Raw genomic sequence first — 115343 nt, 5'->3', positions numbered from 1 at the left:
ACCAGCGTCACCGTGGCCGCGGGACGCGGCGGCGTCAGCTCGTGCAGCAGCCCGGTGGGCTGGGCCGACCCGTCGAGCGTGGCGAACGCGCGGATCGTCGGGTTCTTGAACAGGTCCAGTACGGTCGCCGGGATGCCGGAGTCGCGTACGGCGCGCACGGCCTTGAAGGAGTCGCCGCCGAGCGCGAAGAAGTCGTCGTCGATGCCGACGCCGCTCACGCCCAGGATCGACGACCACAGCTCGGCCAGCCGGACCTCGGCCGGGGTGCGCGGCGCCGTCCCCTCGGACCGCGTCGGACCCACCGGCTCGGGCAGGGCCTTGCGGTCCACCTTGCCGTTGGGGGTCAGCGGCAGCGCGTCCAGCAGGGTGAACGACGACGGGATCATGTAGTCGGGCAGCTTGCGCCGCAGGTGCTCGCGCCAGTCGTGCTCGCCGTCGGCGACCAGGTAGGCGGCGATGCTCTTGTCCTCCTCCGCGCCGCGCACCACCACCGCCGCCGAGCCGACCGCCGGATGCGCCAGCAGGAGCGTCTCGATCTCGCCCAGCTCGATCCGGTAGCCGCGCACCTTCACCTGGCCGTCGGCCCGGCCGAGGAACTCGATCGTGCCGTCGCCGCGGCGGCGGGCCAGGTCGCCGGTCCGGTAGAGCCGGCTGCCGTCCTGCCAGGTGACGAACCGCTCGGCCGTCAGGTCCGGCCGGCCGAGGTAGTCGCGGGCCAGGCCCGCGCCGCCGATGTACAGCTCGCCGATCACGCCGGTCGGCACCAGCTCCAGCGCGGCGTCGAGCAGCAGGATCCGGGTGTTGGCGATCGGATGGCCGATCGTGATCGGCCCGTCGCCGACCCTGGTGATCGTGGACCAGATCGTGGTCTCGGTCGGCCCGTACATGTTCCACAGCTCGGCCACCCGGCCGCGCAGGTCGGCGGCCAGGTCGGCGGGAAGCGCCTCGCCGCCGCACAGCGCCTTCAGACCTGCCCTGCCGGCCCAGCCCGCCGACAGCAGCAGCCGCCAGGTCGCCGGGGTGGCCTGCATGACGGTGGCCTCCTCCAGCAGGGCGGCCAGCCGCAGCGGGTCGTAGGCGGCCTCGCGGCTCGCGATCACCACCCTGGCCCCGACGGTGAGCGGCAGGAACAGCTCCAGCACGGAGATGTCGAAGGCGAACGTCGTGACGGCCACCAGCGTGTCCCGCCCGGTCAGGCCGGGCTCGCGGCTCATCGAGTCGAGGAAGTTGACCACCGAGGAGTGCTGGACGCGCACGCCCTTCGGCTGCCCGGTCGAGCCGGAGGTGTACAGGACGTAGCAGGGGTTCCCGGCCGTGGCCAGGGCGGGCGGCCGGGCCGCGCTCTCGCCGGGGAAGCCGTCGTCGGCCAGGAGCAGCTGCCCCTGGAAGGCGGTGTAGCGCCCGGCCAGCTCGCGCTCGGTGACCAGCACGCCGATGCCGGAGTGGCCGAGGATGTAGTCCTGGCGGTCCTGGGGGTACATCGGGTCGAGCGGCACGTAAGCGCCGTGCGCCTTGAGCACGCCGAGCAGCGTGACCAGCATCGTGGCCGACCGTTCCATGGCCACGCCGACCAGCGTCTCGGGGCCGACGCCGGCCGACCGCAGCCGGTGGGCGGTCCGGTTGGCCAGCTCGTCCAGCTCCCGGTACGTCAGCGACTCGCCCTCGAAGGCGACGGCCACCGCGTCGGGCGTCCGGTCGGCCTGGGCCTCGACCAGCTCGTGCACGCAGCCGCCGGGCGCCTGGCCGTCCTGGCCGCCGAGCTGTTCGGCCAGCTCCTCGCCGGTGAGGAAGCTCAGAGCGGACAGGCGGGTCGCGGGCGCCTCGACGATCGCGCCGAGCAGCAGCTCGTAGTGGCGCAGCAGCCGCCGGGCGGTGCCCTCGTCGTACAGCGCGGTGTTGTACTCCAGCCGGCACAGCAGCTCGTCGTCCTGCTCGTAGACCTGGAGAGCCAGGTCCACCTGGGCGGTGCGGGTCTCCACGGGCCGGTCGGTCACGGTCAGCCCGGTCATGCCCAGGTCGCTCTGGGGCAGGTTGAGCAGGTTGAACAGCACCTGGAAGAGCGGGTTGCGGGACAGGTCCCTGGGCGGGTTCAGCTCCTCCACCAGCCGCTCGAACGGCACGCCCTGGTGGGCGTAGGCGCCGAGCGCGTACTCGCGCACCTGCGCCAGCAGCTCGGTGTACGGCAGGTCGCCGTCGAGCCGGGCGCGCATGACCAGCGTGTTGATGAAGCAGCCGGCCACACTCTCGAACTCCGGACGGGTGCGCCCCGCCACCGGCGAGCCGACGCAGACGTCCTCCTGGCCGCTGTAGCGGTACAGCAGCGTGTGCAGCGCGGCCAGCAGCGTCATGTAGAGCGTCGCGCCGCGTTCCTGGCTCAGCCCGCGCAGCCTCTTGGCCAGCTCCGCGGGCAGCGTGTGCGTGGCGACCGCGCCCTCGAACGTCTGCATCGGCGGGCGCGGCCGGTCGGTGGGCAGGTCCAGGCTGTGCGGGGCGCCGCGCAGCCGTTCGGTCCAGAAGCCCAGGTCGGTGGCCTGCTCCTGCTGCCAGCGGGCGTAGTCGCGGTAGCCGTACCCGGGCTCGGGCAGCTTGTCGCCGTTGTAGAGCGCGGCCAGCTCGCCCTCCAGCATCGTGATCGTCCAGCCGTCCACGATGATGTGGTGGAAGGCCAGCGACAGCACGTGGTGGTCGGCGGCCGTGCGCAGCAGCCGGGCCCGGAACAGCGGGCCGTGCTCCAGGTCGAAGGGCTCGGCCGCGTCCCTGCTCAGGGCGCCTTCGACGTCGTCGCAGTCCTCGACCGGCAGCGGCGTCTCCCCGGGAGGCAGCACGACCTGCACCGGCTCGCCGTCCGGGGCGTGGAAGACGGTCCGCAGGGCCTCGTGCCGCCGGACCAGCTCGCGCAGCGCGTCGTGCAGGTGCCGCACGTCCAGGTCGCCGCGCAGGTCGAGCGCGGTGGCCACGGCGTAGGCGGCCGAGCCGTGCACCTGGTCGATGAACCACATGCGCCGCTGGATGAACGAGACCGGCGCCGGCCCCGGCTCCGCGACGGCCCGGATCACCTCGGGCTCGGCCGCGGAGGCGACCAGCGCCCGCTGCCCGCCCAGCGTCGGGTGCTCGAAGACCGCCTCGATGGGCAGGCCCAGCCGGGAGGCGAGCTGGGTGGCCACCAGCGAGTCGCCGCCCAGCTCGAAGAAGTCGTCCGAGGGGCCGGCGGGCGTGATGCCGAGCACGTCGCGCCAGGCGGCGGCCACCGGGTCGAGCTCCTCGGCCGCCACCGCCGGGACGGCGACGAGCTCGTGGCGGCGGGCCCGCGGCCCGATCCAGTAGCTGCGCCGCTCGAACGGGTACGTCGGCAGCGACGCCCGCCGCCCGGGAGGCGCGAACGCCGCCCAGTCGACGTCCGCGCCGGCCACCCAGAGCCGTCCGACGCCTTCGAGCAGGGCGGCCGGGCCGCCCTCGGGCTCGGTGAGCAGGGCGACCGACCGGCCGCCCTGCCGGCGCACCAGCGTGCTCAGCGTGCGGCCGGGGCCGACCTCCGCCACCGTCGCCCCGGCCGTCACCAGAGCCTGCGCGCAGTCGGCGAAGCGCACCGCCTCGCGCAGGTGGCGCACCCAGTAGCCGGGGTCGGCGGCCTCGGCGTCGCTCACCCAGCCGCCGGTGACGTTCGACAGGTACGGCACCTCGGGCGCGCGCAGCCGTACCGAGGCGACTTCGGCGGCGAACGCGTCGAGCACCGGGTCGAGCATCGAGGAGTGGAAGGCGTGCGAGGTGCGCAGCGCCCGGCAGGTGACGCCCCGCCCGGCCAGCCGCTGTTCCAGTGCGGCGACGGCGTCCCCCGGACCGGCCACGACGCACGACCCGGGGGCGTTGACCGCGGCCAGCGACAGCTCCTCGCCGAGCAGGCCGCGCACCTCGTCCTCGGGCAGCGGCACGGCCAGCATCGAGCCGGGCGGCAGGCCCTGGACCAGGCGGCCGCGGGCGGCGACCAGGCGCAGGGCGTCCTCCAGGGTGAGGACCCCGGACAGGCAGGCGGCCACGTATTCGCCGATGCTGTGCCCGGCCATCATCGACGGGCGCACGCCGCGTTCGATGAGGGTGCGGGCGAGCGCGTACTCGGTGACGAACAGCGCGGGCTGGGTGAGCCAGGTCTGGTCGAGGTCGCCGGCCTCGCCGTACAGGGCCTCGCGCAGGTCGAGGCCGAGAAACGGCTCCAGGATCGCGGCGGCGGAGTCCACGACGGCGCGGAAGACACCGCCGGACCGGTACAGGCCCGCGCCCATGCCACGGCGCTGCGCGCCCTGGCCGGGGAAGACGAACGCCAGCTCACCCGGACGCGCCTCGCCGGTGACCAGCTCGGCCGTGAGCGCCGCCGGGGTGTCCTCGGCGACCAGCGCGCCGCGATGCCGCAGCGCCCGTCGGCCGTGCCGCAGCGTGCGGGCGACGTCGCCCAGGTCCAGCTCGGGACGGGTGCGCAGGTGGTCACGGAGCCGTTCGGCCGACTCGGCCAGCGCCGGTTCTGTGGCGGCGGACAGGACGAGCAGGTGCGGTCCTGGCGTCGCCGCCTGCCCGGCGGCCGGTTCGGGCGCCTCCTCCAGCACGACGTGGGCGTTCGTGCCGCCCATGCCGAACGCGCTGACGCCCGCCCGCCGCGGCCCCTCGCCCTGTGGCCACTCGGCGCTGGCGGTCGGCACGTAGAACGGGCTGAAGTCGATGCGCGGGTTGGGCGTGCCGAAGTTGACCGTGGGCGGCAGCGTGCGGTGCTTGAGCGCCATCACGGTCTTGATCAGCCCGGCCATGCCGGCGGCCGCGTCGGCGTGCCCGATGTTGGACTTGACCGACCCCAGCGCGATCGGCCGGTCGCCGGTGAAGACCTGCGACAGCGCCGCGACCTCGATCGGGTCGCCGAGCGCGGTGCCCGTGCCGTGCGCCTCGACGTAGCCGATCGTGTCCGGCTCGACGCCGGCCGCCGCGAGGGCCGCCGTGACGACCTCGGCCTGCCCGTCCACGGCGGGGGCGGTGTAGCCGACCTTCCTGGTGCCGTCGTTGTTGACCGCCGAGCCGCGGACGACGGCGTGGATCGTGTCGCCCGCCGCGATCGCGTCCTCCAGCCGCTTGAGCACGACGACGCCCACGCCGCTGGCCCCGATCGTGCCCTGGGCGCCGGCGTCGAAGGGGCGGCAGTGGCCGTCCGGCGAGCCGATGCCGCCGCTCTGGAACACGTAGCCGCGCCGGGTCCAGGCGTTGACCCGGACGCCGCCGGCCAGCGCCATGTCGCAGTCGCCCGCCAGCAGGCTCTGCCGGGCCAGGTGCAGCGCGACCAGCGAGGTGGAGCAGGCGCTGTTGACGCTGACGCTCGGCCCGCGCAGGTCCAGCTTGTACGACGTCCGCGTGGGCAGCGAGTCCTTGTCGTTGGCCAGCATGACCTGGTACTCGCCCACCGCCTTGAGCACGTCGGGCGCGGCGAGCAGGTTCTCGATGAAGTAGCTGCTCATCGCCGAGCCGGCGAAGACGCCGATGTGGCCCGGGTGGCGGGCCGGGTCGCAGCCCGCGTCCTCCAGCGCCTCCCAGGCGGTCTCCAGGAACAGGCGTTGCTGCGGGTCGAGGATCTCGGCCTCGCGCGGGGTGAACTCGAACAGCGTGGCGTCGAACAGGTCGATGCCGTCCAGCACCGTGCCCGACCTGACGTAGGCCGGGTCGGCCAGGCGCTCGGGGTCCTCGCCGTCGGCGAGCAGCTCCTCGTCGGTGAAGTCCTGGACGGCCTCGACGCCGTCGCGGATCGCCGTCCAGAACTCGCCGGGGCCGTTCGCGCCGGGGAAGCGGCAGGCCATGCCGACGATGGCCAGGGCGCCGCCCGCGGTCGCCGTGGCGGTGGGGGCCGTCTCCGGCGTGGTGGGGGCGCCGGGGCTCAGGTAGGCCGCCAGCGTGGAGATCGTCGGATACCTGAACAGGTCGGTGACCGTCAGGGCGAAGCGTTTGCGCAGCCGCTCGTGCACCTGGAGGGCCAGCATCGAGTGGCCGCCGACCTCGAAGAAGTTGTCGTCGAGCCCGAAGTCGCCGGTGCCCAGCGTCTCCCGCCAGGCCCGGGTGACGAGCTGGACGACCTGGTGGCGCGGCATGTGCCCGGCCGCCTCGTCGCCGCGCATCGCCGTGGCCAGCACCTGCCGCAGGTCGGCCACGAGGGCGCGGACCGTTCCCGGCCGGTACAGGTCGGTGTTGTACTCGACGAGCCCGTCCAGGGTCTCGCGGACGCCCACGGTGAGGTCGAACTTGGCGGTGCGCTCGGGGATCTCCACCGGCGTGACCGTCAGCCCGGCCAGCTCCAGCTCCGAGGCGGCCTCGGGCAGCATGTTGAACATCGTCTGGAACACCGGGCTGCGGTCCAGGCGGCGTTCGGGGTTGAGCTCCTCCACCAGCCGCTCGAACGGCATCGCCTGGTGGTCGTGGGCGTCGAGCACCGCCTCCTTGACCCGCTCGACGACCTCGGCGAACGACGGCCCGCCCGACAGGTCGGCGCGGACGGCCAGGGTGTTGGTGAAGAACCCGATCAGGCCCTCGTACTCGACCTGGTCGCGGTTGGCGATGGGCGTGCCCACGACCAGGTCGTCCTGGCCGGAACGGCGGGCCAGCACCACCAGGTAGGCCGCGAACAGCACCATGTACGGCGTGGCCCCGAGGCCGCGGCAGTAGGCCGCGAACTCCTCGCGCGGCAGGTCCAGCGAGAACGGCAGCTCGGCCCCCGCGTACGTCTGGACCTCCGGACGCGGCAGGTCCGGGGGCAGCTCGGTGACCGCCGGCGCGCCCGTCAGCGCGCCGAGCCAGTGGGCCAGGTCCTCGCTGTGATCGCGGTCGCGCTGCTCGATCGCGTAGTCCGGGTACTGCCGGGGGAGCGGGGGCAGCTCGCGGCCCTCGTACAGGGCGCTCAGCTCGCGGCGCAGCACGTCGAGGGACCAGGCGTCGGCCACGATGTGGTGCAGGGTCAGGCGCAGCACGTGCCGCTCGTCGTCCTCGCGCTCCAGGCAGGCGCGGACGAGCGGGCCGGCGGTCAGGTCCATCGGCGCGTCGTCGGGCGCGTCGGCCAGGGGGATCGTCAGCGTGTCCGCCACGACCTGGTACGGCCCGTCCTCGTCCATGGCGAACGTGGTGCGCAGGCTCTCGTGCCGGGCCACCAGGACGTTCAGAGCCCGGTGCAGCGCCTCGCGGTCGAGCGGGCCCTCGATGCGGAAGGCCAGCGGGATCAGGTAGTGGGCGGCCCCGGGCGCGGTCCGGTCGAGGTACCAGGCGCGGAGCTGGGTGAAGGACATCGGCAGCCGCTCGGGCCTGGGCCGCCCGGCCGCCTGCTGCTGCTTCTTCTTGCGTAACGCGTCGAGGAGCTGCCGCTGCTGTGCTGACAGGCTCATTGGTCACCTTCCATGGAACGCAGCAGGGCCTCGGCCTCTTCGTCGGAGTACGCGGCCACCATCAGATAGAGCTCGGCGGCCGTCTCCACCTCGGGGGAGGCCAGCTCGGCGGCCAGCTCGGCGACGGTCGGGCGGGCGAAGAGCGTGCGCAGCGGCACCCGGACGTCCAGCGCGTCGCGCAGCCGGGAGGCGATCCGGGTGGCGTTGAGCGAGTTGCCGCCCAGCTCGAACAGGTTGTCCTCCCGTCCGACCTGCCCGCCCAGCACCTCCTGCCAGACGGCGGCGACGGCCTGCTCCAGCGGCGTGGCCGGGGCCGCCGTGACGGCCCGCGCGGCCGGGCCGGGCTCGGGCAGGGCCTGCCGGTCCACCTTGCCCGACGGGTTCACCGGCAGCGCCGCCAGCGGCACGTACGTGCTCGGCACCATGTACTCCGGCAGCCGCTCGGCCAGGTACGGCCGCAGCTCGGGCGTGCCGTCGGCGACCACGTACGCCACCAGGGCGCCGTCCCTGACCATGACGAACGCCTCGCGCACGGCCGGGTGCCCGGCGAGCACGGCGGCGATCTCGCCCGGCTCGACCCGGTAGCCGCGGATCTTGACCTGGTCGTCGGCGCGGCCCAGGAACTCGATGTCCCCGGCGGCGTCGCGGCGGGCCAGGTCGCCGGTCCGGTAGAGCCGGCGGCCGTCCCGCCAGGTGATGAACCGTTCCCGCGTCAGGTCGGGCCGGCCGTGGTAGCCCCTGGCCAGGCAGGCGCCGCCGAGGTGCAGCTCGCCCGGCACGCCGTCGGGCACCTCGTGGCCCAGCCGGTTCAGGATCGGGGTCTGGACGCCCGGGACGGGCCGGCCGATCGGCGGCAGCCGGGGCCAGTCCTGCGGCGGGCCGGTGAGCGTGTGGGCGATGTCGATGATCGCGCCCTCGGTCGGACCGTACTGGTTGTGCAGCCGCATCCACGGCTTGACGAACCGTTCGAGCTGCGGGGTGACCTGGAGCTGCTCGCCCGCGGTGATCACTTCGCGCAGCGTCTCGGGCGGCTCGATCCCGGCCCCGGCCAGCGACTGCAACGCCACGAACGGGAGGAAGATGCGTTCCACCCGGTTCGTGGCGATGTGGTCGAGCAGGGCGGCCGGGTCGCGTCGCAGCTCGTCGCTGACCATGACCAGCGTCCCGCCGTACGCCCAGGTGCTGAAGATCTCCTGCACCGAGACGTCGAAGCCGAGCGCGGTGAACTGCAGGCTCCGGTACGCGCCGCCGTGCCAGGCCATCAGGTTGGCGACCGGGCGGTGGGTCATCTCCACGCCCTTGGGCTGTCCGGTCGAGCCCGAGGTGAACAGGATGTAGGCCAGGTCGTCCGGGGTGACGCCGCTGTCCGGGCGGTGGCCGGGGCGGCCGTCGAGCTCGGTGTCGACGTACACCGGACGCTCGTGCGGCAGGCTGCCGGCCAGCGCCCGGTGGGTCACCAGGACCGGCGTCTCGACCCGCTCCAGCACCTGGGTGAGCCGGCCCTCGGGGTAGGACGGGTCGAGCGGCACGTACGCGCCGCCCGACTTCAGGATGCCGAGCAGGGCCACGGGCAGGTCGAGCGAGCGACGTACGTGCAGGGCGACCGGCACCTCCGGGCCCACGCCCAGCTCGCGCAGCAGGTGGGCGAGCTGGTTGGCCCGGCGGTCGAGCTCGGCGTAGGTGAGCCGGTCGCCCTCGAACTCGACGGCGACCGCGTCGGGCGTGCGGTCCGCCTGCTGCTCGAACAGCCCGTGCAGGCACTGGTCGGGGCCGCGGCCCGGCGGCTCGTGCCCGCGGGCGAGCAGCGCGGAGACCGGCGCGGCCGGGTCGGCCGCCACCTGTTCGAGCACGCGCACGTAGTGGCCCAGCAGCCGCTCGGCGCTCGCGCGCTGGAACAGGTCGGTGGCGAACTCCAGGCTCATCTCCCGGCCCTCGGCGTAGAGCACCAGGTCGGCCTTGGCGCCGCCGTTCTCCACCTCCTCCAGCACGCGGAAGGTGACCCCGCCGCCGCGCCGGGCGCCCGGCGGGTCCTGCATCGCGAACATCACGTCGAACGGCGGCCGGCCGCCGGGGCACAGCTCCCTGACGATCTCCTCCAGCGGCACGTCCACGGGGGTGGCCAGGACCGTCGCCCGCACCTGCGCCAGCAGGCCCTCGAACGTCGGATCGCCCGCCAGCCCGGTCCTGATCGGCAGCGTCTCGACGAAGAAGCCGATCAGGGCGTCGGCGCCGGGCGCCTCCCGGCCGGCGAACGGCACGCCGGTCACCAGGTCGTCCTGGCCGGTGTAGCGGTGCAGCAGCGCCTGGAAGGCCGCGAACAGCACCATGAACGGGCTCGCCTGGGAGCGTCTGGCCAGCGACTCCAGCTCGGCGAGCAGCCCGTCCGGCAGCGTCGCCCGCACCCGGGCGCCGCGCCGCAGCGGCTCGGCCGATCCCGGGCCGTCGCCGGGCAGCGCCAGCCGCTCCGGCGGCGACTCCAGGACCTTCCGCCAGTACGGCAGCCCGTCGCCCCCCGCTCCGCGCCGGTACGGCCGGGCCGGCTCGGGCAGGCTCTCGCCCGCGTAGAGCCGCGCCAGCTCGTCCAGGAGGACGCCCGCCGACCAGCCGTCGAAGGCGATGTGGTGCACGGTCACCAGCAGCCGGTGCCGGTCGTCGGCCAGCCGCAGCAGCAGCGCCCGCAGCATGGGACCGTTCCGGAGGTCGAACGGGTCGCGGGCGGCGTGCTTGGCCAGCGCGTCCGCGCCGCGCGGGGTGGCGTCCACGACCTTGAGGGGGATCGTCGCGGCCGGCTCGACCACGGCGACGGGCTCGCCGTCGTGCTCCTCGTAGCGGGTGCGCAGCGGCGGGTGGCGGCGCACGATCTCGTTGATCGCCCGTTCCAGCCGTGCGGCGTCGAGGGGGCCGTCCAGGGCGATCAGGATCGGCACGTTGTACTGCGAGCCGCCGGGCGCGACCTGGTCGATGAACCACAGGCGGCGCTGCGCCGGGGTGACGCCCTCGGCGGGGGCGAGGGCGGCGGACGCGGGCGGCAGGTCGTCGATCGCGCGGGCGAGGGCGGCGACCGTGGGGTGCTCGAAGAGCATCCGGGGCTCGACCGGCCTGCCGAACAGCTCGCAGGCGCGGGCGGCGATGCGCATGGCCAGCAGCGACTGGCCGCCGAGGGCCAGGAAGTCGTCGTCGGCGCCGATCGGCCCGGCGTCGAGGAGGTCCTGCCAGATCCCGGCGAGCGCGGCCTCGGTGGGCGTGCCGGGCGGCGTGACCGCGCGGGCGCTCCGGACCGGGTCGGGCAGGGCGGCACGGTCCACCTTGCCGTTGACGGTCAGCGGCAGCTCGTCCAGGAAGACCCAGGCGGTGGGGATCATGTAGTCCGGCAGGAACCTGCGCAGGTGGGCGCGGGCCTCCTGCTCGCCGGCCGGGCCCACGACGTAGGCGACCAGGTCGCCGCCGCGCACGGCCGTGGTCGCCGCCCGCACCCGTGGGTGGCGGCCGAGCACGGTCTCGATCTCGCCCAGCTCCACGCGGTTGCCGCGGATCTTGACCTGGTCGTCCAGCCGTCCCAGGAACTCGTACTCGCCCGAGGCGTCGCGGCGGGCCAGGTCGCCGGTCCGGTAGAGCAGGCGCCCCTCCCCGTCGCGGACGAAGCGTTCGGCCGTCAGCTCCGGCAGGTCGAGGTAGCCCAGGCCGACGCACACGCCGCCGAGGTGGATCTCGCCCTCCTCGACCGGCCGCAGCTCCTCGTCCAGCAGGTGGACGGTGACGCCGGGCAGCGGCCTGCCGAGCGCGGGCGGGCGGGTGCGGCCGTCGTGCGGGGGCACCTCGCCGGCGATGGCGTTGACCGCGCATTCGGCCGGGCCGTACAGGTTGACCAGCCGGAACGGCAGGTCGGGGCGCGGGTGGACGGTCAGCCGGTCGCCGCCGGTGCTCAGCGTGGCGAGGCTGGTCCCGTCCGGCCAGGACAGGCCGAGCAGGCCCTCGGCGATGGGGGTGGGCGCGTAGCAGGTGGTCAGCTCCTGCTCCACGATCCAGTCGCGCAGCGCGGGCAGCGAGAGCCTGGTGTGCTCGTCGGGGATGACCATCGTGGTCCCCCCGGTCAGGTACATCCAGATCTCCCAGACCGACGGGTCGAAGTTCGGGCTGGTGAGCAGCGGGGCCCGGCCGTCCAACCCGAAGGTCTCGTGCGACCAGGCGATCAGGTTGGACAGCGCGCGGTGGGGGACCAGCACGCCCTTGGGGGTGCCGGTCGAGCCGGACGTGTGGATGACGTACGCCAGGTCGTCCGGGCCGGGCACGGGCACCGGCTCGGACGGCTCGTCGGCGGGGACGAGCGTGTCGATCACGGGGACGCCGTCGGGCGCCAGCGAGGCCCATTCCGGCTCGGTCACCACGGCGGCGGCTCCCGCCAGCATGGCGCGGATCCGTTCGGCAGGCGTGGCCGGGTCGATCGGGGCGAAGGCGAGCCCCGCCTTCATGACGCCGAGCTGGCCCGCGACCTGCCGGATCGACCGGCCCGCGAGCACGGCCACCCAGGGCCGTCCGCCGGGCCGTCCGTTCAGGGCGGACTCGCGCAGCCGAGCGGCCACGCCGTTCGCCAGGCGGTCCAGCTCGCCGTACGTGAGGTGTTCTCGACCGGCCGAAACGGCGACCCTGTCCGGGGTCGCGCGCAGCCGGTCCTGGTAACGGTGCAGAACAGATGCTGAGGGTGCTGCATCTGACGTCATTGTCACGCCTGCCGATTGTTGAGTTTTTGGGACTTTTTGGGCACGCCGCGGAACAGAATGACCCTCTTGCCGGAGGGGTGTCAACCCTGGAGTGAATCGCTTGACAGCGCCGCGTCCTGGGCGCTTGTCCTCTGCCGGCAGGGCATCCCCCGGGCCCCGCGATCGCCTGTGCCGCCGGACGACCGGATCTGCCGGACGTCCGGCCGTCGCGCCCCTTCCCCCGTCCGGCGTCCCCCCGCGAGGAGACCGTTCCGGCGAGTCGGCCGCCATTCTTCGAGCCCCCGCATTACCGGCGCTGACAGCCGGACTATCTACAGGTCAGCGACGTTCTGACCAGAAAGGCGAAGTGCACGGGCGGCCCATTCTCAGGCGCTTCCCGTGCACGTGCTCGCGTTCTTTGAGCGCGGTTCACCACCCGCCGCCACGAAGAGCGGACGCCTCAGGAACGCTCCGGCTCGTAGTGCAGGCCCACCACGCCGCAGTCGAACGGGCGCGCGGCGACCAGGCGCAGCCTCTGGTAGCCCTCGCCCGCCGGGAACAACGGCAGCCCCGCCCCGATCGCGACCGGGTTGACGAACAGGTGCAGCTCGTCGATCAGCCCCAGGGAGATCAGCTGCCGGCCGATCGAGGCGCCGCCGGCCACCATCACGTCGCCGCCGGGCTTCGCCTTCAGCTCGCCGACGGTCTCGGCCAGGTCGCCGCCCGCCACGACGGCGTTCCTCCAGGGCGACTCGGTGAGGCTGCGGGAGATGACGACCTTCGGAGTGTTGATCATCTTGTCGATGCCCTCCTCGGTCTCGCCCGCCGGCCGCGACTCCCAGGCCGGGATGAAGCCCTCGGCCAGCCTGCGGCCCAACACGATGGTGTCGACCGGCTCCCACACCGCCGCGACGTGGGCGTTGATGTCGTCGGTCCAGGGGAACTGGAGCCAGTCCATCTCGCCGCCGGGGCCGCCCACGAAGCCGTCCGTGGTGATCTGGAGCTGGAGCTTGACCTTGCGCATCGGTGTTTCCCTTCCGGTTCCGCTCTGTGTGGTCTCCACGATGCCGGAGCATACTTACGGTCTTCTTCCGCCGGGCTTAAGGCCGCCGGGGGCGGAATCGGAAGGGAAAAGGCCGGCGAATGGCGCGCGGATTCACCTCAGGCGCCGCCCGCCCGGAATGCCGGCGGAAATCCCGGCGAAAGCCGGTCAGGCCCGGCGCCGGCCCGACAACCAGGACGCCCCCCACAGGATCGCGCCGACCACCAGCAGGATGCCGGCGATCTCGTACTGGCCTGCCGGGCGCCCGGAGGACCACGGCAGCACCAGGTAGAGGCAGGTGATCGTGCCCACCACGGGGAGCACGCGGCCCGCGTTGAAGTGCTCGGTGCCGGTCACGTCCCGGCGCAGGACGAGCACGGCGACGTTGACCGCGGCGAAGACGGCGAGCAGCAGCAGCGAGGTCGTGCCGCCCAGCAGCGCCACGACCGGGCTGTCGGGGACCAGCGAGACGAACGTGATGAGACCGATCGCGATCACCGTGGTGAACAGGATCGCGGCGTGCGGCGTGCGCCGGGTGGCGTGGACCGCCGACAGGAACGGCGGCAGCACGCCCTGCTTGCTCATCCCGTACAGCAGCCGGCTGGCCATCAGCATGTTGATCAGCGCCGAGTTGGCGACCGCGAACATCGAGATGAACGGCAGCAGTGAGGCGATCGGCACGCCGGGAGCCGCCGTCTGCACCACCGTCACCAGCGGCGTCTCGCTGGCAGCGAGCTGCCCGACCGGCACGACGGCGACCGCGCAGACGGACACGAGCACGTAGATCACCCCGGTGATGCCGATGCCGGCGAACATCATGCGCGGGAAGATCCGGGTCGGGTCCTTGGTCTCCTCGGCCATGTTGACCGAGTCCTCGAAGCCGACCATGGCGAAGAAGGCCAGCGACGTCGCGGCGCTGACGGCCAGGAAGACGCCCTTGTCGGCGGGCGTCTCGAAGGCGACGACCCGGGAGAAGTCGGCGTGGCCGCCGGAGATGAAGTACAGGCTGAGCACGATGACCAGCAGCAGCCCCGACAGCTCGACCGCGGTGAGCACGACGTTGAGCTTGACGCTCTCGCCGACGCCGCGCAGGTTGACGGCCAGGATCAGCAGCATGAAACCCACGGCGATGAGCAGGATGACGCCGTTGCCCGCGTCGAGGCCGAACCCGGTGGACAGGTTGGCGGCGAAGGCCCGCGACGCCGCCGACGCCGACGTGATGCCCGAGCACATCACCGCGAAGCACACCAGGAACGTCAGCGCCTGCTTGCCGAACGCCTTGTGCACGTAGAGGGCGGCGCCCGCGGCCTCCGGGTACTTCGTGACCAGCTCCAGGTAGGAGCAGGCGGTGATCAGCGCGACGACGAAGGCGATCGTGAAGGGCAGCCAGGCCGCGCCGCCCACCTCGCCGGCGACCTGGCCGGTCAGGGCGTAGATGCCGGTGCCGAGGATGTCGCCGATGATGAACAGCAGCAACAGGCCGGGGCCCATCACCCGCTTGAGACTGGGCTGGCCGCTACCGGCCTCCGGCGGGCTGGGGGGACTGATCTGAGCCATGGGGGTGGTCCTTCTCGTCCGTGCGGATGGCGGGGCTACGTGCCTTGCGCGGGCGACGGCGAACCCCGGCCGGTCGGCGCGCGCCGCCGGGACCACGTGATCTCGACCGTCATCCTGACACTGTACGATCCCCGCTTGTCATCCGTGAACAGGTCGTCACGCTGAGCTTCCGTCCCGGCATGCGAAAGGCGCGGCGGCCGGACAGCCGCCGCGCCGCGAGGGGTGCGGGCCGGCCCGCGGCGCGGGAGCCGTCGCCGGGGGCCGGGGAGGTCAGTGGAGGCCGAGGAGGGGGAGGCGGGATCGGGCGGCCTGGGCCGAGGTGGCGTACCAGACGCCGATCAGGCCGACCAGGCTGGAGGGGTCGGCGACCTCGCAGGTCACGCTCGTCTCGTCCACCCGGTACGCCCCCGGCACGCCCGCCGCCAGCTCGGCCGCCGCCGCCGTCTGGAAGCCGCCGGTCAGCACCAGCCGCTCCGGGATCGGCACCGGACGCAGGGTGGAGGCGTTCCGCACGGCCTCGGCCGCGGCCGCGGCGACCAGTGCCCGGGCCCGCCGCGGATGCAGGCTGTCGGCCGCCGTCACGCCCTCGGCCCGCTTGACCGTCACCGTCAGCGCCCCGGGCAGCCGCCGTCCGGCCAGCTCGCAGATCTGGTCGTCGCCGGTCACCAGGCCCACGGGCACGCCGTGCTCGGCCGCGAGCAGCGCGTTGACCTCGGCCTCGGAGACGTACTCGCCGTTGAGCTTGAGCCAGGCGAACAGCGACGAGAAGCTGTGCGCGAGCACCCCCGGGCAGCCGCCGGGCGCGTGGTAGCCGACGAACAGCGCGACCCCGTGCCGCTCGCCGATCCCGTGCGCCATGCACTGCGCCTTCGGGCTGCCGGTGATCAGCCGGGCCCGCTCGTCGAGGGCGTCCTGAAGGAAGTTGTCCATCGTGCCGTGGCTGTCGTTGACCGTGACGCTGTCCGCGCCGGCCTCGAACGCCCCGGCGATCGCGGCGTTCGCCTCGGCGGTCATCAGCTCCTGGGCGCGCGGATATCCGTGTCCGCCACGCGAGACCTGGTCGATCGTCGCAATGCCGGAGATGCCTTCCATGTCCACGGATATATAGACGTCCATTGGATTCCTCTCACACGGGGGGTTGGCCAGCTTCCCCCAGAAGCGTCGCGGTGTCTTCGGACCACCGCACAACGCGGCGGCCCGCGTTTTCGTGTGCGCGCACGATGCTGCACCTGCGGCTGATCCCGCCCAGGGGCGTGCCGGAAAGGCTGCAAGCCGGGAGCAATCGCCGCGCAAGGGGCGGATCCTAGCGTCGGAGCGTGTCCAGACGACTGCTTCTCGGCGGCGCCGCCCTCGCGACGACCGCCACGCTGACGCTCGGCCTTCCCGCCGCCGCCCCGGCTCTCGCCGCCACCCCGGCCTCCTCCGCCGCCGCCCCCGCGCCCGGCAAGGTGGCGGGCAAGCTGTTCCGCGCCTGGCTGGCCCGCGACCGCGCCGCCGCGGCCGCGGTCGCCACCCCCGCCGCGGTGAGCACGATCTTCACCTACGCCTACCGCGCCCCCGACCGCTTCGACGGCTGCTCGAGCGGCGTGTGCCGGTACGTGCACACCAGCGTGCGCGTGCCCGGCGGCCTGAACGGCATCGCGATGGCCGTGACCGGCTCCAAGGTCACCAAGGTCTACCTGTCACGGCACGTCGAGCGGCCGTCCGCCGCGGCCGGGCACCTGTTCGCCGCCTGGAAGCGCGGCGACAGGTACGCGGCCCTGGAGGTCGGCGCCGAGGGCGCGGTGCGGACGCTGTTCCGGGTCAGGTACGACCCGCGCGGCGTCGTCCACCAGTTCCAGGGGTGCACCAAGGAGCCGAAGGGCTACGCGTGCGCCTGGTCCTACGAGGGCGGCGCGATGTTCATGCACGTGCGCGGTTCGAGGACGACCGGCTACGACGTGCGGTCGATCAGCTACACGGCCGACTGACGGTCAGCCGCCGGCCAGGTCGTTCGCGGCCACGTAGCCGAAGGTCATGGCCGGTCCGATGGTCGAGCCCGAGCCCGCGTAGCTGTGGCCCATGACGGCGCCGCTGGCGTTCCCGGCGGCGTACAGGCCGGGGACGACCGAGCCGTCGGCGCGCAGCACGCGGGCGCGGGCGTCGGTGCGCAGGCCGCCCTTCGTGCCCAGGTCACCGGGGACGATCTTGAAGGCGTAGAACGGCGGCAGCCAGAGCGGCGCCAGACACGGGTTGGGCCGGACGTACGGGTCGGCGTAGTAGTGGTCGTAGGCGCTGTCGCCGCGGTGGAAGTCGGCGTCCCGCCCGGCCAGGGCGAACCCGTTGAACCGGGTGACCGTGGCCCGCAGGGCGGCCTCCGGCACCCCGATCTTCCGGGCGAGTTGCTCGATCGTCGGGGCTCTGAACACGGCGCCGCTGTCGTACCAGGAGTCGGGGAAGGGCAGCAGCGGGGCGATGTCCTTGAACAGGTACTTGTCGCGGTACTGCTGGTCGATGATCAGCCAGGCGGGGATGTGCGGGTCGGACGGGGTGTTGCGGTAGTACATGACGTGCACGACGTCGCTGTAGGGCGCGGCCTCGTTGACGAAACGCCGGCCGGCGCCGTTGACGATGACGCAGCCCGGCAGGGTCCGCTCGGCCAGGCAGAAGTACGGCTCGCCGGGCAGCGGGATCACCGGCCCCCACCAGGCGTCGTCCATCAGGTCCAGCGCGGCGCCGGCCCGCTCGCCGGCCTCGATGCCGTCGCCGGTGTTCTCCTTGGCGCCGACGGTCCAGCTCGTCCCGATGGGCTGGCGCTGGAACTCGGCCCGCATCGCCGCGCTGTGCTCGAACCCGCCCGACCCGACGATCACCCCGCGCCTGGCCCTGACCACCCCGGCCGGGGTGACCACGCCCGCGACCCGGCCGTCCTCGACGTGCAGGCCGAGCAGCGGCGTGTTCAGCCACACCGGCACGCCGGCGGCCAGCAGCCCGGCGCGCAGCCCGGCGGCCAGCGCCTGCCCCATCGTCAGCGGCTTCTCGCCGCGCAGCGCGGCCTCGGTGCCCCGCAGCAGGCACGCCGCCGACACCGCCGCCCCCTTCGGGTTGACCAGGGCGAGCGTCAGCCACTTGTAGTCGGCGCTGAAGACCACCATGCCCGCCGGGGTCGCCATGTACGGCGGGTTCAGCCGGGCCAGCTCCGGGCCGAGGAGGTTGCCTTCGAACTGGTCCGGCTCGATGGAGCGCCCGCCCGGCATCCCGCCGGGGAACTCCGGGTAGTAGTCGGAGTACCCCTCCATGAACCGGAAGCGCAGCGGGCTGTTGCGCGTCACGAACGAGATCATCTGCGGCCCCGCGTTCAGGAACGCCTGCTGCCGCGCGGCCGGGACGGTGTCGCCCACCACGCGGGCCAGGTACGCGGCGGCCTTGGCGGGCGTGTCCGGCACCCCGGCGGCCAGGATCACCTCGTTGCACGGGATCCAGATGCCCGCCCCCGACCGCGCGGCGGACCCGCCGAACGTCGGCGCCTTCTCCAGCACGACGGTGCTCAGGCCGCGCTTGGCGGCGGTGAGGGCGGCGGTCATCCCGGCGGCCCCGGAGCCGACCACCACCACGTCGTAGTCGGCCTCGGCGTAGGCCGGGTCCTGGCCGAGCGCCGCGCCGGTGACCAGGATCCCGCCCGCGATGAGCAGGGAACGGCGGCTGCGCCCCCGGGGGGTGAGGTCGTCGGAGGCCGCTGAGGCAGGTCGCATCGGTGATCCCTTCGACAGGGGAGAGCCGGTCGGCCCCCTCGCCGAAACGAGCATGCGCTTGGTTGGTTACCCTGTCAACGGCCCCGCCGGACGCCCAGATCCTTGACGTGGCCCGCCGTGCCGGTCGCCGTCAGGGCGGTGGCGAACAGGATGAGCTGGTTGAGCACCTTCAGGAACAGCAGCATGCCCGCCGCGCCCGCGACGACCCGGTAGGCGGGGTTGGCCGCGGTGAGGTTGACGTAGACCTGGCCGATCGTCTTGAGGATCTCCAGCCCGGCGGTGATGACCAGCGCCGGGCCCATCACGCGGCGCAGCGGCACCCGCAACCGGGGCGGCGCGGTCAGCAGCGCCATGGCCAGCAGCGTGTTCACGCCGAGGCCGAGCACGATCCCGGCCGCGGTGAGCACCCACTGCGCCGGCAGGGCCTCCACGCCCACGGTGAGCACCGCCAGCCAGGTCAGCAGCCGCTCGGCGGCGAAGGCGACGGCGAGGCACAGGGCGAGCAGCAGCCCGAGCCCGGCCATCACGCCCAGGTCGATGAGCTGGCGCAGGAGGAAGCGCCCCGGGTACTCGTCGAGCTGCCAGATCGCCCGGGTGGCCGAGCGCAGGGTGTCCATCCAGAACAGCCCGGTCACGGGCAGCGCGACGAAGGCCACCGCGCCGGCCGTGCCCCCGGCCTCCCGGATCGCCTGGACGTCGAGGCGCGGGAAGTTCTCGCTCAGGTAGTGCTGGACCGTGGCGAGGACCGTCGGGTCGTCCATGACGTGGCCGAGGATGCCGAAGGCCAGCAGGGCCAGGGCGAAGGTGGCGAAGAAGGAGTAGTAGGTGAGGGCCGCCGACAGCCGGCCGGCGTCGGCCTTGTCGTAGCGCACCACGGCGCGGGACAGGTGGTCGAGCCAGCCGTGCCGGTCGCGGGCCCGCTGCCAGGCCGCCGCCAGGCGCTTGTGCGGTCCGGTGGCGTTCATGGCGCGGGGTCCCCTTCGCTCGCGTCCCGGTGGCCGTACGCCGCCGGGTGCTCACCGTACCGCCATGAGCCGATCAGCAGGGGAACGGGCGGGGTACCGTCGGGCCCGCCCGGCGGGGTGACCGCGGCCACCGGGCGTGCGGGCCGGCCCGGTGGGTGACCGCGGTCGCCGGGTGGGCGGCCGCGGTCGTCGCGGTCAGCGGAGGTCGAAGGCGCGGAGGGTGGTCTGCCTGACGCGGTTGCCCGCCGCGTCCCACGCCTCCACCTTCAGACTTACCGCGCCCTTGGTGGCGCGATGGGCCGGGTACTTCGCGCCGGCGGTGTAGACGCCGTCCCGGCCCTTCTTGAGGTCGGCGGGCTGCCAGGTGGCGCCGTCGTCGGTGCTGGTCCACAGCCGCACGCCGGTGATCGCCGGCATCTTCGCCGCCGACGGCCCGTGGTAGGCCTCCAGCTCGAACGTGTGCCTGCGCCCGGCCGCGACCGTGTTCCCGGCGGACAGGCTGTCACCGAGGTCGTAGCTGACGTAGACCGCCGGCGTGGTGCGGCACTGCTCGACCGGCCCGTCCAGGAACCAGGCGTAGCAGTTGACGCCCGGCCTGAGCTGCTCCTTGGCCGGCGGCGCGGTGAACGTCCACTCGATGTCCTGCTGGGCGTTCCTGGCCGTCAGCCGGTAGACGCCCGGCTCCTTGGGCAGCGGGTAGCGCGGCAGCGTGTCGAACCCCGGCACGGGGGCGTTCGGCAGCTCCTTGCCGTCGCGGTACAGGTGCAGCTCGTACCGCGGCGCGAGGTCGCCGAACGAGCTGCCGTCGTCGCGCCGTTCCCCGACCCCGTTGACCAGGGACGGCGTCACCCACAGGTTGCCGTCGTGCACGCAGATCGCGCACGGCACGCCGATGACGTTCTGCTTGAGCGGGGGCGCGTCCGGGTCGCCGCCGAGCGCGTACACCTTGTCGGAGGCCGTCGAGGCGCCCGGCGTGCTCGGGGTGGCGAACCACTTCTGGACGGTGGTGCCCGGCCGGTCGAACACCTCGTCCCGGTAGCGGGTCTCCTGGATCTCCGCACCCGGCTCGGACCCGACGAGCGCCGACAGGCCCGCCTCGCTCACGGTCCTGGCATCGAGCGGCCAGATGTACTGCGACCTGCGCTCGGGCATCGGCATCGACCAGTGCATGAGGTCGGTGTTGGTCGTCGTGTAGGAGATGTCGTCGGTCCGCCAGGACGCGCGCCAGCTCATGTACTTCGTGTACGGCGCTCCGTGCACGTCGAGGTCGACCTGGTGCAGCCGGCGCTCGCTCACCTCGTACCGCATCGAGTCCGGGACGCGCCCGTCGGCGGACGGCCTGAACACGTACGAGTACGGGGTGACCGGCGTGCCCTCGACCCGGACGGTCACCTTGCCCCGCCCGGCCTCCTCGCGGATCTTCACGCCCTCGGCGTTGGAGACGTAGGCGACGGGGATGTTGACCGGCTTGAACGGCCCGCTGAACGGCTTCTGCGAGATGGGCAGCGGGATCGGGCAGGAGGCGGCCTGCTCGTTGAAGGCCAGGACACCGGCGGCGCCCGCGTCCCTGATCGGCCCCACGCGCTCGATCTGCAGGCCGCACACCGGTCCGAGGACGCCCTCGGCGGGCTCGGCGTCGACCAGCACGAGCGCGCCGCGCAGGTCCTTGCCCGCCAGCTCCTCGGGTCGGCCCTTGCCCGCGTCGACCACCCGCAGGTCCTTGCTTCCCGCGAACGGGACGTACCCGGGATGGATCTCGCCCGAGTCGATCACGTGGACGCGGGTGACCGGGTGCAGGGTCGTGCGCTTGGAGGCGCGCATGGTCATGGTGACCTCGGGCACGCCCAGCTCCCACTGGCCGGTGAAGCGGAAGCCGCCCTTGGTGACCTTCCTGGTCGGCAGCGCCCACGTCTTCTCCCACGCGCCGACCGGACGGCTCGCCAGCAGCGTGCCGCCGTAGACCTTGCCGTTGGGCAGGGTGCGCTGGAAGAAGACGTCGTGGGCGTTGTTCAGCGGCTGCGCGGTCTTCGGGGCGCTGAAGCTGATCTCGGTGGCCTTGCGGGCGTCGAGGGTGACCTCGGTGTCGCCGGTGACGGTCAGCTCGGGCTCGAACAGCCAGGCCCGGTTGGCGCGGTCGTCGCCGTCCACCCAGTCGAGCACCTGGAGCAGGCTGACGGTGCCCGCCGGGACGCGGGTCACGACCAGGCCCGTGTCGTCGATGCGGTGAGGGCCGAGCACGCCCTTGTTGCCGTCGACGTCCAGGACGCTCATGGCCGACGGGGTGCGCGGCTTGCCGTCCCGGTCGAGGGTGCGGATGGTCAGGTCGTACTTGGGGACGTCGCGGACCGCGCCGAGCGGCGTGGTGAGCCGGACGCCGTCGGCCTCGGCCGTCACGGCCCCGCTGTAGGTGCCGACGGCCAGCTCGGCCGGGTCGAGGGTGACGGTGGTGGCGGCCGTGCCGCCGGCGGGGACGGTCAGCGTCGCGTCGGCGAGCACCGGCTTCGCGGCGCCCATCGCCGCCTTCAGCGTGAGCGTGACGGGCCGGTCGCCCAGGTTGCGGTAGGAGACCTCGCCGGTCTTCGCCGCGCTGCCGGCCTCCAGCAGGCCGAAGTCCACGCCGCCGCCGGCGAACACCTGCTGGCTGGTCGCGCGGTCCAGGTCCACCCGGCCGGCGCCCTGCTCGTAGACGGTGAAGCCGTCGTCCTTGGAGGTGGACATCAGGGCCGTCTTGAGCTGCTGGCCCGTCCAGTCGGGGTGCTGCTGCGCCAGGATCGCCACGGCGCCGGCCACGTGCGGCGTGGCCATGGAGGTGCCGGAGGCGCCGGTGTAGCTGGCGTCCACCGGGGAGCCCATGGCGGTGCCGGCCGCCCGCGCGGCCACGATGTCCACGCCGGGCGCGGCGATGTCGGGCTTGAGCCCGCCGCCGGGGCGCGGCCCGCGGCTGGAGAACGCGGCGAGCTGGTCCTTCTTGTCCACCGCGGCCACGGTCAGCGCGGCGTCGGCGGCGCCGGGCATGCTGATCGTCTCGGCCTCGTACAGGTTGCCCGCGGCGACCACGAACAGGGTGCCGGTCTCGGCGGTCAGGTCGTTCACGGCCTGGCTGAGCGGGTCGGTGCCGTCGCTGGGCGGGCCGCCGAGGCTCATGCTGACGGCCTTGGCGCCGCTGCGCGCGGCCCACTCCATGCCCTCGATGATCCACGACTCCTGGCCGGAGCCGGTGTTGTCGAGCACCTTGCCCACGACGAGCTGCGCGCCGGGGGCGACGCCCTTGTACTTGCCGCCCGAGGCCGCGCCGGTGCCGGCGATGGTGGAGGCGACGTGGGTGCCGTGCCCGTGCCCGTCCTTGACGGGCTCCTCCGGGACGAACGACTTGCTGTCGGCGATCTTCCCGGCCAGGTCGGGGTGGCCGGTGTCGGCGCCGGTGTCCAGGACGGCGATCTTCACGCCGGTCCCGTCCTGGCCGCGTTCCCATGCCTGGTGTGCGCCGATCATGGGGACGCTCACGTCCAGGTCGGCCTTGACCTTGGCGTCCAGCCACAGCTTGGCGATGCCGCCGTTCAGCTTGCCGGGCGCCTTGGCCAGGCCCTCCCCGGCGCTCTGCCCGCCGCGTACGGCCTGCCAGAACGCGCCCGCCTCGGCCTTGGTGACGTCGAGGGCGGAGGCGTGGATGCTCTCCAGCGTCCGGGTGGGGTCGCTGGCGGGGACGGCGGCGGCCGACCGCTTGACCGCGGCCTCGGGCTGGTCGCCCGGGTACTGCACGATGACCGGCAGCCGCTTGGCCACGTCGTCGGCGTAGCCGTTCTCGGCCAGGTACTTGACGTCGAACAGCCGCCGGTCCACCAGCCCCGCCTGGACGGCGGCGATCGCGTCGTCCGGCAGCACGAAGACGCCGTCCGGGGTGAACTGGGTGAACAGGTTGATCCGGCGGCCGTCCTGGCGGGTGCCGGGGGCCGGCTCGACGTGGTACCGGCCGGCGGCCGACCGGGTGAGCTGCACCTTGTCGCCCGTGATCAGCGTGACGGTGACCTTCTGGGCGCGCACCCCGGACAGGGCGACGTCCTTGGCGGCCTGCGCGGGGACGGCGGGGACAGCGGGGGAGGCGGGGGCGGGGGTGTCCGGCGTCGCGGCGGTCGCCGGTCCGGCGGTCAGCACGCCGGCGAGCGCGGTGACCGCGGTCAGCAGGACGCCTGTCCGGCGCGCCAGCGGGGGGCGGGGCAGTGCCATGGTGGCCTTTCTGGCGGGGGGGGAGGGGGTCAGACGGGCTCGAAGCCGTCCGGGGGGCGAGGAGGTTCCGGGGTCTCCTCGTGGAGGGAGGAGGTGTCGGGGACGGGGTCGTCCGGGTCCGGCCGGCCGGGGTCGTGGGTGCTTTCGGACATGCCGAAAGTGTCGCGGCAGCCGTATGGGGTGGGGTATGGGGTGCCCTATGGGGAAAAATCCCCAACTTGCCGATTCAGTCGCCGGGGAGGAGGTGGCGGGCCAGCTCCGTCCGCGACCGCGCCCCCACCTTCCGCATGGCCGCGCTCACGTGTTTGTCCACCGTCTTCGGCGACAGGAACAGCTCCCTGGCGATCTCCTGGTTGGTCAGCCCCTCGGCCGCCAACCGGGCCACCTGCTCCTGCCGGGCCGACAGCGCGTGGTCGTTCCCCGCCTGCGCGGGAGCGCTCTGCGCCGCCGGGCGCACGCCCCACCTGCGGCCCAGCCCGGTCGCGCGGTCGAGGTCCCAGCGTGCCCCGAGGTCGGCGTACACGGCGACGGCCCGGCCCAGCCGGACGGCGGCCTCGGGGTCGTCGAGGGCGAACAGGCACGCGGCGGCCTGCTCGCTCGCCTGCGCGGCCTCGTACCGGGCCGGGACCGTCTCGAAGGCGTCGGCGGCGGCGGCGAACTCGGCCGCGGCCCGCTCCCACCGCCCCTCGGCGGCGGCCAGCAGGCCACGGGACTGCGCGAGCGCGGGCGCGGCCAGCGGCGCGTCGAGCCCGTCCACCCGGACGGCGTGCCGCGCCACGACCTCGGCGGCCTCCTCCGGACGGCCCGCCGCCAGCAGCGCCTCGGTCAACCCCGGCAGCGCGCGGACCGCCACCGGCCACAGCTCGCTCGCCTCCCAGTGGCGGCCCGCCTCGACGGCCGCCTCGATCGCCGCCTCCGGCTCGCCCCGCGCGGCGGTCAGCCTGAGCAGCATCGCCAGCGGCAGCACGAGGTCGTCGTACTGCCCCCGGGTACGCGCCTCGGCGGCGGCGTCGAGCAGCGGCGGCAGCGCGGCCTCCTGGCGGCCCTGCACCGCGGCCAGGCAGGCGGTCACGATGTCGACGAGGATGCGCTCGTGCGGCTCGTCGCCGAACTGGTCGCGCAGCTCCTGGAGCCTGGCCGGCAGCCCGTGCCAGGAGCCCTCGAAGTAGTCGGCCGCGGCCAGGTTCACCAGGCAGCGCAGTTCGAGCCGTTCGCGCAGGTCCGGCTCGGCGCCCTCCTCGACCGCCGCGGTCAGCAGGCGGCGGCCCCGGCGGTGGTGCCCGCTGAACAGGGCCGCGCCCCCGATCGAGCGGTAGGCGTTGACCTCACGGCGCAGCAGCCGCCGCCCGCCGGTCTCCCGCAGCAGGTCGTCGGCGAGCACGGCCCAGCGCGGGTCGCCCATCACCACGAAGATCATTGCGATCTTGCCGAGCACCAGCATGCGCATGGCCGGGTCGGCGACGGCGGGCAGCGTCGCCAGCGCCCGTTCCAGCCACGACATGGTCTCCTCCAGCGGCAGGCCGCTGGGCGGGCGGCCGACCCCGGCCATGGCCCACGCGGCCAGCCCCGGTTCGCCGGCCAGGTCGTCGGCCGCCCGCGCGAACGCCTCGCCGATGCGGGCGCCGTCGATGCGGGTGCGTTCCAGATGCAGCGCCAGCAGCAGCCGCAGGTGGCCGCGGAACGGGGGCGGCACGTCCTGCTCCAGCGCGCCGGTGACCAGGTCGGCGACCGGCGGCGGGCGCAGCAGCTCCAGGGCGGCCCAGCCCAGCTTCACCGTCAGCTCGGCGCGCCGGGCGGCGGGCAGCTCGGCGCCGCGCAGGACGTCCTCCAGCAGGCGCGCGGCCTCGGCGTCGTCACCCAGCCTCGACGCCTGCTCGGCCGCCTCGATCGCGGCCTCCACCCACTGATCGGCCCGGCCGGCCTGGCGCAGGTGGTGGGCCAGGCGGCCCAGCGGGACCGGGCGCAGCTCGCGTACGGTGTCGGCGGCGGCCGCGTGCAGGGCCTGCCGGCGGCCCAGCGGGATCGCCTCGTAGACCGCCTGCGCCGCCAGCACGTGCCGGAACCCGACCAGCCCGCCGGTGTCGGCGAACAGCCCGGAGCCGAGCACCTCGTCGATCGCGCCGACGTCCGGCCCCGACAGCAGGGCGACCGGCACCGGCAGTTGCAGCACGGCGGCCCGTTCCGCCACCTCCTTGGCGCCGGGGGAGAGCCGGGCCACCCGTTCCTGCACCGAGGCGCGCACGCCGCTCGGCACGTCCAGCTCCTCCAGGGCCCGCCGCGCCCAGCCGCCCTCCCACCGGATCAGCGTGCCGCGGTCGCGCAGCAGCGCCAGCAGCTCCTGGACGGCGAGCGGCAGCCCGGAGGCCCGCCCGCACAGGTGCTCGGCGAACTCCGCCGTCACCTCCTCGGCCCCGAGGATCACCGAGGCCATCACCCGCGTCTGGGCGGCGTCGAGCGGCGGCAGCACCAGATGCTCGGCCGCGATCGTGTCGGGGGCGCGCGCGGTGATCGCGCGTACCGGCCCGGACGCCTCCTCGCTCCGGTACGTCAGCACCACCCGTAACGTGCCGGGCAGCACCGACATCAGGTACGTCAGGAACTCGACCGTCTGCCCGTCGGCCCAGTGGAGGTCCTCCACCGCCAGGACGGCGGGGCCGAGCGCGGTCAGCACCTCGGCGAGCCCCCGGAAGACCCGGTGCCGCTCGGCCGCCCGGTCGTCGAGCGGCGGCGGCGTCTCCGGCAGCACGCCGGCCAGCTCCGGCAGCAGCTCGCGCAGCGCCCCGGCGACCGGCGACAGCGCCGCCCCGTCCAGCTCGGACGCGCGCCCGCGCAGCGCCTCGACGACGGGCCCCAGCGGGAACGGCTCCCTGATCTGGACGCAGGCCCCGCTCAGCACCCGCAGGCCCGCCACCGCGGGATCGCCGAGCAGCTCGGCCGTCAGCCTGGACTTGCCGATGCCGGCCTCGCCCTCGACGACGGCCACGGCGGGCGCCCCGGCGACCAGCGCGACGAGCCGGGCGAGCTCGCTCTCCCGACCCACCAGAACCGGGGAGACCACCCGCCCAGCACGCACCCGCTCATTCAACTGCACACGAACCCATAGATCAACGTCAGGGCACTCCGCCGCGTCAGGCGGGGGCGATGCCGTCGTAGTCGATCAGCAGGTGGCGCGGGCCGCGCAGCACCGCGCTGGGCCGGTACGGCGGCGGGTCGGCGACCAGCCGCGGATTGCGCACCCTGCGCACCAGCTCGCCCAGCACGACCTGCGCCTCCAGCCGGGCCAGCGGCGCGCCGAAGCAGTAGTGGACGCCGCCGCCGAACCCCAGGTGCTCGTTGGGCCTGCGGCACGGGTCGAACCGGTCGGGCTCGCGCACGTGGGCCGGGTCGCGGCTGCCCGCCGCCAGCGCGAGCACGACGGGCGAGCCCGCCGGGATCGTCACGCCGCCGACGACCACGTCGTCCAGGGTGACCCGCGAGGAGACGAGCTGCACGGGCGGCTCGAAGCGCAGCAGCTCCTCGACCGCGGTGATGACGAGGTCGGGGTCGGCGCGCACGCGTTCCAGCAGGATCGGGTCGCGCAGCAGGGTGAGCATGCCGTTGGCGATGAGGTTGATCGTGGTCTCGTGCCCGGCGATGAGCAGCAGCAGGGAGGTGGCGACGACCTCCTCCGGCGTCATGCGGCCGTCGGGCCCCTCGTAGGTGACGAACCCGGACAACATGTCGTCGCCCGGCTCCCGCCGCCGCTCCTCGGCCAGCCCGGCGAGGTAACGTTCCAGGTTCTCCGACACCGCCTGACGCTCCCGCGCCCGCTCGGCGCGGTCCTCCTCGCCCGGCCCGAGCGTCTCGACGATCTGGTCCGCCCAGGCGTGGAACTGCTGCTCGTCCTCCGCCGGGACGCCGAGCAGCCGGCAGATCACCGCGATCGGCAGCGGGTAGCCGACCTCGTCGACGACGTCGGCCCGGTTCTTGGCCGCCAGCGCGTCGATCAGCTCGGTGGTGGTGGCCAGCATCATCGGGCGCAGGCCGTCCACGACGCCCGGCGAATGCGGCGGGCCGAAGTGGCGCATGGTCAGGCGGCGCAGCCGGTCGTGCTCCGGCGGGTCGAGCCGGATGAAGGCGGGCGCGTGCTCCGGCGTCTCCGGTGCGTCGGCCAGGTTGCGCCGGTCGGAGCTCACCCGCGGGTCGTGCAGCAGCTCGACGATCTCCCGGTACGTGCTGACCACGTACGAGCCGTCCTTCAGCCGGGTCACCGGGTTCCTGCGCAGCTCCCCGAGGGACGGATGGGGGTCGGCGCGGCCGGCCGGGTCGAGGATGCGCTGGAAGGCGGCGTCCGAGGTCATGTCCTGCACTCCTGTCTGGGTTCCTGCCGGGTCAGCTCTGCGGCGCGTGCAGCAGCGAGGCGCGCCGCTCGGCCGGGTCGTGGCCGGTCACCACGACCGTCGCCCCCTCCGCCGCGATCAGCCGCTCGGGCACCCGGGCCGGTACGGGCCGCGCCTGCCCCCGCTGGTCGACGTGCCGGAAGGCGGGCGGGAAGGGCGTGGCCCGCTCGATCAGCCGCTGGTAGAACTCCAGCCACATGCCCTGGTCGAAGGTGACCGCTGCGGTGACCCGGCCCTTGTAGCCGTAGACGGCGACGAAGCGGCGCTCGTCCGTCGAGCCCTGGGTGACGACCAGCTCGTCGGCGAAGGTCGGCACGCCCACCGACTTGATGTTGACCCCGAACTGGCTGGACCAGAACACCGGCACCGACAGATGCGGCCAGCGGTGCGTCTGGTCGCTGACCATGTTGTGGGCCGCGATCTCGGCCTGCGTGACCGCGTTCCCCCAGTGCTCCAGCGTCATGAACTGGTACTGGTACAGCGGGTGCGGGAAACGGGCGATGTCGCCGGCGACGAACACGTCGTCGGTCACCAGGCCGTTGGTGTCCACGGCCCGGCAGCCGGCGTCGCAGGCCACCCCCCACACGCCCGCGGCCAGCCCCGAGTCGCGCAGCCACTCGACGTTGCGCACCGAGCCGAGCGCGACCACGGCGACCTCGGCCTCGACCGTGCTGCCGTCCGACAGGCGGGCGCCGCGCAGCCGCCCGTGCCCGTCGCCCTCCAGCGAGGTGACCGTGGTGCCGCACCGCAGGTCCACGCCGTGCTCGCGGTGGAGCTGGGCGGCCACGTCGCCGATCACGCCGCCGAGCGCGTTGACCAGCGGGGCCTGGCCGCGTTCGACGACCGTCACGGGCAGGTCCAGCTCGCGGCAGACCGAGGCGATCTCGCTGCCGGTGAACCCGGCGCCCAGGATGAGCACCCGGTTGGGACGGGCGGCCAGCGCCTCCCGCAGGCCGGCGGCGTCCCGCATCGAGCGCAGCGTGTGGACGCCCTCCAGCCGGGCCTCCTCCTCGTTCGGCCAGGGCCGGGCGCGGGTGCCGGTGGCCAGCAGCACCCGGTCGAAGCCGACCTCGCGGCCGTCGTCCAGCAGGACGCGTTTGCCGGCCACGTCCAGGCCGGACGCCCGGGTGCCCCACATCCAGTCGGCCTCGACCTCCCGCAGGCGGGGCAGCATGACGTGGTCGGGCGGCACCTGTCCCATGAGGACCTGCTTGGACAGCGGCGGCCGGTCGTACGGTTCGGAGGACTCGTCCCCGATCACCGTCAGCGACCCGGTGAAGCCCTCCCGCCTGAGCACACCGGCGGCCCGCGCCCCGGCCAGGGACGCGCCGACGATGACGATGCGCCCGTCGATCATCCCGCGCGCCGGCGGGCTGGGCGGCTCGGACGTGAGCCGGGTCGCCGTCCAGTCGAGGTGGATGGCCTGGACGGGGCAGGCCGCCGCCGCGCGCAGCACGTGCTCGCGCCGCTCGTCGCCGGGGTCCAGGTCGTACAGGAGGGACTCCTCGCGCATGGTGAAGACGTCGGGCGCGAGGAAGGCACACTGCCCGTACCCCTGGCAACGCGTCAGATCGACGACGACTTTCACCGGCCATCCCCCCGTCGAGCGAGCCGCGCGCCCGTTCCCCGGTCGGCGCGCCCGGCCCGGAATGGCCTACCCTCGCCGCCCGCGCCCGTAGCCCGCGCGCGGCGATCCTGCCCTGGTCTTTAGGCGGTGCGGAGGGAAAACACGCCGTTCCCTCCCCGGCGGGACCCGGTGCCGTAACCGGGCCTTTGAGCAGCCGGTAGGCATTTGTCAGTGATCGCCGATAACGTTCCGCGCAACGTGGCGGCGGGAGATCCGCGCCTCGACACATTCCCATGGCTTCATGACGAGAGGCGGCGGCAATTGGGCTGGCTGGCGGCGGGCGACGCGTACGAGATCGCCCTGATAGATGGCCGGGTCACGGCCAGGGCCACGTCCGGCCGCTCGGCCGGGCGGCAGCTGAAGACGCTGCCGAAGGCGGTGCGCGAGCACCCCGAGGCGGACCGGCTGCGCCGCTTCGCCGAATGGCTCGACCGGCACGCCGCGTCCTGCGTGGCGCACGTGGACGCCTGGATGGTGTCCTCGCTGCCCGTGCCGACCGAGCTGATCGCCCGGGTCTGGCCCGACGAGGCGTGGCAGGCGGCGCTGCGTGACGTGGCGGTCGTCGGCGACGACCCCGACGAGGTGGGCTTCCTGCGGGACGCGACCTCCTCCGGCGAGCTGCGCGCCGTCAACCTCGACGGCGAGACCGTCCGGCTCTCCGCGCGCACGGTGACGCTGCCGCACCCGGTGCTCCTGCCCGACCTCGACGACCTGCGCGAGTTCGCCGCGGAGCTGGGCATCACGCAGAAGGTCGAGCAGATCCACCGGGCCATCTGGCGCAAGCCCGCCGAACAGGGCGAAGGGGTGCGCCAGGTGAAGGAGTTCGCGGGCGGCACGTACGCCTCCAGGTTCGGCGTGGCGGCCCGCGCCACCCAGCTCGGCTACCGCGTCTCCGGCGGCTTCGCCACCTGCCAGGTGCGCGACGGCGGCCGGCTCACCGAGGCCGCCGTCTGGATCGGCGAGCCCTACTGGGACAGCGAGACGTCCACGGGCGATCTCACCTGGCGCGACCAGGACGGCAAGACCCTCGCGCTGCGCGAGGTCGGCCCGGTCGCCTGGTCCGAAGGCATGCGAATGGCCGCCGCGCTGTACGCCGGGCGGCAGGTAGAAGAGGGGAAGAGCGCATGACCGGGGACATCTCGCAGAACGATGAGGCGCGGGAGCTGCTCGACGCCGGCGCGGTGCTGCCCGCCGGCACCGAGGGGGCGGGGGAGCGGGCCGTGCCGCTGGTCGCCCGCGCCTACCGGCACCCCGGGCTGGACGACCGGGTGATCGTCCGCCTGGTCACCGAGGAGCTGAGCACCGCCGAGGACGCGGTGGGCGGCTTCCTCGGCCTGGTGCCCGAAGGCGAGCCCGCGGTGGTCGGCCTGGGCCTGCGCCGCTCGCTCGGCTTCCCCGAATGGGTGCTGGTCCACCACCCGCAGGACGGGCACCACGCCCTGGCCGTCGTGCCGGAGCTGGAGCGCGTCGCCCGGCAGACCAGGACCAAGCCCAAGATGGCGCTCGACGCCTACCAGAAGCTGGCCGGGCAGCTCGCCGCGTCCGTCCCGCACTTCCTGCCGACCTTCTACGAGCAGGCCGCCCGCGTGTTCGCCGCGGCCGACAACACCCAGTACGCCGGGCAGCTCTTCTCCGCCGCCCGCCGGGCCGAGGCCCAGCACGGCCTCGCCGTGGACGACGACCGGCTCGACGCGGTGTTCCTGGAGTTCGCGCTGGCCGGTGCGCTGCCGGTCAAGGTGCTGTCCGGGTACGCCAAGGAGCTGACCGCCCGCCTGCCCGCCGCGGAGGCGCTGAGCAGGTTCGCGCGGTTGTGCGTACGCAGGACCGCGGGCGGCCTGGCCCCCTCGGCGCAGATGGCCGCCGACATCCGCAGGCTCGCCAGGGCCGCCGGCGTGGACGCCGAGACGGCCGAGCAGGACTACCTGGCCGAGGTGCTGACGCTGCCGGCCGTCATGCAGGCCCCGACCGGCTGGTGGAAGTCCCACGCCCCGGCCGTCGCGGCGCTGGCCCGGCAGCGGCCCGAGCTGAGGGGCACGCTGCTGAACGTCATCCCCGAGGGCCGCGACCGGGAGCTGCCGGGCATCTGGCTCGACATCCTGGAGAGCGCGGACGCGACCGCCGGCCTGCACACCGACGTGCCGGAGGAGGAGCGCTCGGCCGACGGCGCCGCCGGCTGGCTGCGCAGGTTCCTGGCCGCCCGGCAACGGACCTGGGGCGTCCCGCCGCACCTGCCCGCGCTGCACGCCCTGATCGAGCGCATGGCCGACCGGCTGCGCGACGAGCTGACCGCGACCGGCGGCACGATCGCGGTCGACGACGACGCCGACCTGATCGACCTGCTGCTTTCCCGCGGCGTGCCCGTGGCCGACCCCGGCGACGGCGCCCGGCTGCGCCTGGACGTCTGGGCCGGGCACGAGGACCGCCGCGACCTGCACGCCCTGGCCGCCGACGGCCGCTTCCACGTCGCCTTCCGGCGCGGCGCAGACCACCTGGACGCCGACGACGAGGGCAGGGCGACCGTCCGGGCCCTGGCCGGCTCCCTGGGCGGAGGTCCGATGCTGGCCGAATGGGTACGCCTGGTCGCCCGCCGCTCGGCCGCCGCCGGCCTGCCCACCCTGCCCGACGCCCTGCGCCGCCTGTCCTGGCTGCCCGGCGAGGCCCTGGCCCTGGCCGAGGACGAGGTGCGCCGGGCGGCGACCGACGCCGACGTGGCCGGGGTGCTGGCCCGCGCCCTGCGGTCCGGGATCATCGACGAGCTGGGCTGGCCCGCCTTCGAGGAGGCCGCCACCCAGCTCGTGCCGGAGAAGGACGTCGACGACCTCGTCGTCTGCGACGCCTGGCCTCACCTGGTCGTCGCGGGCACCGCGCAGGCCCGGGTGCTCTCGGCCGACGGCGTCGTGCTCACCCACGACCTGCGCGTCCCCAGGGACGACACCTGGAGCGATCCCGGCTTCCACTACGTGGACGGCGACCTGCTCGTCTACTGGGACTCCCGCGACCGGACCAACGGGCTGCGCGGCTACTGGCACACCTCCGCCGACCGCGTCCGCGACCTGGACGGGACGGACCGGAGCCGGGGCACCCGCCTGGACTACTACCTGGGCGAGGACCCGGTCAGCCTCGCCGTGCCCGGCGGCGGCCGTACCACCGGGTACGGCACGCTGCACGCCGGCGACACGGCCGTCCCCGACGAGCGGCACCTCATCACCGACGGCACGTCCTTCTGGACGTGGGTCCGGGCGGAACGTGACAGCGGCTGGTACGAGTTCGACCCCGCCGGCGGCGGCATCGGCAGGAGGTCGCTGCCCGCCTTCCTCACCGGCACGTCGGACGACAAGCCCGGCGAGGGCTGGCTGCTGCCCGCCCCCTCCGCCGAGCCCACCCCGGTCGGCGCCCCCGTCGACGGCCTGTACGGCCTGCGCGTGATCGAACTGCCCGACGGCTCCCACCGCGCCGAGGACCTGTCCGGGACCACGGTGACGTTGCCGCCGGACGCCGGCGTCCCGGTGCGCGTGCTGACGTTCCCCGGCGCGGAGCGGCCCTGCGCCGTCGTGCGCACCAGCTACCGGATCAGCCTCGTGGACGCCGACGGCGTCGTGCTGGCCGAGTACCGGACCGACGCCAAGCCGGGCGCGTTCGGCGCGGGCATGCCCATCCTGCCCCCTGAGCGCTACTGGTACTGCCTGCGCCCGCGCGACCTCGACGGCTCGGCGGCGCTGCGCCGCCTGGACCGCGAGACGGCCGCGGCCCTGCTCGAAGCGGCCGAGCCCCAGGGCGCCGACCTGCTCGCGGCGGTCCGCGCGCTGCTGCCGGAGGTCACCCACGAGGCGCTGCGGAAGGGCGTGGCCGGGATCGTCGGCTTCGCCGCCGCCCAGCAGGACGCGGTGCGCACCGTCGTGGCCAACCTCAACCGCGCGCTGGCGGGTGGCCCGGCCGAGGAGCAGGGGCCGTCCGGGCCCTCGGACACGCTGCTGGCGGAGGCGATCAACGGCGTCGGCGAGGGCCACGGCCACCACTACTACAGCCGCGACGCCGCGTTCCAGCAGATCCGGGCGGTGGGCCGGGCCGTGACCGGCGGACAGGACCGCCCGCAGGTGCCCAACCACCTCGGCCTGCCCGGACTGCCCACCTCGAACCTGCGGTGGGAGCGCCTGCTCGACCACTGCGCCGCCGTGGCGTACCGGCTCGCGGCGCCGACCACGCCGGCCGAGCACCGGGACGCGCTGGGCGTGCTGCTGGGCGAGCTGCGTGACGGCGGCCTGCCCATCGCGGCGGGCTCGTCCCGCTGGCGCCGCATGACGGTGACGCTCAGGCGCGAGCACATGGTCGTCGCGGGCGGCTCCCCGGCGGGCGGCTCTGCGGCGGGGGGCTCGCTGTCGGGCGTGCTGCCGCTGGGCGGCGGCGCGTTCATCGTCTTCCTCGACCTGCGGGAGACGGCCGTCGACGGGCTCGAATGGACCGCTCTGCACCATGACCCCGCCGGGGCGTTCGAGGTGCCCGCGCCCTACACCGTCCGCGACCGCTCGCCCGTCGGCGGGGACCGGGAGGCGGGCTGGCTGGAGTCGTTCCTCACCGAGCTGGCCGCGCGCGGCCCGGCCCCCTGGCAGGAGGCCGCCGCCGCGGAGTTCGCCCGGCTCACCGGGGTCTCCCAGACCGCCGCGCGGCTGATCGTCGCCGGGTTCCCGCAGGTGGACACGTACGAGCGGACCTTCCTCGACAAGGAGGCCCGCGCCGTGATCGGCGTGAAGGTGACCGACGCCGCCGTCGCCAAGGACGAGCTGCGCGCCCTCGGCCCGGACGTGCGGCGGGCCGTCACCGGGGCGCTGCTGCCCGCCGACCCGGCCCGCCTGTGGACCGACGGTCCCGACGTCGCCGCCGCCGCGCGGGTGTGGAACGACCACGTCGGGCAGCGGCTCGCCCTGCCCGAATGGCTGCTCGGCGAGGCCGCGGGCGCGCTGCGCGCCGCCGGGGACGACGCGGCGCAATGCCTGCGCGCGGTGCTCGACCCCGCCACCGCTCCCGAACTGGGCGTGGACCTGGAGTGGGAGGTGCGCGGCGACCGCGTCCACCCCGTCGGCCAGGGCACCGGGTTCAGCGGGCGGTCGCTGGTCATGGCCGTCGCCACGGCCGCCTGGCTGGCCCACCGGCTGCCCGCCGGGCACCCGCTGCGCGCCGGGCTGCCCGCCGTGCTGTCGGCGGTCCGCGACCGGCTCGCCAACCCCCGGCTGCTGATCGACCTCGACCGGTACGTCGGCCTGCCCGGCTTCAGGAAGGTCGCCGGGACGCCCACCGAGGTCGGCGAAGGCTACGAGCGGTACGGGGCCGTCGTCATGGCGACCTACGACAGCCAGCCCTCGCCCGCGCTCCGCCCCGGCCTGCTCGACGCGGCCGGCGAGGACCCCTACCTGCGGGCCCTGATCGGGCTCAACGGCTCCTTCCCCGCCGTGTCCGCGCTGCGCACCGCCCTCGACCCCGGCTTCGCGGCGCTGCTGGCCGACCCCGGCGACCCGCGCCAGGGCGACCGCGACGCCGACGGCACCTGGTGGCCGCAGGACCCCACCCGCTCGGTGCCCGACCTCGTCGTGGACGTCGCCAAGGCGCACGGCCTCGGCGAGGACGCCGCCGCGGTCTACCTCATGCTGCTGGCCATGCCCGACCCCACCGACCGCAACGCCGCCCGGTGGACCGGCTGGAAGCCGGCCCGGCTCAAGGCCGCGCGGGCCGAGCTGGCCGGCGCCGACCTGGTCGTCCAGGCCGTGCGCGCCCGCGCCGGGCGCTCGCTGTTCCTGTCCGGCGGCTGGTCGGAGCAGCGGACGCCGCGGCTCCCGCTGGAGCAGTGGAAGCTCCCCATGTTCAGCCCGAACGCGGGCCTCGACGGCCCCCTCGTGCCCGGCGAGCCCGTGGCCGACCTGTACGCCAGGGCGTGGCGGCGCGTCCAGGACGGCGACGTGCCCCGCTTCGAGCAACTCGACGTCAAACGCGGCCGCCGCCGCTGACCTCCCTCCTACTCCCTTAAGGACCTGAATTCGATGACCCTCACCGACGAGGCGACCTCCGCCACGCAGGTGGTCTCCGCCGAGCAGCGGTACGCCACCGAGCTGGCCTTCCTCGCCGCCCACGACGACGGCCCGCGCCCGCCCGGCTGGCTGCTGACGCCGCGCGCCGTCGTCACCTTCATCTGCGGCAGCGGCGAGGAGACCCTCTCCCTGCCCGCCCGCGACGGCCTGCCGTCCAAGTTGAAGGTGGCGCCCAAGTTCGTCGGCGAACGCGCGCTGGTCGAGCGCTGCGTCGTGACGCTCGCCGGCGAACGCGGCCTGCTGCTGGTCGGCGAGCCCGGCACGGCCAAGTCGATGTTGTCGGAGCTGCTGGCCGCCGCGGTCTGCGGCACCAGCGCGCTCACCGTCCAGGGCACCGCCGGCACCACCGAGGACGCCTTCCGCTACGGCTGGAACTACGCGCTGCTGCTGGCCCAGGGGCCGAGCCGGGGCGCGCTGGTGGACTCCCCGGTGCTGACGGCCATGCGGTCCGGGCGGGTGGCCAGGGTCGAGGAGATCACCCGCTGCCTGCCCGAGGTGCAGGACGCCCTGGTGTCGATCCTGTCCGACCGGCGGGTCAGCGTCCCCGAGCTGGCCGGGACCGGCGACGCGCAGGTGGCCGCCGTCCCCGGGTTCACGGTGATCGCCACGGCCAACCTCCGCGACCGTGGCGTGTCGGAGATGTCGGCCGCGCTCAAGCGGCGCTTCAACTTCGAGACCGTCGATCCCATCTCCGACGCCGCGGCCGAGACGTCCCTGGTGCGGCGGCAGGCCACGGCGGTCGTCCAGCGTGCCGGGGCCGGGTTCGCCGTGGACGACGCGGTGCTGGAGGCCCTGGTCACGGTCTTCCGCGACCTGCGTACCGGGCGGTCCGGCGAGGGCTGGGACGTGGAGCGGCCCGGCACCGTGATGTCCACCGCCGAGGCGGTGCAGGTGGCGGCCTCGCTCGGCGTCGCGGCCGCGTACCTGCCGGGCGGCGACGTCCTCGACCTGGTGCCGGGCCACCTGCTGGGCGTCGTGCGCAAGGACGACCCCGCCGACCACGGACGGCTGCTCGGCTACTGGGACGGGCCGGTGCGGCGGCGCGCCGAGGACGGCTCCGCCATGTGGCGCCGCCTCTGGGACCTGCGGGAGACCCTCCGTTGACCCCTCCCATGACCCCCCCTGCCGGTCCTGGGACGGCGACGGCCGGGTCGGCTGATCCGCGGGTGGCGGTGGCCGGGCTGGCTGCTGCCACCCGGCCGTACCTGGTGGGGGTGCGTCACCACAGTCCGGCCCTGGCCGTGGTGCTGCCCGAGCTGCTGGAGGCGGCCGATCCGGAGACGGTGTGCGTCGAGCTGCCTGCCGACTTCCAGCAGTGGCTGCCGCACCTGGCCGACCCCGCCACCGTCGCCCCGGTCGCCCTGGCCGGGAACGGCGCGGGCGGCCTCGGGTTCTACCCGTTCGCGGACTTCTCCCCGGAGCTGGTGGCGATCCGGTGGGCGGCCAAGCGCGGCGTGGAGGTGCTGTGCTGCGACCTCCCACTGTCGCACCCAGGCTGGCAGACGACCGTCCCCGAGGCCGTCGTTCCCGAGGGGGGCGTCCCCGACGAGGCCGGGGCCGCCGGCCCCACGTACGCCCCCAGGTTCGCCGACGCTTTGGCCGCGGCGGGCACCGGGCGGGTGGGGGACGACATGTGGGACCGGGCCGTGGAGGTGCTGGCACCGGGCTGCGAGCCGGAGGCCGTGCGCCGGGCCGCGCTCGGCGTCGGCTGGGCGCTGCGGCGCGACGCGGCGGCGGGCGACGGCGTCCAGGCCAGGGACCTGGCGCGGGAGGCGCACATGCGGCGCGTCGTGGCCGCCGCCGCATCCGGCGGACGCCGGGTCACCGCGGTGATCGGCGCCTTCCACGCCCCCGCCCTGCTCACCACCGACGACCCCACCGCCCCCACCCCCACACCGCCGACCATCGCACAGCTCACCGGCGAGGCGGCCGGGCAGGCGGCGGCCCCCGTCCCCGGCACGTCGAAGGACGTCACGTCGGAGGCCGTCACCTCGCTCGTCCCGTACGCCTTCGACCTGCTCGACTCCCGGTCCGGCTACCCGGCCGGGATCCGGGACCCGCGCTGGCAGCAGGCGGTGTTCGAGGCGGACGGCGTACCGGACCGGGTCAGGGACGGCGCCGCCCGCGCGATCACCGACCTGTGCAGGGAGCTGCGAGCAGCCGGGCACACGGCCGGCACCGGCGAGGCCGTCGAGACGCTGCGTCTGGCGTGCGACCTGGCCCGCCTGCGCGGCCTGCCCGCCCCCGGCCGCGGCGAACTGCTGGAGGCGGTGACGACCGTCCTCGGCCAGGGCGAGCCCCTGGGACGCGGACGCGCGCTGGCCAAGGCGCTCGACACGGTGTTCGTCGGGACGGCCAGGGGCCGCACCGCGCCCGGCACGCCGCGCTCCGGCCTCGGCCCCGCGGTCGAGGAGGAGCTCGCCGCGCTCAGGCTGCCCTGCCCGGACGACCCCGACCCACGCGAGGTACGCCTCGACCCACTCCGCTCGGAGCTGGACGCGCGCCGGGAGGTGCTGCTGCGCCGCCTGCACGTGTGCGGCGTCGGTTACGGCGAGCCGATCCAGGTCGCGGGCACCGGCGACGGCACCGCGCTCAGCACCAAATGGCGCCTGTCCTGGACGCCCGCCGTCCCGGCGCTGCTGGACCTGGCCGGTGTCCGGGGCGTGACCGCGGCCCAGGCGGCGGCGGGGACGCTGCGGGAGACCTACCGGCGCGAGTCCGCGGACGGCGGGCCCACCTGCCGCGTCATCCTGGACGGGCTGCGCGCCGCCGCCCACTGCGACCTGCCGGAACTGGTCGAGCGGCGGCTGGAGGACGCCGCCGGCACGCTGCCCGCCACGGCCACCCTCTCCGAGCTGCTCGACGCCCTCGACCTGCTGGAGGCGCTGCGTCGCGAGCACCTTCCCGGCACCACGCCGGAGGGTCGCGAGCATTCGGGCGAGCTGGCGGTCACGCTGCTGGAGGCGGCGGTCCGGTCCCTGCCCGGCCTGGCCGGCAGCGACCGGCCCGAGGACGCGGTGGCGCTGGTCGCGCTCGCCACGCGGGCCGGCGAGGACCGGCTGGGCCTGCGGATGGACGACGCGCTGGGCGCGCTCGCGCGTACCGGGGCGCCGCTCGTCCAGGGGGCCGCGCTGGCCGCCCGCGTGCTGCTCGACCTGGACGGTCCCGACCTCTTGGGCGCGCGGGCCGCCGGCTGGATCGACGCCGCCACGACCCCGGACGGCCGTCGCCGGCTGAGCCTGCTCCTGACCGGCGTGCTCACGGCAGCCGGACCGCTGCTCCAGGCGGCGCCCGCCGCGCTCGACCCGCTGATGGACCGGGTGGACGAGCTGGCGGACAAGGAGTTCCTCGACCGGCTGCCCGCCCTGCGCGGAGGGTTCGACACGCTGGCTCCGGCGGCACGCGGGCGGCTGCTGGCCGCGGTGTCCGAACGGCTCGGCGACCGGCCGGACCTCGTACTGGGCGCGCCGGCCGACCTGCTGGCCGTCTGGACCGCCGCCGACCTGGCCGGCCTCACGGCCCTGACCACCCTCGGCCTCCCGACCCCGGAAGACGCCCAGCTCCAGCCACCGGCCGAGAAGTCGCCCGCCGAGGAGGACCGGCCCCGGCCATCCGCTGAAGGGCCGTCCGCTGAAGGGCCGTCCGCTGAAGGGCCGTCCGCCGAGGGCGGCGCGCTCACGGGTCGGGAAGCGGCCGGCGAGGAGGAACCTGGGGTGTCGGGGGTGGTGCGCAGTCCGGGAGGCAGGTCGCTGATCGGTCCGGCCGACCGGTGGCGGTTGCTGCTCGGACGGGAGCACGAACGGCTGCCCGCCGGCGCCCGCCCGTACGCCCGCGCCCTGGACGAGCTCTACGGCGCCGGACGCGGCGAGGGCGCCGACGACTTCGAGCAGGGCGACGCCGGCGGCCAGGGAGCCCCGTTCCCCACGGCCCGCGAATGGGCCGACGAGCTGGAGTCCCTGTTCGGCGGCGACGTACGCGAGGAGGTGCTGGCCAGGGCCGCCGACGCCGGACGCCACGACGTGCTCGCCGAGCTGGACCCCGCCGCCGTGCGGCCGTCCGTCGAGCTGCTGACCTCGGTGTTGTCGCTGGCCGGCGGGCTGCCCGAGCAGCAGGTCGCCAAGCTCAGACCGCTCGTCCGCCGCCTGGTCGCCGAGCTCACCCGCGAGCTGGCGACCCGGCTGAGACCCGCGTTGACCGGCCTGGCCAACCCGCGTCCGACCAGCAGGCCCGGCGGACGGCTCGACCTGCCGCGCACGTTGCGCGCCAACCTGGCCCACACCCGCCGCCTCGACGACGGGCGGCTCGTGGTGGTGCCGGAACGGCCGGTGTTCAGCACGCGGGCCAGGAAGGAGGCCGACTGGCGGCTGATCCTCGTGGTGGACGTGTCGGGATCGATGGAGGCCTCGGTCGTGTGGTCGGCGCTGACCGCCGCCGTCCTCGCGGGCGTGCCGACGCTCTCGACGCACTTCCTGACGTTCTCCACGCAGGTGATCGACCTGACCGACCGGGTGGACGACCCGCTGTCCCTGCTGCTCGAAGTGCGGGTCGGCGGCGGTACGCACATCGCCGCCGGGCTCGCGCACGCCCGGACGCTGGTCACCGTGCCGAGCCGTACGCTCGTGGTCGTCGTCAGCGACTTCGAGGAGGGTTACCCCGTGGGCGGCCTGCTCGCGGAGGTGCGCTCGCTGGCCGGGTCCGGCGTGCACCTGATGGGTTGCGCGGCGCTGGACGACCAGGGCGTGCCCCGTTACTCGCTGCCCATCGCCCAGCAGCTCGTCGCGGCCGGCATGCCCGTCGCCGCGCTCAGCCCGCTCGCCCTCGCCCGCTGGGTGGGCGACCGCCTCCGGGGAGAAGTCCGGTGAACAGCTCTGCAACGCTCCCGCCCGTCGCGCCGCACGTGGTGGCCGCCGCCGTCGATGCCCTGACCAGCAGGTTGCGCAAGAAGCTGGACGCGGCCGTCGGCCAGTACGCCGCCCTCTACCGGGTGGCCGACGGCGCCGACGTGGTGGTCACGTGCGGGGAGGACGCGGTGGTCACGTTGTCCCCGGGGCCGTCCGGGGTGATCGCGGAGGAGGGGCAGGCACGTTGCTCCTGCCTCCTCGCGCCCCGCTGCCTGCACCGGGCCGCCCTCCTCACCGCCTGCCCCCTGGCCGACCCGGCCGACCTTCCGCTCCCGGACGGCGAGTCGGCCACCCCCGACGACGTTCCCGCGTCACCGGGCTCCCCGCCGTCCAGCCCCGGGCACCCCGGCGCGCCCCCCACCGACGAACGACCCGTTTCCGCGGACCCCGGCCGAACGCCGGAAACCGGGCAGAAGGCCGAACAGGGGGCCGGACAGGGGGCCGGACAGGAGGCCGGACAGAGCTCCGGACAGGGCTCCGGGCCAGGCTCCGGACAGGGTGACGGGCGGACGGCCGGAGCCGTTGTGCCGGGAGCGGCGCAGGTGGCGGCCGCTGCGGGGTTGTGGCGGGCGGCGGCCGCCGTCCTGTCGGCCGGTGTGCCAGGAGCGGGCGCGGTGCCGCAGGCGGAGCTGCTCCGAGCCGCCCACACCGCCCGCCTGGCCGGGCTGCCCAAGGCCGAGGCCGCGACGTTGCGGGTGGTCCGCGGGCTGCGCGCGGCCCGTGCCCGGTACGACGGCCACCGCCTCGCCGACCTGGTGTCCGCCCTGCGGGAGCTGCTGCTCACCGTGGGCCGGCTGGCCGCGTCCGATCCCGACCCGGCGCTGGTCGGCACCGTACGGCGCGGCTACCGTCCGAACGGCGGCCTGAAGGTGTACGGCGTCTTCCGCGAGCCGGTGATCAGCAGCACCGGCTACGGCGGGGTGGTCACGCACCTCGTCACCGACGACGGACGCTGGTTCTCGGTCGCCGACGTCAAACCCGGCGGCCCCGCCCGTGCCCGCGGCGCGGCCACCGCGACCGTCGCGATCGGGGCGGCCATGATGAGCCACGCGCAACTGGCCCGCGGCGGCCTGCTGATCGCGGGGGCCACCGTCTCCCCGGACGGCCGCCTCGGCGCGGGCAAGGGCGTGCAGGCCACCCCGGTCACCGGCCTGGCCTGGACGGACGGGCCGCTCGGCGCGCTGTTCACCCGGCCGCTGGCCGAGGCGGCGGGGGAGCGGTTGTCGGCGGGGGCGTGGAGCGAGGAGGAGTCGGCCGAGCAGGTACGGGAGCCGGTCGGCTGCGACCTGGTGATCGTCGGCGCGGCGGGCGACCACGTCCTCGCCCGCCAGTTCCTGACCGCGGGCCCGGCGCCGGCCGAGGGCGAAGGGCCGATGGTCCGGCTGGTCCCGGCGAGCCGTCATCCCGATCTCGCGCACGTCGAGAACCTGCGGCGGCTCGCCTCGCGGCCCGGCCTGCGGGTACGGGTGGTGGCCAGGGTCGAGCCCGGCCGGGCGGCGACGCTGGTCCCGCTCGCCGTGGGGCCGGTCGCGGGCGAGGAGGCGACGCTGAGGCTGCCGCCCGAGTGGCAGGGGCGGGCCGACCTCGGCTACGACCGCCTCCAGGGCTCCCACCTCCCGGCCGCCGACGCGTGCCCGCCGCCCGGCCAGGACGCGTACGGCGAGGCGGACCCGCTGGAAGGCGCGCCGCTCTGGCGGGTGCGCCGGCTGGTCGAGCTGGCCGTCTCCGGCGGGCGCAGGGCGGTCGCCGAGTCCGCGCGCGGCGGCGACGCCCGCCGGCAGGCCGCGTCCCTGCGCGACGCCGGCTTCCGGACGGCCGCCGGCCTGGCCGTCGCGCTCGCCGACGAGGCCGACCGCCGCGAACGGGACGTCTTCGGCAGGCTGACCGAGGCCGGTCCGGACGGGTACGCGCGGGCCTGGCTCGCCGCGGCCACCCACCTGGCCGCCACCGAACGCGCCCTCGTCCGCACCTCCTGGCAGGCCACCCCCTGACCGGCCGCCTGTGGGCCACCCCATCCACGGGCGGCCCGCAGGCGGGGGGTGACCGAAAGGAAGGCGCCGCTTGCCGGGCCGTGGTGGTGAAGGTCGGACCCGCGGTCAGGCGGGGTGGCGGGTGACCGGGAGGAAGACGCCGGTCGCCGCTTCGCGGGCCGTGACGGTGAAGGTCAGACCGGCGTCCACGGCGAACGTGACCTCGATCCGCGGCTCCCCGCGCCGCGCGGCGGGGATGCCGCCCACCATGTACGTCCCCAGCACCGCGTTGAGCGCGGCCGTCTCCTGCTCGCCCTCGTAGACCTCGACCCGCAGCGACGACTGGTGATCGGCGGTCGTGGTGAACGTGACCGTCCGCTCGGCGGGGACCGGGCTGCCGCGCTCGATGACCTTCCGCAGGACGCCGCCCTTGCCCCGGAGACCGAGCGTCACCGGCGTCAGGTCGGCCTTGAGCACGCTCGCCTGCCGCGCCGCGCCGATCGAGGCGGCCTCCGCCGGGCCGAAGCGCGTGAGGGGCACCTTGCCGCCGGACATCTCCGTGACCAGCGCCGTCACGGCCGGCATCAGGCTCGCGCCGCCGGCCAGCACCACGTGCGCGAGGTCGGACACCTTGAGCCCGGAGTCCTGGAGCGCCCCCCGGAACGGCCCCCTGAGCCGGACGAGCAGGTCGGCGGTCAGGCTCTGGAACTCCTGCCGGGTCACCGTCGTGTCCAGGTGGCGCGGGGCCTGCCGGACCGTGGCCAGGTAGGGCAGGTCGACGCGGGCCTCCCGCGCGCCGGTCAGCTCGATCTTCACCCGCTCGGCGGCCTCGCGCAGCCGCTGGAGCGCCACCCTGTCACCGGTCAGGTCGACGCCGTGGGCCTCCCTGAACCGTCTGACCAGCTCGTCCACGACGCGCTGGTCCCAGTCGTCGCCGCCGAGCCGGGTGTCGCCGTGGGTGGCCAGCACCTCGACGTAGCCGTCGCCGATGTGCAGCAAGGACACGTCGTAGGTGCTGCCGCCGAGGTCGAAGACCAGGACGGACCGGTTCTCCTCCTCGTCGAGCCCGTACGCCAGCACCGCGGCGGTCGGCTCGTTGACGAGGCGCAGCACGTTGAGTCCCGCCAGCGTGCCGGCCTCGGTGACGGCCTGGCGCTGGGCGTCGTCGTAGTAGGCCGGGACGGTGAGCACCGCGTCGGTTACCTGCTCGCCCAGGTACGCCTCGGCGTCCCGCTTCAGCTTGCCCAGCACGAGCGCGCCGACCTGCGGCGCCGAGTACGCCGAGCCGTCGATGCGCACCGACCAGTCGCCGCCCATCTCCAGGAGGACCGACCGGACCGTGCGTTCCGCGTTGACGACGGCCTGCCGCTTGGCGGGCTCGCCGACCATGATCTGGCCGTTCTTGCCGAAGGCCACCACGGACGGCGTCGCCGGCGAGCCCTCGGAGCTGGGGACGACGGTGGGCTCGCCGCCGTCGACGACAGTGATCACGGAGTTGCTCGCGCCGAAGGAGATGCCGACGGCCCGGCCCGTCCGGCGCGCGGCCCCGGCCAGGCGGATGCCCGGCGGCGGGGCGGGGGCGGGCCGGGGCCGCGTCCGCGCCGGCTCCGGCCTGTTCCGCACGAGCGGCAGCTCGTCGGCCGCGCCGGCCTGGCTGTACTCGGGCAGCGGCAGCCGCCGGTCGAGCAGCCGGTAGCGCAGCGCGCGGGTGACGTCCCCGATGGACAGGTCGGCGGGCCCGGCGGGGACGCCGTCCTGAAGGATCCTGAGCAGCTCGCCGGTGAAGGCTGTGTGGCGCTCTCCGGGCGGCGCGAGCGACAGGGTGTCCCTGGCCGAGGAGGTCAGGACGTACGCGCTGGTCGTGTCGATCAGCCCGCGCAGCGCCGGGCCGCTCATGCCGTGCGCCATGCCGCTGTAGCAGCAGTCGAGCACGACCACGGCGCGGGGCGCGCGGCGCTCGCGGATGATCTCCCGGATGACCGAGAACCGCACGCCGCCGATCCGCAGCCGGTCGGGCCGGGTGGTGGCGATGGGCAGCAACAGGTCGTTCTCGGTCTTCTCGCCGTGGCCGGAGTAGTAGATGAGGACGGTGTCGGCGGCCTCGGTCGCCGCGTCGTGGATGAGCCCGAGGACGTGGTCGGAGCTGGCCGGGTCGATGAGCTGCGCGCAGTGGTCGGGCCGCAGCCCCCACGAACGCGGGCCGGTGAGCACCTCGGCCAGGTCCGTGACGTTGGCCCGCACCGCCGGCAGGGCGGGCCACATGACCTGGTCGGTGTACGTCGTCGTGCCGACGAGGACGGCCCGGCACCGGGCCGGGTCGGGCCAGGCGCTCATGAGGCGGGCGGCTCCAGCATGTCGGCCAGCAGCCGGGCCACCTCCATCACCTTCGCCGGATCCTTGGCCGCCTCGACGGAGAGCTCCAGCGTGCGCTCGCCGTGGCTGACCTTGACCGTGAAGCTGTGGCGCCGTGTTCTGAGCCAGCCGGCCAGCGCCTGGACGATCGAGACGCCCAGCCCTCCGGACGCGGCCGAGACCGCGACCATGAGGGCGTCGACGGTCCCGTTCATGGCGCCCGGCTCGGGCGGCCCGGCCAGGGGCCGGATCTCCACGCCGCGGAAGGCGCTGTCGCCGCGGAGCTGGCGCTCCAGGGAGGAGAGGGCGGGGGCGGTCGGCGTCTCGCCGTCGAGGCGCACGATTACCTGCATGCCAGCAGTGTGGACCGCCCCCTGTCCCGGCACAACCGCCCGCAGCCACTCGGGAGCGCGGCCTACTCGGGGGTGCGGGCGGTGAAGCGGGGGCGCAGGCGGTTCTCGTACAGGGTGAGGGCGGCGGCGATGGCCATGTGCATGTCGAGGTACTGGTAGGTGCCCAGGCGCCCGCCGAACCAGACGTCCCGCTCGCCCTTGGTCAGGTCCCGGTAGCGGCGCAGCCGGTCGCGGTCCTGCGGGGTGTTGATCGGGTAGTACGGCTCGTCGGCCCGCCCGGCGAAGCGGGAGTACTCGCGCATGACGACGGTGGCGTCGGACGGGTACCAGGTGCGTTCGGGATGCAGGTGGCGGAACTCGTGGATGCGCGTCCACGGCAGGTCCTCGTCGGCGTAGTTGATCACCGACGTGCCCTGGAAGTCGCCGGTCGGCAGCACGGACGTCTCGAAGTCGAGCGTGCGCCAGCCCAGCTCGCCCTCGGCGTGGCCGAAGTAGCGGTCCAGGGGCCCGGTGTAGACGACGGGCACCGCGCCGGCCAGGCTCTCCCGCAGGTCGAAGAAGTCGGTGCCGAGCCGGATCTCGATGTTGGGATGGTCGGCCATGCGCTCCAGCCAGGCGGCGTAGCCGTCGGTGGGCAGCCCCTGGTACAGGTCGTCGAAGTAGCGTCCGTCGAAGGTGTACCGCACCGGCAGCCGGCTGATGATCTCGGCGGGCAGCTCGGCCGGGGCCGTCTGCCACTGCTTGGCGGTGTAGCCCCGGATGAACGCCTCGTACAGCGGCCGGCCGATCAGCGAGATCGCCTTCTCCTCCAGGTTGCCGACGCTGGTGATCTCGGCGGCCTGGCGGGCGACCAGCTCGCGGGCGTCGTCCGGGCCGAGGTGGCGGCCGAAGAAGGCGCAGATCGTGCCCAGGTTGATGGGCATCGGGTAGACCTGGCCCTTGTGCACCGAGTAGACCCGGTGCTCGTACCGCGTGAACGACGTGAACCGCTGGACGTAGTCCCACACGCGCGCGTTGGACGTGTGGAACAGGTGCGACCCGTACCGGTGGACCTCGATGCCGGTTTGCGGCTCCGGCTCGCTGTAGGAGTTGCCGCCGACGTGGTCCCTGCGCTCCAGCACCAGCACGCGCAGCCCCAGCTCGCTCGCGCACCGCTCGGCCACGGTCAGCCCGAACAGGCCGGAGCCGACGACGACTAAGTCGGCGTTCACGCGGCGGCCGGGAGCAGCCGGTCGAGCCATCGCCGCACGGGCAGCGCCAGCACGATCCCGGCCAGGACGAGGTGGACGGCGAAGAAGATCACGGCCACGGCGACGCTCGGCGGCCCGCCGACGAACACCGCGATGTGCGAGGCCCACGTCAGCGTCGCGGGCCGGCCCTCGGGCCAGTCGCCGAGCAACCACATCGACAGGTCATTGAGCCCGGAGATCACGACCAGGACACTGGCGATCCCGACCTTCAGCACCCGGTCCGAGCGGGCGCCGCCCAGCCGGTAGGCGAACAGCACGGCCAGCACGGTGAACGAGTTCATGAAGAGCATGAACTGGTAGAGCTCGGGGAAGGCGGCCTTCTGGTCGGCGGACTCGGCGAAGGAGAAGATGTGCAGCACGTTGATCGTGTCGAGCACGCCCATGTAGCCGACGACCAGCGCGCACATCAGCGCCATCCCCAGCCCGGGACGCCGGGGGAACCCGGCGACGGCCAGCACCGCGAACACCAGCGGGCTGACCTTCCACAGGGCCTCGAACGGGTTGTCCAACGTACGGTCGGGCGGCAGGATCACCATGATCAGTGTCGCCGCCCCGGCGCCCAGTGCGGCGGGCGCCAGCCACAGCCAACGCCTCAACGATCGTCCTTCTCCGTGAAGAACGGTCCCAGCGAGAGGGCGTCCATGTCGGTCTTGAGGTAGCAGCGCACGGCGTCCTCGGGGGTGCACACGATGGGCTCCTCGTTGTCGTTGAACGAGGTGTTGACCACCATGGGCACGCCGGTCAGCTCGGCGAAGCGCGAGATCATCGCGTGGTAACGCGGGTTGTCGGCCGCCGTGACCGTCTGGACGCGGGCGGTGCCGTCCTCGTGCGTGATCGCCGGCACCTTGTCCCGCTGGTGCTCCAGCACGTCGAACACGAGCAGCATGACGGGCGAGGGGTAGCCGCTGGCGAAGTACTCGCCGGAGCGTTCGGCCAGGCAGGAGGGCGCGAAGGGACGGAACGGCTCGCGGTGCTTGACCTTCTCGTTGAGCCGGTCCTTGGCGTCGGCGCGGCGCGGGTCGGCCAGGATCGAGCGGTTGCCGAGCGCGCGCGGCCCGCACTCCATGCGGCCCTGGAACCAGCCGACGATCTTGCCGTCGGCCAGCGCCTGCGCGGTCGTGTCGTTGATGTCCTCGGTGCGCCGGTACTTGAGGCCGGCGTCCTGGAGCGCCCGTTCCATCTCCTCCTCGGTGAACTCCGGGCCGAGGAAGATGTACTCCTGGTCGCGCGGGCGGCGCATGCCGTACTTCTCCACGCCCAGCAGCAGCGCCGAACCCAGTGCCGAGCCGTCGTCGGCGGCGGCGGGCTGGGCGAAGAAGTCCTCGAACGGCGTCTCCAGCAGGATGCGGCCGTTCATGACGCTGTTCAGCGCGACGCCGCCGGCGGTGACCAGGCGGGTCTGCCCGGTCTTGGCCTGGAGCCAGCGCGCGACGTGCAGGCCGGTGCTCTCCAGCGTGGCCTGCAGCGCGTACGCGACGTCGGCGTAGTGCTGGGAGGGGGTGGCGCGCTCGCGCGGCCGGGCCGGGCCGAAGCGTTCCAGGAACTTGGGCGACATCTGGTGCTTGCCGGTGGCGTGGTGCCGGAACCAGCTCAGGTCCAGCTCGAAGCGGCCGTCGGGGCCGAGGCGGACCAGGTCGGCGAAGTCCTGCACGTACCGGTCGGTGCCGTACGCGGCCAGGCCCATGACCTTGCCCTCGTCCCTGGTGGGGTTGAAGCCGAGGTAGCCGGTGACGCCGGCGTACATGGCGCCCAGCGAGTGCGGGAACTTGATCCGCCGGATGTCGTGGATCCGGCCGCCCTTGCCCAGCCCGAGGTAGGTGGAGGTGCCGTCGCTGCCGATGCCGTCCCAGGTGATGATCGCCGACTCCTGGTACGGCGAGATGAAGAAGGCGCTGGCGGCGTGGGCGCGGTGGTGGTCCATCAGGTGGACCTTGAACTTCGTCCTGCCCCGGAAGTTCTGCGACTCGCGCAGGATCGTCTCCAGGGTGAACCCGCGCCGCAGGTGCAGCAGCAGCGCGCCGCCCACGTTGTAGTCGTCCGGGTGCGCCTGGCCCTTCTGGTCGGAGAGCGTCTCCAGCAGGCCGCTGGCCTTGTCGCCGTAGTCGCCGGCGTCGTTGCGGAAGACGGCCAGCGTCTGGGGCAGGTGCCGGAGGAAGTGGCCGGCCGCGTGCAGCGTCTCGCGTGGCGCCTGCCAGTAGTAGGCGACGTGGTCCACGTCGGCCAGCGTGATGCCGGCCTCCTCCAGGCAGTAGCGCACGGCCTGCGCGGGAAAGCGGCCGTCGTGCTTGACCCTGGTGAAACGCTCCTCCTCGGCGAAGGCCACGATCGTCCCGTCGGCCACCAGGGCCGCCGCCGAGTCGTGGACCTGGCTGATGCCGAGCACAAACATGAATGCCCCCTGACAATGCGCATGACCCAGCGGCCCCGCGTCGGAGATCTTCCTAACAAACCGTCCGGAAAGAAATCAATACCTATCTTTTTTCTGACACGTGCCGATATATTCCGCAACCGGGGTCGTAGCCGGGCGGGAATGCCCGGGCCCCATCGCGGGGTGAACCGGGGTTGATGCACGTGGTGAAGACCGTTCCATGAATGAACATCCGCTTCCAGTTCCGCCGGACGGCCTGGCACTCACCGTGGTCGTTCCGTGCCTGAACGAGGCCGACAACATCCCTGACACCTATCGCGAAATCGCAGACGCGCTGGGTGACCAGGGCGACCTCGAAATACTCTTCGTCGACGACGGCAGCACGGATGACACGCTCGCGCGCATTCGCGCGATCGCCGAGAGTGACAATCGGGTGTCGTTCATATCGTTGTCCAGGAATTTCGGCGTGGAGGCCGCCTTCTCGGCCGGTTATCGGTACGCCCGAAACCCCTGGGTGCTGCACCTGGACGCCGACCTGCAGTTCCCGCCGACCGAGGCCAAGCGGCTGATCGAGCGGGCCGCCGACGGGTACGACGCGGTGTTCGGCATCCGGGTGGACCGCAAGGACCCCTGGCCGCGGCGGACCGCGTCGATCGTGCACGACTGGCTGGCGCGGCGGCTGCTGGGCATCGAGATCCCGCCGCGCGCCACGACGTTCCGGCTGGTCCGTACGGAGATCGCGCGCCGGATCGTGGACCTGCGGCTCGGCACGCCCTACTTCCTGGCCACGCTGCCGCGCCTGACGCGCGCCTGGACGACCGTGCCGACCGCGCACCGGCCGCGGGTGCACGGCTCGTCCAAGGTGACCGTGCGCGGCCTGGCCAGGCACTCCCTGGACCTGTTCTTCGGCTTCTCGACGCGGCCGATCGCGGCCGCGGTCTGGGCGGGGCTGGTCGGCCTGCCCCTGGCGCTGCTGGCCGGGCTCACCGGCAGCACGGCGCTGTTCGGGCTGGCGCTGGCCGCCGCCCTGGCCGGGCTCACCCTGATGGCCCGGACGCTTCTGCACATCTCTCGCGGTCAGGCCCGTCCGCCGCTGTTCCTCGTACGGGAGGCCAACGTGCCGGTCGATTCCGCTGACCTGCTCGCCGGGAGGCTCGCATGACCGGCGACCGCCGCACCATCGCGGTCCTCGGCGGCGCGGACGGCGCCATCAGCACCATCCGCGCCGCGGCCCGCCTCGGCGTGCGCACGATCTGCGTGGACATGCGGGCCGACGCCCCCGGCGTCGCGCACGCCGACGAGTTCCTCGACCTCAGCACCCGCGACGTGCCGCGGGTCGCGCGGGCCCTGGCCGGACGCGCCGGCCTGGCCGGCGTGGTCTCCCCGGCCAGCGACGTCAACCTGCCCTCGCAGCTCGCCCTGGCCGCGCGCCTCGGCCTGCCGTGCGGGCTGTCGGAGGGCGCGGTGCGCGGCTCGGTCGACAAGGGCTGGTTCCGCGCGATGTGCGCCCGGCTCGGCCTGCCCGGCCCCCGCCACGTGAGCGGCGCCGAGGAGGAGGTGCTGCGGGACGCCCCCGGCCTGGGGTTCCCGCTCATGGTCAAGCCGGTGGACTCCTCCGGCAGCCGCGGCGTGTCCCTGTGCGCCGCCCCGGACGAGCTGCCCGAGGCCGTACGGCTGGCCAGGGAGTGGTCGCTGTCCGGGCGGGTCGTGGCCGAGGAGTTCCTGGAGGGCGCCCACTACACGGCCGAGGCGTTCGTGATCGGCGGGAAGGTGGCGCTGATCGGCCTGGCCGAACGGGAGCTGACTCCGCCGCCGCTGTTCATCACCGTCCAGCACACCATGCCGGGCCCGGCCCACGTCACCGACGCCGTGCGTCCGATGCTCGACGCGGTCTGCGCCGAGACCGGGCTGCGCGAGGGGCCGCTCAGCGCCGACGTCCTGGTGACCGGGACGGGCGAGGTCGTGCTCGTCGAGATGGGCGCCCGCCTCGGCGGCAACGGCCTGGCCGAGCTGCTGGGCCTGGTCCACGGCGTGGACGTGGTCGAGCAGTACGTGCTGTCGGCCATGGGCGAGACGCCGTGCCTGACCCCGGCGGCGACCCGGTACGGCGCGGTCCGCGTCCTGGGCGCCGAACGCGACGGGAAGCTGGTCCGGGTGGACGGCGAGGAGCAGGTCAGGGAGCTGCCCGGCGTCGTGGACCTGGTGCTGGCCGCCGCGCCCGGCGACCACGTCGAGCGCTACACCCGGGCCGGCGCCAAGCTCGGCTACCTGACCGCCGCCGCCCCCGACCCGGACGCCCTGACCGGCGTGCTGCGCGAGGCCACAGGGCTGCTCCGCTTCGAGATCGGGGACGGCCTGTGAGCCACGGACTGGGCGTCGCCGTGCGGGAGGTGCGGCACGTCGTGGACGCCTTCCGCGCCATCCGCCGCCCGCGCGCCGAGACCGACCGGCTCACCCTCGACGGCCTGCGCGACCTGCTGGCCTTCGCCCGCGCGCACGTGCCGCACTACGCCGACCCGCGCTACGACGTGCCCCTGGACAGCCTGGCCGACCTGGCCCGGCTGCCGATCCTGGACAAGGCCACCGTGCTGGACGGCGACCTGTCCCGCTTCCACACGCCCGGCCTGGGCGCGAAGGACTACCGGGTGGACCGTACCAGCGGGACCACGGGCCGCGTCCTGGAGGTCCGGCACGACGTGGCCGCCTACGGCTACCACGGCGCGACCATCTTCCGCCGCTTCCTGCTGTCGGGCTACCGGCCGTGGTGGCGGATCGCGCACATCAAGCCGTTCCCGCGCCCGCTGCGCTGGTTCCAGCGGATCGGCCTGTTCCCGCGCACGGTCATCGGCGCCGGTCAGGGCGACGCGAAGATCCTGGCCGACGTGCTGAAGGTGCGCCCGCACCTGATCATGGGCTACCCGGTGGTGCTGCGCGGGCTGCTGCGCGCCGCCGGCCCGCACGACGTGGCCCGGCTGCGGCGCACGCTGCGCATGGTCATGACCGACTCCGAGCTGCTCACCGACGAGGTGCGCGAGCTGCTGGCCAACGGCTTCGGCGTCCCGGTGTACGACGAGTACTCGGCCTACGAGGTGCTGACCGTCTCCACCCAGTGCGACCGGGGCGCGATGCACGTCGACGAGGACCGCGTCCGCCTGGAGATCGTGGACGACGCCGGCGCGCCCGTGCCCGACGGCGAGGACGGCGCGGTCGTGGTGACCCACTTCAGGGAACGCGCGATGCCGCTGATCCGCTACCGCCTGGGCGACCGCGGCATGATCGTGCCGGGGGAGTGCGGGTGCGGCAACCGGTTCATGCGCATGCGCGTGACCGGCGGCCGGTCCGACGACTACATCACCTTCCCCGGCGGTCACCGCGTCTACACGGCCACCTTCCTGTCGCTGGCCATGTGGACGCCGGGCGTCGCCGAGAGCATGGTCCGCCAGGACGCCGACGGGAACGTCACCGTCCACCTGGTCCCCGACGCGGGCCGGGACTTCGACGAGGTGGCCACGGCCTACCGGCGCGGGCTGTCCCAGCAGGTGGGCGGCCCGGTCGAGGTGCGCTTCGAGCAGGCCGACCGGGTCACGCTCACCCCCGGCGGCAAGGGCAGGTTCGTCGAGTCGGCCCAGGCCGGCCCGTGACCGTGAGCCTGCGCCGCAGGCCGCCGCCACGCCTGGTGGCGGTGACCGCGGCCCTGTTCGCCGGGCGCGGCGCGTTCCGCGCGGCCCTGTGGACCGCCAACCTGGTGCTGCTCGGCCTCTGGGGCGCCGACGAGTTCGCCCTGTACGCCACCGCCAACGGCGTGTCCGGGTGGCTGCTGGCGCTGACGTCCAGCGGGATCGAGAAGGCGGCGCTCGCGCTGGTGCCGCGGCGCGACGGGCAGGCGTTGCGGCCGCTGTTCATGCTGCTGGCGGCCACCCCGTTCGCCCTGGCCGTGCCGGTCTGGCTGGCCCTGGCGGCGGCCGACCCCGACGGCGCGCCCACCAGGTACGCCGCCGCCGCGGCCTACGCCTGCGGGCTGGGCTGCTGCGCGGTCATGGCGGCGCTGAACCGGCTGCGCGGCCGGGCCCGGATCGACGTGCTGGCCTACCTGACGCTCGCCGTCGCGCAGGCGTCCGGCGTGGGGCTGGTGGCCTGGACGGGCATGCGCGCCAACGCGCTGCTGGCCCTGCACGTCGGCGTGCTGGCCGTGCTCAACATCGTGCTGGCGGCCGGGCTGCTGCGCGGACGCACCGGCAAGGCGGACAAGGGCGCCCACCGGCCGGCGGTACGCGCGGCGGCGCTGCTCAGCGTCGGCGAGGTGACCAGCGTCGCGGCCACCTCGGTGACGTTCGCGTACTTCGCGCACCTGGACGACGCCCAGAAGACCAGCGTCTTCTACGTGTGGTCGGTGGCGCTGTCCGTGGTCGTCATGGGCGTGTCGTACCTGCTGCGGATCCTCCAGCCGCGGGTGGCGGTCTGGATCGAGGGCACGGGCGAGGCCGGCGCCCGGCGGATGGCGCGGCGCATCCTCGCGCCCGCCGTGCCCGCCGGGGCCGTGGCGGTGGTCGTGCTCGCGGTGGTGCTGGCGGGCGGCCAGCGGGGCGTGGTGGCGACCGGTGCCGCGCTGCTGGCCGAGGCGGCGCTGACGGCGGCCGTGCTGCCCGCGTTCCTGCTGGTGGAGAACACCGACGACCGGGGACGGCGGCTCGCGGCGGTGGCCGCGTGCCTGCAGTTCGCGGTGGTCGCCGCCGCCGGATGGTTCCTGGTGCCCGCCGCGGCGGCGTTCGGCGCGCTGCTGGCGTACTGCGCGGGCGAGGTGGTCAAGGGCGGCGTCATGCTGGCCACGCTGAAGAAGGAGACCTCATGAAGGGCTTGCCCAGCACGATCCCGGTGGTGCCGGTGCTGCGGAACCTGTACCTGGCGCGCTCGCGGGACCGGCTGGACCCGGCCCGGCTCAAGGTCGTGCAGGACCGGCTGCTGACCGGGCTCGTCCGCCACGCGCACGCCAACGTGCCGTACTACCGCCGCGTGCTGCCGGCCGACGCCGTGGCCGCGCTGTCCACCGCCGCCGACCTGGCCGCCCTGCCGCTGCTGGACCGGGCGACGCTGCGCGACCTGCCGCCCGCCGAACTGATGGCCACCGGGTTCACCCCGGACAACACCCGCGAGGCGCCCACCAGCGGGTCCTCCGGCGTGCCCATCCGCCCCTTCTACTCCGAGGGCGACCTCGGCTACCTGCGCGCCACCTACCTCCAGGACCTGCTGGCCTCGGGCCTGCGTCCCTGGGACCGGATCGGCTACTTCCGGGTGGGCGAGTTCCGGCCGCACCGGCTGCAGCGGCTCGGCCTGGCCCGCACCTCGCACGTCAACACCAGCCGGAGCCTGGACGAGCAGGTCGACGCGTTCCTGCGCGGGCGGCCGACGTTCCTGTGGGGCTTCCCCGGCTGCATCGTCACCCTCGTGGACGAGCTGCGCCGCAGGAAGGTCGACTACCGCGGCGTGCACACCGTCATCTTCGCCGGGGAGACGCTCACCCCCGAGGCGCGCGAGCACGTGCTGGGCTACTTCGGGGCGCGCGGCCACGAGGTGTACGCCTCGGTGGAGGCGTACACGATCGGCCGCACCTGCCCCGAGGGCGCCATGCACCTGCGCTCGGCCGACGTGGTGGTGGAGGTGCTGCACGACGACGGCAGCGTGTCGCTGGCCGACGGCGAGGGCGAGATCGTGGTGACCCGGCTGCACGCCGAGGCGATGCCGCTGATCCGCTACCGGCTCGGCGACCGCGTGCTCATCGAGCCGGACGACTGCCCGTGCCGCGCGTTCCACACCCCGATCATCCGGCGGATCCAGGGCCGGACCGAGGACCGGGTGGTGGCCGCCGACGGACGTACGGTGCACGCCAACTTCCTCACCAACCCGGCCGTGATGCCGACGGAGGGCGTGCGCGGCGTGCAGGTCCTCCAGTACCGGCCGGGCGCGGTGGAGATCCTGCTGGTGCCCTCGCCGACGGCCCCCGCCGACCTGGCCGGCAGGATCCGGGACGCCGTGGCCGCCGTCGCCACCGACTTCGAGGTGACCGCGCGCACGGTGGACGTGATCATCCCGGAGCCCAACGGCAAGGTGCGCATGGTCAAGATCATGCACAACACGCCCACCTCCTGACCTCGGCCCTCAGCTCGGACCCGGCCACGTCGACCAGCACCAGGCACCCCCGGCCCCTCCCGGGCCGGGTCGAGCCCCTTCGGCGCCGGGCCGAAATGCAGGTCGAACCCGCTCCAGCGCAGCGCCAGACAGACGTAGGGCCGCGTCTGCCGGTAGGTGGCGGTGAATCCCAGCGCCGCGTAGAACTTCAGGGGTCCGCTCGACGGACGCGCACGGCAGCAGCGGGACCCGTCGTCTCGTTCGGCCGGATCGCGGGCTCGGTCATCGATTCCAGCTTTCGGGGCGTCCGGAGGATGCCGGCAGATGCGGCGCCACCTCGCATATGGATCGTTCCAGGCGCTCGCCCGCCGGATCGCGCCGACTGAATCAATTCATTCACGCGAATTCCGCGACTCCCGGAATCGGATGATGACAGATTTGGTAGGTGCGCGATCCGGATGCGTGAATTCGTCGATGAATTGTCATCCCGGGACTATTTGTTGGAGGGGTGATTCAGGAATTCCCCTCGGGGGTGGCGCGAATTCGTGCCCGGCCCGTTTCTGATGTCGCCCGGCGCTCCGGCGGCCGGGGGCGCTCACCGTGGTGGGAGGCATCGTGAGCCCTTTCGGTCGGCCGAAAACCGAGGGGGCGAGTGAGGCAGGTCGCGGGTGTGGATCTTCCTATTGAGGTCGCGGCGTACGGCCGCTTCCGGTCTTGACTAAGGGTGCGGCTCCGGGCCCGTTGTTATTGCGGACCTAAATGATCTTCTGGGTGCGGAGCGTGCTCCCCCGGGTGGGCGCGAGCCGTCCCGCAGAGGTGATCCTCGCCGCCCTGCGCGAGGCCGGCCCCGGCCGGGCCGGCGCGGCCGGGACCGGGGTCTGCTCCAGGCGCTCGGCCCGGCGACGGCCGGTCAGGCGGGCAGGGCCGGGTAGTCGGTGTAGCCCTCGGCGGCGCCGCCGTAGAAGGTGGCCGGGTCCGGGGCGTTGAGCGGCGCGCCGGTCGCCAGGCGGCGGGGCAGGTCGGGGTTGGCCAGGAAGAGCCGCCCGAACGCGATCAGGTCGGCGGTCCCGTCGTCGATCAGCGCGAGATCCTCCGGGCCGGTCGGGCGGTCGCCGGTGTGCGGGTTGAGGACGAGCGGGCCGGCGAAACGCCGCCGCAGGGCCCGCGTCAGCTCCCGGTCGCCCGCCTCCATGACGTGCAGGTACGCCAGCCCCAGCCCGGACGTCCGCCGCAGCAGCTCCTCGTAGACGGGCCCCGGGTCGGGCTCGCGCATGTCGTTGTCCGGCCTCCCGGGGGAGATGCGCAGCGCGGTGCGGTCGCCGCCGATCGCGTCGGCCACGGCGGAGACGGCCTCCACGGCGAACCGGGCGCGTCCCGGCGTCGAGCCGCCCCAGCCGTCGGTGCGCAGGTTGGTCCCGGGCGCGAGGAACTGGTGGATCAGGTAGCCGTTGGCGCCGTGCAGCTCCACGCCGTCGAAGCCCGCCTCGACGGCGTTGCGGGCGGCGCTCGCGAAGTCGGCGACGGTCTGCTCGATCTCGGCTTCGGTCAGCTCGCGCGGGGTGACGAAGTCCTTGACGCCGTCGGGGGTGAAGAGCTGTCCGCGCGCGGCCACCGGCGACGGCGCCACCGGGACCAGCCCCTCGGGCAGCAGGACCGGATGGCCGATGCGGCCGGTGTGCAGGAGCTGAGCGAAGATCTTCCCGCCCGCCGCGTGCACCGCGCCGGTGACCTCGCGCCAGGCGGCGACCTGTGCGGCGCTGTGCAGGCCGGGCGTGAACGGGTAACCCTGGCCGACCACCGACGGCTGGACGCCCTCGGTGACGATCAGCCCGGCGGAGGCGCGCTGGGCGTAGTACCGCGCCGTCAGGTCGGTCACCAGCCCGTCGCGGGCGCGGCTGCGGGTCATCGGGGCCATGACGACCCGGTTGGCGAGCTTCGTGCCGCCCACGGCGATCGGATCGAAGGTGATGGACACGGATGTCTCCTTGGTGGAAGGGGATGGAGGGAGGGAAGGGCGGGTCATCGGCGGCGCGGCAGCAGGAAGGCGCCTGCCGCCAGGGCCAGGCCGAGCCCGGCCGCGATGAGGAAGACCAGGTCGTAGCCGTCGGCGAGGGCGGCGGGGGAGCCCGCGGCGCCCACGGCGCCCGCGGCCGTCGCGAGGACCGCCAGCCCGATCGACGAGCCCACCTGGCTCGTGGTGTTGGCCAGGCCGCCCACGACGCCCGCCTCGCCCTCGGGCGCGTCGGCGGTCGCCGCGGCCATCAGGGTGGGGAAGGTCAGCCCGATGCCGGCCGCGACGAGCAACGTGGGCCCGAGGACCCCGGTGAGGTAGCCGCTGCCCGCCCCGGCCAGGGAGAGCCAGCCGAACCCGGCCACGAAGAACGCGCCGCCGCCGAGCACCAGGGGACGCGCCCCGGCCCGCGGCAGCAGGGCGGCTGCCCCCCGGGCGACCAGCATGAACGTCACCGCCGCCGGCGTCTGCCCGAGCCCGGCCAGCAGCGCGCTGAAGCCCAGGACGTTCTGCAGGAACAGGGACGTGAAGTACCACATCGCGATGGTGACCCCGCCGAACAGCAGCAGCATGCCGTTGCCGACGGCCACCCCGCGGATCCCGAGCAGCCGCAGGGGCAACATCGGCCGGTCGGCGAAACGCGCCTCGACCACGGTGAACACCGCGAGCAGCAGCAGCCCGGCCAGCACGGGCACGACGACCCGCCCGGACGACCAGGCATGGTCGGCGCTCTGCATGACCCCGTAGATCAGCGCCGCCAGGCCGGCGGTCCCGGTGACCGCGCCGGTCAGGTCGAGCGGCTCGCGCCGCGCGGCCCGCGCACCGGCCAGGGCCGTCAGGGCCACGGCGACCAGCAGCGCGCCGACCGGCACGTTGATCAGGAAGACCCAGCGCCACGACAGGCCGGTGGTGATGGCGCCGCCGGCCACCGCGCCGATCATCCCGCCGACGCCGCCCGCGGAGGACCAGGCGCCGAACGCCCTGGCGCGGGCGCCCGGCTCGGTGAAGTACGTGTTGATCACGGCCAGCGTGGCCGGGGCCATCATGGCGGCCCCTGCGCCCTGCGCGACGCGGGCCGCGACCAGGACCTCCGCCGCGCTCGCCAGGCCGGCGGCCAGGCTGGCGGCGGAGAACAGCAGCAGGCCGGAGACCAGCGTCCGGCGCGGGCCGAACAGGTCGGCGGCCCGTCCGCCCAGCAGCATGAAGCCGGCGAAGGCGAGCAGGTAGCCGTTCACCACCCAGGCGAGGCCGGTGGGGGTGAAGCCGAGCTCCGCGCGGATGGCGGGGAGGGCGACGTTGACGATGGAGGCGTCCAGGATGACCATGAACTGGCCGGCGCAGGCCAGCGCCAGGATCAGCCAGGCGGGGATGGTCCGGGGTGTGGCCCGCGGGGGCGCGGTGCCGATGCTCGTCATGAGTTCTTCCGTCCTTGGGTGCGTGCTGCCGGGGAGGCGCCGCGTCAGGGGGGCACTTCGCGATGTGCCGCGCGTGGCGTCCCGATGCCGTGTAGGATTCGGTTACGCGGATAACTATTATGCAGATAACTAATTTCCGTCAAGGAGCGATCATGGACTTCGCGCAAGCCGACGCCGTCAACCAGGCGATCCGCCTGCTGAGCCTGCGCCACCGGGCCAGGGCCGCCACGCTGCTGACCCCGCTCGGCCTGCATCCCGGGCAGGAGGCGCTGCTGCTCGAACTCGCCCGCACCGGGCCCAGGATCCAGGCTCAGCTCAGCGAGGCCCTGGGATGCGAGCCGCCCAGCGTGACGCTCATGACGCGCAAGCTGGAGGCGTCCGGCCACATCCGGCGCACCCCGGCGCCGTCCGACAAGCGGGCCAGCGTGGTCGAGCTCACCGACAGCGGCAGGGCGCTGGCCGAGCAGGTCAAGCGGCTCTGGGTCGACCTGGCGGAGGAGACCGTGGCCGGGCTGCCGGCCGAGACGGTGGCCGGGCTGCCCGCCCTCATCAACACCCTGACCGACAACGTGGACAAACGCCCCGGCCGTCGCCACGGCCCCGCGGAGGGCGCGCGCCGGGCCGCGCAGGCACTGACCGGCGAGTACGAGCCCAGCGCCTCGGCGTGGGTCCGCGAGCACGTCGAGCAGATCATGCGCACCGGCACGACCGACGGCGTCACGATCAAGGACCTGCCCGTCGTGCTGATGAGCTACCGGGGCGCCAAGACCGGCAAGCTGCGCAGGACGCCGGTGATGCGGGTCGAGCACGAAGGGCGCTACGCGGCCGTCGCGTCCCTGGGCGGCGCGCCGGTCAACCCCCAGTGGTACGCCAGCGTGGTCGCCGAGCCGGTCGTCGAGCTCCAGGACGGCACGGCGACCGGCGTGTACCGGGCGCGCGAGGTGTCGGGGGAGGAGAAGGACGCCTGGTGGCGGCGGGCGGTGGCGGCGTACCCCGACTATGCCGACTACCAGCGCAAGACCGAGCGCCAGATCCCGGTCTTCGTCCTCGAACCGCTCGGCGACCGGGGATAGCCGGGCGACCGTCGGCCGCGACGGCGGGAGCCGGGTCGAGTCCGTGGTGCCGACCTGGATCCCGTACCGCACGCCGGTCGCCCGTAACGGCGGGGGCGGCCCCCGCGACCGTGCCCTGAGGCGTGATCGGCCGGGTGTGGGTAGACGGAGGGGGAGCGGACGGGAGGCGGTAGGTGATCGAGAGGCTCGTCCCGGACAACGTCGTCGTCTCGACCGCGTACGGCGACCCGCCCGGCGTGCCGCTCTTCCCCGAGGAGCGGGCGGCGGTCAGGAAGGCGGTCGCCGAACGGCGGCGCGAGTTCGCCACCGTACGGCACTGCGCCCGCGAGGCGCTGGCGGCCCTGGGCATCCCGCCCGCGCCCATCGTCCCCGGCCGGCGCGGCGCGCCGCGCTGGCCGGCGGGCGCGGTGGGCAGCATGACGCACTGCGCGGGCTTCCGCGCGGCGGCGGTGGCCGGCGCGTCGGACGTGCGGAGCATCGGGATCGACGCCGAACCGCACGAACCCCTCCCCGAACGCGTCTTCCACATGATCGCCCGGCCCGAGGAGGCCGCGATGGTGCGCGAGCTCGGCGCCCTCAGGCCGGGCACCCACTGGGACCGGCTGCTGTTCAGCGCCAAGGAGGCGGTCTACAAGGCGTGGTTCCCGCTGACCGGCGAGTGGCTGGGGTTCGAGGACGGCTCCCTGACCTTCTCCCTCGACGGCCGCTTCCGCGCCAGGCTGCTGCCGCCGGACGCGCCCGTGCCCGGGTTCGCGGGCCGCTGGACGGCCGGCCCCGGGCTGCTGGCCACGGCGATCGTCGTCCCCCGGTAGGTCAGGCGCGCCGTCCGGGCTCGACGAGCTGGTCGTGCTCGGCCCGTCGCAGGCGTTCCTCGGCGGTGAGCTCGACGCGTCTCATCGCGACGCGCAGGATCGGCGGGGCCATGAGCGAGGTGACGATCGCGACGACGATCACGATCGTGTACATCGCCGTGTCGATGATGCCGATCCGCAGGCCGACCATCGCCACGATGACCTCGATGACCCCGCGCGCGTTCATGCCGGCCCCCAGCGCGAACGCCTCCCAGGCGCTCATCCGGCTCAACAGCGCCCCCAGGTACGCGCCCAGGAACTTGCCGACGATCGCCACGCCCAGCACGACCCCGGACGCGGCCAGGACGTCGGGCCGGGCCAGGAGCGTGAGGTCCATGCGCAGACCGGCCGTCGCGAAGAACAGCGGAGCCAGCACGCTGAGGACGATCGTCCGCAGTGGAGCCAGCCACGACGCGTCGGCGTGGCCGGAACGCCCGAGGAGGACGCCGCAGACGAACGCCCCCAGGATGGCCTCCAGGCCGAGCGCGTGCGTCCCGGCGGCGGCCAGCAGCACCAGCACCACGGCGGCGGCCCCGGCCGTGCCCGGCTCGGCCGACCGGGTGGCGGCCCGCATCGTCCAGCGGACCAGCGGCCGGCCGACCCAGAGCGCGAACGGCACCAGCGCGGCCAGGTAGACCAGCGACAACACGATCTGGCCGGTGCGCACACCCGTCGTCGCCATGGCCGAGACGATCGAGAGCATGAACCAGCCGAACGCGTCGTCCACCATCCCGGCGGTCAGGCAGAGCTGGCCGACGTCGCGGTGCAGCAGCTTCATGTCCGTCAGCGTCTTGGCGATCACGGGGATGGCGCTGACGCACGTGGCCACGCCCAGGAACAGGGCGAAGACGGTGACGCTGGTGCCCTCGACGAGGAGGGAGGCGGGCAGCAGGTAACCGGCGGCCACGCCGAGCGCCAGCGGGACGACCAGCCCGGCGACGCTCACCTTGGCGGCCGTGGCGCCGCGCCGGCGGACCAGGCGGAAGTCGAGCTGGATGCCGGTGATGGCCACCAGCAGCAGGACGCCGACTTGGCCCACCGCGTCCAGCAGGTGGAGCCGGGTGAACGTCAGGGCGGGGACGACGTGGCCGAGCAGGGACGGGCCGAGCAGCACGCCCACCGTCAGCTCGCCGACGATGGCGGGCATGCGCAGGCGCGCGGCCAGCCGGCCGAGCAGGACGGCGAGACCGAGGAGCAGGCCCAGTTGCAGCATGAAGACCAGCAGGTCGTGGGCTCCCAGAGGCATGTCAGGCACAGGAGAGGCTAGGCCGATCGGGCGCCCGTCCTGCTGCTCAATATTGAGCCCGCCCGCCCGCCGGTCGGGGGCCCTGCTCAATATTGAGCGGAGCTTCCCGCGCCCGTGGGCGACATTCGGGGCATGACGAAGCCGGCGCAGTATCAGACCACCCTGCCCCCCGACCAGTTGCTGCACTCGGGCAACGCGGGCCTGATCGTCCACCGCGTGGGGATGCTGGAGTACGGCATGGCCCGCGAGGGCCGCGACTTCAGCGTCGACCTGCTCGACTACATGAACCGCGCCCAGGCCGGCGTCGCCACGACCTTCTGCTACGAGGAGGTCTTCGGCGTCCGCGAGCGGCTGCACTGGTTCGTGCACATGAAGTCCCCCGAGAAGTACAGCAAGCTCATCGAGATGGTGGACCACGACGAGGCGTTCCAGCAGATCTCGCTCAAGGACCGGCTGCCCAAGAAGGGCGGCGGCAACTGGGAGAAGATGTTCGTCCACGGCAGTCTCCAGGAGACCGTCATGTGCCCGCAGCACGGGTTCACCGACGACGTGCACGACGTGCCCGGCACCTTCGTGCCGCCCGCGACGCACCAGACCACCCAGAAGGAGCAGCTCAACTCGGCGACCGCCGGCGCGATCGTGCTGCGCACCGCCGACGCGCGCTACGAGCTGCGCGAGGAGGGACGGCAGTTCCTCTACGACTGGTCCCGGTACGTCAACGCCGACCTCGAAGGCCGCGCCACCGCCTACATCTACGAGCAGACGTGGGGCCGCCAGGACCGCCTGCACGCCCTCATCCACCTGCGCGAACTGGACGACTACCAGGCCGTGCGGGAGCTGGACCGCAGCGAGGGCATGCGCAAGGAGGTCTACGACGTGGAACGCGTCCCCGAACGGCACGGCGGCGGGCAGTGGGACCGGCTGTTCGTGCCGACCAGCATCCACGACGTCCTGATGGTGCCCTAGGCCATGGCTCTCGGGATCGAGGCGATCAACGCGTACGTCGGCAGGGCGTACACGGACGTCCGCGCGCTGTTCGACGCGCGCGGCCTGGACGTGAACCGCTTCGGCAACCTGATGATGGAGCAGCGCTCGGTCAACCTGCCCTGCGAGGACCCGGTCACCAACGCGGTCAACGCCGCCCGCCCGCTGCTGGACGCGCTCACCCCCGAGGAGAAGGACCGGATCGAGCTGCTGGTCGTCGGCACCGAGTCGGGCCTCGACTTCGGCAAGCCGATCAGCACCTACATCCACCACCACCTCGGGCTGAACCCCGCATGCCGCTCGTTCGAGGTCAAACACGCCTGCTACGGCGGGACGGCCGCGCTGCAGTGCGCGGCGGCCGTCGTCGGCGCGAGCCCGATCCCCGGGGTGAAGGCGCTGGCGATCGCCACGGACGCGGCCAGCGGCACGGCCAAGTCCACCTACTGGGAGCCCTCCGAGGGCGCCGGAGCGGTGGCGATGCTGGTCGGCGAGGACGCGCGGGTGCTCCGGCTGGACCCTGGCGCCAGCGGCTACCACACCTTCGAGGTGATGGACACGGCCCGGCCGCGCCACGACACCGACGCCGTCGATCCCGACCTGTCGCTGCTGGCGTACATGCGCTGCGCCGAGGAGTGCTTCGCGGCCTACGGGCGGCGGGTGGCCGGGGCCGACATCGTGGACACCTTCGACTACCTGGCGCTGCACACGCCGTTCGCCGGGATGGTGAAGGGCGCGCACCGGATGCTGCTGCGCAAGCTCAAGGGCATGGGGGCGGAGGAGATCGAGGCCGACTTCGCGGCGCGGGTCACGCCGTCCCTGGCCTACGGCGTGCGGGTGGGCAACACCTACTCGGCCGCGCTCTACCTGGCGCTGTGCTCGCTCATCGACCACGGCGCGTTCGACGCGCCGAGGCGGGCGGGGCTGTTCTCGTACGGGTCGGGCTGCGCGTCGGAGTTCTTCAGCGGCGTGATCCCGGCCCAGGGACGCAGCGGCATCGCCAGGGCGCTGGACGAGCGGCGCGAGATCGGCGTCGAGGAGCTGGACGCGCTGACCGAGCTGAGCGCCGACCGCGCCTTCGGGGTGCGGGACGCGGTGCTGGACCCCAAGCCGTACGGCGACCTGTACGAGGACGCCTTCGGCGGGCGCGGCCTGCTGGTGCTGGACCGCATCGCGGACTTCCACCGGGAGTACAGATGGAGCTGACCTCGGCGACCCTGCGGCACACGCTGCGCCGTCGCACGATCGACGACCGCGCCATCGACGAGCTGGGCGCCGCCCTGGACGAGGCCGAGCGCACCCCCGGCTGCCGCATCCTGCTGCTGGAGGGCGGCGACGGCGTCTTCTGCACCGGCATGGACCTGGAGGAGGCGGCCGGCGCCGACGTCGCCGACGGCGGCCGGGCGTTCTACGGGCTGCTGCGCCGCTTCACCGAGACGCCGGTGACGGTGGTCGCCCGCGTGGACGGCCGGGTGGCCGGCGGCGGCGTCGGCCTGGCCGCGGCCAGCGACTTCGTCTTCGCCAGCGGGCGCAGCACCTTCAGCCTCCCCGAGGCGCTGTGGGGGCTGCTGCCGTGCTGCGTGCTGCCGTTCCTGATCCGGCGCACGGGCTTTCAGAAGGCGTACGCGATGACGCTGAGCACCCAGCCGGTGAGCGCCGCCGAGGCCGCCGCCTTCCACCTGGTGGACGAGGTGTCGGACGACCCGGAGGCGCTCGTGCGGCGGCTGGCGTACCGGCTGACCAAGCTGGACCGGTCGATCGTCACGGACATGAAGCGCTACTTCCGCGAGCTGTGGATCCTGTCGGACGAGACCGAGCAGGTGGCGGTCAAGGAGTTCGGCCGGCTCATGTCCAGCCCCGAGGTGCGCCGCAGGCTCGTGGACTACGCGACCGAGAAGAGATTCCCCTGGGAACGCTAGAGAGGAACGCGCCTGATGTCCGTCGTGTGGGTTTTCCCCGGGCAGGGGTCGCAGCGCAAGGGCATGGGGGCGGGCGTCCTGGAGCGGTACCCCGGCCTGTGCGAGCGCGCCGACGAGATCCTCGGCTACTCCGTCGCCGAGCTGTGCGACGACCCGGTGCGGCTGCGTGACACCCGTTACGTGCAGCCCGCCCTCTTCACCGTCAACGCCCTGAGCTTCCTCGCGCGGCAGGAGGCGGGCGGACGGCCCGACTACCTGGCCGGGCACAGCCTGGGCGAGTACGCGGCGCTGTTCGCGGCCGGCTGCTTCGACTTCGAGACCGCGCTCGCCCTGGTCAAGCGGCGCGGCGAGCTGATGTCGGCGGCGGCCGACGGCGCCATGGCGGCGGTCCTCGGCGCCGACCCCGAACGGCTGGAGGAACTGCTGGCGGGCACCGGCGTGGACGTCGCCAACTACAACTCCCCCGAACAGGTCGTCCTGGCCGGGCCCAAGGACGAGCTGGACGCGCTCCGCCGCGGCGCCCCCGGCAAGTGGGTGCCGCTGAGCGTGAGCGTCCCCTCGCACTCGCGCTACATGGAACCGGCCGCCGCCGCCTTCGCCGAGGCGCTGGAGGGCGTCCGCATCGAGGAGCCGCGGGTGCCCGTCATCTCCAACGTGACCGGACGTCCGTACCGGGCGGGCGAGGCGGCCGAGCTGCTGCGCCGCCAGATCTGCAACCCGGTGCGGTGGGTGGACGGCCTGCGGTACCTGATGGCGCAGGGCGTGTCCGAGCTGGAGGAGATCGGGCCCGGCGACGTGCTCGGCAAGCTGTGGCAGGTCACCCGCCGCCACCCGCCGGAACCCGCCCCCCAGGAACCGGCGACGCCCGCCCGGCCGGTGACGCCCGCCCAGCCTGCGACGCCCGCCGTCCGGGAGCCGGTGACGCCCGCCGTCCGGGAGGCCGGGGTCGCGCTCGGGTCGGCCGAGTTCCGCGCCGACTACCGGGTCCGCCACGCCTACCTGGCCGGATCGATGTTCAAGGGCATCGCGTCGGCCGACCTCGTGATCAGGATGGGCCGGGCCGGGCTGATGGGCTTCTTCGGCGCGGGCGGGCTCACCCCGGACGAGATCGCCGCGGCCCTCGACACCATCCAGGGCGCCCTAGGGCCGGACGGCGCGTACGGCGTGAACCTGCTCCACGGCCTCGGCGAGGAGGGCCTGGAACGCGAGACGGTGGACCTGCTGCTCCGCCGCGACGTGCGGCACATCGAGGCCGCCGCCTACCCGCACCTCACCGCCCCCCTCGTGCGCTACCGCTACAGCGGCGCGCACCGCGACGCCTCCGGGCGGCCGGTCGCCGTCCGGCACGTGGTGGCCAAGGTCTCCAGGCCCGAGGTCGCCGCCGCCTTCATGCGTCCCGCGCCGAAGGCCGTCCTGGAGCGGCTCGTCCGGGAGGGCGCGCTGAGCGCGGCCGAGGCGGAGGTCGCCGCGGAGCTGCCGGTCAGCGCGGACGTCTGCGTCGAGGCCGACTCGGCCGGGCACACCGACGGGCGCTCGCCGTACGCGCTGATTCCCGCGATCCTGCGGCTGCGCGACGAGGCGATGGCCGCGCACGGCTACGCCAGGCGCATCAGGGTCGGCGCGTCCGGCGGGATCGGCGCCCCGGAGGCGGCCGCGGCCGCGTTCGTGCTCGGCGCCGACTTCATCGTCACCGGCAGCGTCAACCAGTGCACCCCCGAGGCCGGGACGTCCGACGCCGTCAAGGACCTGCTCGCCGGGCTCGACGTGCAGGACACCGCCTACGCCCCGGCCGGCGACCTGTTCGAGCTGGGCGCGCAGGTGCAGGTGGCCAGGAAGGGCACGCTGTTCCCGGCCCGCGCGAACAAGCTCTACCAGCTCTACCGCCAGTACGGCTCGCTGGAGGAGATCGACGAGCGGACCAGACGGACGATCCAGGACAAGTTCTTCCGCCGTTCCTTCGCGGAGGTGTGGGAGGAGACGCGGGCGTTCCTGGCCGCGCGCAGGCCGGGCGAGCTGGCTCGCGCCGAGCGCGACCCCAAACACCGCATGGCGCTCGTCTTCCGCTGGTACTTCGTCCACACGATCAGGCTGGCGCTGCGCGGCGAGGCCGGACGGCAGGTGGACTACCAGGTCCATTGCGGGCCCGCCATGGGGGCGTTCAACCGGTGGGTGGCCGGCACGGAGCTGGCCGACTGGCGGGCCAGGCACGTCGACGTCATCGCCGACCGGCTGATGGAGGCCGCCGCCGGGTTGCTGGAGGCCCGGCTGCGCGACCTGACCAAGGACGGTCAGACCTGATCAGACCCTGCTAGACCCGGAGGAGGTGGCGGTCCAGGTCCTCCTGGACCGCCGCCAGCACCTCGGGCCGCGGGCCCTTGAGGTAGAAGTGGTCGCCGCCGAACACGCGCAGCGTGAAGCCGCCGCCCGTGGCGTCGCCCCAGGCGCTGATCTCGTCCGGGTCCACCTCGGGGTCGGCGTCGCCGAGCAGCGCCGAGATCGGGCAGTCCGGACGCGGGCCGGGCAACGGCGTGTACGACTCGTTCAGCTCGAAGTCGGCGCGCAGGCTCGGCAGGAACACCTCCAGCAGGCCGCGCTGGCCCATCACCTCCGACGGCGTGCCGTTCAGCTTGCCCATCTCGGCCAGCATCTCCTCCTCCGACAGGTCGCTGAAGAGGCGGCGGCGGGTCGGGAGCTGCGGCGCGCGGCGTCCGGACACGAACAGCACCGCGGGCGGGAACCGGCGGGCCGTCTCCCAGGCCACGACCGCGCCCATGCTGTGCCCGAACAGCGCGAAGGGCCGGTCGGTGTACGGCTCGATGGCCTCCGACAGCGGGCCCACGAGCTGCTCCATGCGGTTGTAGGGCCGCTCGCGCAGGCGCGACTCGCGCCCCGGCAGCACCACCGGGCAGACGTCGACGTCCGGGGACAGATGTTCGTCCCATCTGCGGAACAGCGCGGAGCCGCCTCCCGCGTGCGCGAAGCAGAACAGTCTGATCCGGGCGTCGGCTCTGGGGCCGCCGCCCGCTATCCAGGAACCAGGCATGATCCGAACGTTACGGCCGATCGTCTTCCGCCGCCTGCTCAGTCTTGAGCAGGCAGCGCGCGTCGTCCTCACTAGCGTCGCAGTGAGGGAGGAGGCCCATGGAGCACGACGAGCGCGTGACGGAGACGGTCATCCGCCTGCTGGCCGAGGTGCTGCCCGGCGGTGCGGAGCTGACCCCCGACGCTTCACTGAAGGACAGCGGACTCGACTCGATCTCCGCGGTACGGGTGTGGTTCGAGATCCAGCGGGAGTTCTCGCTGGACTTCCCCGTGGAGCGGCTGGGTGACTGCGGGACGCCGGCCGAGCTGGCCGAGCGGATCGCCGAGCTGGCCGGGACGACCGAGGACACCGTCCCGGCCGGCCCGGTGATCAGCCCGGCTCCCGGCGAGCGGCACGAGCCGTTCCCCTTGACGCCCCTGCAGCAGGCGTACGTCATGGGCGCGGACGAGGACGCCACCCCCGACCCGGTCGGCTGCCAGGTCTACCGCGAGTTCGAGGTGCCCGGCGTGGACCCCGAACGCCTGCGCGCGGCCTGGCAGCGCGTCGTGGACCACCACGACGCCCTGCGCCTGGAACTGGGCGAGGACGGCACCCAGCGGGTGCTGGACCAGGCCCCCTCCTGGGACCTGCCGGTGGACGAGCCCGGCGCCCGCGAACGCCTCGCGCACCGGCGGTACGAGCCCGGCGTCTGGCCGCCGTTCGCCGTCGAGGTCACCACGCCCGGGACCGTGCACTTCGGCATCGACGCGAGCGTGACCGACGGGCGCGGGCTCGACGTGCTGCTGCGCGACTGGTGGCGCTGCTACCGCGACCCCGGCCATCGGCTGGAGGACGGCGGCCTCTCCGTCCGCGACTGCCTGCTGGCGCTGGACGCCCGGCGGCGCGGCCCCCGCCACCAGGAGGACCTGGACTACTGGCGGGAACGCCTGGCGGACCTGCCGCCCGGCCCCGCCGCCGGCGTCCCGGACGGTTCGCCGCGCGCCGCGCTGACCGGCTCGCTGACCGCCGCCCAGTGGGGCGCCCTGCGCGCCAGGGCCGCCGGGCTGGACGTCTCGCCGACCGCCCTCGTGCTGACCCTGTTCGCCGAGACGGTCGGCAGGGGCGCGGACTGCTCCCTGGCCGTCACCACGACCGGCCGGGCCTGGCTGCCGCGCGAGGTGGACGAGGTGGTCGGGCCGTTCACCGGCACCGCCGTGTTCGCCGCCGAGAGCACGCTCGGCGAGCCGCTGGAGGAGGCGGTCCGGGAGGTGCACCGGCGGTTGTGGCGCGACCTCGGCCACGCGGGCGTCCCCGGCGTGACCGTCATGCGGGAGCTGCGCGAGCGCACCGCCCTGCCCGTCGTCTTCACCAGCCTGCTGGACGCCCGGCCCGACGACGCCGTGCCGCCGGTGTCGTACGCGCTCAGCCAGACCTCCGGCGTCGCGCTCGACCACCAGATGTGGGAGCACGACGGCGAGCTGCGGGTGCGCTGGGACCTGGTGCCCGGCTGCTTCGCGCCCGGCGAGCCGGAGACCCTGTTCGCCCGCTTCACCAACGCGCTGCGCGCCCTGGCCGCCGACAGCGGCGAGGGCGAGATCCGGCCGCTCAACGAGCTGCAGAAGGCGTACTTCGTGGCCCGCGCGGGCGGTTCGCACGAGTACGACGGCTGCCAGGTCTACCACAGCTTCCACGTCCGCGACCTGGACCGGGACCGGCTCGGACGGGCCTGGCTGCGCCTGGTGGCCGCCCACGACGCGCTGCGCTCGGAGGTCACGCACGACGGGACGCTGCGGATCAGGCCGCACGCGCCGGAGAACTGGGCCATCCCCGAGGTCCCCGGCGTCGAGCCCGAGGAGATGGCCGGACGGGCGTTCGCGCTGGGCCGCTGGCCGCAGTGGGAGCTGCGGGTCAGCGGCGAGACCGTGCACGCGGCCGTCGACCTCACCGTGCTCGACGGGCGGAGCATCCACATCGTGCTGCGCGAGCTGTTCAGGCTCTACGCCGACCCCTCGGCCGAGCCGCGCCCGCCTTCCCAGGCGTCCCCCCTTGAGGACCCGCACGGGGACGGCTACTGGGACGAGCGGTTCCGCGACCTGCCGCCCGGGCCCGAGGTGGCCACCACGCCCGCCCGCCGCGTCCGGCTGAGCGGCAGCGTCGCCGCGGTCTCCGACGAGACCGTCTTCGCCGCCCTGGCCGGCGCGCTGCGCGGGCGCTTCCCCGACCCGTTCAGCGTGTCCGTGGTGCGCTGGACCGCCGAGTCGGAGCCGCTGCGCCCCGGCGAGTTCACCGCCCTGAGCTGGGTCACCGACGAGGAGTCCTACCCGGACCGGATCGCCGCCGACGCCGCGAACGGCGCCCTGACCGGCCTGGCCACGCTGCGCGGCCACGTCATGAGGGAGCGCCGCCGCCGCGCCTACGCCTTCCCCGTCGTCTACACCAGCACCCTCGACCTGACCGAGCACCCCCTCCCGGACGGCGTCGAGGCCGGCCCCTGGATGACCTACACCCCGGACGTCGCCCTCGACTGCATCGTCATCAGGGAGGGCGACCGGCTGCACTACCACTGGGACGCCCTGGAGCCGGAGTTCCCCGACCTGACCGAGCTGTTCGCGGCCTTCGAGGACCGGCTGCGTCCCGTCCACCGGCTGTTCGAGCGGCAGGCCGCCGCCCGGCCCGACGCGGTCGCGCTGCGGCACGCCGGCGGGACCATGACGTACGGGGAGCTGAACCGGCGGGCCAACGCCGCCGCCTGGCGGCTGAAGGAGCTGGGCGTGGGGCCGGGGACGGTGGTCGGCGTGCGCCTGTGCCGCGGGCCGGACATGGTGGCCGCCGTCCTCGGGATTCTCAAGGCGGGCGGCGCCTACCTGCCCGTGGAGCCGTCCCTGCCGGACGAGCGGGCGGCGGTCATGCTGGACGACGCCGCCGCCGGGATCGTGCTGACCTGCGCGGAGACGTCCGGCTGGGCCGTGCCCGAGGACGTGCGCGCCGTCGAGCTGGACGCCGGCGGGGACGACCGCGGCGACCCGCCCCTCGTAGGCGCCGTGGACGACCTCGCGTACGTGATCTTCACCTCGGGCAGCACCGGCAAGCCCAAGGGCGTCGAGGTCAGCCACCGGCCGCTGCTCAACCTGCTCGACTGGTGCTATCGCACCTTCGACTTCGACGCCTCCGACGTCGGGCTCTGCGTCACCTCGCTCGGCTTCGACCTGTCGGTGTTCGACATCTTCGGCCTGCTCGGCCGGGGCGCCTCGCTCTACATCGCCGACGAGGGCCAGCAGCGCGACCCCGAACTGCTGCTGGACGTCCTCATCGACGAGCCGGTCACGTTCTGGAACTCCGCGCCCACGACGCTCAACCAGCTCGCCCCGCTGCTGGCCGAGCGGCAGGGCGGCGAGGGCACCGGCGACCTGCGGCTGGTCTTCCTCAGCGGCGACTACACGCCGCTGCCGCTGCCGGACGCCGTGCGCGCGACCTTCCCGCGGGCGCGGGTGGTCAGCCTGGGCGGCGCCACCGAGGCCACCGTCTGGTCGAACTGGTTCGAGGTGGGGGAGATCGACCCGTCGTGGCGGAGCATCCCGTACGGCCGGCCGATCGACGACGCGCTCTACTACATCCTCGACGAGGACCGGCGGCCCTGCCCCGAAGGGGAGGAGGGCGACCTGTTCATCGGCGGCAGGTGCCTGAGCCTCGGCTACCGCAACCAGCCCGAGCTGACCGCCGACCGGTTCGTGCCGGACCCGTTCGCGGGCGGGCGCATGTACCGGACCGGCGACCGGGCGGCGCTGCTGCCCGACGGGAACATCACGTTCCTCGGGCGGGCCGACAACCAGGTGAAGATCCGCGGGTTCCGGGTGGAGCTGGGCGAGATCGAGCACCGGCTGCGGCAGCACCCGGCGGTGCGGGACGTCGTCGTCCTGGCCCGCGACGATCGCTCGGGGGAGCGGAAGCTGGTCGCGTACGTGATGGCCGAGGGTGCGCAGCCGGACGTCGGTGAGCTGCGGGCGCACGCGGCCGGGACGCTGCCGGCGTACATGGTGCCCAACCACGTGGCGTTCGTGCGCACGTTCCCGGCCACGTCCAACGGCAAACTGGACCGGGACGCCCTCCCGTGGCCCCTCACCGAACGCACCCCGGATCCCGCCCCGGAGCCGGCGCCCCAGCCCGAACCGGAGTCCCAGCGCGAGCCCGACCCGGAGCCTCACCCCCAGCCCCAGCCCCAGCCCGAGCCCGAACCGGAGCCCCGCCCCCAACCCCAGCCCGAGCCTGAGCCCGAGGTCGCGGGGCGGACCGTGACGGAGATCGCCGAGCTGTTCGCCGAGCTGATCGGGGTCGAGGAGGTGGACCCCGGCCAGGACCTCTGGGACCAGGGCGTCACCTCCTTCACCATGGTCCAGGTCTCCAAGGCGCTGCGGAAGCGGTACGGCAGGCGGGTGCCGGTGGCGCTGCTGCTGGAGAACCCGACCGTCAACGGCATCGCCGCCGTCGTGGGCGGCCCCGCCGACCCACCCGCCGCCCCGCCCGCCGACCCGCCCGCCGCTCCTCCCACCAGGGAACGCCCCTCGCAGAAGCCCGCGCCGGCGGAGGCCGAGGTGGAGGCCGAGGCGGGCGGGCCGGGGGAGGTGGACTTCTTCTCGCCCGAGGACCGGGAGGCGTTCAAGGCGGCCCGGTGGAACCTGCGCCCGCTGGAGCCGGACGCCAGCCTCATCCGCCTGGACCGCCTCGACGTGCCAGACGAGCACTTCGCCTGGCGGGCCAGCGTGCGCGACTTCGAGCCCGGCTCGCTGCCGTACCGGTCGTTGTGCCGGCTGCTCGGCCTACTGCGCGAACGACGGCTCGGCGACCGCGAGCGCCACCTGTACCCGTCGGCCGGGGACACCTACGCCGTGCAGGCGTACCTGCACGTCACCAGGGGCGCGATCGACGGCGTCCCCGAGGGCATCTACTACTACAACCCGAGCGAGCACGCCCTCCACCTGGTGAACGCCCACCCCGAGCTCGACCGTACGGTCCACTTCGTCTACAACCGCGACCTGTACGACCGCGCCGGCTTCAGCCTCTACCTCATCGGCCAGACCAAGGGCATCGAACCCCTGTACGGCGAGCAGAGCCTGCGCTACCTGACCCTGGAGGCGGGCTACCTCGGCCAGCTCCTGATGACCGGCCAGGCGGCCTGCGGCATCGGGCTCTGCCCCATCGGCGAGGTCGCCTTCGACCGCGTCCGCGACCAGTTCGACCTCGACGACGGCCACCGCTTCCTCCAGGCGTTCCTGGGCGGCCCGGCCGAGCACGCGACCGGCGACGGCACCCCCGTCTTCGCCACCCCGGCGACGGAACCGGCAGCCGTGCACCCCGAGCCGGCGGCCCCTCGCCCCGAGCCCGCGCGGCGGGCGGAGCCGGCGGCCGGTCTCGCCGTGATCGGCCTGGCCGGACGTTTCCCCGGCGCCGACGACCTGGACGGCTTCTGGCACAACCTCAGCACCGGCGCCCGCAGCCTGCGTCCCGACCCCAGGGGCGAGCGTCCCGGCGGCTACCTGGAGCACATCGACCGCTTCGACAGCCTGCTCTTCCACATCTCGCCGAAGGAGGCCGCGACGCTCGACCCGCAGCTCCGGCTCCTGCTGCACAGCGTGTGGGAGTGCCTGGAGCACGCCGGGCACACCCCGGACTCCCTGCGCCGGACCGCCCCCAGGGTGGGCGTCTTCGTCGGCTCGATGTGGCACGACTACCAGCACGCGGGCGCCGCCGCCTGGCAGGCGGGCGGCCCGGCCGTGGTGTCGGCGACCGCGTCCGACATGGTGAACCGGGTCTCGTACTTCTTCGGGTTCACCGGGCCGAGCATCGCCGTGGACACGTCGTGCTCGTCCACGCTGACCGCGCTGCACCTGGCCGCCCAGGCCATCCGTACGGGCGACTGCGACGCGGCCGTGGTCGCGGGCGTCAACCTGCTCGCCGACCCCTACCACGCCGCGCTGCTGGCCGGGCTGGGCCTGCTGGCCGAGGAGGCCGGCGCCGCCGCCTTCGACGCCGACCGGCCCGGCTGGACGGTGGGCGAGGGCGTCGGCTCCTTCCTGCTGCGGCCCGTCGCGGACGCCGTCCGGGCGGGGGACGCCGTCCACGGCGTGGTCGAGGCCACCTGGGTCGCGCACACCGGGCGTACCGGGCGGTTCACCGCGCCGAGCGCCGAGGCCATGGCGGCGTCCATGCGCGGCGCCCTGGAGCGGGCCGGCGCCGGGCCCGGCGACGTCTCCTACGTCGAGTGCGCCGCGGCCGGGGCCGTCCTGGCCGACGCGGCCGAGGCGGAGGCGCTGGCCGAGGTCTTCGGCGGGCGGCCCGAGCCCGTCGAGGCGGGCACGCTCAAGCCGAACATCGGCCACCTCGAAGCCGCGTCCGGCGCCTCCCAGCTCGCCAAGGTGCTGCTGCAGCTCCGGCACGGACGGCTGGCGCCCACCCTCGTCGCCGAGCCGCCCACCGACGCGGTCAGCGTGCCCGAGCAGGCCCGGCCCTGGACCGGTGAGCGGCGGGCGCTGATCAACGCCTTCGGGGCGACCGGCACGCACGCCCACGCCGTCGTCCGCGCGCCCCTGCCCGAGGAGACCGGGGGGAGCGCGGCCGACGACGGCCGCGAGCACGCCGTCCTGGTCTCGGCCGCGACGCCGGAGCAGCTCGTGACCGCCGCCCGCCGCCTGGCCGCCGGGGCCGGGGAGCAGGACGTGCGCCGGATCGCCTACACCACCCAGACCGGACGTTCCGCCCTCGCGCACCGGCTCGCCGTGGTCTGCCGTGACGCGGCCGGGCTGCGGGAGGCACTGGAGGCGTTCGCGGCGGGCCGGGCGCATCCGTCCGTGCTCGCCGGTCGCGTCGGCGGAGGCGCCGGTTCGGCGGGTACCGAGGCCGAGGCCGCCGCGGCCTGGGTGACCGGGCAGGACGTGGACTGGGAACGGTTCTGGCCGGAGCCGCCCGGACGGGTGGCGCTGCCGTCCTACCCGTTCGAGGCCGAGCCGTACTGGATCGAGCGGACGGAGCCGGACACGCCGCGGGCCGCCACGGCGGACATGGAGGAGTACCTCAAGGGCGTCTACGCCGAGGTCTCGGGCATCGACGCCGACCGGCTCGGGGTGCGGGTGCCATTGGAGCAGTACGGGCTGACGTCGTACCAGATCGTCGAGCTCAACGCGCGGCTGGAACGGGACCTGGGGGAGCGGTCGCGGACCCTCTTCTTCGAGCACAAGGACCTGGCCGGGGTCGCCGCCGCACTGGCCACCAGAGCCCCGGCCCCGCCGACGCCCCGCCCCGACCAGCCCGACCGCCCCGATCAGCCCGAGCAGCCCGACCGGCTCGACAAAGCCGACGATCCCGACGACGCGGGCGCGATCGCCGTGATCGGGATCGCCGGGCGTTACCCCGACGCCCCCGACCTGGCCGCGTTCTGGGAGAACCTGGCCGCCGGACGGCACTCGCTCTCCCGCGTCCCCGGCGACCGGACCCGCGACGGCTGGCCCGTGGACCTCATGTGGGGCGGCTTCCTCGACGGCGTCACCGACTTCGACCCGCTGCTGTTCGGCATCACCCCGCGCGACGCGGCCCTCATGGACCCCCAGGAGCGCGTCTTCCTGGAGGTCGCCTGGGAGGCCCTGGAGGACGCCGGTTACCCGCGCACCCGCCTGCGCGACCAGCATGGCTCCGACGTCGCCGTCTACGCGGGCGTGATGTACAACGAGTACCCCTTCTTCGGCGTCGAGCAGAGCCTGCGCGGCACGTCCCAGGACACCGGCGCGACCCTCGGCGGCGTGGCCAACCGCGTCTCCTACCACCTGGACCTCAAGGGGCCCAGCATGTCGGTCGACACGATGTGCTCGTCGTCGCTGGCCGCGCTGCATCTCGCCGTACGGTCGCTGCGCCAGGGGGAGTGCCAGTTGGCGATCGCCGGCGGCGTCAACCTCAACCTGCACCCGAACAAGTTCGTCCAGCACGCCCGCATGCGGCTCACCGCCGGGGACCGGCGCTGCCACAGTTTCGGCGCGGGCGGCGACGGTTTCGTGCCCGCCGAGGGTGCGGGGGTCGTCCTGCTCAAGCCGCTGGCGAGGGCGAAGGCGGACGGCGACCGGATCCACGCCGTGATCAGGGGCACCGCCGTCGTGCACTCGGGCCGTACGAACGGCTGGGTGGTGCCGAGCCCGGTCGAGGAGGGCGAGCTCGTCGCCCGCGCGCTCGCCGACGCGGGCGTGGACCCCGACGGCATCGGCTACCTGGAATGCCACGGCGCGGGCACCGCGCTCGGCGACCCCATCGAGATCAACGCCCTCATGCGGGTGTTCGGACGGACGGGCGCGGCCCCGGGCAGCATCCCGATCGGTTCGGTCAAGTCCAACCTCGGGCACGTCGAGTCGGGCGCCGGCATCGCCGGGCTCACCAAGATCGTGCTCCAGCTCCGGCACCGGCGGCTCGTCCCCTCCCTGCACGCCGACGACCTCAACCCGGACATCGCCTGGGACGAGATCCCCTTCCGCGTGCAGCGCGAGGCGGCCGACTGGCCCGAGGGGCCCGGCGGCGCGCCCCGGCGGGCGGGCATCAGCTCGTTCGGCGCCGGAGGGACGATCGCGCACGCCGTGGTCGAGGAGCCCCCGCCCGCCGAATCCGGCACGTCCGACCCCGGGCCGCAGCTGATCGTGCTGTCGGCCCACGACGAGAGGCGGCTGCGCGCCATGGCCGGCCGGCTGGCCGGGCACCTGCGCGCCATGGCCGGCCGGCTGGCCGGGCACCTGCGCGCGACGCCCGAGAGCCTCGCCGACGTCGCCCACACCCTCCAGACCGGACGGGAGCCGCTGCGCGAACGGCTCGCGCTGGTCGTCCCGGACGTGGGGGAGCTGTGCGGACGGCTGGAGCGGTTCGCCCGGTCGGAGCCCGCCGACGTGCTCCGCGGCCGGCCCCGCCCAGGCACCCCGCCATCCGGCAAGCCCGGCGACCCGTCGTCCGGGAAGCCCGGCACGCCCGGTGAGCTGCTGGAAGTGGGGCGGTACTGGGTGGAGGGCGGTCACGTGGACTGGACGCCGCCTCCGGGCGCGCGGCTGGTGGGGTTGCCGTCGTACCCGTTCGCCCGGATGCGGTGCTGGCCCTTCGAACCGGCGGCGTCCGGCGAGCCATCGTCCGGGGAGCCATCGTCCGGGGAGCCGGCGTCCGGGGTGCCGGAATCGGCCGTGTCCGAGACGCCGCTCTTCGAGCGGACGTGGGCGGCGTCCGAGCGGCCCGCCCGCGACCCGGGCACCCTGGGCGGCGGCACCGTGGTGTGCCTGTACGGCGACGACTCCGAGGAGCTGGCGCGCTCGCTCGGCGACCAGGTCGTGCCCGTACGCGCGGGCGACCCCGTCCCGGAGGAGTTCACCGGCTGGATCGACCTGTGCGACCTGGGCGAGGCGAACCCGCGTGACGAGCTGCGACGGCTCGCCGTCCTGCGGGACGCCCTGGCCCGGCGCCGCCCGCTGCGGATCCTGCACGTCACCAGCGGCCTGCTGGACCTCGACGGCGCGCCGCCGAGCCTGGCGGGGGCGCGGATGGCGGGGTTCGTGCGGATGCTGGCCGCCGAGTACCCGTCGGTCACGGCCACCGTGCTGGACAGCGACCGGCCCTCGGCCGCGCAGATCCGCGCCGAGTGGGCGTCCGCCGAGCCGTACGGGGAGGTCTGTTACCGCGATGGCGGGCGGTTCCGTCCAGATCTGCGGGAGTTGTCCGCGCCCTACGTGGAGCCGGACCTCGATCCCGAGTCCGTCTACGTCGTGAGCGGCGGCACCAGGGGGCTGGGCGCGCTGGTGGCCCGCCACCTGGCCGGACGCGGCGCGCGCCGGCTCGCCCTGCTCGGTGTCCGGCCGCTGCCGCCGCGCGACCAGTGGGACGGCTCCGGCGAGGAGGCCGTCGCCACCGTCCTCGGCCTGGAAGACATGGGCGCGCGGGTGGTCGTGCACACCGGGCCGCCGTCCGGGGTGGCCGCCTTCCTCGACGGCGTACGGCGCGAGCTGGGCCCGATCGGCGGCGTCGTCCACTGCGCGGGACGCTCCAGCCAGGGCCGCCCGTCGCTGGCCCACAAGTCCGACGACGACCTGCGGGCCGTGCTCGCACCCAAGGCCGACCTCCTGGAGGCGCTGGACGAGGCGTGCGCCGGGGACCGTCCGGCCTTCTTCGTCACCTTCTCCTCCGTCTGCGCCGCCGTGCCGGCGCTGGCCGCCGGGGTGGCCGACTACGCGGCCGCCAACGCCTTCCTCGACCTCTGCGCCGGGGTCAGGCGGCGGTCCGGCCGGGCCGAGTTCCGGTCGGTCGACTGGCCGCAATGGCGGGAGTCCGGCGGGGCGCGCGGGAAGCCGAACGTCGGCGAGGCCGTCGGTCTCGCGTCCCTCGGCGACCGGGAGGGGCTGCGGGTGCTGGACCGGGTGATCGGGTTGCCGCGCGGCGCGACCGTGCTGCCGTGCCCGCCGTCCGGCGTTTCGGTGGACGTCCCGGCGCTGATCAGGCTGCCGGAACGGCCCGACCGCCGTCCCGTCCCCGAGCCCGCGCCGGCCGGGGAGCCCGACTGGCTGGCCGAGCTGTTCTCCGAGACGATCGGCATCCCCGTGGACGCGCTGGACCCGACGGCGGAGTTCGGGGACCTCGGCGTCGAGTCGGTGATGCTGGCCGAGCTGGTGCAGCGCATCGAGGAGCGGCTCGGGGAGAGCCTGGAGCCGTCGCTGCTGCTGGACCACCCGACGCTGGAACAGCTCCGCGACCGCCTGGGCGTCCCGGAGGAGACCGTCCGGGGTGTCCCGGGGAAGGTCACCTCGCACGAGCCCCGGGAGACCGCGCCGGACACTGCCCAGACCACTGCCCCTGCTCTGGAGCCCGTCCGACCGGCAGGCTCCGAGGACCGCAGGATCGCGATCATCGGCATGGCCTGCCGGTTCCCCGGCGCCCCCGACGTGGCCGCGTTCTGGCGGAACCTCACCGAGGGCCGGTGCGACGTGCGCGAGGTGCCCGCCTCCCGCTGGGACCACCGCGAGCTGTACGCGCCCGAGCCCGCCCTCGGCCGCAGCATCAGCAAGTGGGGCGGCTTCGTCGACGGCATCGAGGACTTCGACAACGACTACTTCGGCCTGGGCGAGGACGAGGCCCGCGCCCTCGACCCGGCCATCCGCATGTTCCTGGAGTGCTGCGCGACCTGCCTCGCCGACGCCGGCTACGACCCCGCCGAGCTGCGCGGACGCCGGGCCGGCGTGTTCGCGGGAGCCCGGATGTCCGACTACGGGCGCCGGGTCGGCATCCGGCCGGGCGGGCTGGCCTCCGACCAGAACTTCATCGCGGCCAGGGTCGCCCACCACTTCGACCTGCGTGGCCCCAACCTCGTCGTGGACAGCGCGTGCTCCTCCTCCCTGGTCGGCGTGCAGCTCGCCGCGCAGAGCCTGCTCGCCGGGGAGGCCGAGGTCGCCCTCGCGGGCGGGGTGGAAGTGCTCCTGGACGAGAACGACTACCTCCAGCTCAGCGCGGCCAAGGCGCTGTCGCCCACCGGGCTGTGTCACACGTTCGACGAGCGTGCCGACGGGTTCGTGCCGGGGGAGGGCTGCGGGGTCGTCCTGCTCAAGCCGCTGAGCGCGGCGCTGGCCGACGGCGACCGGGTGCACGCGGTCATCGAGGCGGTCGCCGTCAACAACGACGGCCGAACCATGGGCGTCACCACGCCCAACCCCGAGGCCCAGGCCGACGTGGTCCGCCGGGCCCTGGCGGCGGCCGGCCGCAGGCCGAGGGAGATCGGCCTGATCGAGGCGCACGGCACCGGCACCCTCATCGGCGACCCCATAGAGCTGCGAGCCCTGACCCGCGTCTTCCACGAGGGCGGCGATCCGGGCACGTGTGCGATCGGCAGTGTGAAGACCAACATCGGGCACACGCTCAGCGCGGCCGGGATCGCCGGGCTGATCAAGGCGGCGCTGGCCGTCGAGCACGGACGGATCCCGCCGACGTTGTCCTGCGAGCGGCCCAACCCGCGGTTCGACTTCGCCGCCTCGCCCTTCGAGCCCGTCACCGAGCCGCGGGACTGGCCCTCGCCGAGGGTCGCCGGCGTCAGCTCGTTCGGGCTCGGCGGCACCAACGCGCACCTCGTGCTGAGCGAGCCGGACCCGCGGCTGCGTGCGGGGCCGGTACGCGAGCCCGCCCCGGCGCCGGTCTTCCGCCGCAGGCGGCTGTGGCTGGAGCGCGACCCCGCCCCGCCCAGCGCTTCCGGCCGGAGCCCCGACCCCGCCCCAAGCCCCGCTCCTGGCCGGAGGCCCGATCCCGGCCCGCCGGACGACGCCAGCTCGCTGCTCGACCTGAACATCACCACGGGGAGGCGCTGACTCCATGCCCGCGATCGAGTGTCACACCACGCTGAAGCACACCGACTTCATCATGCGGAACCACCGGGTGCACGACGTCTCCGTGATGCCCGGGGTGACGTTCCTCGATCTCGTGTTCCGCACGCTGATGGCGACCGGGCGCGACCCCGGTGAGATCGTCCTGCGCGAGGTGCTGTTCACCGAGGCGATCGTCACCAAGCCGGAGGCCGACCGCGAGATCCGCGTCACCGTCGAGGGCGAGGACGTGCGGGCGGAGAGCCGCTGGAGCAGGGACGGGCAGCCGCTGTCCGACTGGCGGCGCAACCTCACCGGCAAGGTGGGCCCGCCGAGCACCCCCGCGCCCGCCCCAATCGACCTGGACGCCCTCCGCCGGGGCGCGCGGCGGCAGGGCGACATGGAGGACCTGTACGCCCGCGCCAGGGCCGAGGACATCAGCCACGGCGAGCCCATGAAGTGCACCGGCCGGCTGCACCACGGCGACGGCTACCTGCTGGCCGAGCTGCGGCAGGAGTCGCCCGCCCCCGGCCACGAAGGCTTCCACCTGCACCCCGCCCGCCTGGACGCGGCCACGCTCGCCGGGCTGGGCCAGACCCAGGCGTCGGGGCAGGAGCCGTTCATCCCCGTCTACATCGCCGAGTTCCGCGCGCCCCTGCGGCTCGACGCGGCCTTCCACGTGTACGCGCCGAGTCCGGAGACCATCGCGCCGTCCGGCGACGTGATCACCAACGACTTCGGCCTCTATGACGAGCGGGGACACTTCGTCGCCGGGTTCGGCGGGCTGTCGTGCAAGCGCATCAGGTCGCCCCGGCTGATCGAGCGGCTGCTCGGCGACCCCGGACGTCCGGAGCCGCCCGCCACCGGCCGCAACGGCTCCGGCGACCTGGTCGGACGCCTGCGCGAGCTCGTGGCCGGGCCGCTCGGCCGCTCGCCCGGCGACGTGCCCACCGGCACCGGCTTCTACGACCTCGGCCTGGACTCGGTCACGCTCGTGGACCTCGGCGAGCGGCTGGAGAAGATCGTCGGGCGGCGGCTCTACCCGACGCTGCTCTTCGAGTACGGCGACATCGACAGCCTCGCCGCCCACCTCTCCTCCGCCTACGACCTCACCCTGGAACAGCCGGAGCCATCGCCGGAGCCGGCGTCGGGGCCGGGCGAGACGTTGTGCTTCCGCGACGTCTGGGTGCCGCTGCCGCAGGACGGCGACGACCCCGGCGAGTACCGCGAGATCACCCCCGGCGCCCGGTACGACGGCTCCCGGCACCTCCTCATCCGGGCCACGCCCGGAGAGCCCGCCGACCCGTGCCTGGCCGTCTGGGAGACCGCGAAGGCCGTCCTCGACGCGAAGCCGGAGCGACCGGTCACCCTCACGTACGCGCACACCGGCGACGACCCCGCCCACGAGGCCGTCGGCGCGCTGGCCCGGACGATCACCGCCGAGACCCCGCTGATCCGCTGCCGCAGCATCCGCCTGGACCCCGCCGCCCCCACCTCAGCCCAGGCCGACCCGCTGCGGGACGCCTCCGCCGAGCCCGAGATCCGCTACCGGCGGGGCGAACGCCTGGTGCGCCGCTGGCTCCCGGCCGAGCCCTCCGAGGGCGGCGGAGCCGTCCCCGTCAGGAAGGGCGGCGTGTACGTGATCGCCGGCGGGACGGGCGGGATCGGCCGCGTCCTCGCCGAGCACCTGGAACGCCGCCACCAGGCCAGGGCCGTGCCCGTCAGCAGGAACGCGGAGATCTCCGCCGACCTGACCGACCCGGACCAGGTCGAACGCGCCCTCGCCACGGTCCGGGAGCGCCACGGCCGCATCGACGGCGTCTTCCACTGCGCGGGGGTCAACCGCGACGGGCTCTACCCGGGCAAGCGGGCCGCCGACGTCGAGGCCGTGGTGGCGGCCAAAGCCCTCAGCGCCCGCCACCTGGACGCCGCCACCAAGGACGACGACCTGGACTGTTTCGTGGTGTTCTCGTCGGTGTCGGCGTCCCTGGCCAACCCGGGGCAGGCCGACTACGCGTTCGCCAACGCGTACCTGGAGGAGTTCGCGCGCCGGCGGGCGGCCCGGGGGGACCGGCCGGGCCGGACCCTGGCGGTCGCGTGGCCGTACTGGGCCGAGGGCGGGATGCGGGTCGGGCCGGAGACGGTCGAGCGCTCCCGTACGGCCACCGGGATGGTCCCGCTGCCCACCGAGGCCGCCCTCGACGTGCTCGACCGCGCCCTGAGCGGGACCGGGGACGTCCTGACGGTGCTGCACGGCGACCCCGGCCGCATCCCGGACCTGCTGCCCGCCGCGCCACCGCGACCGGCCCCCCGGCCTGCGTCTTCCGTGGCGTACACCGAGGAGCGGGAGGCACGCGTCGAGGAGCCCATCGCGGTGGTCGGGCTGGCCGGGCGCTACCCCCAGGCCCCCGACCTGCGCACCTTCTGGCGCAACCTGGCCGAGGGACGCGACTGCATCGAGGAGATCCCGAACGGCCGCTGGAACCACGACGAGATCTACGACCCCGAGAAGGGCACCCTAGGCAGGACGTACGGCAAATGGGGCGGCTTCCTCGACGGCGTCGACCGCTTCGACCCCGCCTTCTTCGGCATCTCCCGCCGCGACGCCGAACGCATGGACCCGCAGGAACGGCTGTTCCTCCAGACCTGCTGGCACGCCCTGGAGGACGCCGGCCACCCGCCGGAGTCGCTGTCGGCGCACAGCGTCGGCGTGTTCGCGGGCGTCATGTGGAACCACTACCAGCTCGTCGAGGGCGGGGAGGGCGGCGTCGCCCCCACGGCCATGCACGCCTCCATCGCCAACCGCGTCTCCTACACCCTCGACCTCCACGGCCCGAGCATCGCGCTGGACACCGCCTGCTCCTCCTCGCTGACCGCCGTGCACCTGGCCGTCGAGAGCCTGCGGCGCGGCGAGTGCGACCTCGCCCTGGCCGGCGGCGTGAACGCGACCGTCCACCCGCAGAAGTACCTGCAGCTCGCCCAGGGACACTGGCTGTCGGAGGACGGCCGGTGCCGCGCCTTCGGCGCCGGCGGCAGCGGGTACGTCCCCGGCGAGGGCGTCGGGGCCGTCCTGCTCAGGCCGCTCTCGCGGGCCAGGGCGGACGGCGACCACATCTACGGCGTCATCGCCGCCACCGCCGTCAACCACACCGGCAGGACGAGCGGCGCCACCGTCCCGAGCCCGCGCTCGCAGGCCGCGCTCATCGGCACGGCGATCCGCAGGTCCGGCTGGGACCCGGCGAGCATCGGCTACATCGAGGCGCACGGCACCGGCACCTCGCTCGGCGACCCGATCGAGGTCGAGGGCATGCGCCAGGCCCTGCCGCAGGACGCGGACTGCGCGATCGGCTCGGTCAAGTCCAACATCGGCCACCTGGAGGGCGCCGCCGGGATCGCCGGGCTCACCAAGGTGCTGCTCCAGCTCCGGCACGGGCGGCTGGTGCCGTCCCTGCACGCGGAGGAGCTGAACCCGAAGATCGACTTCGACGCCACGCCCTTCCACGTGCAGCGCGCGCTGGAACCCTGGCCCCGCGTCGGCGGCACGCCCCGGCGGGCCGGGGTCAGCGCGTTCGGCGCGGGCGGCACGAACGCGCACGTCCTGGTCGAGGAGGCCCCGGAGCCCGCCCCCGGGCCGGGCGCGGGCGGGCCCTGCCTGTTCGTGCTCTCCGCCCGTACGCCGGAGGCGCTGCGCGACTACGCCCGCGCCTGGACCGGCTTCCTGGCGGAGGCCGATTCTCCGGGGTTCCCGTCGGAGGGACGGTCGCCGGGCGGTGCGGAACGGGTGGCCGCGCTGCTCGGCATCCCCGCCGACCAGCTCGACCCGGCCGACTCGCTGGGCGACCTCGGCCTCGACCCGGCCGCGCTGATCCAGCTCGGGCACGGGCTCTCGCTGGACGACACCGTCGCCGACCTGGCCGACCCCGGAACGGACCTGGCCGACCTCGCCTACACCTCGCAGGTCGGACGTACCGGCATGGCGGAGCGGCTGGCGCTCGTCGTGGACGACCTGGCCGGGCTGCGGGCCGGGCTGGAGGCGTACGCGCGAGGCGAGACCCCCGGCCCAGGCTCCTTCACCGGCTCCTCGACCGGCTCCCCGACCGGCGGCGGGGACGGGACGCCGTCGGCGGACGACTGCGTCCGGCTGTTCCGGGCCGGGCGGCTGGAGGAGGTGGCGGCGGCCTGGGCCTCGGGAGCCGAGGTGCCGTGGCGCGAGTGCCACGACGGCGGGCGGCTGATGCCTGCGCCGGTCTACCCGTTCCAGGAGGAGAGCTGCTGGCTCGGCCGCTGGCAACGCTCCACCACGCCTGCCGCGCCCCTGGGCGCCACACCCGCTGTGGAAGCGCCCGCCACCTCGCCCTCGCTGGACACTCCCGCCATCACGCCCGTCGGACCGCTCGCCGTGGATATGCCGGAGGAGGAGGCCGTGGAGCTCGTGCCGGACGGGGAAGGGGTGCGGTTCGAGGTGCTGCCCGAAGGGGTGGCGCTGGTGGTGATGGGGTCCGGGGCGTCCATGTTCACCCGGGAGCTCATCGACGACCTCCAGGCCGCGTTCGCCGAGATCGCCCGGCGCGAGGACGTCAAGGCGGTCGTGCTCACCGGCAGCGGCAACGTCTTCAGCATGGGCGCCACCCCGGAGGCGCTGCGCACGCTCGCCGGCGGCCAGGGTCGCTTCACGGACGTGCCCTTCCTGTACGAGGGCCTGCTGCGGTGCGACCGGCCGGTCATCGCCGCCGTCCAGGGGCACGCGTCGGGCGGCGGGCTGGCCTTCGGGCTGTTCGCCGACCTCGTCGTCATGGCGGCCGAAGGGGTCTACAGCGCCAACTTCATGAAGTTCGGCTTCACGCCGGGGATGGGCGCGACGTACATCCTCGAAGAGCGGCTCGGCCGGTCGGCGGCGCACGAGATGCTCTACACCGGCCGTTCCGTCACGGGTGAGGAGCTGGCCCGGCGGGGGGCGGGGGTGACCGTCCTGCCGCAGGGCGCCGTGCTGAAGGCGGCGCTCAGGCACGCCCGCTCGATCGCCGCGCTGCCGCTGCCCGCCCTGCGGGCGCTCAAGTCCGAGCTGGCCGGACGGGTGCTCGACCGGCTGCCCGGCGTCATCGCGGGGGAGTCGGGGATGCACGAGCGCGTGCTCGGGCAGGAGTCGCTGGCCCGGGTCGACGACTACTTCGCCAAGGTGGACACCTTCAAGGGCACCTCTCCGACGGCCGCCACCCCCGAGGCCGCACCCACCGAACCGACCACCCCCGCCGAACCGGCGCCCCCCAAGGCCGCAGCCGCCACACCGGCGCCCCCCAAGGCCGCAGTCGCTGACCCGGCCACGCCTGCCGACCCGGCGGCCCCCAAGGGCGGGCCCGAGCCGGGGGAGGTGCGGCGGGTCATCGAGGGCACCCTCATGAGCCACCTCTACCTCCAGGCCCACGAGGTGGACGACTCGCTGAGCTTCAGCGAGATGGGGCTGGACTCGATCGGGGCCGTGGAGATCGTCCGGGACCTGAACCGCAGCTTCGGGCTGGACCTGGACTCCGTCGCCGTCTACGACCATCCGACCGTCCCCGCGCTGGTGGAGGCCGTCCGGGACGCCGTGGCCGCCGACCGCCTCACCGTGCCCCCACCGCGTCCGGCCCCCGAACAGGAAACCCCGCGGGAGCGCCCTCTCGTCCCCGAGCAACCCACCCCGGACCAGGCGGGACGGGTCCGGCTGCCCTCGCTCGACGGCGACCGCGCGAAGCCGGAACCCGTGGCGGAGGAGCCCCCCGAGCGCACCGGCACGATCACCCTGGAGGCGGTGCGGCCCACCGAGAAGCCCGGGAAGCCCGAGAAGCCCGCCGCCCGCGAGGAGGACATCGCCGTCATCGGCATGGCCGGACGCTACCCCGACGCGCCCGACCTCCAGGCGTTCTGGCGGAACCTGGCGGACGGCCGGTGCAGTATCCGCGAGGTCCCGCCCGAGCGGTTCGACGTCTCGCGGGTGTACGACGCCGACCGCATGGCGCCCGGCCGGACGTACAGCAAATGGGCCGCCATGCTGACCGATGTCGACGCCTTCGACGCGGGCTTCTTCAACATCTCGCCGCTGGAGGCCGAGACGATGGACCCGCAGCAGCGGCTGTTCCTCCAGGAGGCGTGGCACGCCCTGGAGGACGCCGGTTACGCGGGCCGGTCCGGCCGCAGACCGTGGGGCTGCTTCGTCGGCTGCGGCGCCGGCGACTACGCGAGCCTGCTCGCGGCGGCCGGCCGCGACGACACCGGGCACGCCTTCCTCGGCAACGCCTCGTCGGTGCTGCCCGCGCGGATCGCGTACCTGCTGGACTTCGGCGGGCCGACCATGGCCGTGGACACCGCGTGCTCGTCCTCGCTGGTGGCCGTGCACCTGGCCTGCGAGAGCATCCGGCGCGGCGAGTGCGAGGCGGCGATCGCGGGTGGGGTGGCGGTGATGAACACCCCGAGGATGCACATCTGGTGCAGCAAGGCCGGGATGCTCTCGCCCACCGGGACGTGCGCGCCCTTCGACGAGTCGGCCGACGGCATCGTGCTGGGCGAGGGCGTCGGCGTGGTCGTGCTGAAGCGCCTGGACCGGGCGCTGGCGGACGGCGACCACGTCCACGGCGTCATCCGGGCCAGCGGCGTCAACGGCGACGGCGCGAGCAACGGCATCACCGCCCCCAGCGCCTCCTCCCAGGCCGAACTGCTCACCGAGGTGCACCGGCGGGCCGGGATCGGCCCCGGCGCGGTCGACTATGTCGAGACCCACGGCACCGGGACGGAGCTGGGCGACCCGATCGAGGTCAAGGCGCTGGCGAAGGTGTTCGGCGCGGACCGGGAGCGCCCGTGCCGCATCGGGTCGCTCAAGGCGAACGTGGGCCACACCACCATGGCGGCCGGGATCGGCGGGCTGCTCAAGACGCTGCTGGCGTTGCGGCACCGGCAACTGCCGCCGTCACCGGGGTTCACCCGGGCCAACCCGAAGATCGACTTCGCGGACGGCGCGCTCGAAGTGGTCACCGAGCTGTCGCCCTGGACGGCCGGCGGCTCGCGCGAGCGGGTGGCGGCCGTGAGCAGCTTCGGCTTCAGCGGGACGAACTGCCACGTCGTGGTCGCCGAGGCGCCCTCCCGCGAACCGCGTGCCGGCGGGCGCGAGGACGTCGTCGTGCCCCTGTCGGCCCCGGACGAGAGCACCTTGGCGCGGCTGCGCACCGGCCTGGCCGGCCACCTCGACGCCCACCCGGAGCTGGACGTGCGCGACGTCGCCCGTACGCTCGCCGTGGGCCGGCCGCACCTGGCGGGGGCCCGGTGCGCGTACGTCGCCGGGGATCTCGCGGACCTGCGCGGCCAGTTGCGCGACGGCGCCCGCCCGGCATCCGGCGAGGCGGGACGCCTCGCCGCGCGGTACACCGGCGGCGACGACCTCTCCTGGGACGACTGGGACGACCTGACGGCGGGCGGACGGCGGGTGCCGCTGCCCGGACACCCGTTCGCGGACGACCTGCGCCACTGGGTGGGCCGCGACGGCCACCCGACCCCGCCCACCGGAGACACGCGGATCCGCCCCGACGACCTGCTGGTCGCCGACCACCGGATCGGCGACACCCCCGTGCTGCCCGGCGTGGCCTTCCTGACGATCGCCGCCGAGCGCGGCGGGCTGTCCGGTCCGGTGCGGTTCGAGCGGGTACGGTGGCTGCGCCCGTTCGAGGTGCGCGAGGCCCGTCCCCTGGACGTGGTCGTCCACGACGACGGCGGCTTCGAGCTGGACGGGCACGCGCGCGGCACCCTGCGGACCGGCGACGGCGCACTGCGCCCGCTGGACGTCGCGGCGATCGGGGCGCGCTGCGCGGACAGCCGTCCGGCCGACGACCTCTACCGCGCCTTCGACCGTGCCGGGCTGCACTACGGGCCCGGGTTCCGGGTGCTGCGCGAGGTCCGCGTCGGCGACGGCGAGGCGCTCGGCGTGCTGCGCGACGGCGCTCGCTGGGAGGCGCTCCTGGACGGCGCCCTCCAGACCGTCGCGGCGCTGCGTCCCGAGGACGGCGAGCCCGCGATGCCGTTCAGCGTGGAGTCGGCCGAGCTGGACGGCCCGATCACCGGCCCCTCCTACGCCCACGTCACCGACGAGGGCCGGGACGGCTACACGGTCCGCCTCGCCGACGCCGAAGGGCAGGTCAGGGCGGAGTTCCGCGGGGTCGTCCTGCGGGCCCGACCGGCCCGACCGGCTCGTCCGTCGGCGGAGGGCATGACCTTCGCCCCGGTCTGGCACAGGACGCGACCCGCCGTCGCCTCCGCGGAGGCCGGTGGCGGACGGGCGCTCGTCCTGCACACCCCGGCCGCCGAACCGCTGGCCCGCGCCCTGCTGGACGAGCACGAGGACGGCCGCCTGGCGCCGCTGGCCCCGCCCGCCCCGCCGGAGGGACGGTACGACACGGTGTACGTCCTCGCCCTGACCGGCCCGGACGGCCCGCCCGCCGACGACCCCACCACCCACGACGTGTTCCGCCTGGTCAAGCGGCTCTCCGAGCGAGGCCGGGGCGGATGGACGCCCACGGTGAAGGTGGTCGTCGCCGGAGCCGTGCGGGCCGGGGACGAGGAGATCGTCCCGCACGCGGCCGGCGTGATCGGCCTGACCAGGGCTCTGGCCGCCGAGCACCCGCACTGGACGGTCGCCACCATCGACGTCGGCACCGGGCCATGGCCGCCCGCCGACCTCGCCCGCCTGGTACGCGCCGAGAGCTGCGCCGACGAGCTGGTCGCCCTCCGCGACGGCCACCGCCACGTCCGCACCCTGGAACCTTTGCCCCTGCCCGCCGAGGGCGACGGGCCGTACCGGGACGGCGGGGCGTACCTGATCGTGGGCGGGACCGGCGGGCTCGGACGCACCTTGAGCAGGCATCTGGCCGCCACCGTGGGAGCGCGGCTGGCGCTGGTCGGACGGCGGGCGATCACTCAGGAGATCCGCGAGCAGCTCGCCGAGATCGAGTCGCTCGGCGGGCGGGCCGTGTACCTGCGGGCCGACGTGGCCGACCGGACCGCGTTCGGCGGGGCCGTCGAGGTCGCGCGGGAGCGGTTCGGCGAGCTCCACGGCGCCTTCCACGCCGCTCTGGTGCTGCGCGACATGACGCTCGCCAACATGGACGACGACGCGTTCACCCAGGTGCTCTCGCCCAAGGTCGCCGGTGCCGCCGTCTTCGCGGAGGCGCTGGCGGGCCTGCCGCTCGACTTCCTGGCCTACTTCTCGTCCGCGGCCTCGTTCGTCGAGGTGGGCGGGCAGGCGAACTACGCGGCCGCGGGCACGTTCGAGGACGCCTACGCGCTGAGCCTGCGCGACCGGCCCGTGAGCGTGATCAACTGGGGCTACTGGGGGAGCGTCGGCGCGGTCTCCGGAGGCGGCTACGACGGCCGGTTCGCCGAGCTGGGCATCGGCTCGATCGAGCCCGGGGAGGGCATGGCGGCGCTGGAGTCCGTCCTGAGGTCGGGCGCGCGGCAGGCGCTCGTCGTCAAGGCGGACGCGAAGGGCCTGGCCCACATCGGCGTCCGCACCCCGGACCTCGCCCCCGAGCACGCCAGGACCGGCGGTGGAGGGGAGCTGGAGCGGGCGCGGGCGGCGTTCGCCGAGCTGGACGAGCTGGCCCGCGGGCTGCTGCGCCGGTCGGCCGACCGGGTCAGGGCCGTCGGGAATGTGCGCGAGGACCGCCGGCGGCTGCGTGCCGCCGTCCTCGACCTGCTGGACCGGCCCGCGCGGGAGGGGTCGCCGGAGGAGGTGCTGGCCCGGTTCCCCGACCTGGAGCCGCACGTCAAGCTGCTGACCGCCTGCGTCGAGGCGCTGCCCGGCGTGCTGGCGGGCGAGCGCGACCCCATGGAGGTGCTGTTCCCCGGCGGCTCGATGAGCCTGGTCGAGCAGGTCTACAAGGGGCAGGCGGTCTCGGACCACTTCAACCGCCTGCTCGCCGAGGAGGCCGCCCGCGGCGGCCCCCGCCGCGTCCTGGAGATCGGGGCCGGTACGGGGGCCAGCACCGGTTTCGTCCTGGACGCCCTCGAAGGCCAGGACGTCGAGTACACCTACACCGACATCTCGGCCGGATTCCTGCGCCACGGCGAGCGCGAGTTCGCCGGACGCCGCCCGGACCTCGTCCTCGCCCTCCTCGACGTGGAACGCGACCCGGCCGAGCAGGGCTTCGAGACCGGGGCCTACGACGTCGTACTGGCCACGAACGTCCTGCACGCCACCGCCGACGTCGGCCGGACGCTGCGCAACGCCGCCGCGCTGCTGCGTCCCGGCGGCCGGCTGCTGGTCAACGAGGTGACCAGGGCGGCCGACTTCCTGACCCTCACGTTCGGGCTGACGCCGGGATGGTGGCGCTTCACGGACGAGGAACTGCGCCTGCCGCACAGCCCGCTGCTCGGCGCGGTCCAGTGGCAGCGGGCGTTCAGGGAGGCCGGTCTCACCCCCGCCCGCACCCTCGGCATCCCCGGCACGCCCGTCGAGGAGCTCGACCAGTGCGTCCTGGTGGGCGAGACGGCGTCCGCCACCACCGCCGCCACCGGCGCGCGCGACTACGTCAAGCGGGTGTTCGCCGAGGTGCTCAAGTACGGCACCACCGACCTGGACGAGCGCGCCACGTTCGAGACCTTCGGCATCGACTCGCTGGTGAGCCAGAACGTCATCCACCGGTTCGAGCAGGACCTCGGGCCGCTGCCGTCCACGCTCCTGTTCGAGAACCTGACGATCGAGGAGCTGGCCGCGTACCTGGAGGGCGAGCACGGCGAGCGCCTGCGCGCGGCCCTGGGAGACCAGCCCGCGCGGGAGGAGCCGGCGCGGGCCGCGACGCGACGCGAGCCCGCCACGCAGGCCCTCGACATCGCCGTGGTCGCGATGACCGGCCGCTACCCGGCCTCCCCCGATCTGGGCGCCTTCTGGAGCAACCTCGCGAAGGGCGCGAACTGCATCACCGAGGCGGACCGCTTCGACCTGGACGCCCTGTACGACCCCAAACGCGGACGCAAGCAGCGCACCTACAGCAAGTGGGGCGGCTTCATCGAGGGCGTGGAGCAGTTCGACGCGCCGTTCTTCGGCATCCTGCCGCGCGACGCCGAGATCACCGACCCGCAGGAACGCCTGTTCCTGGAGACCGCCTGGACCCTGCTCGAAGACGCCGGCTACCTGAGCGAGCACACCAGGCAGCCGAGCACCGGCGTCTTCGTCGGCACCATGTACGGCTCCTACGGGCGCATGGCGGCGGCCGAGGGCTGGCCGGACGGCAGGTACGCGGGGGCGCACTCGGCGTACTGGTCGATCGCCAACCGGGTGTCGTACTTCTTCGACCTGCGCGGGCCGAGCCTCGCCGTCGACTCGGCCTGCTCGTCGTCGCTGACCGCCCTCCAGCTCGCCTGCGAGAGCCTGCGGCGCGGCGAGTGCGCGCAGGCCATCGCGGGCGGCGTCAACCTGATCCTGCACCCCGCCCACTTCGTCGCGCTCTGCTCGCTGAACATGCTCGCCGCCGACGGCGCCTGCAAGGTGTTCGACGAGGCGGCGGACGGGTTCGTACCGGGGGAGGGCGTCGGGGCGGTGCTGCTCAAGCCCCTGGCCGACGCCGAGGCGGACGGCGACCGGATCTACGGCGTCATCAAGGGCGCCTTCGCCAACGCCGGGGGCAAGACCGCCGGATACACCGTGCCCAATCCGAGCGCGCAGGCCGACCTGGTTTCCGAGGCGGTCCGGCGGGCGGGGCTGGACCCCCGGACCATCTCCTACGTCGAGGCGCACGGCACCGGCACCGCCCTCGGCGACCCCATCGAGATCGCCAGCCTGACCAGAGCCTTCACCTCCCATGCTCCCCGGAACGAGGCCGGGAGCGGGGATGGGGACGGCGTGGACCGGCTGGTCGGCTCCGTCAAGGCCAACATCGGGCACCTGGAGGGCGCGGCGGGCATCGCCGGGCTGACGAAGGTGCTGCTGCAGTTCCAGCACGGCAAGGTGGCTCCCTGCGCGAACCTGGAGACGCCCAACTCGAAGATCGACTTCTCGGCGTCCCCCTTCCGGCCGCCGGACCGGCTGACCGACTGGCGGCGGCCCGTCCTCGACGGCGAGACCTTCCCGCGCCGCGCGGGGGTCAGCTCGTTCGGCGCCGGAGGGGCCAACGTGCACGTGGTCCTGGAGGAGTACGTGCCCACCGCCGGGACGCCGTCCGAGCCCGCCGACGCCGCCGAGCAGGTGATCCTGCTGTCGGCCCGTACCCGCGACCAGCTCCGCGCCATGGCCGGCCGGGTCGCCGACGTCGCGGCGAGCGGGCGGGCCGGGCTGGCGGAGCTGGCCTACACCACCCAGGTGGGCCGGGCCGAGCTGCCCGAACGGCTCGCCGTCCGGGCCGCCACCCTGGACGAGCTCGCCGCCCGGCTGCGTTCCTTCGCCGACGACGGCGAGGCGGACGGCGTCCTCGTGGGGACGGCGGAGACCGGCGCCGACCAGCCTCCGCCGGAGGACGGCGCGGAGGGGCTCGGGGCGGGGTGGGTCGCGGGCGCCCGGGTGAACTGGGGCAGCAAATGGCCCGCCCCCCACCCGCGCCGCGTAACCCTCCCGCCCTACCCCTTCGACCACCGCCCCTACTGGCTCCCCTCCACCCCCACCCCCACCTCCGACCAAACCCCCACCCCCAGCCTGTCCACGGCAACCTCCGCTCGGACCCCTGAGCCGACCCCCGAGCCTGGCTCCGGGGTGGCCGCCGCGCCGGCTCCGGAGCCCGTCTTTGGGCTGACGTCCGCGACGGCCGCCGGTCCCGCTCCCAAGCCGGGCTCTGGAGAGGGCTCCCCGAGCGAGGCGGGAGCCGCTGACGGGCGTTGCACCTACCTGCGCCCCCTCTGGACGCCCGCCCCACTCCCCGAAGGAACCCGGGAACCGGAAGCGCTCGTAGTGCTCACCGAGAACGACCGGCTCGCCGAAGCACTCGGCGGCCTCCGGCTCCACCCCGGCGACGCATCTCCGACGGACGCCGCAGGGGGCGGACGTTCGGTCGGCGACCTGGGACGGGCCCCGGACGCGATCGTGATCGCCCCGTCCGACCCGTTCCCCGGGACCGCCGCCTTCGAGGCCCTGCTCCGGACGTCCACAGCCGTCCTGCGAGACGGCGGCCCGCTCCGGGTCGTGGTGTCCGTGCAGGCCGGCGAGCCTCACCACACCGCCCTGGCCGCCGCCCTGAGAACGCTGGCCCTGGAGCACACCGGATTCAGCGGCGTGTGCGTCACCGGCGCCACCCCGGCGCAGGTCGCGGCCGAGCTGCGCGCGCCCGCCGCCGGAACCGCCCCCGAGCAGCGGGTCTCCGAGGTCGCCTACCGCGACGGCGCCCGCCTACTGAAGGGCATGGAACCGTACGAGCCGCCTCCACCCGGGCTGGACGTCCGGCCGGACGGCACGTACCTGATCACCGGCGGCGCCGGGGCCATCGGGCTGGCGTTCGCCCGTTTCCTCGCCGAGCGCGGGGCGGCGAAGCTGGTCCTGACCGGCCGGTCCGACCCCGGCGACGACATCGCGCGCCGGATCGCCGGACTGCCCGCCGTGTACGTGCGCGCCGACGTCTGCTCGGCCGCCGATCTGCGCGACCTGTGCGACCGGTACGGCCCCTTCCACGGCGTCATCCACGCCGCCGGCATCCACCTGGACGCGCGGGCCGTGCGCAAACGTCCCGAGGACACGCGGGCCGTGCTGGGACCCAAGATCCTCGGCACCGTCCTGCTCGACGAGGCCCTGCGCGGGCAGCCGCCGGACTTCCTGGCGCTGTTCTCGTCGGTGGCGGCCGAGACCGGCAACATCGGGCAGATCGACTACGCCTACGCCAACGCCTTCCTCAACCACTTCGCCGAGCTGCGCGAGCGGCTCGGGCACGGCAGGACGCTCGCCGTCGGCTGGCCGCTGTGGGAGGAGGGCGGCATGAAGGTGGACGACGCCACCCGCCGGCTGTTCGCACGCCGCTGGGGCAGCGTCCCGATGAGCACCGCCGCCGGCCTGACCGCCTTCGCCAGAGGGCTGGCCGGGGCCGAGACGAGCTTCGCCGTCGTCGAAGGCCCCTCCGAGCCCGCCCCCGAACGCTCCCAGCCGCCCGCGACCCCCGAATCCGAGGTTATGGAGATGAGTGAGCCCATGTCCGCGCCGGAGACGACCGGGCCCGACGACGATCTGACCGAGGCGGTCCGGGCGGAGCTGCGCCGCGCGGCGGCCGGATTCCTGCTGGTGGGCGAGGAGCACGTGGACCTCGACGCCGAGCTGATGGACATGGGGTTCGACTCGATCTCCATGGCCGAGCTGGTGGACCAGGTGAACGAACGGTACAAGCTGGACCTGCTGCCGACCGTGCTCTTCGAGGCGACCGACCTGGCCACGTTCTGCGAGCACCTGCTCGCCGAGCACCCGGCCGAGCTCGCCGCCGCCCACACCTCACCCAGCCCTCCAGAGAGACCAGCCGAAGAACCTCCCGCCGCCCCTGCCGGGCGGCAGGAGGACGCCGAGCCAGGCCCGGCGCCGGAGACCGTGACCACGCCCCCACCCCCCGGCGCCGGGACCTCCCCGGCCACGACGGACAGCACCGCGACAGAGAGCACCGAGACAGAGAGCACCGTGACGGAGAGGGCCGTGACGGGCGGGATCGCGATCGTCGGCATGGCGGGCCTGTTCCCTGGCTCCACCGACCTGGACGACTTCTGGCGCCACCTCGCCGAGGGCCACGACCTCACCCGCCCGGTCCCCGACGACCGGCGCGAGCTGCGCGAGAACCCCGAGACGGCGAACGTCCGCGCCGGCTTCCTCGACGACGTCCGCTCCTTCGACGCCGCGCTGTTCGGCATCTCGCCCAAGGAGGCGGCGATGATGGACCCGCAGCAGCGGCTGTTCCTCCAGACCGTCTGGCGGGCCGTCGAGGACGCCGGCCACCGCCCCGCCGACCTGGCCGGCACCAGGACGGGCCTGTTCGCGGGCGTGTCCGCGTGCGACTACGACGACCTGCTGCGCGAGTACGGCGTGCCGGTCGAGGCCCACACGGCCAGCGGCGTGGCCGACTGCATCCTGGCCAACCGCGTCTCCCACCTGCTGGACCTGCGCGGCCCGAGCGAGGCGGTCGACACCGCCTGCTCCAGCTCCCTCGTCGCCCTGCACCACGCGGTCCGCGCCATCGAGGACGGCGAGTGCGACGCGGCCATCGCCGGCGGCGTCAACCTGACGCTGAGCCCGGGGCTCTACATCGCGTTCGCCAAGTCCGGCATGATCAGCGAGGACGGCGTCTGCAAGACGTTCGACGAGCGCGCCGACGGCTACGGCCGGGGCGAGGGCTGCGGAGCCGTCCTGCTCAAGCCGCTGAAGACGGCGCTGGAGGACGGCGACCAGATCCTCGCCGTGATCAGGGGCAGCGCGGTCAACCACGGGGGGCGGGCCAGCTCGCTCACCGCGCCCAACCCCGAGGCGCAGGCGCGCGTGCTGGTCGACGCCTACCGCAAGGCGGACGTCGACCCCTCCCGCGTCACCTACATCGAGGCGCACGGCACCGGCACCAGGCTCGGCGACCCGATCGAGATCGAGGGCATGAAGAAGGCGTTCGCCCGCCTGTACGCCGACCGGGGGCGGCCCGCGCCGGACGTCCCGCACGTCGCCCTGGCCACCGTGAAGACCAACATCGGCCATCTGGAGGCGGCGGCCGGCATCGCGGGGCTGCTCAAGGTGCTGCTCTGCATGCGCCACGGGGCCCTGCCGCCGTCGATCCACTACGAGCGGCCCAACCCGTACGTGCGGCTGGAGGGGAGCCCGTTCACCATCAACACGCGGCTCACGCCGTGGGACGGGGCGGACCGGGTGGCCGGGGTGAGCTCGTTCGGCTTCGGCGGCACGAACGCGCACGTGGTGCTGGAGGCGTACCGGCAGCCGATCCCGGCGGAGACGGCGGGGGAGCCGCGGGTGCTGGTCCTGTCGGCGGGCCGCCGCGAAGCCCTGGAGGAGTACGCGCGGGACGTCGCGCGTCACATCCGGGAACATCCGGAGATCGGCCTCGACCGCATCGCCTGGACCCTGCAGAACGGACGCCGCCACCTGGCCGAACGGCTGGCCGTGGTGGTCACGGATCGCGAGCAGGCGGTCCGGGCGCTGAGCGGCGAGCCGGCGGGCGTGCACAGGGGCACCGCCCGCAGGGACGCCCCGGCGCCGTGGGGGACCGGGCCGGAGGACCTGGCCGAGGCGTGGGTCTCCGGCAGCGAGGTGGACTGGCAGGGGCTGTGGCAGGGCCCGCGCCCGGTGCGGGTCTCGCTGCCCGGCCCGCCCTTCGCCCGCGTCGAGCACTGGTTCACCGCCCCCGAGTCGCCCGCCGTCCAGGACGCCGGGACCGTCGGGCCGGCCGCGCCGCCCGTCGCTCAGAACGGCGGGGCCGTGCGGCGGACCAGCGACGGGAAGGTGCGCCTGCGCGCCGCCAAGGGCGGCAGGACGCCGGACGCGCCCGCCCCCGCCGCGCGTACGGAGGCCACGCGGCCGGACGAGACGCCGGTCGCGCCCGCCGGAGGGCCTGCCGGGGTCGAGGAGATGTTGCGCGAGAGGCTCTCCACGATCCTGGACGCCGACCCCGACGGCGTGGACGTGGACACCCCCTTCGAGGAGCTGGGGCTCGACTCCATCTTCCGGATGGAACTGGTCAAGGCGATCAACACCGCCTTCTCCCTCGACCTCCAGGCAGCCGAGCTGTACGAGTACGACACGGTGGACCGGCTTGCCCGCGCCGTGGAATCAGCCATCACCGAATCCACCGCCCCCACCCCGACCCGAGAACCCGACCCCGCCCCGAAGCCCACCAGGAAACCGGCCCCCGACCCCGCGCGACGCAAGGCCCCGGAACCCGCACAACGCAAGGCTCCGGAATCCACGCGGCGGAAGCCCCCGGAACCCGCGCGACAGGAGGCGTCCGACCTGGAGGGCCGGCTCGCGGAGCTGGTGGGCGCGATCATCGAGCGCCCGCTCGACCCCCGCCGCAGCTTCGCCGACAACGGCCTCACCTCCTTCGAGATGCTGCGCGTGGTGAGCGTCCTGGAGAAGCAGGTCGGCGCGTTGCGCAAGACCCTCCTGTTCGACCATCCCACGCTCGCCGACCTGGCCGCGCACCTGCACGACGAGCGCGGCGTCGAGTCCGTGCACCCCCCGCAGGAGCAGGACGGGCTCGCCACGCACGAGACGCGGGCACGCGACGGCGAGCCGGCCGTGCTGCTGAAGCGGGACCTGCACCGGCACCCGGACCTGCGCGACCTGGTGGCCGACATCGACCGCCGGCACGCCAAGGAAGGCGGCCTGGCCGGACGTGACATCGCGCCCCTGGCCTTCATCGGCTCGGCCAGGAAGGGCTACCTGCACGTCTCCGAGAACGCCGGCAACCTGCTGGCCTGGAGCTACGCCGGTTCCGAGGAGTACTTCCACGAGCTGGTCGAGGAGTACACCGCCTACGCGAAGGCGCGCGGCCTGCGGCCCAACTTCCTGTCCCTCCTGCCGGTGCGCGAGGTGGGCGGGGAGCCGTACAGCGCGACGCCGTTCGGGGCCGTGCAGCGGCTGGAGGACCTGGGGTCCTTCACGCTGAAGGGCGGGCGGATGGAACGCCTGCGGTACATGGTCCGGCGTTTCTGCAAGGCGGGCGAGTGCCGGACGGCCGAGTACCGCTCGGGCGAGGACCCCGCGATGGACCGCAGGCTGGCCGGGCTGGTGGACGAGTGGGCCGGTCGCAAGCAGATGGTCAACCCGTACGTGTCGGTCGTCCGGCGGGAGATCGAGGAGGGCCGCCTGGACCGCAGGCACCGGGTCTTCGTCACCTACCTGGACGACGAGGTGGCCAACGCGGTCGTCATCACGAAGATCCCGTCGGAGAACGGCTACCTGCTGGACGTCGAGTTCTACCCCAAGGGCATGCCGCTCGGCGGGCTGGAGTTCGCGATCGTGCAGATCATCGAGCAGCTCGTGGACGAGGGATGCTCGATGTTCAGCTTCGGCGCCAGCTTCGGCGTGGAGACGGAGGAGTCGGCCAACGCCGCCCCGGACGTGCGGCAGGCGCTGGACGAGCTGCGGTCGGCGGGGATATTCGGCGAGGGGAACTTCCAGTTCAAGAACAAGTTCCGGCCGGTGAACGTCCCCATCTACCTGTGCCAGCCGGAAGGGGAGGACCGCACGCCGGTGTCGGAGATCATCCTCATGATCGCCGACCCCGACCTCCGCCCCGCCACCGACACAACCCCCACCGACAACGAACCCACCGACAACGAACCCACCGACAAAGGGTCTGCGAACGAAGAGCCCGCCGATGCCGAGCCCGCCCGGGTCGAGCTGCTGGCCCGGTACGGCGGCGAGCCGGCCCGCGTCCCCGCCCACCACGTCACCACCGACCTGATCACCGACTCCTGGGCCGAGCTGGACGCCCCCTGGATCGCCGAACGGCTGCGACGGCTGACGGACCGGTCGGCCGCCCGCCCGGACCCGGAGATCACGGGCCTGCCGTTCCCCTGCATCGTCCCGACGGGCTCCGGCCGGGCGGCCGAGGCGCTGCTGTGCCGGTCGTGGCCGGGCCGGCCGGGACGCGTGCTGCACAACGGCCTGTTCCCGACGTGGTTCCTGAACCTGGCCGACCACGGCTTCAAGCCGGTCGAGCTCCCCAGCGGCCCGGAGGTCGACGTCGAGGCGTTGCGGGCGGAGCTGGCCGGGGACGAGCCGGTGTCGTTCGTCTGCGTGGAGGTCGGGAACAACGCGGCCGGCGGCGCGCCGACGTCGCTGGCGAACCTGCGCGCGGTCAAGGAGGCCGCGGCCCGGCACGGCGTCCCGCTGGTGGTCGACGGCGCTCGCGTGGTGGACAACGCCGTGGCGGTCGCGGACGGCCGGGACGTGTGGGAGGTCGTCCGCGAGATCCTCGAACTGGCCGACAGCGCCACGATCAGCCTGTCCAAGGACTTCGGGGTGCCGTTCGGCGGCCTGCTCGCCACCCGCGACGACGCGCTGCGCGAGCGGGTCGCCGAACGGCTGGAGACCTGGGGCAGGGACGTCGGCCTGGCCAACCGCCGGATCATCGCGGCCGCGCTGGAGGACCGCGAGACGGTGGCCGAGCAGGTACGCGCCCGGGGGGACGCGGTCGCGGCGCTGCGGCAGGGCCTGTCGGAGGCGGGCGTTCCGCTGGAGGGCCCGCCCGGCGGTCACTGCGTGCTGCTCAAGGACGCCGACCACGTACGGATCTTCCGGGAGACGGGCATCAGGGGCGCTCCGCACTTCGGCCGCGAGGGCGTGGTGCGCCTGGCGGTGCCGGTCGGCCTGAGCGTCGAGGACGCCAAGGACGCCGCCGCCCGCCTCTCCACCCTCCTGGCCCCCACCACCCCCGAAGCCGCCGACAACCCCCGGGGAACCCGCGGCAGACCCGGAGCCCGCCGCAGCGACGCCGGCAACCCCAACCTGGCGATCCTGCGCGAGCACAACCCCGACGTCGAACACGAGATCCTCACCACCCCGGACGGCGACGTCGAACTGTTCAGCGCCGGCTCGGGACCGCCGCTGCTGCTCATGCACCCGTTCAACATCGGCGCCGGCGTCTACGCCGCCCAGTTCAAGGGCCTGGCCCACCGCTACCGGGTGACGTCCGTGCACCATCCGGGCGTCGGCGCGACCACCGCCGCCGCCGACCTGTCGCTCGGCGGCCTGGCCCGGCTCTGCCACGACGTGGCGGGCGGCCCCGCGCACGTGGCCGGGGCGTCGTTCGGCGGGCTGGTGGCCCTGACGTACGCGCTCGACCACCCGGACGACACCGAGTCGCTGATCCTGATCGGCAGCTCCTGCCGCATCGGCAACCGGGTCGGCGACATCGACAAGCTGGAGGTGGTGGCCACCCAGGACTTCGACCGGGTCGTCGAGGGCAGCGGATCGAAGCGGCTGCGCAAGCGGCGCGCCGGCCTGATGCGGCTGCTGCTGCGCGCGGAGAGCATGGCCCCGCAGGTGGGCCTGCGCTACCTGGACGTGTTCGCCGAACGCCCGGACCTGGGCGACCGGCTGGCCGAGATCCGGGCGCGCACGCTGATCGTCCAGGGCCGGTACGACACCGTCATCCCGGCCAAGACCGCGCACCTGCTGCACGCCATGATCCCCGACTCCCGCTACGAGGAGATCCCCGACGCGGGTCACTTCCCCCAGCTCACCAGCCCCGACCACGTCAACCGGCTGATCTGCGAGTTCCATGATGAAACGAATTGACGACAGCACCGTGACCAGGACAGAGGTGGTCAAGCCCGGCATGTGCGGGCCCAGCTCGCTGTTCATGGGCGAGGTCGGCGACTGGACCTGGGACACGGTCAGCGCGCTGTGCGGCACCAACGCCTTCGACGCGCGCAACGCCGCCGGCGACCCGACGTACCTGTCGTTCTACTACTTCCACGTCAGGGGCAGCCGGGACCTGCACGTCAACGCGCTGACGTTCGGCGACGAGCTGGCGGTCACGTCCAGGCTGTTCGGCTTCGGCAGCGAGTCGGTGCTCGCCCTGCACCGCATCGGCCGCGGCGGCGGCCGGACGGGCGAGCTCGACCCGGACCGCTTCTACGCCTTCGACGACCCCGGCTGCATCTACGTCGAGACCTTCAACCGGTGGATCTCGCGCGGCGCGCCCGGCAGCAACGAGGGGCTGGTCAAGTCGTCCCCGGTGGACTTCAGGCACGAGCACCTGCCGACGCTGCCCGGCGCGTACTCGCCGAGGAAGGTGTACGGCCACGCCAGGAGCACCGGCACGTTCCTGGCCCGCAAACCGGACGATCCGGTCACGTTCACCGCCGACTACCCGGTGGAGCCGTCCAGGGACCTCAACGGCGTGGGCCTGCTCTACTTCGCCTCCTACTTCGCGATCGTCGACTGGGTGCTGCTGCGCTTCTGGCGGCACAGGGGGCTCGCCGTCGCCGACTTCCTCCGCCGCGTCGTCCTGGACCAGCGGCTCTGCTACCTGGGCAACGCGAACGCCGACTCGGTGCTGCGGCTGCGCCTGGAGTGCTGGCCGGCGCCGGACGGCGAGGGCGAGGGCGAGGACGAGGAGATCGTCAACCTCGTCATGGAGGACCGGGGCCGCGTGATCGCGGTCAGCACCCTGCGCGTGCTCAGGAGGGGAGACACCGATGGCGACGCGTGAACACGTCGAGGGCGTCGTGCACAAGGCGATCGACGAGATCCTGCCCGGCGTCGAGATCGACGGCCGGGCGCACCTGAAGGACCTGGGCGCGGACTCCGTGGACCGGGTCGAGATCATCATGGCCGTGCTCGACCGGCTCGGCGTCCGCGAGCCGCTGTCCTCCTTCGGCGGCGTGCCCAGCGTCGACGCCCTGGTCGACTTCCTGTGGGAGCGTGTGAGGTGAACGTCGGAATCGAGGCACTCAACGTCTACTGCGGCCTGGCCCAGATCCCGGTGCCGGAGCTGTTCGAGGGGCGCGGGCTCGACGCCGAGCGCCTGGGCAACCTGATGATGCGCAACCGCTCGGTCGGCCTGCCCTTCGAGGACCCCGTGACGAACGCCGTCAACGCCGCCCGGCCGATCGCCGCCGGCGAGGACCGCATCGAGATCCTGATCACCTCCACCGAGTCGGGCCTCGACTACAGCAAGTCGGTGGCCTCCTACGTGCACGAGTACCTGGGCCTGCCCAGGAGCTGCCGGGTCGTGGAGGTCAAGCAGGCGTGCTACGCGGCCACGGCGGCCGTCCAGCTCGCCGCCGCGTACGTCGCCTCGGGGGTGTCGCCCGGCGCGAAGGCGCTGGTCATCGCGACGGACGTGGCGCTGGTGGACGAGCGGGCCGCCTACGCCGAGCCCGCCATGGGCGCCGGGGCCGCCGCCGTGCTGATCAGCGACCGGCCGCGCGTCCTGGACCTGGATCTGGGGGCGTTCGGCAACCACAGTTACGAGACGATGGACTCGGCGCGGCCGGGGCCGACGTTCGACATCGCCGACTCCGACCGCTCGCTGTTCGCCTACCTCGACTGCCTCACGAGCTGCCTGGCCGGCTACCGGTCCAGGGTGGAGGACGCCGACTTCGCCACCACCTTCGACCACCTGGCCATGCACACCCCGTTCGCCGGGATGGTCAAGGCCGCGCACCGCAAGCTGATGCGCGAGTCGGGCGGCGGCACGGCGTCGGTCGAGGAGGACTTCGAGCGGCGGGTGCTGCCCTCGCTCGCCTACCCGAGACGGGTGGGCAACCTCTGCTCCGGCTCGGTCTACCTGGCCCTGGCCAGCCTGATCGACCACGCCGCCCTGGACGGCCCGGCCCGGGTCGGCCTCTACTCCTACGGCTCGGGCTGCTCGTCGGAGTTCTTCAGCGGCCTGGTCGACGAGGAGTCGGCGAGCACGCTGGCCGGGATGCGGATCGGCGAACACCTGGACGGCCGCTGCGAGCTCGGCTTCGACGAGTACGCGGCGCTGCTGCCCGACACCCTCACCTGTCTCGTGCCTGAGCGGGACAGGCAGGTCGACGTGGGCGCGTACGAGCACCTGCTCAGCCGCGCCCGCTTCGACCGCGACCTCCTGGTGAACACCGGGACGAAGGACTACCACCGAACCTACGAATGGCTGGCACCATGACCGACACGGAGATTTTCGAGACCGTCAAGCAGAACGTCCTGAAGGTGCTGCCGGACCTGCGGCCCGGCGACGTGACGACCGAGGGCACCTTGACCGACCTGGGCGCCAACAGCGTCGACCGGGCCGACGTGGTCACCATGAGCATGGAGGACCTCGGGCTGACCGTGCCGGTGTCGGAGTTCCAGGAGGTGCACGACATCCGGTCCCTGGTGGACCTGCTGGCGAGGCACGCATGAGGGTCGTCGTCACCGGCATGGGCGTCGTCTGCTCGATCGCCTCGACCGTCCCGTCGTTCACCAGGGCGCTGCGGGCGGGACGGTGCGGGATCGGGCCGGTGCCCGACCCCGGCGACGGCGGCCCTCGGCTGGCCGCCCTGGTCAGGGGCTTCCGCTTCCAGAACGCGGTGGCCGCCCGCCGCCTGCCCGAGGAGATCGCGCGCAGCGCCCTGCGCGCGGCCGGCCGTTCGCCGCAGCCGCTGCAGATGGACCTGGTCGCCGCCATGCAGGCGTACGAGCAGGCGGGGCTGCACGAGGCGCGGGCCGACCCGGAGCGGATGGGCCTGGTCGTGGCCGGGCACAACCTCAGCTCCGGCTACGCCCACGACCTGCACCCCAAGTACGAGGACAATCCCGCCCACCTGCCGGCCAGGTTCGCCCTGCACTTCATGGACACCGACCGGGTGGGCACGCTCAGCCAGGTGTTCGGCATCAGGGGCGAGGGCTACACCGTGGGCGGCGCCTCGGCCAGCGGCAACGTGGGGATCATCAACGGCAGCCGGCTGGTGGAGTCGGGGGCCGTGGACGTCTGCCTGGTGGTGGGCGCCATGACCGACCTGTCGCCGATGGAGAAGCGCGGCCTGGCCACGCTGGGCGCGGTGGCGGGCGTCGAGGAGCCGCAGCAGGCCAGGTGCCGGCCGTTCGACGAGGACCACGAGGGGTTCGTGCCGGGCCAGGGGGCCGGGTGCGTGGTGCTGGAGAGCGCCCGCTCGGCCGCCGCCCGCGGCGCGACGGCGCTGGCCGAGCTGTGCGGCTACGACCTGAAGCTGGACGCCAACAGCCTGCCCGACCCGCGCGAGGAAGGCGAGGCCAAGGTGATGGTCAACGCCATGGCCAACGCCGGAGTGGGGCCACGCGACATCGACTACGTCAACGCCCACGCCACGGCGACGCCCAGCGGCGACGTGGCCGAGCTGGCCGCGCTGCGCAGGGCGCTGGGGGACAGCTTCGGCCGGCCGTGGGTCAACTCCACCAAGGGGCTGGTCGGCCACTGCATGTGCGCGGCCGGCGTGGTGGAGGCGATCGCGACCGTGGTGCAGATGCGCCGCGGCTTCGTCCACCCCAACCTCAACCTGCGCCATCCGATCAACCGCGACTGCCGGCTCGCACCCGGCAGGCTGCGCGCCGCCGACATCCGCTACGCGCTGTCCAACAGCTTCGGGTTCGGCGGCTTCAACACCTGCATAGTCCTCGGGCGTGAGCGTTGACCGACGGCCGACGCATAGCGCCCAGGGTCAGGGGTAGCGAAAAAGAGAGCAAAAAAGGGAGCTGACATGACCACCCAAGGTAAGGGCTCGTACCAGATCACCGGATGGGACGAGAAGCCCTACGAGGAGAAGAAAGGCCAGCCCAAGCTCAGTCAGGCCCACGTCACCAACGCCTGGAGCGGTGACATCGAGGGCGAGGGCCACGCCGAGTACCTGATGGCCTACGCCAGCGACACCGAGGCCAGCTTCGTCGGCCTGCAGAAGGTCGTCGGGAGCGTACGCGGCAAGAAGGGCTCCTTCGTGCTGCAGGCGACGGGCACCTTCGACGGCGGCGTGGCCAAGGCCGACTGGTCCGTCGTGCCGAACTCCGGCACCGACGAGCTGAAGGGCCTGAGCGGCAAGGGAGGATACGTCTCCAAGACCGACGGCTCGGCGGAGGTCACCCTCAACTTCAACCTCAAGTAGGGCCGACACATGCGAGTACGCGGGGCCGGGGGCCCCGCGTACTCGCATGTCAGGATCTGCTCAGTGTTGAGCAGACCGCCTCGCGCCCGCGCGCGACGATGGCCGCATGGACACTGAAGTGATCGTCGTCGGTGGCGGCCAGAGCGGGCTCGTCGCGGGCTACTACCTGAAGCAGGCCGGCATCCCCTTCGTCATCCTCGACGAGGAACCCCGCCTCGGCGCGGCGTGGCGGCAGCGCTGGGACTCCCTGGAGCTGTTCACGATCGCCGAGTACTGTGCCCTGCCCGGCCTGCGCTTCCCCGGCGGGAAGAACCGCTTCCCCAGCAAAGAGGAGATGGCCGACTACATCGAGGCGTACGGCGAGGAGTTCGACCTGCCGGTCAGGCTCGGCACCCGCGTCACGTCGCTGGAGCCGATCGAGGGCGGCTACCGGCTGGAGACCACGAAGGGCACGTACGAGGCGCCGCAGGTGATCATCGCGACCGGCGCCTACCGGGTGCCGAAGCTGCCCGAGCTCGCCGGCAAGCTGGACCCCGAGGTCTTCCAGGTGCACACCGGCCGCTACCGCAATCCGTCCCAGGTGCCGGGTGGGACCGTCGTCGTGGTCGGCGCCGCCAACTCCGGCGCCCAGATCGCGCCCGAGCTGGCCGCCGGGCGCCGCGTCCTGCTGTCGCAGGGCTCGCCGCTGCCGCACTTCGGCCGCCGCTTCCTGGGCAAGGGGCTGCACTGGTGGGGCGACAAGTTCGGGCTGATCGCCAAGCCGCTGATGGGCGAGCGCGACCGGCTGCACAAGAAGACGATCCTGGTCGGGCCCAGCCTGAAGAAGCTGGCCAAGCGGCACCGCTTCGAGCTCGTGGGCCGTACGGTCGACGCCGAGGGCCGTACGATGCGCTTCGAGGACGGCCGCTCGGCCGACGTCGACGCCGTCGTCTGGGCGACCGGCTTCCGCTACGACTACTCCTGGGTGCACGCGCCCGTCGTGGCGGACGGCGGCGGCATCGAGCAGGACCGCGGCGTGACCGCCGCCCCCGGCCTGTACGTCCTCGGCATGCAGTGCCAGCACTCCTACGGTTCGGCGCTCATCTGGTGGGTAAAGGACGACGCGGCTTATCTGGTCGAGCGCATCAGGCAGTTCCGTCCCCAGGCGGTGGCGGGCAGAAGGGGTTGAGCGACATGTCCAGGCAGGTGGCGCTGCTGCGCGGGGTGAACGTCGGCGGCCGGAACATGGTGAGCATGGCCCAGCTCCGCGAGCTGCTGGAGGGCCTCGGCTTCGAGGACGTCAGAACCCACCTGCAGAGCGGCAACGTCGTCTACACCAGCGGGAAGAGCCCCGACGAGGCGGCGGCCGAGATCCGGGCCACGCTCGCCCGCGACCTGGGCGTCCAGGTGCCCGTCCTGGCCAGGACGGGCACCGAGCTGGGCGAGATCCTCAAGGCGAACCCGCTCGGCGACGTCGCCGCCGACGACGCCCTCTACCTCGTCACGTTCCTGTCGAGCAGGCCCGACGGCAAGCCGATCAAGGCCCTCGACCCCGACGCCTTCAAGCCGGACGTGTTCCGGCACGTCGGCAGGGAGATCTACGTCTGGTGCCCCGACGGGGTGCGCAACACCAAGCTGTCCTACGCCTTCTGGGAGAAGAAGCTCGGCGTGACCGCCACCGCCCGCAACTGGAAGACCGTCTCCAAGCTGCACGAACTGGCCGCCGGCTAACCCGCCAGCAGGCGCTTGAGCGTCTTGCCGATCGGCCCGCGCGGCAGCGACCGGGTGACGACGTACCGCGCCGGCCGCTCGGCCGGTTCCAGCCGGTCGGCGGCGAAGGCGCGCAGCTCGTCCTCGGGCACGGGGGAGCGCAGCACGACGGCCGCCGTGACGCCCTCCGGCCCCTCGAACGCGGCGGCCTCGACCACCTCGGGATGCCAGTGCAGGGCGTGCTCGACCCGCAGCGAGGAGATCCGGCGACCGCCGGCGGTGATCACGTCGGCGGCGCGGTCGAAGACGCGCAGCCGGCCCTCACCGTCCAGCTCGCCCAGGTCGCCCATGTGGGTCCAGCCGTCGAGGAAGGTGCTCTCGTCGGCGGCGGGGTCGTTCAGGTAGCGGCGGCGCGGGGCGGCCGAGCGCAGGCAGATCTCGCCCGCGTCGGTGATCTTCACCTCGGTGCCCGCGCTCGGCAGGCCCAGCAGCCCTTCGTCCGCCTCGGTGGGCGCGGTCTCGATCGGGCGGTGCACGAAGGCGGGGGCCGACTCCGTCGAGCCGTAGCCGATGACGATCCGCACGCCCGGCAGCGCCTCCATGAGCCGGGCCACCGTGGCCATCGGCACCGGCGCCGAGCCCAGCATGAGCGCCCGCAGGCCGGACAGGTCGTACCGCTCGTGCCAGCCGTGCGCCACCATCCGGGTCGCGGTGGACGGCGGCACGATCGCCATCGGCACCCGCAGCTTGTCGAGCATGCGGGCCACGTTCTCCGGCCCGAGGTCGGTCAGCACGTGCGTGGTCGCCGGGGCGGTCATCGCCGTCATCAGCGCGCTGTGCCCGGCGTTCGTGCCCAGCGGGACGGCCGCCAGCACCCCGTCCACGCCGGTGAACAGCTTTCCGCGGCCCTCGTGGCCGTAGGTGAGGTTCGCGACGGGCACCGCCACGGCCTTGGGACGGCCGGTCGTGCCCGAGGTGTAGAGGATCTCGGCGACGTCGTCGTCCCGCGCGCCCGCCGCGTCGCCCAGAGGGCCGGGCAGGACCTGGCCCACCCCGCACTCGGCCAGGCGGGCCCGCGTCTCGTCCTCCGGCAGCGCGGGCGGCAGGCCGAGCACGGTGCCGCCGGCCAGGTGCACGGCGACGGCGGCGACGGCGTGCTCGATCCAGTCGTCGTGCCGCAGCGCCGTCCGGACCGGGGCCAGCCGCGCGGCCAGCTCCTCCGACCGGGCGGTCCAGTCCGCCACCCGCAGCTCGCGCTCGCCGTCCACGACGAGTGCCACGTGATCGCCCGCACGGGCGCTGACCAGTTCTGCCGGGTTCGTCGTCATGCGGCCGATGGTAGGAAGCCCGGCGCTCCCCGGATGCTCAGTGTTGAGCAGACCCGGAGGGCGATCTCGTGTGGGCTTGATGCGGCATGGGTCCGCGAAGAAGTGGGACGGCTGCCAAGAACAAGGGAGGCGATGACATGAACCAAACCGGTTCGAGTACGCGCGGCCAGCTGTTCGCCACCATCGGCGCACTCCTGGCCCTGGCCCTGGCGTCGATCGACGTCTCGGTGGTGGGGGCGGCGATGCCCCGGATCGCCGCCGACCTGCACGGGCTGTCGATGTACGCGTGGGTGGGGGTCTCCTACGCCGTCGCGGCCGCCGTCGTCGTGCCGATCGCGGGGAAACTCGGCGACATGTTCGGCCGCAAACCGGTGCTCCTCGTCGGCCTGACGGGCTTCCTGGTGGCGTCGTGGTTGTGCGGCGCGGCCCAGACGATGCCCCAGCTCGTCGGGGCGCGAGGGCTGGCGGGGCTGTTCGGCGGCGTGCTGATGGCCAACGTCTTCACGCTGCTCGCCGACGTCTACACCCCGGAGCGCCGCACCCAGATGCAGGGCGTCTTCTTCGGCTTCTCCGGCCTCAGCATGGTGATCGGGCCGCCGCTCGGCGGGCTCATCACCGACAACTGGAGCTGGCGCTGGGTCTTCTACGTCAACGTGCCCGTCGGGCTGCTGGCGATCGCCGCCGTGCTGATCGGCGTGCCGTTCGTGCGCAGCGGCGCGAGCTGGCGCGACATCGACTTCGCCGGTGTCGTCACGCTCGTGGCCGGGCTCGTCCCGATCCTGGTCGGGCTCACGCTCACCGGCGACGGTCACGCCTGGACCTCGCCCGAGGTGCTCGCGCTGCTGGTCGGCGGCGCCGTGCTGCTCGTCGTGTTCTACTTCGTAGAGACGCGGGTGGCCAAGAACCCGCTGGTGCCCTTCGCGCTGTTCCGCAGCAACCAGGTGTCCGTCATGGCCGTGATCGCCTTCTTCTCGGCGTTCGCCATGATGGGCACGGCCTTCTACGTGCCGCTGCTCTACCAGGGCGTGCTCGGCGTGAGCGCGACCCACTCCGGCACGCTGCTGATCCCGATGATGCTCGGCCTGATGCTCATGGCCCCGATCGCCGGCAAGGCGATGACGGCCATGCCGCGCTACCGGCTGCTCGGCGTGTTCGCCATGGCCGCCATCGTCGCCGGGCTGCTGATCCTGTCGGCCGTCGGGCCGGACAGCGGCCAGGGCCTGCCGATCGTCGCCATGGTGCTCATCGGCGTCGGCATCGGCATCGCGTTCCCGATGGCCACGGCCGTCACGCAGAGCGCGATCCCGATGGAGCAGGTGGGCGTCGGCACCAGCCAGATCCAGTTCTGGCGGATGATCGCCGGGCCGGTCTCGCTGGCGATCCTCGGCTCGATCATGTCGTCCCGGCTCGGCGTGGCCGGTCAGGGCGGCGAGGGCGTCGCGCCGACGGTGCTCGCCGACGCGCTGGGCGACCTGTTCCTCGCCTGCGCGATCGCGGTGGGCATCGGCCTGGTGGCCAGCCTGTTCCTGAAGGAGGTCCCGCTGCGCGACATGTCCATGGGCAGGTCGAAGGCGGGCAAGGCGGACCAGCAGGCCGCGCGCAACCAGGGGCGTGCCGCCAGGGCGTGACCCCGGTCCACCGGGTGGCGGGGCCGTGCGCGGCCCCGCCATCGCCATGTCCGCCCGCACGGGCCCGCTCGTCCGGGCCTGCTCACAGTTGAGCAGACGGGCGCGGGCGCGCGGGCGAGGCTGCTGACATGGACTCCTACCCCCTCCCCAGGACGTGCCCGCTGGACCCGCCGTCCGAGTACCGGGACCTTCAGGCGGGGCGGCCCATCACGCGCGTCCGGCTGGACTTCGACGGCAGCGAGGTCTGGCTGGTGACGCGGTACGAGGACGCCCGCGCCGTGCTCGGCGACGCCCGCTTCAGCTCCGACTTCGCCACCCCCGGCTTCCCGGCCCGGCTCACCTCGCAGCCCCCGGGGCCGGGCACCTTCATCAGGATGGACCCGCCCGACCACTCGCGGCTGCGCCGCCTGCTGCTGCCGGAGTTCAACCGCAGGCGCGTCGAGGCGCTGCGCCCGGCCATCCGGCGCATCACCGAAACGCTCGTCGACGAGATGGCCGCCCAGGGCCCGCCGGCCGACCTGGTCCAGACGCTGGCCCTGCCGCTGCCGTCCCAGGTCATCACCGAGCTGCTCGGGGTGCCGTACGAGGACCGCGACTACTTCCACGAGACGACCAAGGTCATCGGCGACCGCAACGTGGAGCCCGAGCAGCGCATGAAGGTCCGCGAGGACCTGCGCCACTACCTGGAACGGCTGGTCGCCGAGCGCGAGCAGCGGCCCGCCGACGACCTGCTCAGCCGCCTCGGCGCCCACCGCGAGACGGCCAAGGTCAGCCGGGAGGAGGTCGTCGGCATCGCGACGCTGCTGATGGTGGCCGGCTACGAGACCATCGCCAACCAGATCGGCGTGGGCACCGTCGCGCTGCTGGAGAACCCCGCCCGCCTGGCCGAGCTGCGCGAACGCCCAGAGGCGCTGCCCGCCGCGATCGAGGAGATCATCCGCCACCAGACCGTCATCGACTACGGCGCCCGCCGCGCGGCCACCGCCGACGTCGAGGTCGGCGGCCGGCTCGTCAGGAAGGGCGAGGGCGTGGTCGTGGTGCTGGCCGCGGCCAACCGCGACGAGGAGGTCTGGAGTGACCCGGACCGGCTCGACTTCGGCCGCTTCGGTGACGTCGCCGACCGGCAGGAGCATCTGTCCTTCGGCTTCGGCATCCACCAGTGCATGGGCCAGCTCCTGGCCCGCGCCCAGCTGGAGGTCGCCTGGTCCACGCTGTTCGCCCGGCTCCCGGGGCTGCGCCTCGCGGTGCCGCTGGAGGAGGTGCCCTTCCGCTCCGACATGTTCGTGTACGGCGTCCACGCGCTCCCGGTGACCTGGGGATGAGCCGCGACCCGCGGGACCGGGTCCGCGCGCTCTTCGACCCGGGCACCGTCCGGCCGCTGCCCGGCGACGACGGCTGCGGCGTGCTCGCCGCCCGGGGCAGCATCGGCGGCGGCCCGGCCGTCGCCTACGCCACCGACCCCGGCCGCATGGGCGGCGCGATGGGCGCGGAGGGCTGCGCCGGCATCGTCCGGGCGATCGACCTCGGCGTCCGGGAGCGGGCGCCCGTCGTCGGCCTCTGGCACTCCGGCGGCGCCCGGCTGGGCGAGGGCGTCACCGCGCTCGACGGCGTCGGGCAGGTGTTCGCCGCGATGGTCCGGGCCTCCGGCGTCGTCCCGCAGATCTCCGTCGTGCTCGGCCCGGCCGCCGGCGGCGCGGCCTACGGACCGGCGCTCACCGACGTGGTGATCATGAGCGAGAGCGGCCGCGTCTTCGTCACCGGCCCGGACGTCGTCCGCAAGGTCACCGGCGAGGACGTCGACATGGAGCAACTCGGCGGCCCCGTCCCGCACAGCAGGCGCAGCGGCCTGGCCCACCTCACCGCCCCGGACGACGAGGGCGCCATCGGCTCCGCCCGCCGGATCACCGCCCTGCTCGGCGGCCAGGGCGAGCTGCGCCCCTGGGAGGCCCGCGCCGACCCCGGGCTCGGCGACCTGCTCCCCGAACGCGCCAACCGCGCCTACGACGTGCACCCCATCGTCGCCCGCCTGCTCGACGGCCCCGGCGAGGAGCTGCACCCGAAGTGGGCGCCCAACCTCGTCACCATGCTCGGCCGGCTGACCGGCAGGACCGTCGGCGTCATCGCCAACAACCCGCTGCGCAAGGGCGGCTGCCTCGACGCGGCGGCGGCCGAGAAGGCCGCGCGGTTCGTCCGCATGTGCGACTCGCTCGGTGTGCCCCTCGTGGTGCTCGTGGACGTGCCCGGCTACCTGCCTGGCGTCCGTCAGGAGTGGGACGGCGTGGTCCGGCGCGGCGCCAAGCTGCTGCACGCCTTCGCCGAGGCCGTCGTGCCCCGGGTGACGCTGGTGCTGCGCAAGTCCTACGGCGGCGCGTACGTCGCCATGAACTCCCGCGCCCTGGGCGCCTCCGCGGTCTACGCCTGGCCCACCGCCGAGGTGGCCGTCATGGGCGCCGAGGCCGCCGTGGACATCCTGCACCGCAGGAAGCTGCGCGACGGCCCCGAGGACGGCCGCGAGGAACTGCGCCGCCGGCTCGTCGCCGAGCACGAACGGGAGGCCGGCGGCGTCGGCAAGGCCGTGGAGATCGGCGTCGTGGACGAGGTGATCGAGCCCGCCGGCACCCGGCTGAGGCTCGCCGAAGCCCTGCTCAAGGCCGTGCCGCTGCGCGGCGACCACACCAACATCCCGCTGTGAAGCCCCTGCTCACTATTGAGCAGGCAGCACGGCGGCCCCTCATTAGCGTGACGAACAAGCCGACAGACGGAGTGGAACGATGACCAACCCGAATCCCGTCATCCCGCCGGCCGAGCAGCAGACCTCGGTACCCGCGGCGGATCTGATCAACTCGGCCACGGCCGGCGTGATCGTCGAGCGGACCGCGCAGGTCAGGAACGGCTCCCACGCCAAGGGGCGCAAGTTCGCCCGCATGATGGCGGAGATGGTGACCGCCAAGCAGGTCGGCGTCGCCAGCGTCTTCCTGTACGAGGAGACGTTCGGGACAAAGGACCGGCTGCACTGGCTGATCCACCTCAGCTCGCTGCACGCGTACGAGCAGATGGTGCACATGGGCACCTCCGACGGCGAGTACCGCGACAACACCGCCGACAGCGGCTGGGACGAGATCTTCGTGGACGGCAGCATGACCGAGACCGTCCTGCTGCCGCAGTTCTGGGGCATGTACGGCACCGCGGTCGACGGCGAGCGCGAGAAGCAGTCCACGGTCTACCTCCAGGAGGGCGAGATCACCGGGCTGCCCGGCGCCCGCGAGCAGGTGCCGCAGCCCTACGAGCAGCTCGTGCACTCGGGCAACTGCGGCCTGCTGCTGCACCGGACCGCCCAGCTCGACTACGACTTCCGGTCCGAGGGGCGCACGTTCGCCCGCGAGGCCGCCGAGTCCATCAACGAGAACCTGCCCGGCGAGGCGACCGTCTTCGTCTACGAGGAGGCCTTCGGCGCGGCCGACCGCATCCACTGGCTGATCCACATGAAGTCGCTGAGCACCTACTACAAGGTCCTGGCGCTGCACGTGAAGGACGAGAAGGTGCGGGACCTGTACTTCCAGCAGCGCATCGCGCCCGAGCGCGGCGGCGGCACCTGGGCCAGGATGTTCGTGCCCGGCAGCATGACCGACACCGGCCTCACCCCGCACCACTGGGGGATGTACGCGACATGAGCGGCCGCTGCCTGCACGAGATCTTCGCCGAGCGTGCCGCGAAGGCCCCCGACCGGATCGCCGTGACCTGCGGCACCGAGGAGATCACCTACGCGGACCTGGACGACCGGGCCGACCGGCTGGCCTGCCTCCTCCAGGCCGCGGGCACCGGCCCCGGCGTGCTGGTGGGGCTGTGCGCGGACCGCGGCATCGACCTGGTGGCGGGGCTGCTCGCGATACTCAAGGCGGGCGGCGCGTACGTGCCGATCGACCCCGGCTACCCGGCCGGGCGGATCGCGTACCTGCTGGAGGACAGCGGGGTGCGCACGGTGGTCACCACGTCCGGCGTGGCCGCCCGGCTCGGCGGCGTCCTGCCCGGCGAGGTCGTGCTCGCCGACGCCGAGCCGCCGCAGGGCCGTCCCGCGGCCACGGCCGGCGACGAGGACCTGGCCTACGTCATCTACACCTCGGGCTCGACCGGCGCGCCCAAGGGGGTGCTGGTCGAGCACCGCAACGTCGTGCGCCTGCTGGAGCGCACCGAGCAGTGGTTCGGCTTCACCGACGACGACGTCTGGACGCTCTTCCACTCCGTCAGCTTCGACTTCTCGGTGTGGGAGCTGTGGGGCGCGCTGCTGTACGGCGGCCGGCTGGTGATCGTCCCGGCCGAGGTGGCCAGGTCGCCCGAGTCGCTGCGGCGGCTGCTGCTGGACGAGGGCGTCACCGTGCTGAACCAGACGCCCTCCGCGTTCCGGCACCTGGTGGCCGCCGACGCCCGGCAGGAGCGGCCTTCGCCGTACCGGCTGCGCCGGGTCGTCTTCGGCGGCGAGCGGCTGGACGTCGACCTGCTCGCCCCGTGGATCGACCGCTACGGCGACGACCGCCCGCACCTCGTCAACATGTACGGCATCACCGAGACCACCGTCCACGTCACCTACCGCCGCGTCCGCGCGGCCGACCTCGACCACCCGGAGCTGAGCCCGATCGGCGTGCCCATCCCGGACCTGCGCCTCGACGTGCTCGACGAGCACGGACGCCCGGCCACCACCGGCAACCTGCACGTCTCCGGCCCCGGGCTCGCCCGCGGCTACCTCGACCGGCCCGAGCTGACCGCCGAGCGCTTCAGGGCCCTGCCGGACGGCGGGCGCCGCTACGACTCGGGCGACGTCGTCACCCGGCTGCCCGGCGGCGAGTACGCCTACCTCGGGCGGTCCGACGACCAGATCAAGGTCCGCGGGTTCCGCCTGGAGCCCAGGGAGATCGAGCTGTGCCTCCTGGGTCATCCGCGGGTCGCCCACGCGGTGGTGGCCCACCGCGACTACGGAGAGGGCGACGTCCGGCTGCTGGCCTTCGTCGTCCCCGACGGCGAGGCGGGGCCGGACCTGATCGAGCAGCTCACCGAGCGGGCCGCGAGCCGGCTGCCGGCGCACGCCCGCCCGTCCACCTACCACATCGTGTCGGAGATCCCCATGACGCCGCAGGGAAAGGCGGACCGCGCCGCTCTGGCCAGGTCCGCGCAGGCATCGTCGGCCGCCAAGGTCGTGCAGCGCATCGCCGAGGACGTGCTCGAACGCGACGAGGTGCCACCACAGGTGGACCTGTTCGACCTGGGCGCCACCTCGCTGGCGATGACCCGCATCATCGCCCAGGTGAACGAGCGCTTCGGGCTGGAGCTGACGGGACGCGAGCTGGAGGAGGAGGCGTCGGTCGCCGCCCTGGCCTCCTGCGTCGAGGAACGACTGACCGTGAGGGGATAGACCATGCACGAGACCACACTCCGGGGCGAGCACTCGATGACCCCCGAGGAGCTGAAGACCTTCCACACCCAGGGCTACTTCGGCCCGTTCAAGGTCTACGAGATCGACGAGATGCGCCAGAACTGGCGGCGCGAGCGCATGCGTCTCATGGACCGCAGCAACGCCGTCTACCGCGACGACGCCGCCTCGGGCAACACCAACATCTCCAACTATGACCGCCACCTGGACTCGCCCTTCCTGGCCGACCACATCAGCCGGCCGCAGATCGTGGACCGCGTGGTCAGCGTGCTCGGCCCGGACGTGCTCTGCTGGCGCACCGAGTTCTTCCCCAAGTACCCCGGCGACGAGGGCACCGACTGGCACCAGGCCGACACCTTCGCCAACGCCTCCGGCAAGCCGCAGATCGTCTGGCCGCAGGCGGAGGAGTTCGGCGGCACGATCACCGTCTGGACCGCCTTCACCGAGGCGAACGAGGACACCGGGTGCCTGCAGTTCATCCCCGGCACCCACGAGACGATGTTCTACGACGAGACCAAGCGCATGCACTACGACCCCAACAAGATCAACCAGGAGGACAAGGACGGCGTCCGGCGCGGCTTCTTCGGCTACGACTACCGCGACCTGCAGATCGACCCCGACTGGAAGCCCGACGAGTCGCAGGCCGTCTCCATGGTGATGCGGCCGGGGGAGGCCATCCTGTTCTGGTCGACGCTCATGCACGCCTCGCTGCCGCACAAGGGCCTGACCGACGAGATGCGCCTGGGCTTCGCCGCGCGGTACGTCCCGACCAAGGTCGACGTCTACCCCGACACCGACGAGATCGAGGAGTACGGCGGCCGGGTCAGCCTGGACCGGTACGGCGCCGTCCTGGTCACCGGCCGGAACACCAACCCGGGCAAC

At 74.0% G+C, this 115343-nt stretch carries 55 protein-coding genes (2 of these 55 cut by a window edge); 33 read left to right on the top strand and 22 right to left on the bottom strand.

The window, feature by feature from the left end:
• From ACWCSU_RS29580 to ACWCSU_RS29560, 5 genes are all read right to left on the bottom strand, one after another.
• Positions 1-7394: the 5' portion of an amino acid adenylation domain-containing protein gene (locus tag ACWCSU_RS29580; protein ID WP_449939332.1), read on the bottom strand. 2041 nt of this gene lie to the left of the window's left edge; the window shows 7394 of its 9435 coding nt (coding positions 1-7394); the start codon lies at positions 7392-7394; its stop codon lies off the left edge, out of view.
• Positions 7391-12112, bottom strand: coding sequence for an amino acid adenylation domain-containing protein (locus ACWCSU_RS29575; RefSeq protein WP_449939329.1), 4722 nt, complete (start codon positions 12110-12112; stop codon positions 7391-7393). The genes ACWCSU_RS29580 and ACWCSU_RS29575 overlap by 4 nt, the downstream gene beginning before the upstream one ends.
• A gap of 439 nt (positions 12113-12551) precedes the next feature.
• Complete coding sequence (locus tag ACWCSU_RS29570) at positions 12552-13115, bottom strand: dihydrofolate reductase family protein (RefSeq protein WP_449939326.1); 564 nt, start codon at positions 13113-13115, stop codon at positions 12552-12554.
• 186 nt (positions 13116-13301) lie between these two features.
• The gene (locus tag ACWCSU_RS29565) at positions 13302-14690 is read right to left on the bottom strand and encodes an APC family permease (RefSeq protein WP_449939323.1); all 1389 of its coding nucleotides are present in this window, start codon (positions 14688-14690) and stop codon (positions 13302-13304) included.
• Positions 14691-14960: 270 nt separating this feature from the next.
• Positions 14961-15806: a M55 family metallopeptidase gene (locus ACWCSU_RS29560; RefSeq protein ID WP_397043296.1), complete on the bottom strand. Its 846-nt coding sequence runs from the start codon at positions 15804-15806 to the stop codon at positions 14961-14963.
• Between the two features lie 200 nt (positions 15807-16006).
• Here ACWCSU_RS29560 and ACWCSU_RS29555 point away from each other — a divergent pair, with 200 nt between their 5' ends.
• Positions 16007-16660: a hypothetical protein gene (locus ACWCSU_RS29555; protein ID WP_449939319.1), complete on the top strand. Its 654-nt coding sequence runs from the start codon at positions 16007-16009 to the stop codon at positions 16658-16660.
• 3 nt (positions 16661-16663) lie between these two features.
• On the opposite strand, the gene kstD is transcribed toward ACWCSU_RS29555, so the two are convergent.
• The 7 genes from kstD to ACWCSU_RS29520 form a co-directional block, all read right to left on the bottom strand.
• Positions 16664-18421, bottom strand: coding sequence for a 3-oxosteroid 1-dehydrogenase (gene kstD / locus ACWCSU_RS29550; protein ID WP_449939316.1), 1758 nt, complete (start codon positions 18419-18421; stop codon positions 16664-16666).
• Positions 18422-18495: 74 nt separating this feature from the next.
• Positions 18496-19386 (bottom strand): YihY/virulence factor BrkB family protein, encoded by an 891-nt coding sequence (locus tag ACWCSU_RS29545; protein ID WP_364093309.1) that lies wholly within the window; start codon positions 19384-19386, stop codon positions 18496-18498.
• 195 nt (positions 19387-19581) lie between these two features.
• Complete coding sequence (locus ACWCSU_RS29540; RefSeq protein WP_449939312.1) at positions 19582-23610, bottom strand: S8 family serine peptidase; 4029 nt, start codon at positions 23608-23610, stop codon at positions 19582-19584.
• Positions 23611-23639: 29 nt separating this feature from the next.
• A complete protein-coding gene (locus ACWCSU_RS29535; RefSeq protein WP_449939310.1) occupies positions 23640-23762 on the bottom strand; it encodes a hypothetical protein in 123 nt (40 codons plus the stop codon).
• A gap of 74 nt (positions 23763-23836) precedes the next feature.
• The gene (locus ACWCSU_RS29530; protein WP_449939307.1) at positions 23837-26683 is read right to left on the bottom strand and encodes an ATP-binding protein; all 2847 of its coding nucleotides are present in this window, start codon (positions 26681-26683) and stop codon (positions 23837-23839) included.
• A gap of 55 nt (positions 26684-26738) precedes the next feature.
• Positions 26739-27950 (bottom strand): cytochrome P450, encoded by a 1212-nt coding sequence (locus ACWCSU_RS29525; RefSeq protein ID WP_449939304.1) that lies wholly within the window; start codon positions 27948-27950, stop codon positions 26739-26741.
• A gap of 31 nt (positions 27951-27981) precedes the next feature.
• Positions 27982-29577, bottom strand: coding sequence for an FAD-dependent oxidoreductase (locus ACWCSU_RS29520; protein ID WP_449939301.1), 1596 nt, complete (start codon positions 29575-29577; stop codon positions 27982-27984).
• Between the two features lie 300 nt (positions 29578-29877).
• Between ACWCSU_RS29520 and ACWCSU_RS29515 the strand changes: the two genes are divergently transcribed.
• Genes ACWCSU_RS29515 through ACWCSU_RS29495 form a run of 5 tightly spaced genes read left to right on the top strand, consistent with a single transcriptional unit; the run spans position 29878 to position 42585 of the window.
• On the top strand, positions 29878-30744 hold the full coding sequence (locus ACWCSU_RS29515) for a DUF4132 domain-containing protein (RefSeq protein ID WP_449939298.1): 867 nt from the start codon (positions 29878-29880) through the stop codon (positions 30742-30744).
• Positions 30741-35612 carry a DNA-binding protein gene (locus ACWCSU_RS29510; RefSeq protein ID WP_449939295.1) on the top strand — a complete coding sequence of 1624 codons (4872 nt, stop codon included), beginning with the start codon at positions 30741-30743 and terminating at the stop codon, positions 35610-35612. Before ACWCSU_RS29515 ends, ACWCSU_RS29510 begins: the two co-directional genes overlap by 4 nt.
• 33 nt (positions 35613-35645) lie before the next feature.
• A complete protein-coding gene (locus tag ACWCSU_RS29505) occupies positions 35646-36797 on the top strand; it encodes an ATP-binding protein (protein ID WP_357703702.1) in 1152 nt (383 codons plus the stop codon).
• 8 nt (positions 36798-36805) lie between these two features.
• Entirely contained in the window at positions 36806-40555 is a 3750-nt protein-coding gene (locus tag ACWCSU_RS29500) for a DUF5682 family protein (RefSeq protein WP_449939292.1), read from the top strand.
• Positions 40552-42585 (top strand): hypothetical protein, encoded by a 2034-nt coding sequence (locus tag ACWCSU_RS29495; protein WP_449939289.1) that lies wholly within the window; start codon positions 40552-40554, stop codon positions 42583-42585. The genes ACWCSU_RS29500 and ACWCSU_RS29495 overlap by 4 nt, the downstream gene beginning before the upstream one ends.
• 105 nt (positions 42586-42690) lie before the next feature.
• Here the strand turns inward: ACWCSU_RS29495 and ACWCSU_RS29490 are convergent, their stop codons facing one another.
• From ACWCSU_RS29490 to ACWCSU_RS29470, 5 genes are all read right to left on the bottom strand, one after another.
• On the bottom strand, positions 42691-44898 hold the full coding sequence (locus ACWCSU_RS29490; protein ID WP_449939288.1) for a caspase, EACC1-associated type: 2208 nt from the start codon (positions 44896-44898) through the stop codon (positions 42691-42693).
• On the bottom strand, positions 44895-45269 hold the full coding sequence (locus ACWCSU_RS29485; protein ID WP_357703694.1) for an effector-associated constant component EACC1: 375 nt from the start codon (positions 45267-45269) through the stop codon (positions 44895-44897). The genes ACWCSU_RS29490 and ACWCSU_RS29485 overlap by 4 nt, the downstream gene beginning before the upstream one ends.
• 62 nt (positions 45270-45331) lie before the next feature.
• Positions 45332-46480: a UDP-galactopyranose mutase gene (gene glf, locus ACWCSU_RS29480; protein ID WP_449939285.1), complete on the bottom strand. Its 1149-nt coding sequence runs from the start codon at positions 46478-46480 to the stop codon at positions 45332-45334.
• A complete protein-coding gene (locus ACWCSU_RS29475) occupies positions 46477-47115 on the bottom strand; it encodes a hypothetical protein (protein WP_449939283.1) in 639 nt (212 codons plus the stop codon). The genes glf and ACWCSU_RS29475 overlap by 4 nt, the downstream gene beginning before the upstream one ends.
• Positions 47112-48908: a carbamoyltransferase family protein gene (locus ACWCSU_RS29470; RefSeq protein ID WP_357703688.1), complete on the bottom strand. Its 1797-nt coding sequence runs from the start codon at positions 48906-48908 to the stop codon at positions 47112-47114. Before ACWCSU_RS29470 ends, ACWCSU_RS29475 begins: the two co-directional genes overlap by 4 nt.
• 199 nt (positions 48909-49107) lie before the next feature.
• Here ACWCSU_RS29470 and ACWCSU_RS29465 point away from each other — a divergent pair, with 199 nt between their 5' ends.
• The 5 genes from ACWCSU_RS29465 to ACWCSU_RS29445 are packed head-to-tail and all read left to right on the top strand — an operon-like array spanning position 49108 to position 55031.
• Positions 49108-50049 (top strand): glycosyltransferase family 2 protein, encoded by a 942-nt coding sequence (locus ACWCSU_RS29465; RefSeq protein WP_357703686.1) that lies wholly within the window; start codon positions 49108-49110, stop codon positions 50047-50049.
• Entirely contained in the window at positions 50046-51248 is a 1203-nt protein-coding gene (locus ACWCSU_RS29460) for an ATP-grasp domain-containing protein (RefSeq protein WP_357703684.1), read from the top strand. Before ACWCSU_RS29465 ends, ACWCSU_RS29460 begins: the two co-directional genes overlap by 4 nt.
• On the top strand, positions 51245-52528 hold the full coding sequence (locus tag ACWCSU_RS29455; RefSeq protein ID WP_357703681.1) for a phenylacetate--CoA ligase family protein: 1284 nt from the start codon (positions 51245-51247) through the stop codon (positions 52526-52528). The genes ACWCSU_RS29460 and ACWCSU_RS29455 overlap by 4 nt, the downstream gene beginning before the upstream one ends.
• Positions 52525-53736, top strand: a complete 1212-nt coding sequence (locus ACWCSU_RS29450; RefSeq protein WP_449939278.1) for a hypothetical protein — start codon at positions 52525-52527, stop codon at positions 53734-53736. Before ACWCSU_RS29455 ends, ACWCSU_RS29450 begins: the two co-directional genes overlap by 4 nt.
• Complete coding sequence (locus tag ACWCSU_RS29445) at positions 53733-55031, top strand: phenylacetate--CoA ligase family protein (protein ID WP_449939275.1); 1299 nt, start codon at positions 53733-53735, stop codon at positions 55029-55031. Before ACWCSU_RS29450 ends, ACWCSU_RS29445 begins: the two co-directional genes overlap by 4 nt.
• A gap of 889 nt (positions 55032-55920) precedes the next feature.
• Here the strand turns inward: ACWCSU_RS29445 and ACWCSU_RS29440 are convergent.
• Both ACWCSU_RS29440 and ACWCSU_RS29435 read right to left on the bottom strand, forming a co-directional pair.
• Positions 55921-56985: an alkene reductase gene (locus ACWCSU_RS29440; protein WP_449939273.1), complete on the bottom strand. Its 1065-nt coding sequence runs from the start codon at positions 56983-56985 to the stop codon at positions 55921-55923.
• A gap of 44 nt (positions 56986-57029) precedes the next feature.
• Positions 57030-58436, bottom strand: coding sequence for an MFS transporter (locus tag ACWCSU_RS29435; protein ID WP_449939270.1), 1407 nt, complete (start codon positions 58434-58436; stop codon positions 57030-57032).
• Between the two features lie 152 nt (positions 58437-58588).
• On the opposite strand from ACWCSU_RS29435, the gene ACWCSU_RS29430 reads away from it, so the two are divergent.
• Positions 58589-59509 carry a nitroreductase/quinone reductase family protein gene (locus ACWCSU_RS29430; RefSeq protein ID WP_449939268.1) on the top strand — a complete coding sequence of 307 codons (921 nt, stop codon included), beginning with the start codon at positions 58589-58591 and terminating at the stop codon, positions 59507-59509.
• Positions 59510-59682: 173 nt separating this feature from the next.
• Complete coding sequence (locus tag ACWCSU_RS29425) at positions 59683-60321, top strand: 4'-phosphopantetheinyl transferase family protein (RefSeq protein WP_449939262.1); 639 nt, start codon at positions 59683-59685, stop codon at positions 60319-60321.
• Between the two features lies 1 nt (position 60322).
• Here the strand turns inward: ACWCSU_RS29425 and ACWCSU_RS29420 are convergent, their stop codons facing one another.
• Entirely contained in the window at positions 60323-61606 is a 1284-nt protein-coding gene (locus tag ACWCSU_RS29420; RefSeq protein WP_449939259.1) for a cation:proton antiporter, read from the bottom strand.
• A gap of 132 nt (positions 61607-61738) precedes the next feature.
• Here ACWCSU_RS29420 and ACWCSU_RS29415 point away from each other — a divergent pair, with 132 nt between their 5' ends.
• The 4 genes from ACWCSU_RS29415 to fabD are packed head-to-tail and all read left to right on the top strand — an operon-like array spanning position 61739 to position 66804.
• Positions 61739-62572, top strand: coding sequence for a DUF6039 family protein (locus ACWCSU_RS29415; protein WP_357703662.1), 834 nt, complete (start codon positions 61739-61741; stop codon positions 62570-62572).
• 3 nt (positions 62573-62575) lie between these two features.
• On the top strand, positions 62576-63793 hold the full coding sequence (locus tag ACWCSU_RS29410) for a hydroxymethylglutaryl-CoA synthase family protein (RefSeq protein WP_357703660.1): 1218 nt from the start codon (positions 62576-62578) through the stop codon (positions 63791-63793).
• Positions 63784-64506: an enoyl-CoA hydratase-related protein gene (locus ACWCSU_RS29405; RefSeq protein ID WP_357703657.1), complete on the top strand. Its 723-nt coding sequence runs from the start codon at positions 63784-63786 to the stop codon at positions 64504-64506. Before ACWCSU_RS29410 ends, ACWCSU_RS29405 begins: the two co-directional genes overlap by 10 nt.
• A 15-nt stretch (positions 64507-64521) precedes the next feature.
• Positions 64522-66804: an ACP S-malonyltransferase gene (gene fabD, locus ACWCSU_RS29400; protein ID WP_449939255.1), complete on the top strand. Its 2283-nt coding sequence runs from the start codon at positions 64522-64524 to the stop codon at positions 66802-66804.
• A 10-nt stretch (positions 66805-66814) separates the two neighbouring features.
• Here fabD and ACWCSU_RS29395 read toward each other — a convergent pair whose 3' ends face one another.
• Positions 66815-67549, bottom strand: coding sequence for a thioesterase II family protein (locus ACWCSU_RS29395; RefSeq protein WP_357703654.1), 735 nt, complete (start codon positions 67547-67549; stop codon positions 66815-66817).
• Positions 67550-67647: 98 nt separating this feature from the next.
• Here ACWCSU_RS29395 and ACWCSU_RS29390 point away from each other — a divergent pair, with 98 nt between their 5' ends.
• The 10 genes from ACWCSU_RS29390 to ACWCSU_RS29345 all read left to right on the top strand — a co-directional run bounded on the left by ACWCSU_RS29390 (position 67648) and on the right by ACWCSU_RS29345 (position 106104).
• Complete coding sequence (locus ACWCSU_RS29390; RefSeq protein WP_449939252.1) at positions 67648-79878, top strand: amino acid adenylation domain-containing protein; 12231 nt, start codon at positions 67648-67650, stop codon at positions 79876-79878.
• Positions 79879-79882: 4 nt separating this feature from the next.
• The gene (locus ACWCSU_RS29385; protein WP_449939250.1) at positions 79883-100087 is read left to right on the top strand and encodes an SDR family NAD(P)-dependent oxidoreductase; all 20205 of its coding nucleotides are present in this window, start codon (positions 79883-79885) and stop codon (positions 100085-100087) included.
• A 10-nt stretch (positions 100088-100097) separates the two neighbouring features.
• Positions 100098-101006 (top strand): LnmK family bifunctional acyltransferase/decarboxylase, encoded by a 909-nt coding sequence (locus tag ACWCSU_RS29380; protein WP_449939248.1) that lies wholly within the window; start codon positions 100098-100100, stop codon positions 101004-101006.
• Complete coding sequence (locus ACWCSU_RS29375) at positions 100993-101229, top strand: phosphopantetheine-binding protein (RefSeq protein WP_125645256.1); 237 nt, start codon at positions 100993-100995, stop codon at positions 101227-101229. The genes ACWCSU_RS29380 and ACWCSU_RS29375 overlap by 14 nt, the downstream gene beginning before the upstream one ends.
• A complete protein-coding gene (locus tag ACWCSU_RS29370) occupies positions 101226-102446 on the top strand; it encodes a hydroxymethylglutaryl-CoA synthase family protein (RefSeq protein ID WP_357703643.1) in 1221 nt (406 codons plus the stop codon). Before ACWCSU_RS29375 ends, ACWCSU_RS29370 begins: the two co-directional genes overlap by 4 nt.
• Positions 102443-102682, top strand: a complete 240-nt coding sequence (locus ACWCSU_RS29365; protein WP_364093395.1) for a phosphopantetheine-binding protein — start codon at positions 102443-102445, stop codon at positions 102680-102682. Before ACWCSU_RS29370 ends, ACWCSU_RS29365 begins: the two co-directional genes overlap by 4 nt.
• A complete protein-coding gene (locus ACWCSU_RS29360; RefSeq protein WP_364093398.1) occupies positions 102679-103929 on the top strand; it encodes a beta-ketoacyl synthase N-terminal-like domain-containing protein in 1251 nt (416 codons plus the stop codon). The genes ACWCSU_RS29365 and ACWCSU_RS29360 overlap by 4 nt, the downstream gene beginning before the upstream one ends.
• 66 nt (positions 103930-103995) lie before the next feature.
• Positions 103996-104394 carry a DUF3224 domain-containing protein gene (locus ACWCSU_RS29355; RefSeq protein WP_357703635.1) on the top strand — a complete coding sequence of 133 codons (399 nt, stop codon included), beginning with the start codon at positions 103996-103998 and terminating at the stop codon, positions 104392-104394.
• Positions 104395-104500: 106 nt separating this feature from the next.
• On the top strand, positions 104501-105562 hold the full coding sequence (locus tag ACWCSU_RS29350) for a flavin-containing monooxygenase (protein WP_357703633.1): 1062 nt from the start codon (positions 104501-104503) through the stop codon (positions 105560-105562).
• 5 nt (positions 105563-105567) lie between these two features.
• Positions 105568-106104 (top strand): DUF1697 domain-containing protein, encoded by a 537-nt coding sequence (locus tag ACWCSU_RS29345; protein ID WP_357703630.1) that lies wholly within the window; start codon positions 105568-105570, stop codon positions 106102-106104.
• Here ACWCSU_RS29345 and ACWCSU_RS29340 read toward each other — a convergent pair.
• Positions 106101-107411 carry a class I adenylate-forming enzyme family protein gene (locus tag ACWCSU_RS29340; RefSeq protein ID WP_449939241.1) on the bottom strand — a complete coding sequence of 437 codons (1311 nt, stop codon included), beginning with the start codon at positions 107409-107411 and terminating at the stop codon, positions 106101-106103. The genes ACWCSU_RS29345 and ACWCSU_RS29340 overlap by 4 nt on opposite strands.
• A gap of 137 nt (positions 107412-107548) precedes the next feature.
• Here ACWCSU_RS29340 and ACWCSU_RS29335 point away from each other — a divergent pair, with 137 nt between their 5' ends.
• The 6 genes from ACWCSU_RS29335 to ACWCSU_RS29310 all read left to right on the top strand — a co-directional run.
• Positions 107549-109039, top strand: coding sequence for an MFS transporter (locus ACWCSU_RS29335; RefSeq protein ID WP_449939238.1), 1491 nt, complete (start codon positions 107549-107551; stop codon positions 109037-109039).
• 128 nt (positions 109040-109167) lie between these two features.
• Positions 109168-110361 (top strand): cytochrome P450, encoded by a 1194-nt coding sequence (locus tag ACWCSU_RS29330; protein WP_449939235.1) that lies wholly within the window; start codon positions 109168-109170, stop codon positions 110359-110361.
• Positions 110358-111731, top strand: coding sequence for an acyl-CoA carboxylase subunit beta (locus ACWCSU_RS29325; RefSeq protein ID WP_449939233.1), 1374 nt, complete (start codon positions 110358-110360; stop codon positions 111729-111731). Before ACWCSU_RS29330 ends, ACWCSU_RS29325 begins: the two co-directional genes overlap by 4 nt.
• A 79-nt stretch (positions 111732-111810) precedes the next feature.
• Positions 111811-112710: a DUF6039 family protein gene (locus ACWCSU_RS29320; RefSeq protein ID WP_357703618.1), complete on the top strand. Its 900-nt coding sequence runs from the start codon at positions 111811-111813 to the stop codon at positions 112708-112710.
• Positions 112707-114443, top strand: coding sequence for an amino acid adenylation domain-containing protein (locus tag ACWCSU_RS29315; protein ID WP_357703615.1), 1737 nt, complete (start codon positions 112707-112709; stop codon positions 114441-114443). Before ACWCSU_RS29320 ends, ACWCSU_RS29315 begins: the two co-directional genes overlap by 4 nt.
• A gap of 3 nt (positions 114444-114446) precedes the next feature.
• Positions 114447-115343 carry the 5' portion of a chlorinating enzyme gene (locus ACWCSU_RS29310; protein ID WP_449939228.1) on the top strand. The gene runs 48 nt beyond the window's last position, so the window shows 897 of its 945 coding nt (coding positions 1-897); it begins with the start codon at positions 114447-114449; its stop codon lies off the right edge, out of view.

The sequence above is a fragment of the Nonomuraea sp. NPDC001699 genome (genome assembly GCF_053596455.1).
Note: the sequence above shows the minus strand (reverse complement) of the source record. Positions and strands in the feature narration are given on the sequence as shown.

What these genes read in the sequence shown, in the direction of transcription:
- ACWCSU_RS29575 (WP_449939329.1), bottom strand. Translation starts at nt 12,112, where the DNA reads ATGACGTCAGATGCAGCACCCTCAGCATCTGTTCTGCACCGTTACCAG.
- ACWCSU_RS29570 (WP_449939326.1), bottom strand. Translation starts at nt 13,115, where the DNA reads ATGCGCAAGGTCAAGCTCCAGCTCCAGATCACCACGGACGGCTTCGTG.
- ACWCSU_RS29565 (WP_449939323.1), bottom strand. Translation starts at nt 14,690, where the DNA reads ATGGCTCAGATCAGTCCCCCCAGCCCGCCGGAGGCCGGTAGCGGCCAG.
- ACWCSU_RS29560 (WP_397043296.1), bottom strand. Translation starts at nt 15,806, where the DNA reads ATGGACGTCTATATATCCGTGGACATGGAAGGCATCTCCGGCATTGCG.
- kstD (WP_449939316.1), bottom strand. Translation starts at nt 18,421, where the DNA reads ATGCGACCTGCCTCAGCGGCCTCCGACGACCTCACCCCCCGGGGGCGC.
- ACWCSU_RS29545 (WP_364093309.1), bottom strand. Translation starts at nt 19,386, where the DNA reads ATGAACGCCACCGGACCGCACAAGCGCCTGGCGGCGGCCTGGCAGCGG.
- ACWCSU_RS29540 (WP_449939312.1), bottom strand. Translation starts at nt 23,610, where the DNA reads ATGGCACTGCCCCGCCCCCCGCTGGCGCGCCGGACAGGCGTCCTGCTG.
- ACWCSU_RS29535 (WP_449939310.1), bottom strand. Translation starts at nt 23,762, where the DNA reads ATGTCCGAAAGCACCCACGACCCCGGCCGGCCGGACCCGGACGACCCC.
- ACWCSU_RS29525 (WP_449939304.1), bottom strand. Translation starts at nt 27,950, where the DNA reads ATGACCTCGGACGCCGCCTTCCAGCGCATCCTCGACCCGGCCGGCCGC.
- ACWCSU_RS29510 (WP_449939295.1), top strand. Translation starts at nt 30,741, where the DNA reads ATGACCGGGGACATCTCGCAGAACGATGAGGCGCGGGAGCTGCTCGAC.
- ACWCSU_RS29505 (WP_357703702.1), top strand. Translation starts at nt 35,646, where the DNA reads ATGACCCTCACCGACGAGGCGACCTCCGCCACGCAGGTGGTCTCCGCC.
- ACWCSU_RS29500 (WP_449939292.1), top strand. Translation starts at nt 36,806, where the DNA reads ATGACCCCCCCTGCCGGTCCTGGGACGGCGACGGCCGGGTCGGCTGAT.
- ACWCSU_RS29490 (WP_449939288.1), bottom strand. Translation starts at nt 44,898, where the DNA reads ATGAGCGCCTGGCCCGACCCGGCCCGGTGCCGGGCCGTCCTCGTCGGC.
- ACWCSU_RS29485 (WP_357703694.1), bottom strand. Translation starts at nt 45,269, where the DNA reads ATGCAGGTAATCGTGCGCCTCGACGGCGAGACGCCGACCGCCCCCGCC.
- ACWCSU_RS29470 (WP_357703688.1), bottom strand. Translation starts at nt 48,908, where the DNA reads ATGTTTGTGCTCGGCATCAGCCAGGTCCACGACTCGGCGGCGGCCCTG.
- ACWCSU_RS29465 (WP_357703686.1), top strand. Translation starts at nt 49,108, where the DNA reads ATGAATGAACATCCGCTTCCAGTTCCGCCGGACGGCCTGGCACTCACC.
- ACWCSU_RS29460 (WP_357703684.1), top strand. Translation starts at nt 50,046, where the DNA reads ATGACCGGCGACCGCCGCACCATCGCGGTCCTCGGCGGCGCGGACGGC.
- ACWCSU_RS29445 (WP_449939275.1), top strand. Translation starts at nt 53,733, where the DNA reads ATGAAGGGCTTGCCCAGCACGATCCCGGTGGTGCCGGTGCTGCGGAAC.
- ACWCSU_RS29435 (WP_449939270.1), bottom strand. Translation starts at nt 58,436, where the DNA reads ATGACGAGCATCGGCACCGCGCCCCCGCGGGCCACACCCCGGACCATC.
- ACWCSU_RS29430 (WP_449939268.1), top strand. Translation starts at nt 58,589, where the DNA reads ATGGACTTCGCGCAAGCCGACGCCGTCAACCAGGCGATCCGCCTGCTG.
- ACWCSU_RS29420 (WP_449939259.1), bottom strand. Translation starts at nt 61,606, where the DNA reads ATGCCTCTGGGAGCCCACGACCTGCTGGTCTTCATGCTGCAACTGGGC.
- ACWCSU_RS29415 (WP_357703662.1), top strand. Translation starts at nt 61,739, where the DNA reads ATGACGAAGCCGGCGCAGTATCAGACCACCCTGCCCCCCGACCAGTTG.
- ACWCSU_RS29410 (WP_357703660.1), top strand. Translation starts at nt 62,576, where the DNA reads ATGGCTCTCGGGATCGAGGCGATCAACGCGTACGTCGGCAGGGCGTAC.
- ACWCSU_RS29405 (WP_357703657.1), top strand. Translation starts at nt 63,784, where the DNA reads ATGGAGCTGACCTCGGCGACCCTGCGGCACACGCTGCGCCGTCGCACG.
- fabD (WP_449939255.1), top strand. Translation starts at nt 64,522, where the DNA reads ATGTCCGTCGTGTGGGTTTTCCCCGGGCAGGGGTCGCAGCGCAAGGGC.
- ACWCSU_RS29395 (WP_357703654.1), bottom strand. Translation starts at nt 67,549, where the DNA reads ATGCCTGGTTCCTGGATAGCGGGCGGCGGCCCCAGAGCCGACGCCCGG.
- ACWCSU_RS29390 (WP_449939252.1), top strand. Translation starts at nt 67,648, where the DNA reads ATGGAGCACGACGAGCGCGTGACGGAGACGGTCATCCGCCTGCTGGCC.
- ACWCSU_RS29385 (WP_449939250.1), top strand. Translation starts at nt 79,883, where the DNA reads ATGCCCGCGATCGAGTGTCACACCACGCTGAAGCACACCGACTTCATC.
- ACWCSU_RS29375 (WP_125645256.1), top strand. Translation starts at nt 100,993, where the DNA reads ATGGCGACGCGTGAACACGTCGAGGGCGTCGTGCACAAGGCGATCGAC.
- ACWCSU_RS29365 (WP_364093395.1), top strand. Translation starts at nt 102,443, where the DNA reads ATGACCGACACGGAGATTTTCGAGACCGTCAAGCAGAACGTCCTGAAG.
- ACWCSU_RS29360 (WP_364093398.1), top strand. Translation starts at nt 102,679, where the DNA reads ATGAGGGTCGTCGTCACCGGCATGGGCGTCGTCTGCTCGATCGCCTCG.
- ACWCSU_RS29355 (WP_357703635.1), top strand. Translation starts at nt 103,996, where the DNA reads ATGACCACCCAAGGTAAGGGCTCGTACCAGATCACCGGATGGGACGAG.
- ACWCSU_RS29350 (WP_357703633.1), top strand. Translation starts at nt 104,501, where the DNA reads ATGGACACTGAAGTGATCGTCGTCGGTGGCGGCCAGAGCGGGCTCGTC.
- ACWCSU_RS29345 (WP_357703630.1), top strand. Translation starts at nt 105,568, where the DNA reads ATGTCCAGGCAGGTGGCGCTGCTGCGCGGGGTGAACGTCGGCGGCCGG.
- ACWCSU_RS29340 (WP_449939241.1), bottom strand. Translation starts at nt 107,411, where the DNA reads ATGACGACGAACCCGGCAGAACTGGTCAGCGCCCGTGCGGGCGATCAC.
- ACWCSU_RS29335 (WP_449939238.1), top strand. Translation starts at nt 107,549, where the DNA reads ATGAACCAAACCGGTTCGAGTACGCGCGGCCAGCTGTTCGCCACCATC.
- ACWCSU_RS29330 (WP_449939235.1), top strand. Translation starts at nt 109,168, where the DNA reads ATGGACTCCTACCCCCTCCCCAGGACGTGCCCGCTGGACCCGCCGTCC.
- ACWCSU_RS29325 (WP_449939233.1), top strand. Translation starts at nt 110,358, where the DNA reads ATGAGCCGCGACCCGCGGGACCGGGTCCGCGCGCTCTTCGACCCGGGC.
- ACWCSU_RS29320 (WP_357703618.1), top strand. Translation starts at nt 111,811, where the DNA reads ATGACCAACCCGAATCCCGTCATCCCGCCGGCCGAGCAGCAGACCTCG.
- ACWCSU_RS29315 (WP_357703615.1), top strand. Translation starts at nt 112,707, where the DNA reads ATGAGCGGCCGCTGCCTGCACGAGATCTTCGCCGAGCGTGCCGCGAAG.